This is a genomic window from Prevotella melaninogenica ATCC 25845 (assembly GCF_000144405.1).
In the GTDB taxonomy this organism is placed as follows: Bacteria; Bacteroidota; Bacteroidia; order Bacteroidales; family Bacteroidaceae; genus Prevotella; species Prevotella melaninogenica.
The window spans coordinates 1530930-1646272 of the sequence record NC_014370.1 but is presented as its reverse complement, the minus strand read 5'-3'; the positions used below and the strand labels follow the sequence as shown (position 1 = coordinate 1646272).

Here is a 115343-nt window from a genome sequence, read left to right as displayed (position 1 = left end):
GTCAACAAGAAATAGTCCTTGATACAGGTTCCATGGCGCGTAATATGCGTGCCAGTATGGCTATTCCCGGTGCGTTCAAACCTGTGCAGATAGACACGCTGATGCTGGTGGATGGCGGTATGGGCAATAATCTTCCAGTGGATGTTGTACGAAAGATGGGGGCAGATATCGTTATTGCCGTCGACCTTCAACAGCGCAAACATGATGACTATCGTTCGCCTTTCGGCTTTCTGAAAGGACTGGGAGGTATCTTAGATTGGTTGGCAGAACGTCCTGATATAAAGAAATATAATGTCAATCGCACGAAAGCCGACCTCTATATTAATCCCGATTTAGGTTCTTATGGTGTCACCGACTTCAATGCAAAGGCGATAAAAGCTATCCTTAAAATAGGCGAGGATACTGGTATTCTGTATCGAAAGCAGTTAGGGACGTTCATGAAAGACCATCAACGATGAATTATTTTCATGAAAATAAATATTTTTCTTCATGAAAGTAAATATTTCTTTTCACGTAAATAAATCTTTTTGTTCATGAAAATAACGTGCAACAAGGCTGTTTTACAGTCTTCAAAACAGCATTGTTAGACTCGAAAAATCGTATTTTTTTAAGGCTTAAAGCTATCCTTTTTTAGTCCCACAGCTATCTTGTATGCGCTCATAAAACTGTCCGAGGATGTTGAGCATATCATCTGGCAAGTAGCTGATTGCCTTTTCGATTATCCATTCTGGCACAGGATAATAGGCTTCGGCAACCGAACCAGCGATGCACGCCTTCGTGTCGGTATCGCCATCACATAGTACAGCGAGGCGGATGGTCTCCTCAAAGCTATTAGCATCCATGAAACAACGCAGTGCCATCGGTACGGTTTCCTGACAGGTTCCATCAAAGTGTCCTTCAGAACCAATCTTCTTAATGTCCCGCATAGGTGGTAACTCGTAGCCAAAGAATTTCTCAACTTTGCGCTCGACATCCGACTTAGAAAAGCGCATCAAGCGTAGCCAACAGATAGCTTCAGCAATACATTGTGCACCCTTAATGCCTTCGGGGTGGTTATGACTTACGATAGCACTCTTCTTGGCTTCCTCAATTACATCCTCCCACTCGTCGAATAGCCACCCAATAGGGCTGACACGCATCGCAGAACCATTGCCAAATGAATCCGTAGGCTGGGGATTGTCAGCGTTAATCCATTGGTAGAATCGCCTACCATATCCGCCCATCGGGTCTGGATAACGCCGACACCAGTCGAGCAGACTCTCCTGATAGTCACGTTCATTCAGCACCGCATCGGCAATAGCGATGGTGCAAATCGTATCATCTGTGTAAGAACAATCGGGTGTAAAAAGCTCAAACCCTTGCTGTGGAGCTGCTCCGAATTCGAAACGTGAGCCTACAATATCTCCTATAATAGCACCAATCATAAAGTTTCTTCTTTAGTCCCTCTGTTGCTTGAGAGCGGATTGAAAAATACTATGGGGTATATGTTTCCTTTTGGTTGTTAGTAGTAAATCTATATAAAAATGATAATCAGCCTCTTTACTCTTAACAATGAGAGGGAAAGAGTTGATGTTTAGTACTCCGACCGGGAATCGAACCCGGATCAAAGGTTTAGGAAACCTACGTTCTATCCATTGAACTATCAGAGCGAGTTTTTCAAGCTTTACTTTGCTACCATAGGATAGCTGTGCAATAGCTCTTGTCTGCAAAGTTAGGAAAAAAAAGTTATATATATTGTGAAACAATTGATTTTTTACCTTTCCCTTATCGTTCTTGCTGGTGTTTTTTACCTAAATAAGGCTGTACCAAGAGGCATTGTGTGCTACTTGATACAGCCTGTCTTATAGTTATAAAAGTAGGATTCTACTTGCTTTTATGCTCCGTGGAAGAGATACTCCTGCTGAATGTCTTGTGTCATCAGTGTAAAGAGTTTCTCTTGTAGACGATCGGCAAGGTCGAGTGCACTGTTAAGAATCTTATCAGAGAACTCCTGTAACAGGTCTTGTGCATGGAGAGGTTGCGTCTTGTAGATGCGTAGATATTCTTCTTCCATCTCACGTTGACGCTGATCGGTCTCAGCTTCAAACTTTGCATACGCCTCCTTGATGATAGGAGCATACTTGTTATAGTTGGTCATACCCAATACCATTATCTTGCGGAACTTCCAATAAGCTGAGTCATCACTTGACTCACCATTACCCTTCGTGTAAGCCTCTGGATAAGAAGTGATGCCCTGATAGAGTGGGAGGAACACACCGAGGTCTGCCATTCCCATAGCAACGTAATTCACACAACCGATAGCCTGTGGCAGCTCTGGGCGTACCTGCAAGAGATGGGTCTGTGTGGTACGGAAGATAGAGACAGGACGGTAAGGTTCCTTCGGATTGCTATTGAGATATGGGTCGTGCTCCGTATTGTCGTAGTGGAAGCGGAATGCCGTGCGAAGTTCGGTCAGTGTGACCTTATGAGCAGCTTTTGCAAAGACAGGGAAGGTGTTCTTTGTTACGTCATTCTTAATCTCTGGAGAGAAGAACTGCTGCAAACCCCATACACGTGGATAGTTATAGGTAGTGTCGAGTTTGATATCACGTGCGTAAGCCTCATGGAAATCAAAGGCACCCTGTGCTGGATTGTAAAGTCCATGCTTCTCGGCAAACTCAATCAAGTCGGCTGATGCGAGGTAATTTTCCTTATCATTAGGGTCGTATGTACGGAAGCGGCTCTGGTTACCAGTAACGAAATACTGATCTTTTGGCATACGGCAAGCCAACCAACGATGGCCACAAGCTGTCTCCAAGTACCATATCTCCTTGCTATCTACAAAGCCAATGCCGAAGCCTTCAGCAATACCATACTTCTCGATGAGCATACCCAATCGCTCAACACCTTCGCGGGCGGTGTGGACGTAAGGTAGGGTAATGTTGAAGACAGAGTTCTCTGCCACACCATTCTCTACCAATGGGTCGTGTTTCAATACCTCGTCACTACTGAAGATACTCTCCGTAGCGCTCATTCCCACACCTGCTGTGTTGAAACCAGCACTGCCCCAATGACCGTGAAGATTATACGGAGAAAGGGCAGAATAGCCCAAAGCCTTCTCTGGGAGTTCGCAACGGAAAGGGCTATCCTTTGCAACGAACTCACGTGGACCATTGTCCGTATCTTCAAAAATCTCGTAATTCTTAGCTTCCATAGCGTCCCAGTCCTCTGAACGCGCTACTATCATAGAACCATCAGCAGTCTGTTCTTGACCAATGATGATGGTTGTACACTCTGAAGGAAGTTTGTGCTCAATTTGCACTTTGTTTGTTTTCATAAGCTTAAGAGTCTTAGTTCTTATTGTTAATTATTGATGACAAAAATAGTAAATATTCGTGGAAGTGGCGTAAGAAGTTAGGATAAAAAAGGTAAATAAGTGGGGTTATGGTGCAAAATACCCATATATAGTTAATACTATTGTGTCTTTTATAGTGTTCAAGGTTGGAATATAGAGGGAAAAGTATTATTTTTGCAGCGTGTGATATCTGATAATAGTGTTTGCTGAAAGGTGTTAAATATGTGATTATGAAGAAAGTTAAGTCTCTTGTCTTTTTGTTGAGTCTTTGTATGATACTTCTTTCTTGTACTGATAAGAAGCCCGTTAGTCAGGCGCAGGAGTCGTCTGTGCAACAGGAAGATAGTGTGCCTGTAAAGAAGGTTGATAGTGTTAAGGTAGCAAAGAAGCAGCCACTAACATATAAGATTCTTGTTCCTTTTAATTATCGTTTATGTAATCCAGATACGATAATCAACCGAAATTGGGTTGAACTCTATAAAGATGGGAAGGATTATTATGTTGGTAAAGCTCGGTATGGTATTGAGATGAGAGAGGATATGTGCTCAAGTACTATTCCAACATACTTGGCAGAAAAGCGAAACACGATATTGTTTGTCAATCAGTTGCCAATAAAGAAGGGCAAAGTTAAGATTGCTGATATTGCATTTTCAGATAGTACTTACTTGGAACCAGGCTCTGTAAGGAATTTTACTTTTGCAGGAAAGCATTACAAGTTAGAGGCAAAGGCGCAGGGAGAAAGCCAATTAAAAAACTATACATTATTGCTCAATGGAGAACGAATAGTTAGGGAGGCAAGGGTCGATGCAGCAAGTTTTGCACTTCTGTTTGCAGGTGATTTGGATGGAGATGGGAAGTTAGACCTTGTTCTTTCCTTACCTACAGATTATGAAGAACTCCGTGTTGCCTTGTTCTTATCATCTTGTGCGCCTCCTGGTTTGCAAATGGGTAAAGTCGCAGAGATAGAGGATGACTTCAGTTGTTAAGCCTTTCCTGTTTTTTATTCGTTGTAGAATGGATATTGGATAAAAAGTATTATATTTGTAAAGTGTTTGAAACAGAGATAAAAAGATATGATGAATTGGTAGCAGAGTATCAAGAAAAGATAGTGCTGCCAATGGGGAAGAAGGCGTTTAGAGAGTATTCTGAAATCCTTTTTTCCTGCCATAGCTGTGGTATAGAGGGGTCTTCTTTCTCGGTGGATGATACACGTTGTCTGTTTGAAGAGCAGTTAGGCTATCATCCAGTTGGCAAGTCTTTGCTGGAATGTCAGGAGATGGCAGACCACTTTGCAGCATATGAATGGATGCATAATCATTTAGATCACCCTTTTGATGTCGAACTATTGAAGACCATCAATAGGTTGGTAACACTTCGTACGCTCACTTATAAGCAGGCAGATGCCGTACCTGGGGAGTTTACAACGGTGGATATGGCTGCTGGTGATACGGTCTTTGGCGAACATGAAGGATTGGTAGCACAGGTGCCACGACTGATGTCTTCAACAGCTGAGATGATGAAGCGTGGAGAACTTCACCCTATGATTCTTTCTGCTCGGTTCCATGGTTTCTTTGAATACCTACTTCCTTTCCGTGATGGGAATGGGAGAACAGGCAGGTTGTTATCCAACTTCATCTTACTACGTCATGATTATCCTGAATTGATTATACAGAAAGAAGATCGTCAAGAGTATATCGCTACTTTGCGAACCATACGAACGGAAGGGACGGATGAACACCTAATTGCGTTCTTCTTTAAGGCAGCTACAAAGCAAATGGAAAATGCTCTGGCGCAGAAAAAGCAGAATAGTCGTACAATGTTCTTCTTTTAGTGGTCTACTTTCTTTTATACTTAATGTGCAAAGTGTGCTTTTATTTATATATAATATCGTTTTAATTATTTACAAGCAACTTGTTAACTCGTCAACTTGTTAACTCGTCAACTATAAAAAGATATGCTTCAGGAAAGTCCAATACAACTCTTACAACGTCAGCGTTTACTGCTCCAAATGGAGTATTATGCCGAGAAAGAAGCCTTTAGAAAGCAGACTGAGGCTGCAGGTATGCAGCGGAAAGTGAAACGAGGTGACGCTTGGTTCCCATTAAGAGTGGGAAAACGGTTTTATAATGGACTTAACCAACTATGCATTGAGGTATTTCGTACACAGGATGGGGATATCGAACATAACTTTGAATGTGGTAGACCACTCCTTTTCTTTAAGTTTATTGAGAAAGGGGAGGGGACTCCTAATAAGGCGGTTCAGCTGAAATACTATGGTTTTACAGGTACGGTATCTTATGTAGAGGGCGACAGAATGGTCGTTGCTGTCCCTGACTCTGCACCTTTGTTAGACCTCCAATCAGCTTCAGAACAGGTTGGTTGCCAGTTAGGTTTTGATGAAACGAGCTATCAAATGATGTTCGATGCGTTAGACCGTACCATGAAAGCAAAGGGAAATAGGCTTGCCTATCTTCGCGATTTGTTCTATTCACGACAAAAGGCTGAGAAGTTCTCCTTTGCTCCTATTCGATTACCTTGGCTGAATCCGACACAAGAAAAGGCTGTCAACGAGGTGTTATGGGCAAAAGATGTGGCGGTAGTTCATGGTCCACCGGGAACAGGTAAGACAACAACATTGGTCGAAGCAATCAACGAAACACTGATGCGTGAGAGCCAAGTGATGGTTTGTGCGCAGAGTAATATGGCTGTTGACTGGATTTGTGAGAAGCTTGTCGACCGTGGTATCAATGTCCTTCGCATTGGTAATCCTACTCGAGTGAACGATAAGATGTTAGGTTTTACATATGAAAGGAAGTTTGAAGCACATCCAGACTACCCACAGTTGTGGTCGATTCGGAAAGCTATTCGTGAACTGAGGAACAACAGGAAGAAAAGTTCTGAAAGCTATCATCAGAAGATGGATAGGCTGAAGAGCCGTGCAACAGAGCTTGAAATACGTATCAATGCCGAGTTGTTCGGAGAGGCACGTGTCGTTGCTTCCACCCTCGTTGGTGCTAACAGTAGGATAATGGAAGGTCAGAAGTTCACCACTTTGTTCATCGATGAGGCTGCACAAGCCCTTGAAGCAGCCTGCTGGATAGCCATTCGTAGAGCGTCAAGAGTCATCTTTGCGGGTGATCATTGTCAACTACCACCGACTGTGAAAAGCATTGCTGCCCTGCGTGGAGGCTTAGGAAAGACCCTGATGGAACGTATCGTAGAGAATAAGCCAGAGGTTGTAACGCTGTTGAAGGTGCAATATCGAATGAACGAAGAGATTATGCGCTTCTCATCCGATTGGTTCTATGGTGGACAGGTGGAGACCGCTCCGCAGATTAAATATCGTGGCATCCTCGATTATGACAACCCAATGGTATGGATTGATACGTCCGATGAGGCTGTCGTTGCATCGTATGATTTAACGGAAAGTGAGGCTAATTCTGCTCCTTCCCAATTGAATAATGATAGGGGAAATGCCTTTCATGAGCAGTTTGTAGGTTCTTCTTTTGGACGTATTAATAAAGGAGAAGCAGAGCTAACACTCAAGACTTTAGTCGATTACTTTACTAAGATAGGGAAGCAGCGTGTGTTAAATGAGCGGATAGATGTGGGCGTTATCTCTCCTTATCGTGCTCAAGTGCAGTATCTTCGTAGCCTGATAAAGAAGCGAGCGTTCTTCAAACCCTATCGAAGTCTTATCAGTGTGAACACCGTTGACGGCTTCCAAGGACAGGAACGTGACGTGATACTCATTTCTCTTGTGCGTTCCAATGATGATGGTCAGATAGGTTTCTTGCGTGATTTACGTCGTATGAACGTGGCTATAACACGTGCCAGAATGAAGCTGATTATCCTTGGTAATGTCCAAACAATGACCAAACACGAATTTTATAAGAAGCTGTGGGAGAGTCTTCCACAGTCCTGAAAGTGTCTGTTTTATTAGCCCAATTGGCCTTATTAGGCTAATTGGGCTAATTCTTTATAAGCTCAATTCTAAAATATTTTTTGTTTAATTACACACTGAAAAGTGGATTTATATCAATTTTTTATTTACTTTTGTGTCATAAAAGGAAATCTACTATGTTACAACGAGATTATTTTATTCGCTTGATAGAGGAATTCAATGCTGCAATTTCGCGCTTTCTAACAAAGAAAGATGATGAATTGAAGCGAGATAAGGACTTGAAAGACCTTTACAGACAGTATGTTGGAGAGTATGATGATTTACGTAATCTCTCTGTTGATGAGCTGTTGACATATGCCAAGGAGCAGTGGAAAGAGGAAGAACGGATAGACAAAATCAATATGGTTGCAGAGTTACTTTATGCCGAAGGAAGCTACAAAGGGCAACCTTTGCGCCAAATACTGTTGGAAAAAGCATACGCTTTATTTGATTATGTTGAGGCGAATGACTCTACATTCTCTATCGACCGACGTCAAAAGATGGAGGCTATGCGACAAGAGTTAGGTAATAAGCTCTCTCAAATAGATTGATGTTTGAGCGGGTAGATACGAAGGAGAATTATTTAATATCATAATAATATCAAGCTAAACCTAAATCACATCATTATGCTTGAGAAGAACATTAGAGAACAGATTATCGAGTTGATACACCAGCAGGTAGTACCTGCTGTGGGTTGTACAGAGCCAATGGCTGTGGCATTGTGTACTGCGCGTGCTACAGAGTTGTTAGGTCAGAGACCAGAACATATTAGCGTGTTGCTCTCTGCTAATATTCTGAAGAATGCGATGGGAGTCGGTATTCCTGGAACGGGAATGATAGGTCTGCCTATTGCCATTGCCCTTGGTGCTTTGGTGGGTAAGTCAGAATATCAGTTGGAGGTTATCAAGGACCTCACACCTGTTACTTTGGAGGCTGGCAAAACATTTATCAGTGAGAATCGAATTGATGTCAAACTGAAGGATGGTATCACCGAGAAACTATACATAGAAATTACTTGTGAGGCTGAGGGACATCGTGCGACAGCCATTATCATTGGTACTCATACGAATATTGTCTTTGAAGAGAAGGACGGTACTGTTCTGCTCGATAAGATGCAACCCAGCACAGCTGCTGTCGAAAAAGCACCCCTTTGTCTGAACCTCAATACGGTATGGGAGTTTGCTACAACTACTCCTGTCGATGAGATTGAGTTTATCCTTGAGGCAAAACGTTATAATCTTCGTGCTGCAGCTGAGGCTTTGAAAGGAAACTACGGACATTGTTTGGGTAAGATAATGGACCGTCCTTTGAGTCGCGGAATCTTTGGAAATAGCATCTTCTCACACGTTATTGCGAAGACCGCTTCTGCCTGTGATGCCCGTATGGGTGGTGCTTTGATACCAGTGATGAGTAATAGCGGTTCGGGAAATCAGGGTATCTGTGCAACCAACCCAGTGGCTGTCTTTGCGAAGGAGAATGAGAATACACGTGAGGAACTTATCCGAGCACTCACCTTGAGTCATCTCACAGCCATCTACATCAAGCAGAGTCTTGGTGCACTATCTGCCCTTTGTGGTTGTGTCGTGGCAAGTATTGGTTCCAGCTGTGGTATTACTTATCTGATGGGAGGCAATTATATCAATGTTTGTCATTCAGTAAAGAACATGATAGCCAACCTTACAGGTATGATTTGTGATGGTGCGAAGCCAAGTTGTTCACTGAAGATTTCATCGGGAGTGTCAACAGCTATCCTTTCTGCAACGCTTTCCATGGAGGGTAAGCACGTAACGTCTGCAGAGGGAATCATTGATGAAGACGTTGATAAATCTATCCGCAACCTCACAAGTATAGGTAAGGAAGCGATGTGTATTACCGATGATATGGTATTAAATATTATGACACATAAGTGCAATTAAAAAGACTATTGCACTTTCAACTCAGTCTTATTGTCGAATTATTTTCATGAAAAGAAATATTTTTTGTCGTGAAAATAAATATTTATCTTCATGAAAAGAATTTCTTTTTTTCATGAAGATAAATTGTTTTTAGCCGTTTTGTTGTATCGAATGGATGTCATTTCATCCTACGCTCGCTCGTAGGTTACAATCGTGTTAACATACTTCTCTACCTTTATAACACGTATGTTCTCTGGAAGTTTTGGCGCTTCGATACCTTCGTTAACAGTGAAAGGAGCCGATTCTATGCGTATCTCGTCCCATAGTCCTGCATCCAAAAAACTCTGTAAAGTCTTTGCACCACCTTCCACGATGAGACTTTGCTTCTTTTCAGCATAGAGATGCGACAGCACTTCAGCCGGTGTTGCGTATTCTCCAGCTTTTGTCGGTTGACTTGTCAGCACCAATTTCTCTGGACTTGGACCGCTCCATTCCCTCACTGTCAGCTGTGGTTGTTCTAATTCTTCCGTTGTTTTCCCAACGAGAATCGCATCATTCTCCGCCCTCATCTTATGTACTAACATCTTTGTAAAGGGTGTAGAGATAATCAATGGCTGATAATCTTTATCCGGCAAGTTGCCAATGTAAGCCACAGCAGAATTATTAGTACAAGTAGTTACATCATCTTTACTACCATTTATAATACTCGCATCATTAGGGGTATCTCGGTGATTACTCCCCTCCCTATGGGGGAGGGGTAAGGGGGAGGGGCTGGCTGGTGTGTTGAATGGCGTGTTGGTTAGTCTACTTTCTGTTTCTGCCCACTTCAATATCACATACGGTCGTTTATGTGTATTGTAAGTAATGAACCGTTTGTTCAGTTCCAAGCACTCCTTTTCCAATACACCCACGGTCACTTCTATCCCTGCTTCGCGAATCTTCTTTACTCCACGTCCTTGCACTTCGGCAAAAGGATCGATGCAACCACACACAACACGGCGCACACCCTTACTGATAATCAAGTCGGCACAAGGAGGTGTTTTCCCATAATGAGAGCAAGGCTCAAGACTGACATACACCGTTGCTTCACGTAGCAAAGCCTCGTCCTCTTTCCTTACAGATGCAAAAGCGTTCACTTCGGCATGTCCTTTGCCACAGCGTACGTGGTAACCCTCACCGATAATCCTGCCCTCCTTACTCACAATAACCGCACCAACCATTGGGTTAGGCTTGGCAAGCTGTTGTCCATTACGAGCTAATTGCAGGCAACGACGCATGTATTTTTCGTCAGTTTTTTCTTGTTTCATTTCATTAAAATTCCTATCTTTGCAGCTATGACATACCAAGATTTATGGCACAGACTCACTCCTTTATATGATGAAGGTGAGGCACAAGCTATCGTTCGGCTTGTGTTAGAGGTGCAGTTTGGCATTACGCTGCCCGATATATATACGGGCAAAGTTAATGAATTATCCCGAGAAGCGGAGGAGGAATTAGAGAAAATCATCCTTCGTTTGGAACGTTCGGAGCCTGTACAATATGTTTTAGGACGTGAAACCTTTTGTGGGCGCACATTTCATGTGGCTCCGGGCGTATTGATTCCGCGCCCAGAGACTGAGGTGCTGTGCCGTTGGATAGAGGAGGATAACAACGGATGTTATTGTGCTTTGCAGCCTCCTGCGCCCCTGCAGGTGTTGGATGTAGGGACAGGCAGTGGTTGTATTGCTGTTACATTGGCTGCCGACCTACGCAACTCGGCGGTTACAGCGTGGGATATATCGGGTGATGCACTACTTATTGCACGTGAGAATGTACATCAATGGCAGGTTCGTGTTGAACTAAAGATGGAGGATGCGCTTCATCCTTCAGCAGCAGCTATGCAGCAGCAATTTGATATTATAGTGAGTAATCCACCTTACATCTGCGACAAAGAGCGGACAGGGATGGCGAAGAACGTACTTGCGTATGAACCTGAAACAGCTCTTTTCGTGCCAGACGATGACCCGCTACGCTTCTATCGGGCAATCGCTGAGTATGGCGTGCAGGCTTTGTCAGCTGATGGTGTGCTTTATTTTGAGACCAACCCATTATATATTGATAATGTAAAGCAGATGTTAAGCGAATTGGGTTATAAGCAGATAGAAGAGCGAAAAGACCAGTTTGGTAAGCTTCGCTTCATTAAAGCCATCCGACCATGATACAGAAACGGCCGATATTAGAGCCGCAAGCGTTAAAGAAACTTGCCGATTTATGTGCGAAAGGCGAACATTGCTCTGGCGAGATGTTAGAGAAGATGCGCAAATGGGGACTATCAGAAGATGCGCAAGCGCGTATTATGGAGAAGTTGATAACGCTGCATTACGTTGATGATAGCCGTTATACGGAGTCTTTTGTGCATGATAAAATCCGCTATAACAAATGGGGACGACGGAAGATTGAGCAAGCTCTGTGGATGAAAAAGGTCGATAATGCCGTCTCATCGCCCATCCTCGATGCTGTGGAAGACGAAGAATATCTTGAGGTCTTGCGCCCATTGTTAGCGAGTAAGTATCGCACAATTAAGGCAGAGAGCGATTACGAACGTTCAATGAAACTGATAAAGTTTGCTATGGGACGTGGTTTTACGATGGATTTAATCCGCAGGTGTATAGATGAAGGAGTCGTTGCTGCGGATGATGATGTTGACTTCGTAGACGATGACACAGATGATTAGTTTATTGGCTCGCCTGATAGACACTCTTGCTCCTCGTCCATGTACGATTTGTGGTAGGCGTCTGACCGTTACGGAGGAGGTAATGTGTGCTTGTTGTAATCATTGTCTCCCTCGTACGGGCTATTCTAAGTCGAGTTATGATAATAAACTTGTGCGTCTCTTTTGGGGTAGGATTCCCATAGAAAAGGGTACAGCCTTTTTCTTTTATAAAGCCCATTCTGATACCAGTCGTTTGCTTTATCAACTTAAGTATGGCGGTCATCCTGAGATAGGCGAGCATCTTGGGCGTATTGTTGCAGCAGAGTTTGCACAAGATGGCTTCTTTGATGGAATCACAGCTGTGGTTCCTGTGCCACTTGCTCGCCAGCGTGAGCGAGAAAGAGGGTATAATCAAAGTGTGGAGATAGCGCGTGGTATCAGTGCAGAAACTGGTTTGCCTGTCTTAGATAAGGTCTTAGAACGTATCAGTTTTCACGGTAGTCAGACGCAAAAAGGGCGTTGGGAACGAAATGAAAACGTAGAGAAAGCCTTTCATCTCCTCGATGCTTCCGCCTTAAACAATCAACATATCTTACTTGTTGATGATGTAATCACGTCAGGTGCCACCCTCGTTGCAGCCGCCAAAGAACTCCTTAAAGGGACGAATGTCAAGATTAGTGTCCTCTCACTTGGCTTTGCGAATAATGAATAAATACCTTATTTTTTTTGTAGTCTGTTTTTTTTCTTACTTTTGTAGGTGCATACCAAATAGCAAAAAATAACTAAAATCAATTTACTTTATGATTGTCTACGAACAAATACATAAGAGTATAACCTAAACAAAAGTCTTAACCAATGCGAAGCAAGAACCTTAATGTTATGAAAAAGTTATCAGATGGAACCTTTATTGGGTAATAGAAAGAGCGACTTTGACATCTAACTAAAATCTAATAATAGGGTCTCTATTAGTCTGATAAACTGCAATTTACTTTAATCAAATTAATGTTTAAGAACTAAAGGTGACTTGGAAACATACACAAAAAGGATGCTTCTGCAGTACATTTGTATATAAGTAAAAATCTAAACAATAAACTGCTCTTAAGTAGAAAAGTACTTGTGGGACAGAAGGATATTGATAATTGAAATATTAACCTTTAAACACTAAATCAGAAATGAGTAACAAGAGTAATGGTCTTTACCTGACCGCATTCCTGTTATGTCTGAATCTAAACATGCAAGCTCATGATGTTGCGGCGAATAAGAGAGGCGTAACATTAGATGATGTCGTGGCTAAATTGAGACAAACGAATGGAGATGTTGTTTCTGTCTCGTCAACAAAAGCTGTTCAAAAGACGGTGAATGATGGCGAGAAGAAGAAAGTTGTCGGAGTTGTAAAGGATGAGAATGGAGAGCCTGTAATCGGTGCAACCATTCGTCTGAAGGGTACCCAAGGAGGTGCAGTGACTGATATTGATGGTCGGTTTACGCTGATGGCTGTAGAAGGTGATGAACTTGAAGTCTCCTACATAGGCTACACTACCAAGGCGGTACGTATCGGTAAGGCTGATAACTACTACATCAGTCTGTCTATGGCAAATGCGAAAGAGTTGAACGAAGTCGTTGTCACGGCTCTTGGTATTAAACGCGAACAAAAGGCTTTGAGCTATAATGTGCAGCAGGTGAGCGGTGATGCGTTGGGAACCAACAAAGATGCTAACTTTATCAATTCGCTCAGTGGTAAGGTAGCTGGTGTGAATATCAATGCTAGTTCGTCTGGTGCTGGTGGCGCATCGAAGGTTGTGATGCGTGGAACACGTAGTATCGAGCAGTCAAGTAATGTCTTGTATGTTATTGACGGAGTACCAATGTTCAACCTTGGTGGGACCGGTGATGCTATTTTCGGCTCTAATGGTACGACGGAGGCTATTGCCGATATCAATCCAGAAGACATCGAGAGCATGTCTGTCTTGACGGGTGCTGCAGCCGCAGCGTTATATGGTAACCGTGCTTCTAATGGTGCTATCGTTATCACAACAAAGAAGGGAAAGAAGGGACATACGGAGTTTACCGTCAGTCAGAGTACTGAGTTCTCTTCTGCTTTCCGTCTTCCAGAGTTCCAGAACCGTTATGGTACGGGTAGTAGTATGCGTGATGCAGGTGGCGATAGTTATAGTTGGGGGCGTCTTCTGAATGATGCTAACTATATGGGATATGACCCAGCAAAGGATTATCTCAAGACAGGTGTTATGACGACGGAGGCTTTCACCATCTCAACAGGTTCTGAAAAGAATCAGAGTTATTTCTCTGCCAGTGCACTGAACTCGGGTGGTATTATTCCTAATAACCGTTACAATCGTTATAATTTTACCTTCCGTAACACTTCCAGTATGCTGGGAGACAAGCTGCTTTTGGATGTTGGCGCAAGTTATATCATACAGAATGACCGCAACATGACCAACCAAGGTGTGTATGCTAACCCATTAGTATCAGCTTATCTCTATCCACGTGGCAATGACTACAATGATATGGCGATGTTTGAATACTACGATACAACACGTGGTATATATACTCAGAATTGGAATAACTTGCTCAGTGAGTTTGTTGGTCAGAACCCTTATTGGATTAACGACCGTAATCTGCGTGTTAATAAGAAGTACCGCTATATGATGAATGCAGGACTTACTTATAAGGTGACAGACTGGTTGAATGTCGTAGGGCGTATCCGTATCGATAATGCAACGAATACTTTTGAGAAGAAATACTTTGCCAGTACGAACACGACAATAGCTGGTGCTAATGGCCAGTATGCCAAGATGAAGACTGATGATAAGCAGGTGTATGGTGATATAATGCTTAATGTTAACAAGCATTTCATGCAGAACAAGTTGTCATTGGTGGCTAACGTTGGTGCGTCAATCTCTGATATTAAGCAGGATCAGACCGGTCTTGATGGTCCTATAGCAGACAATCTTATTCCTAACGTATTCAATGAATACCAGGTAGATGCAGCCCGTGAGAAGCGTCTCCCTTATGGTTATCATGAGCAGACAAAGTCTCTTCTTGGTAGTTTGGAGCTTGGATGGAAGAGTCAACTGTATCTTACTGTTACAGGACGTAATGACTGGCCATCTATGTTGGCAGGTCCTCATTCCAATAAGAGTTCTTTCTTCTACCCTTCAGTGGGTGGGTCATGGATTATCTCAGAGTCTGTTAAGATGCCAAAGGCTATTAACTATCTGAAAGTTCGTGGTTCTTTCGCATCTGTAGGTATTCCATTCCTTCGCAACATAGCGAACCCTAAGTATGAATGGGACAATACAACAAAGCAGTGGAAGAGCCAGACAATCTATCCAATCTATGACTTGAAGCCAGAAACAACTAACTCTTGGGAGGTTGGTTTACAAGCTCGTTTCTTTAAACACTTCAACTTGGATGCTACACTCTATTGGACTAAGACATTCAATCAGACGTTTAATCCTGATATCTCTGTGTCATCTGGTTACTCAGCCCTTTATATCCAGACTGGTAATGTGTCAAACAATGGACTTGAGTTGGCCTTAGGTTATAGCAATAATTGGGGTGGCTTCGGATGGTCAAGTAATTATACTTTAAGCTCTAACCGTAACCGTATTAATGAGTTAGTTCGTAATTACGTGCATCCAGAGACTGGGGCTATTATCAATAAAGACCGCCTCGATGTAGGAGGATTAGGTAATGCGCACTTCATCCTCAAGGAGGGTGGTACCTTAGGTGACCTTTATTCATTGACTGATGTTAAGCGTGATGATAAAGGATATATCTATGTAGACAAAGACGGAAAGGTTTATCGTAACAATAATGTTGGTGATGTGAAGTTGGGTTCAGTATTCCCTAAAGCGAATATGGCATGGCGCAATGATTTCTCTTACAAGGGTTTTAATCTTAGCGTAATGGTAAGTGCACGTTTTGGTGGTATTGTTTATTCAGCGACCCAAGCAGCGCTCGACCTTTATGGTGTGTCTGAGTCAAGTGCAAAGGCACGTGATAAGGGATATGTTGAAGTGAATGGTAATGATTATCTCACACCTGAATCATGGTACTCAACAGTAGGAGGTAGCGATGGAATCCCACAGTACTATACTTATAGTGCAACCAATGTACGCTTACAGGAGGCAAGTCTTAGCTACACTTTCAAGAAGAATCACTTCTTTGGATTGGGTGATTTGACACTTTCAGTGACAGGTCGTAATCTATTTATGTTCTATTGTAAGGCTCCTTTTGACCCTGAGACAACAGCAACAACAAGCAACTACTATCAGGGTATAGATAAGTTCATGACACCAAGTACGAGAACTATTGGTTTCAATATCAAACTTAAATTCTAATTAAACGTTATGAAACAAATAAGAAATATCATATTGTCAACGGTATCGGTAGGCTTGGCGATGAGCTTGGCAGGCTGTACCAATAGCTATGAAGACTATAATCAAGACCCCTATGGTGTATCGAAGAAGGAGACAGAACGTGATGCCTATTCTTTGGGAGCAGCTATGATAAATTTGCAGAGTTGGGTTGTTCCAACGGATGTCAATACTAATCAGTTCACAGAGTGTCTGTGTGGAGGTTCGTATGGTGGCTATCTTTCTGATTCAAATGCGGGTTTTGCTGGTAAGAACTTTGCACAGTATAGTCCTGAGAATGGCTGGAGTCGTGTTCTCTTCAGAGATTTCCTACCAAAGCTTTCTATCTATTTCAATGAAGTGAAGAGCGCTACGGACGAGCCTGTCCCATTAGCAGTAGCACAGATAGTAAAGGTTGCTGGTATCCATCGTGTTACTGATGCGTATGGTCCGATACCTTACTCTAAGGTGGGGCAGAACGGTGAGATTACTGCTCCATACGATTCTCAAGAGGATGTCTACAAGTTAATGTTCAAGCAGTTGGACGAAGCCATTGCTACACTTACAGACAATCGGACATTAAACTTCTCACCTAAGGCAGATAAGGTCTATGCTGGTAATGTAGAAAAGTGGATTAAGTTTGGTAATTCTCTGCGTCTTCGTTTAGCAGTTCGTATATCGAAAGCCAATCCAGCATTAGCTAAGCAAGAGGCTGAAGCATCAATTAGTAACGCAGTTGGTGTGATGATCTCCAATGATGACAATGCCTTTATAACTTTGTCGAACACTAATCCTTTTGAGGTGGTTATGTATGAGTATAATGGTGGTGACTCACGTGTTGGAGCGGATATAACCACTTATATGAATGGTTATAACGACCCTCGTAGAGAGGCTATGTTCACTCAGTCGACTTTAGAAAACGCTACTAATGGCTATTATGGATTGCGTTCAGGTATTCAGATTCCTGGCGCAGAGGTTGCTCATGCATACAGTAATTATAAGGTAAAGACTGATTCAAAGCTCTTGTGGATGAATGCTGCAGAGGTTGCTTTCCTACGTGCTGAGGGTGCATTGAGGAACTGGAACATGGGAGGTACGGCCAGTGATTTCTATAAGAAAGGTGTTGAATTGTCCTTCGAGCAGTGGGGTGTAAAGGGAGCAGCGGCTTATCTGTCTGACAATACCCGTACCCCTGCAGTCTATACAGACCCTGCAGGACTCAATACATATACTGGTCCTGTATCGACAATCACTGTTGCTTGGGATGATAATGACACACCCGACCACAAGTTAGAACGTATTATTACCCAGAAGTGGTTGGCTATGTTCCCACTTGGTTTGGAGGCTTGGGCAGACTATCGTCGCACAGGTTACCCAATGCTGATGTCAGTGAAGGTGAATAATAGCGGTGGTGTCGTAAGTAGTGAGCGTGGTGCTCGTCGTCTATCTTACCCACAGGAAGAGCGTCGTAACAACCTTGAAAACTACAATGCAGCTGTTGGCATGCTTGGTGGAGCTGATAACATGGCTACAGATGTGTGGTGGGCAAAGTAATGAATGGCTAATTAACAAGGATGAAGATAGGGCATATCATAGATATGTAACCTATTCAACTGTTTAATAAAAAAGTATAAAGATGAAAAATATCATTAAGTATATAGCATATTCAACAGTCTGTGCAGTAGCGTTGCTTATGTCAAGCTGCGATACAGACGTTGAGCCTGTTGATATCAATCAACCTGGTATTGAGCATCAGAGCCCTGAACTCTACCAGCGCTATCTTGCAAGTATTCGAGCTTACAAGGCAAGTAATCACAAAATGATGATGGTATGGTTTGATAATAGTCAGGTTGTCCCATTCACGCAGGCACAGCACATTAACGCTATCCCTGACAGTGTAGACTATGTCGTACTGACACAGCCAAGCATGATGACTGAGCAGTTGTTGCAAGAGACAGACGAAGTAAGAAATCAAAAGAGCATGAAGGTTGTGTTCCAAATAAGCTGCGATGACATCAAAGCAGCCTACGAAGCACAGAAGAAAGCGTTCATGGCAAAGAGCGAGAATGCGGGTAAGAAATTCCGTGACTTCAATGGTTTCCTCGTTGATTCAGTGAATACACAGCTCCATCTTGTGGACAAGTATAACTATGATGGTGTCATCATGGGATTTAATGCGAAGCTCACAAGCTATCTGAACGACCAAGAGAAGGCTGAAGCTATCGCTTTAGAAAATGTCTTCTTGGGTATTTCAAAAGACTGGAAGGCACGTCATCCGAACAAAGAGCTGATTATGATGGGTCGTCCACAGCATGTCGCAGACAAGAGCCTACTTGAACAAGCACGCTACCTCATCATTCCTTCACAGGATGAGAAGTCTGTCTCTGGTGTCGACTATTTGATTCGGAAGGCTGCTGTAGAGGGTGTTCCAACCGACAAGTTCATCATAATGGCCAATAATAAGTCTATTGACCAGACCGACACGAAGACGGGTTATTGGGGCAAGACATTGGCTATGCACGGTATTGCTAAGTTTGTTGCTGCAGACCACACAGGCTATACATGTGCTGGAATGGGCTTGTTGAATGCGAATGTTGATTATTATAACGCCTCATTCACCTATCCGAATTTGCGCAAAGTAATCTCAACTATTAATCCAACCGTTAAAGAGTAAAGGACATGAAGAAGCTATTTAAATATATTCCAATCCTGTTGGCTACTTGGTTGATAGTAGCTTGTCAGAATAATGATGAGGCCGACTTTAAGAATAAGGCATTCATTGATGGTAAGACATTTACGACAGAGACTATCATAAAAGGTGCTGGTAGTATGGTAAAATCGTTGACACTCTCCACCTCTCGTCCTGCTGAAAAGGACTTGAATGCGACTTTTAAGACAGCCCCTCAGATGGTCGATACTTATAATAAAGCTTATTATAACAAGGCTGTTCTACTGCCAGATAGCTGCTACAGTATCCTTGTAGGTGATGTGAAAATCAATCAGGGAAGTGTGAAGAGCAACGCTGCTCAGTTTGAATTCTCTAAGCTCGGCGGTCTTGACCGCTCTACTACCTATGTCCTTCCAGTGACGGTTGAGTGCAATGATATAGAGTTGTTGCAGTCTGCTAAGAATTATTACTTCGTATTCCGGGCTGGTGCACTCATCAACGTTGTCGCTGATATGAGTAGGAACTATCTTCAAGTAGAGTGGAAGACACCAGAGCTTGTCACCGATATGAAGCAGATAACGATGGAAGCACTTATCTATCCACGTGAGTTCGGTAAGCTTATTTCTACCATAATGGGCATTGAGGGCAATTTCCTTATGCGTATTGGCGATGCGGGCTTCCCTGACAATCAGATACAGATAGCCACTGGTGCGGGTAATTTCCCTGACTATGACTCTAATAAGGGACTGCAGACAAAGCGCTGGCAGCATGTGGCCATGACCTTTAATGCTGATACACGTGAGGTGAAGGTGTATGTAAATGGCATCTTGCAGTCGCAGGGTACGCTTCGTCTTAGGTCTGTAACCATTAAGGGTAACTCGGCTGATCGCATGTTCCTCATCGGTAAGTCTTATGATGATGCACGCTGGTTTGAAGGTGATATGGCCGAAGTTCGTGTGTGGAATGTGGTTCGTACACAGGAGGAGATAGCCACTCACTTCTATAGTGTCGACCCTAAGACACCAGGCCTTGTGGGCTATTGGAAGATGGATGATAATGCGAGTCCTAACATTGTGAAGGATGCTACGGGCAATGGTAATGACGCCAAAGCAAACAAACCATTATCATGGCATAATGTTTCATTACCAGAGAAATAATCTGTTAAACGCTTAATCAAATGATATTTATGAATATGAATAAAATAAAAACCATCGCTCTTTCGATAGTTGGTATGGCTTTAGCTCTATCCTGTTCAGAGAGTATTGACGTGCCTCTTGTTGACGAAGGCGGTTATAAAACATTGGAGAATAACCTTGCTTTCATCACAGACAAGTATGGATGTAGCAATGTTGACTCTCTCATTTTCAATGAGAATGGGACTATAGACTTCTATGTCAACCTTACGCAAGCACCTAAGGCAAATGAAGATTACACATTGGTCTATGATGCTAAAGTTCTTGAAGACTATAATAAAGCGAAGGGTACTGCTATCGAAGCTATGCCTGAAGCACTCGTTACTATCGGTGGTACAGCTACCGTAGCAGCTGGTACAACAAAGTCTTCTAAGGTGGCTGTTAAGTACTCTACGGCCCCAGAGCTGAAGGAGAATGGCGTATATGCAATTCCTTTGAAGGTGAAGGGTGCAAGTCAAACCTCAAAGGAAAAGGGCGAGTTCATACTCTTCGTGCGTGATATCAGTAAGATGCCTAATTGTCATAAAGACAATGGCTTGCAGGTAATCAGCTGTATGGAGGTGAATGATGCGAACCCACTTCACAACCTGTGTTACACATTAAAGGAATCAAAGAAGTATGTTTTCGATCAGGTTATCCTCTTCTCTGGTAACATTAACTACAATGCTGAGATAGGAGAAGTGTATAACTATAATAATGAGAACGTACAACATCTGCTCGACTACAAGGAGAAGTACTTGAAACCTTTGCAGGAAAAAGGGATGAAAGTCATTCTTGGTATTCTTGGAAACCACGATCGCTCAGGCGTTGCCAACCTCTCTAAGGAGGGTGCTATTAAGTTTGCACAGGAGTTGAAAGCTGTTGTTGAGGCTTACAACCTCGATGGTGTCTTCTTTGATGACGAGTATTCAAGTTACGGAAGTTATCCTGGCTTTGTCACACCATCAGTTGAAGCAGCGTCTCGCTTATGCTATGAATGTAAGCGCATCATGCCAGACAAACTCGTTGAGGTTTATGTCTATGGGCGTACAAGTAGCTTGACAACCATTGATGGGCATAAGCCAGGCGAGTATATCGACTATGCTCTACAGGATTACGGACGCTATGGTGACCTTTCTCCTTATTATGAAGACTTGTCACCTAAGGGGATGATACAAGGTTCGTCAGAGTTTGGACAAGGCCGTATCATCTCTCTTAATACTGCACGCTCTATCAAGACAGATGGTTACGGAGGGACTATGGTATTCGGTTTGACCCCACGGAATGGCTATGTGACACGTCTGAACAATATCACACGTGCCTTCTATGGAGAAGAAACCGTACTGACGGGTAGTTATGCAAAAGATTGGTAACATACTTAAACAACGATACAATGAAACTGAAATATATCTATTCAGCCCTAATGGCGGCTGTTCTTCTGCTTGGCTTCACAGCATGTAGCAGCGATGAAGATACTCCGAAGACAAAGCCTGAACCAAAGGTTGAGACGGCACTTACGTTTGATACCGATACTGTGAGTGTGGGAGTAGGTGAGACAACTACGTTTAATGTGACGGCAGGAGGTGGTGATTACAAAGCTTTCTGCGAGAATCCAGATATTGCAACACTGTCTATTCAAGGCAATGCGATTACTATCTCTGCTGTTAAACATGGTTATACGGGTGTTGTTGTTTCTGATGCAGCGGGCAACTATAAGCGTTTAATCGTGAAGGCAATGTACAAGAAGATTCTTCTTGATAAGGAGGAAGTTAATGTGAGCATGAAGGTTGGACACACCGATGGCACTGCTGTGGTTACAGTTACGGGTGGTAATGGTGGCTATGAGGCTGTCAGTGATCATGAGGACATTGCTGAAGTGCACTCTATTGTTGATAGTATAATAACCATCAGAGGCGTTAGCAATGGTACGGCAATGGTTACTATCAAGGACAAGATGGGGCTTACCAAGACGGTGAAGGTGACGGTTACCACAACCGATATTCCTTTCACAGAGGAGGAGAAGGCTTCAATCATGGCTTCTACTGAGCCAATCATGGTCTTTGACGACGGCAGATCACGTCAGTATGGTAGTATGAGAATTGGTCAAGAAGGTGGTAAAAGGATTGCTGAGTGGAACTATAGTGATTATCTTTACCTTAAATGCTGGTTCACTGGCGACCTTACTGTTGGTATGAAGGCAGAAGGTAAGGTTGGTGTCAAGACTGATTATTGGGGCGAATCAACCACGTATGAGGGGGTAAATGTCGAGATTATCAAAGTGTCCGATACGCAGGTATGGGGACTTATGTGGCTCTTGAAGGATAATTATCTCCACTATGGTTACTTCATCCTACCAATTGATAATGATTAATCTATCGTCTCCTTCTTTGTAAGGGGATGATAAATATGCAAACTGAAATTGTCAGTATATTTCAGTTATTACTCTCTTCTCCTTTCGAGGAAAGCTCAAGTAGGATGTGAGAAGATGCCCTTCTGCGTTCAAGAACATGCCCTTCTTGCGTGTTAAAGACGCCCTTCTTGATGAAAGAAGGGCGTCTTCTTTAGTACTATGTGTAATGGGTTGATTTGTAGTGGGCTATAAAGTTGGCTATTGGAGATGTTTTACCCCTGTCTTAAAGATGTTTACTTCGATGTTTTGTAATGATTTTTCATAAGATTATTGATTCTTCCGAAATGTTGAGTAGTTGTCGCTATGCAACATGTGGAAAGGTTGATAAATGGAGTAGAATAGGTTTCTCTTTCATGGGGAGACAGGCTTAAAGGGGATAAGGGATGGTTGAAACATCACTTGAAGCGTCGGGTGAATGCTATTTATAAGTAGGTGATGTTGGTTTACATATAAGATATAACATAGAGGAGAAGCGTTGTTTGTGTGTTTGCGTATTCTCATTTTGTCTTCTTTTCTTCTTCTTCTTTCGTTGTGTTTTTGCGTGATAGCAATAGTGTAGAGGAGCAGTACGAGTGTAGAATATTGTCGAGTAAGTTGATGCGTAAAGTTGTAAGGAAGCGAGACAGAGATAAAACCGAATGAAAGACAGTTTGTAGTAGATACGAAGAGTATCTGTTATCATTATCTTCTTTTATAGTCTTTTTATCCTTAGATATCAGAAAAATTGTGTAAGTTTGCAGTTAGTATATAACCATAAACTATCAAGATGGAAGATTTAAAGAAAGTCTTTGCAGGCAAACTGCTCGGAATTAAAGCTATTAAGTTGCAACCTAATGACCCATTTACATGGGCAAGTGGTTGGAAGTCACCATTCTATTGTGATAACCGCAAGACGTTATCGTTTCACGATGTACGTTCGTTTGTGAAGCTCGAGTTGGTTCATGCTATCCTTGAGAACTTCCCTGAGGCTACGGCAGTGGCTGGTGTTGCTACGGGTGCTATCGCACAGGGTATGCTCGTTGCTGATGAGTTGGCATTGCCATACGCATACGTTCGTCCGAAACCAAAGGACCATGGTATGAAGAATCAGATTGAAGGTGAACTCCCTGCAGGTTCTAAGGTTGTCGTAGTAGAAGACCTTATCTCAACTGGTGGCTCTTCTTTGAAAGCTGTTGCTGCACTTCGTGAGGCTGGTTTTGAGGTTGTGGGTATGGTCGCATCTTACACTTATGGTTTCCCAGTTGCTGAGGAGGCATTCCGTGAGGCTAATGTAAAACTTGTTACCCTCACCGATTATGAGCATGTTGTAGAGAAAGCCCTTGAGACTGGTTATATCAAGGAGTCTGAGGTTTCTATGTTGCATGATTGGCGTAAGGACCCAGCAAACTGGAGAAAGTAATCTCTAATCATTCCGCTGGAAGTAAAGACCTTTCTTTCTTAGGGATTGATTGAATATAATTTTATGTAGAGGACGCATTCTTCGTGCGTCCCTATAGGTAGTTATAAACTTCTATTCCAAGCTGTTCAGCTTTCTTCCAGTTCTTTTCTCTTAAACTCCCCAATAAAGATTATCAATGACAAAATTTGAAAGTAGCGTAAAGCAAATTCCTCATTCTCAGCAGTGTGTATACAACACGCTGAGCGACTTGAATAATGTACAGCGTCTGAAGGAACGTCTCCCAGAAGGTTCTACGGGTAATGATGAGATGGATAAGGTGAAAGAAAGATTGCAGAATATTACCTTTGATCAGGACTCCTTGTCTGTGAATGTTGACCCTGTTGGTCAGATTTCTATGCGTATTATTGAGCGTGAAGAGCCTAAGACGATTAAGTTTGAAAGTGCTAATTCGCCATTATCCTTTAATTTCTGGATTCAGATACTGCCTGTTACAGAGTCTTCTTCAAAGATGAAACTCACGATAGATGCCGATATTCCTTTCTTTGCAAAGGGTATGGTGTCAAAGCCTTTACAGGAAGGTATTGAGAAGATTGCCGATGCTTTGGCAATGATTCCGTTCGAATAAGACGTTTACCTCCTTCCTAAGGAGGAGGACGTGATGGTTTTTGTATAGATAAAGGAGTAAGGTATGAAGAAGGTTGTTCAGTCTGTTTTGTTAATGCTTGTAGTGCTATTGTCATCTTGTGGTGATGTAGTTGACTATGAGTATAGTAGTCATCGTAACTTTTTTACCTTTCACAACGAGACACATCAAGACCCCATCCTTGCCTCAGCGATGAATCCTTTATCGCCAGGCGTGTATTGTACGATAAGAACTAACGTTGTCAGTGGTCGTTATTGTTTCTTCTTTGAGAACAATCAAGGACTGAAATCAAATGCTCCTGTGTGGTTTGATGGGATTGATCTTAGGTTGGAGAGCTGGAAACATGTGGGTTTGAACAATGGACTTATTGTTGGTTATGGCAACTTGGACAACCCTTCTCCTTTCTATGCTTACGACTTGCAATGTCCTAATTGCTTCAATACGAATACGCTTCCACTGCGTTCTTATGAGTTGAAGATAAGTAGTGATGGCTTTGGTACTTGTAATAACTGTCATCGTAAGTATAACCTTAACACTGGCGGAAACATTGTTTCGGGTGATAGTGGTAAGAAACTGATACGCTATCGTGCAAGCAGTACGGACCCGTATGGAGTTTTGGGCGTAAATTAAGGTAATTAGCCTGATTGGAATAGTTGGTTCAATAGGCGTAATAAGACTAATAAATAAAAAAACTTGCAAAACCTTTGCCAGTTCGAAGATTTAGCCTTATCTTTGCAAACGGTTTGCCGCAATGGTGGAATTGGTAGACACGAGGGACTTAAAATCCCTTGGCCAGTAATGGCTGTGCGGGTTCGAGTCCCGCTCGCGGCACTTCTTCTTAAATCCTATGCGCATGAAGCGAATAGCATACATTCTTTTGTTCTCCCTGCTGTTAATTTCTTGTGGTACTCGTAGCGGTTACTTCAAGATGGAAGGACGCTTCTTGCATATGAATCAAGGTGAGCTTTATGTGTATAGTCCCGATGGTGGTATTGCGGGTTTGGATACCATCAAGATTGAGGCGGGTCGTTTCTCTTATGAGAAGCCTTGTAGCAAACCTTCTACGTTAATTATCATCTTCCCTAATTATTCTACACAACCAATCTTTGCCGAATCGGGCGAAGCGGTTGAGGTAAAAGCGGATGCTTCCCACTTGAAAGAGATGGAGGTAGAGGGCACGGAGGATAATGAACTCATGACTAAGTTCCGTAAACAGATAGCAAGTGTCTCTCCTCCAGAGGAGTTGAAGTATGCAATCGCATTTATCAAGGACCATCCAGAGTCTGCTGTGAGTGCATATTTACTTAATCGTTATCTTGTTCAAACAGAGTCTCCTGACTATAAGCAGGCTGCAAAGCTTTTACCTTTATTGATAAAAGAACAGCCCGATAATGCCACTTTAGGTCGTCTTCAACGACATCTATCTGAGTTAGGTTCACTGCCAATCGGTAGTAAGTTGCCTAAGTTCTCAGCTAAAGATGTCAATGGAAAGACGGTTAATAACGCGACTTTTCAAGGAAAAGATGTCGTTATTATCAGCACATGGGCAGCATGGAGTTACGAGAGTCTTGATGTCCAACGTGCGCTGAGTGATGCCGTGAAAGCAGGAAAGATAGCTGCTTTGGGTATTTGTGTAGATGCCAATCCTAAGGAAGTAAAGCAGACTTTAGAGCGTGATGGGATTGAGTTTTCCAATGTTTGTGATGGAAAACTACTGAATACACCACTACTCAAAACCTTTGGTCTTAATACTATACCAGATAATATCGTCATTCGCAATGGGAAAGTAGTCGAAAGAAACATCACTGCTAACACCATCCGTCAGCGTTATGGCGCCGAATAAAAACTAATATTGTGCTTGTAAAAACATTCTGTGCAGCTGTCAACGGAATGGAAGTCACCACCGTGACAGTCGAAGTTAGTATCACACGGGGCGTGTTGTTCCATCTTACCGGTCTTGCAGACGGAGCGGTAAAGGAAAGCCATGACCGTATAGCTGCAGCACTTCTTAATACTGGTTACAAGTTTCCTGTAGCCGATATCACCGCCAATCTTGCTCCTGCCGACCTCAAGAAGGAAGGCTCCAGTTTTGATCTCCCATTGGCAATAGCCATCTTGGCTGCCAATGAGAAGATGAGTTGTGACCGTTTGCGAGAGTTTATGCTTGTGGGAGAATTGAGCCTTGACGGTACTTTACAGCCTGTTAAAGGCATACTACCCATAGCTATCAAGGCACGTGCCGAGAAGTTTAAAGGTATCATTGTGCCGAAGGCTAATGAGCACGAAGCGGCTGTGGTAGACACGTTGGAGGTCTATGGAATGGATAATATCCTGCAAGTAATTGACTTCCTTAATGGTACATCTACTCCAGAACCTTGTTTTGTGGATACACGGAAAGAGTTTTACGAGCATCAATATGCTTTCGACCTCGACTTTGCTGATGTCCGTGGTCAAGAGAATGTGAAGCGAGCATTAGAGGTTGCAGCGGCTGGTGGGCATAATCTGATCATGGTTGGACCACCCGGAAGTGGAAAGAGTATGATGGCAAAGCGCCTTCCTTCTATCCTCCCTCCTTTGTCTCTTTCAGAGAGTTTAGAAACAACTCAGATTCACTCGATAGCTGGTAAGTTACGTCGTGACACAGGACTGATTACGCAACGTCCTTTCCGTAGCCCTCACCATACTATCTCTGAGGTTGCACTCGTGGGTGGTGGAGCCAATCCAATGCCGGGTGAAATAACCCTTGCACATAATGGAGTGTTATTCTGCGATGAGTTACCTGAGTTTAATAAACACACTTTAGAGGTACTTCGACAGCCTTTAGAGGATCGTCATATAACGATTTCACGTGCCAAATATACGGTTACTTATCCTTGTAGTTTCATGTTTGTAGCAAGTATGAATCCCTGTCCGTGTGGCTATTTTGCTGACCCTACGCATCATTGTGTTTGTACTCCAGGGCAGATTCAGAAGTATCTTGCTAAGATATCAGGTCCGTTAATGGACAGAATCGACATTCAGTGTGAGATTGCACCTCTCCCCTTCAAAGATATATCACAAGCAACACCGGGCGAGTCGAGTGCTGCTATTCGTGAACGTGTTATCCGTGCACGTGCTATTCAGACCGATCGCTTTAGCAGTTATCGTAATATTCATTGTAATGCGCAGATGTCTGAGCGTATGATTCATGAGTTTGCCGAGCCCGATGAAGCCTCTATTAAGTTACTCCGTGATGCTATGGAGCGTTTGAAACTGTCTGCTCGCGCCTATAACAGGATTCTAAAAGTAGCGCGTTCGATAGCCGACTTGGAAGAGTCTGAGGCTGTACAAGTACAGCATATCGCTGAGGCAATAGGGTATAGAAACTTGGATAGAAGCGACTGGGCTGAGAGATGAGAACACTCTCAGCCTTATAAAGATAAGGAAAACTAAGAAAACTATGACCCCTAAGATTACTCGAGATTCTAAGACAACTATATAAAGAAGAAATACAATAACACCCAAAGACTTAACAAATATAAAAAAACAAATTCAAAAAGACTATGAGAAAGTTGTTTGCTTTCGTGTTGTTGCTGCTATCGTTAGCAGTATCAGCACAGACGGATAAGACATTTATGTCTGTCAATTGGGATAAGATAAAGGCAGAAGTGAAAGCTAACCCACAGCATGTTCAGCAGTTAGTTGACATTCTTATCAATGTTGACGCTGATACCACATTGACTGCTGAGGACAAAATCTTGGCTGTTTATGGACGAACTTACCTTAATAATGGTAGGGATATGTTCATGGAACTTGATATGTCGAAAGCCAGGAACGAAGGTAAGTTTGATGTTGCTGCTACGCTTGCGGATAAGGTTCTTGCCAGCAATCCGCTTAATACCAATGCTATCGTGTCTAAGATTTATCATTTCAGAAAACTTTCAACCACCGAACCTGATAAATCATGGATGTTGAGCGATAGCCTTAAGGTCTATTCTGTTCGTTTATCACGCATTCTCGATACAATCTTCATGACTGGTGATGGTAGTAAGGAACATCCTTTCTCCGTGACATCAGTGGGGGATGAATATAACCTTGTTTACTTCTTCTTTGGTATTCCTAAGGTGAATAGTCAGATGGTAGTCGGTAGTTGTGACCGTCTTGTTTTGGGCGAAACGAATGCTAATTACACTTCTTCTGACATTTACTTTGATGTAAAACGAGTCTTTGAAATCGAGAGGTCTATGTTTGAACAGCAAGGAGGAAAGGGGAAGTAAGTTGGTTTAACCCAAATCGGTCATCAGACCACAATATATATCGTTCTTCTTACTGTGGTATTGTTTCCTAACATCTTTTATTTTCTTATCGGCATCTTGTCTGTCTTTGTAGCTTGACGTAGCCCGCTACGCCTGCGTTCCAAAGCCAAACAATTTGCTCGATAATAAAATAAAATATGTTTAGGCTCTAATGACCGATTTGGGTTAAAAGGTGCTTTCACGCTTTTCTATTTTCTTTATTGAGATATCACAATAGTCATACCCCTTCCCAGTTGGGAAGGGGCTTTTTGTTGTTTTAGCTTTGCTTTTGTAATTATTTTTCACATCTTCGCTTTTAAAAGATGCTCTTTTGGCTTCGAAAAGACGCCCAATTGACTTGCAAAAGATGCCCTTTTGAGGTCTAACTAACGCCCTTTTGAAGTCCAATTAAGCACCTTTTGAATTGCGGTTTTGTAAGTCTTTGATTCCTTGTTAGTTACATCGGGCTTCTTGTTAGTCCTTATAATGCCCTTTTAGGGTGAATTTCTCGCGTTATTTTGTCAATATATTTCAATGTTCTTAGATGATTTTCTCGTACGTTCTAATACATATGATTTACAGAAAAAACAAATGGTCTTCAGAATTTTGGAGTGATCATAATGCATCTTAGCTTAGGTCTCTGTCGAAATGTCACACAGAGGGACGGAGAGTACGGAGGGATATCAAAGCAAGCACTGGTAGTCACGGAGGCACCGTCGGTGCGTGGAGCGACGGAGATAGTTTGCTAATTCTGTTAGCAATTTATATACAAAGCGTTCATACCAAAGGATTTATCAGAAATCTGTACGCTACACCTCCGTCACTCTTTGTGCCATCGGCACCTCCGTGATATTGTCTTTATCTCCGTCCTCTCCGTAGCTCTGTGTGCCTTATTTATATAAGCGTTTTAGTTTATCACTCCATATTTCGGATGAGTCAGAAAAATCTTTAAGATAGCACAGATAAGTCTTTTTGAGTATATTCTTCGATTTAAAATGATTTAAACCAATCTTTGTCTTAATTCTCTTAGTCCTAAATTCTGTCCTTAGTCAGTATGGCTTAAAGTAGTTGAAACTTCAATTTTTGCCCATTTCATCGATAATTAAGGTGCTCAAAAAGGGGTTAAAGCAATGTGAAAAATCAGTCTTTCTGCTTGTTATCCAAGTCGTTTTGAGCTTGTTGTGAACTGATATTAAAAGAGCGACATATGAGGTTTTCTATATAGATTGAAGTTTTGTTAGATGTTAATACTTGTTTTCAAAGCTTATATTTGTTATTATATTTATTTGTATATTATATGTCGTAAGTTATTGATAATCAGTAAAGAGTATTTGTAAAATTATTACACTTCTTGTTATTGTCTATTATAAAGCCCTAATTTCGTGTATCTTTGCATACACCTTTTTAAAAAGGGTTCCCGTTTACAAAGACAGGAAATAATTTTAAAAACATAAATCAAATCAACAATCATGAAACCATTGCAAACTGAGAGCAGTTCATGGCGTAAGATTCTTGCCGTATTGGTGGGACTCATCTGCACCTTGAACGTAGCAGCTCAACAAATCAATGTAAAAGGTTCGGTAACTGACCAGCATGGTGACCCCGTCATCGGCGCAACCATTATGGAGCAGGGAACCAAGAATGGTGTGGTGACAGATATCGATGGAAACTTCGCACTGTCTGTTGCAAGTCCAAAATCACGACTCCGTGTGACTTATATCGGTTATAAGACTCAGGAGTTACCTGTGAACAATCAGACCGATTTCAAAATCAAGTTGCAGGAAGACGCTGCTAACCTTGATGAGGTCGTTGTCGTTGGTTACGGTACGATGGATAAGAAGGAGTTGACCTCAGCTGTCTCTCACGTATCTTCTAAGAACTTCACACAGGTAGCAAGTGTAGACCCATCTATGATGATTCAAGGTAAGGTGGCTGGTGTTAGTATTACCAATACTGGTGCTGGTGACCCTAACAATCAGGCAAGTATTCAGGTGCGTGGTGTCTCATCTCGTGCTGCAGGACTTGGTCCATTGATTGTCATCGATGGTGTACCAGGTGGTAACCTTACTAATATTAACCCAAATGATATCGAAAGCTACGACGTCCTCAAGGATGGTGCAGCTTCTGCTATCTATGGTACACGTGGTTCTAATGGTGTCATCCTCGTTACAACTAAGAAGGGTGCACGCGACGGAAACCTCCACACCTATTATAATGGATCTATCGCTTTAGATGTCATTAAGAAGGACCTTGATATGCTCTCACCTGATGAGTATCGTGCCAACCGATTGGCTTCTGGTACTGGTTATGACCTTGGTGGTTCAACAGACTGGATGAAGGAAGTGAGCCGTGTTGGTGTTCGCACTGTTCATACATTGACACTTAGTGGTGGTAATATCAAGTCAAATTACCGTGCATCGGTAGACTATCGTGATGCAAAGGGTATTGATAAGTACTCTGGTCGTCAGGAGTATGGTGCTCGTATCAGCTTGAACCATACAACCAACAATGGCTTGATAACCTTCGGTTTGAATATCGCTCCACGTGTTGCCTATCGTAAGAATGCTACTTGGGATGTGTTCCGTAATGCTTTAGAGGCTAACCCTACGACTCCTATTTGGGACCCACAGAATCCTGCGCTGTACTATAACTTTAAGGGACAGCCTGCTGAGTGGAACCCTATTGAGCAGGAGAAGAGACGTAAAGATACTGGTACAACAAAGTTGATTGACTGGGATGGTACCGTTAAGTTGAATCTCTTCCCATTGTTATTGACCAATCCTGGAAAGCAGGTGTTGACAACACAGTTGACATTCGCTGACCATCAGTATGATAACTATAACCAGTGGTTTAGCCCATCAACCAACACCCGTACTATTAATGCAGGTCGTGATGGTGAAGCATCACAGAATTATAAAAAGGAATCTCTCCATAGTTTGGAGTGGATTAACAACTATAGCAACTCTTTTGGTAATCACAACTTAAAGGCTATGTTTGGTTACTCTTATCAAGAGGCACTGTACTCAGGCTTCAATGCAGAGAATAAGGACTTCCCTAACGATGCTCTTGAGGACAACAACTTAGGAACAGGTAAGTTCATGAAGAAGAAAGACGAGCTTGGTATGGGTTCTTATAAGAATGGTTACAAGCTGATTGCATTCTTCGGACGTGTAAGCTATGATTGGAAGGGACGTTATATGTTGACAGCTTCTTTGCGTCATGAGGGTTCAACAAAGTTCGGTGAGCATTACAAGTGGGGTAACTTCCCAGCTGTGTCTGCTGGTTGGCGTATCTCTGACGAGGCCTTTATGGCAGGAACAAAGAGTTGGTTGACCGACTTGAAACTCCGTGCTGACTTCGGTGTGACAGGTAATCAGGACTTCGAATCATACAAGTCACTTGACACAATGACTGGCTTTGGTTATTATATGTATAATGGCAAGTCTTATCAAGTATGGGGTCCTGGTAAGAATCCAAACGATGACTTGCACTGGGAGAAGGGTAAGAACTGGAACGTCGGACTTGATTGGGCGTTGTTCAATGGTAACCTCTTCGGTTCTTTCAACTACTTCAATCGTACACAGCAAGACCTCTTGGGTGATTATAACGTGACTGTTCCACCTTATTTGTTTACGACAACTTTCGTGAACGTAGGTACTATGCGTAACAGTGGTTTCGAGTTTGATGTAACTTGGAATGCTATTAAGAAGAAGGACTTCACCTATACACTCAATGTTGTAGGAGCAACAATGGGTAATGAGTTCGTTAAGTTCAGCAATAGTAAGTTTGTTGGTCAGGACTTCTATTACATGGTTAATACACAGGATCCATACCCATTCCATACACTGCAACGTATCGAGAAGGGACGCCGTATCGGTAGCTTCTATATGTGGAAGTATGCTGGTATCACTTCTGATGGTAAGTGGATTGTTTATGACAAGGATGGTGATAAGGTCTTAGCAGACAATGCTACAGATGACGATCGTCAGTTTGTTGGCAATGGTCTTCCAAAGTTCACGGGTTCTATGACACATAGTTTCCGTTATAAGAACTTAGATGCTTCATTGTTCTTCCAGACAGCTTTGGGCTTTGATATCTTCAATATCCATGACTTCTATTATGGTATTAAGAACTTCCAAGGTAATGTAATGGATAAAGCATACAGTAAGAACCTTGCAGTATCACAGAACCCTATCGTCTCAGACTACTTCCTTGAGCCTGGTGACTACTTGAAGCTCTCTTCTGTAAGTCTTGGTTATACCTTAGATATGAAGAAGAAGTATCTTAGCTCTGTTCGTATCTATGCAACTGCAACCAACCTCTTTACGATTACGAAGTTCTCTGGTGTAGACCCTTCTACCTATCAGTTGAATGGCTTGACACCAGGTGCTACGGGTTCACGTACATACTATCCATCAACACGCCAGTTCATGTTAGGATTGCAAGTTGACTTCTAAAACAATCGTTCAATCATTTAGATAATGAAAAGCAATGAATAAGTTATATAAATACGCAGCATTGTTAGCAGTGCCTGCGGCTCTTATGACAGCCTCAAGTTGTACTGATCTTAGTGAGACACTGTACGACCAAGTGGCATCAAGCAACTATTATAATACGAAGGATGACGTTATTCGTGCAGTACTTCGTCCATTCGAACATGGCTTCTGGAGTATCCAGAGTCGCCATGTATTGAATGAAGAAACAGCCGACCAATTGATTACTCCTACCCGTGAAGACTGGTGGGATGATGGTGGTCGTTGGGCTCGTATGCACCGCCATAAGTGGATTAACACGAATGGTGAGGCTCAGTCTGAGTTCAATGGTTGCTATCAAGGTATCGGACAGGCTAATAAGGTTATTGAAGACCTTAATACACTCTCTGCGTCAAAGTTTGGTTTTTCAGAAGCAGAGTTTGCTAACCTTCGCGCACAGAACCACGTTCTCCGTGCATGGTATTATCTTCGTCTGTTAGATGCGTTCCGTAATGTCTACTACTCTGTTGGCTTCAAAGACCTATCACAGAACTCTAAAGGCCAGGTTCCACCACGTCAGATCTTCGACTTTATAGAGAAAGAATTGAAGGATGCTTTACCTGATTTGGTTAAGAAGGCTTCCCTCGGTGGTAATGGCAACATTGAAGGTCAGTGGACACAAGCTGGTGCAGCTGCATTGTTGGTTCGCTTGTATATGAATGCACAGGTTTATGTTGGTGAAGACCGCTATGCTGATGCAGAGAAGTATGCACAGGACATTCTTGATGGTAAGTATGGTACATACGCTGTAGCTGACCGTTGGGACGCTGCTTTCGATTGGGATAATGACAAGTGTGATGAGGTTATCTTCGCATTCCCAAGCTCTCAGGGCGAGACACACTGGCACTACAAGGGTGATGTGTATTGGTGGACTACTCCATCTAAGGCTAATGACTGGTTGAAGGATAAGAAGTGTAAGGAAGGTTCACACAACCTCAAGTACTCTGCTTCACCATCTTATAACCCTAAGGGAGAGAAGTATAACTTCGAGTTAGGTATGCCTATCGCTCAATTCAAGAAGTATCCATCAGACGTTCGACTAAAGATGTACAAGAACTTAAACAATGGTCGACGTGAGGGTATGTTCATCTTCGGTAAGATTCAATATATTGATGATGACGGACATCCACAGTATTTGAAGGATCACAATGGTAGATATGTTCTTGACATACGTGATGCTGTTGGTAAGTTTGGTGCTACTGATGGTAGTAAGTGGCTCAATAAGACTGAAAGTAGACTTGAGGATGGTGACGACAACTCTGGTTGGATGTTCGCTAAGTATCCTCTCTATCCAGATACTGAAGAGGACCTTCAGCTTGAAGCAGACTACTGTGAGGTTCGTCTCCCAGAGATTATCTATAGCCTTGCAGAGTGTAAGCTGCGCAAGGGAGATGCTACTACAGCAGGTAAACTCTTGAACATGGTACGCAAGCGTAACTATCCTTCTTCTGATTGGAGCACTGTTCTCTATGCCCCAGAAGGTACAGCAACCCTCGATATGAAGGAGATGTTGGCAGAGTGGGGACGTGAGTTCTTCGCAGAGGGACGTCGCCGTATCGACTTGATTCGCTTTGGTAAGTTCGAAGATGCATGGTGGGATAAGGAGGCAGATGCCGATAAGCACATCGAAATCTTCCCATTCCACCCAGACATCATGGGTGCTCATAAGGACATGAAGCAGAACCCTGGTTATGATGGCAACTAATTTATTAAATGATTAAAACCTATTCGTAAGATGAAATCAATAGTTAAATATGGTATGGCACTATTGGCTCTTTTAGCGCCAATAACCTTCCAATCATGTCATGATGATAAGGATATCGTGGTCATCACAGAAGAGCTTCCATTGAAGGTCGACCATCTCTATATGGTGGGTGATGCTACCCCTGCTGGGTGGAGCATTGACAATCCATACGAGATGACACGTGATACAGAGAATAAATATTTCTTTACTTATCATGGTAAACTAAAGACTGGCGAGATTAAGTTGCCACTCTCAAAGGGTGATTGGGGTGCTACATTCGTTTACGCACCTGCCGCTGATACTGAAATCAATGATAAGGGTGTTGCCAGCGATGCGATTGATATTCGCAAAGGTGGTGCTGATAATAAGTGGAAGGTAACAAAGACCGGTATCTATACCTTCGCTGTCGACCTCCGCACACGTAAGCTTACTGTTACTTATGAGGGTGAAGAACCAGCAGGTCCAATCCTTCCTATCGAGTCTGAGTGGTTGTCATTTATCGGTAATGCAACGCCATACGGTTGGGATATTGATGGCTTGAAAGCAAAGGTACAGGACGGTTCAGCTAAGTTTGCTAAGACCTCTTCTAATCCTTTACAGTTTACATATGAGGGTCATTTAAACTTAGGTGAGTTCAAGTTGTCATTTGACAAATCAGATGGATGGAACAACATGATTCAAGCACCTGTAGCTGATTGTGAGTTCAACCATGATGGTCCTGCAAAGCAGGGTATGGTTGTTGGTGGCGATGACAATAAGTGGAAGGTAACAGAAGCTGGTACTTATACTATTGTATTCGACCTCACAAAGCATGAAATCAAGGTAACGAAGTTTGTCGCTGATGCACCTGCTCCAGCTGCACCATCACCTTGGGATACTGAGAATGTATATATGATTGGTAGCGCAACTCCTGCAGGATGGTCTGTTGACAATGGTGTTTCTATCACAAAGACAGGCGATCATGTCTTCTCTATTGAAGTTCAGTTGGCTGAAGGCGAAATGAAGTTTATGCTCGATAAGTCTGGTTTCTCAAGCGATAAGCCTTATTTCTTTGCTCCAGAAGAGAACACAGTCATCAACGAAACAGGTGTAGCTAAGGATGCACTTGCCTATGGTACTGAAAGTTCTTATGGTGACAAGAAGTGGAAGGTCACTAAGGCTGGAAAGTATAAGCTGACACTTGACTTGAAGAACAAGAAGTTCAAGGCTGAATACATAAGCGCATAACAGAGTTTAAAAACATAAATAACCGGTTAGCTGGTGCTCCAATGCATGGGTTTTGTAAGTATAATGCATGGATTTTATTAGGCTAAAGGCACACAGCTACCGGTTAAAACTACTTATGATAGAATAAAACAATGAAGAAATATTTTTTAGCAAGCTTGGCTTTCGCTGCTCTTCTGACAAGTTGTAACAGCAATGAATGGGACGTAACCAGCGATCTGAGCGTTGATAAGACTGACCCAACAGTAGGTCTTACACCTGTTGCAGAGGCTGAAGGTATGGACTATGCGCCACTTTACTGGAGTGTATATGGTCATCTTCGTGCACAGGAGAAGGCTGGCTCATTCCCAAATATCTTCACAGAGCAAGACTGGGATGAGGCTATTGACTACGTAGCAACCAATCTTAAGTCACATGGCTATGACATGCTTGTTACCGATGGTTTCGCTTCAATGAGTGGTGACGATGGTTACATGACACGTTATAGCCGTACTGCAAAAGATGAGAGTTCTCCAGAAGTTCCTTTGACAACTATTGTTGCTAAGTTGAAGGTGAAGGGTTTGAAACTTGGTGTTTACGATAGTCCATTCTGGTATCATTATACCAATCCTAATGCCGTTATCCCAGGAACTGATGGTATCAAGGTGAGCAGTCTGGCTTACGATCCAGCAAAAGATAAAGACATTAAGCATCCTGGTTCAAAGGATCAGTTTGGTTGGGTAGTAACAGATCACCCAGGTGCAGAGCAGTATTTTGAAGGATTCTTCAAGCACTATTCTGATTTAGGCGTGAAGTTCGTACGTATGGACTTCCTCTCTTGGTATGAAGATGGTATGAACTATACTGACGTTATCGATAAGGGTTATGGCCGTGAGCGTTATGTAAAGGGTATGCAGTGGATTAACAAGTATGCGCAGAAGTATGGCGTATATGTTTCACTTGTAATGCCTCACTTGCGTAATAATGCTCTCATCGAGAGATATGCAGGTAATATGGTACGTATTGATGCCGATGCTCTTGAGGGTTCTTGGTATCGTTTCTCTGATAACAACCGTGGTAGCCTTCGTGGTGGATGGCCAAACTCTGAGAATGCCTTTGATGGTTTCATCAATTGGTCAAAGATTTCTGGTCGTAAGAAGATTCGTCTTGATGGCGACTTCATTCGTATCGGAAGCTATGCTGACGATAATGAGAAGATGTCTGTTATCTCTCTTCCTTTGATGGCAGGTGGTCCTATCTCTATCACAGATATGCCAACTGGCAACGACTTGAAGTTCTTCCAGAACGACGAGATGCTTGCTTTGCAGAAGGATGGTTTTGTTGGTCAGCCATTGGAGCGTAACCTTTGGAACACTGATGGTGAGGTATGGTACGGTCAGATGAAGGATGGCTCTTGGGTTATCGGTCTCTTCAATCGTGATCAGGCAGCTGCAACTCGTTCTATCGACTTGACAAAGGTTGGTATTACTGGTACTTGGTCTGCACGTGATCTTTGGAAGCATGCTGATGAGGGTACTGTAAGCGATAAGATTGAGGCAGTCATCCCTGCACATGGCTGTAAGATAATCAAGCTGACAAAATAAAAACCTTACCTGCTGATTACTTAATCAGTAGAAGATTATAAACAATCGGGCCAAACGGAAGAAACCGTTTGGCCCGATTTTGTTATAGGGCTTATTAGGCTTATTGGGCTAATAAGGCTAATAAGCCTAATTATTTCTATTAGCCTAATAAGCCAAATTAGGCTAATTGGTCCAATTAGGCTAATAAGCCCAATAAGCCCAATAGGGCAAATAGCCTATTGTTTTGTCATAATTTTTCATATCTTGATTTTTAATAGCTGCTCTTTTGGCTTTGAAAAGACGCTCAATTGGCTTGCAAAAGATGCCCTTTTGAGGTCTTACTAACGCCCTTTTGAAGTCCAATTAAGCACCTTTTACTTTACGGCTTTATAAGTCTTTGATTACTTGTTAGTTATAAATAGGGCGTAAGTAGTCGTTTTTATTCCTGCAATTTGTGAAAAATAGCCTTGTTGTTGTAAATATATTTCGTAGCGTGTGTGGCGTGGTACTAAAGTAGGTTTGCTTGTATTCGCTTTGTTTGGGTTGTATAAAACAAAGCAGCCACATTACCAGTGGGGCAATGCGGCTGCGACCTAAGTTTCAATAAAATAATTCAGAGAGTATCTTATAGTTTAACGCTGAGACCGACATACCATGTTGCGCCGTATACTGGAGCATACATGAAGGCTGCGTCGTCTGTGTGTTTCTCGTCCTGAATATAGCTGAAGATGTTCTTAGCACCTGCATAAACCGTACATGTACCGAAACGTTTTGCAGCACGGCAGTTGAAGATCATGAAGGTGTTTGTCTTCTTAATTTTTGATGTTGCACCATCGTCCTCAGAGTTGTAGTCGATGAACATTCTTCCCTGTAATGAGCTTGTGAGAGAGAAAGTCCAAGTGCCAGGGGTATAATCGAGGTCGATATCGCCAGTCATTGCTGGGAAACGAGAGATGTTGCGACTGTCTTTAGCATACTGCAGACGCTGTGGGAACTCTTTTACAGTCTCATCGTTAGGGTCTGACCAGTCTGCACGCTCGTGCTTAAACTTACCTTGATTGAAGGTCCAGTTAATACCAGCATTGAAGTTGCGGAAGAGGTTTGCCTTTGCACCTAATTCTACACCTTGTACATAGGCATCGTCAACATTCTCCCACTGGTAAGAATAACCGAACTTTTTAACCTCATCGTCTGCAGGAGAGAACTGAATCTTATCCTTCAAGTTGGTGCGGAAGATGTTGATGCTGAACTGATACTTCTTAGCATAATAGTCTGCTGAGAGGTTGTAGCTAATAGCACGCTCACCCTTGAGGTTAGATGATTTCCATACACGTGGCGAACCACTACAGAGGTGGAGGTCCTCAGAGAATCCGTAAGGAGCACGGAAACCTGTACCTACATTAGCACGAAGAACGAGTGAAGGAGTCAGTTCATATTTGATAGCAATACGAGGATTGACGGTTGTCTTACTAAACTTAGTAGTTGGGAAGGCACTATCAGAAACCTTTACGCTGGTAGCATACTCCTCACCAGAGCTATGAGAGTCGACACGGATACCTGGTACAACGGTCAACTTTGGTGTCACGTTCCACTCATCCTGTACGAAGAAGCCAACCTCGTTAGCATGCTTCTTGCCAATAGAAGTGTAAGGAACGCCATAGTATGGACTTGTCTTCTCGTCCTCAGCAGAGATGACATAGAGTCCAGTCTCACGCAAACGAGTGAAATAACCCTGTACACCACCAAGCAATGTATGGTTGCCAAGGATAGAAGTGAAGGTGAGCGATGGTGTCACCGTATTCTCCTTAGCAATGTATGGACGCATCATAGAAACGTCAGGTTCCGCACCATCCTCGTCAGGATGTGCTGGATCCTTGTGAGAATCCATGTAGTCATGAAGGAAGGTATCGTTTGTTGCCTGACGCTTATGATATACATACGCTGTTGTGAGGTTCAATTCTGAGTGCTTACCGATAGGCAAGGTGTAAGCAAGGTCAGCTGAAAGACGGTTGGTACGGATGTCTTCTGTACCATCAGTGTATGGGTTCATATATTGATCATTCGTCATGACACCACCGAAACGGTGCTCATCAATCGCCTTACCACGCAGTACGAGCTTATCGTTCTTAGCAAAAGGCTGATAGAAGTAAAGGCTGAAACCAAGGTTATTCATCGTCTCATCTACGCGATCAGAGATACCATCCTTGTTCTTTACTTCCTTACGTGTAAGACCATTCTGTGTGCGGTCGATAGCATCCATCTGTGTACGCTGTGCGAATACACTCAGACCGATGTTGTTATAACGCATAGATCCAGAAGCCTTATAGCTCTTGAAGCCAAAGTTTCCGAACTGAATATCACCATTAACAGATGGCTCAAAGGTTGGTTCCTTTGATATAATGTTGATAGCACCAGCAACGGCACTACTTCCATAGAGGGCTGAACCGGCACCCTTAACTACCTCAAGGCGGTCGATGTCATTGGTTCCAATCTGCTGCAAACCGTAAACACCAGCAAGACCAGAGTAGATTGGCTCACCATCGATGAGTACCTGTGTGTGCTCAGCACCCAATCCTTGCATACGAACCTCAGAGAAATTACAGAACTGGCACTGCTGTTCTACGCGGATGCCTGGTACACCTTCAAGTGCTTCGTATAAGTTCTGGGCATTCTTCTTAGTGATAGCCTGTGATGTCAGAACCTCTGTACGGATAGGAACATCCTTTACAAAGTGGCTGGTACGAGTACCAGTTACAACGACCTGGCTTAACTCTAATGGGTCTTTTTCCAGTTCAAAGTAGACTTCAGAACCTTTATTATTAACCATGTCTACCTCTTTTTCCTGCTGCTGATAACCAGCGAGTGTAGCTATGATAACTTGCCTTCCTACAGGAAGATTACTTAATTTAAAGTGACCCGAAGCATCGCATTGAGTTTTAAGGTTCGTACCTTTTACTTGGATTACGGCATGAGAAAGGTGCTTTCCACCTTCTTTTGCCTTCACATCACCGAAGAGCATTGCGTCGGTGTTTTGTGCCATGGATACAAGAGAGCATAATATGGCGGTCAAGATTAGTAAATATTTCTTCATTTTGTTATTAAATGGTTTGTAAATAACTTTGCAAAGTTATGTTTTTTTTTATAAATGTGTCAATACCTAATAGTAGGTATTGTGAAGGTTCTTCCGTTAAATACATAGATTGTTAATAGAATGAGATTCATCCACATACATGGTATGATTTCCTCCAATAAGATTGTTTTATAAAGGCTCAACACCCAATAACCATCCCTCAACACAACAACCATCACCCAACACCAGTATAATTACCTCCAATAAGATGCTTTTATAAAGGGGGATAAACTACATGATAAATGTCATTAGGTACGAAGTCTATCTGTCTTCACAAACAACTTATTCCTATTGGCCTAATTAGGCTATTTGGTCTAATTGGGCTAATTAGGCTAACAACTTATTATTCTGTCATAATTTTTCACATCATAATTTTGAATACATGCTCTTTGGGCTTCTAAAAGACGCCCTTTTAGCTTGCAAAAGGTGCCCTTTAAGACCCTTATTAACGCCCTTTTGAAGTCTAATTAAGCACCTTTTCTTATACCGTTTTATAACTAATTGACTTACTGTTGGTTGCAAACCTGCTTCTTATATGTGTTTTTGCCATTATTTACAGATGTTTTAATTGAAATTATGTAATGATTTTTCAAATTCTTATCTACATGTTTTCGAAGTCTTAAAATGAAAATGTTTTCAATGAAAGTGGATGATAATAGGGTGGATAGATTCCTTTGATGTAGGTGAGTCTATAAGTTTTTTGATTGCTGTAAGGCTAATAAGGTTAATCAGACTGATAAGCCTAATAAAAGTCAGAAATGTAGTTTTTCTTGTCAATTTAGGAATAACTCTTGCAGGTTTCAATATTTTCAATTTACTTTGTATGCAAAACAATAAACCTAAACTGTTGAAGACAATTCTCACAATAACAGGTTCAGATAGCACTGGTGGCTCTGGTGTGCAGGCTGATATCAGAACGATAGCAACCTTAGGAGGCTATGCTGTGTCGGCTGTAACGTCTGTCACGGTGCAGAATACCTTGGGTATTCAGGCTTTCTATGACCTTCCTGCGGAGATTGTCAGAGGACAGATTGAGGCGATTATCAATGATATGCAGCCTGACACGGTAAAGGTGGGAATGATTAGAACCATAGAGACCTTGGCTGTCGTGGTGGATGCACTGTTGAAGTATCGTCCTCACCATATTATATATGACCCAATAGTGACGGCAAGTAATGGTGACAGATTGATGACAGATGACGTGATAACACAGATACGTTGTCGTTTGCTGCCACTTTGTTCGCTTGTCATTCTGCGTGAAGGAGAGGCTGAAAGAATCTTTGATTGTTCTTCGTTGAAAGGAGAAGGACGTCGAACTGTACGCTCATTTGTGTTGGACGACCCTTTACAGCATGGTCTTGCCAATAGTTTTTCGTCAGCACTTGCAGTCTATCTTAGCCAAGACGAGCCGATGGATGAAGCGTTACAACATGCTCGGGAGTATGTCAGAACGCTTGTAGCAAGGAAGAGTGATATCAGTGGACGGAGTAGTCAGCTGTATAATGAATTCTTAGAAGCTGTTCAGTTGCATTATCATACGAATCGTGATGTTGCCTTTTATGCTGACTGTCTGAATGTTTCTCCACGTTATCTGTCGCAGGTGGCGCATAGAATATCTGGTAAATCTCCCAAATGTATCATTGACCATACACTGGCAGAGGTACTTGCCTGTCAGCTTCGAACGACACAGAAGACCATTCAAGAGATTGCATATGAGCATGGTTTTGCCTCACAAGCTCAGTTCTCTAAGTTCTTTAAGAAGCAGATGGGACAGACTCCGAGTGAGTGGCGAAGGTCGTAGGGGGACCTCCCCCAGCCCCTCCAAAGGAGGGGAGAGCCTAACGGGATAAAGTAGGGGACAACTCTATAAGTCCCCAAGGTTGTAACATCAAGGAGGTGAGAGCCTAATGGGATGAAGTAGGGGACAGCATGTAGGCTTTTAAAGCTCATAAATCTGTGTATTGTTCTTACGCTTTTCTCATCGTTTTAAAAGGAATTTCTAATATTAACTAACACATATAACATCTTCATGTACACTCATTCGTGAGTGAAACATGGTAGAAATCTAAAAAATTAAAGTAATATGGCAAATAGACAAGAACTAAACCGCAACCTCGCTCAGATGTTAAAAGGCGGTGTAATCATGGACGTAACAACACCAGAGCAGGCGCGTATCGCTGAGGCTGCAGGTGCTTGTGCAGTAATGGCATTGGAACGTATCCCAGCTGATATTCGTGCTGCTGGTGGCGTTTCACGCATGAGTGACCCAAAGATGATTAAAGGCATTCAGGAGGCTGTGACGATTCCTGTAATGGCAAAGTGCCGTATTGGTCATATCGCTGAGGCTCAGATTCTGCAGGCAATTGAGATTGATTACATTGATGAAAGTGAAGTTCTATCTCCTGCTGATAATATCTATCATATTGACAAGACACAATTTGAGGTGCCATTCGTTTGTGGTGCACGTAATTTGAGCGAAGCATTGCGCCGTATTGCAGAGGGTGCAACGATGATTCGTACAAAGGGTGAGCCTGGTACAGGTGATGTTGTGCAGGCTGTTAGCCATATGCGTTTGATGCAGAGTCAGATTCGTGAACTCGTTAGTAAGCGTGAGGACGAACTCTTTGAGGCTGCTAAGCAGTTGCAGGCTCCGTACGATCTCGTGAAGTATGTACATGAGAATGGTAAGCTTCCTGTAGTGAATTTCGCTGCGGGTGGTGTGGCAACTCCTGCTGATGCTGCATTGATGATGCAGTTAGGTGCTGAGGGTGTGTTTGTTGGTTCTGGTATCTTCAAGAGTGGTGATCCAGCTAAGCGTGCTGCAGCTATCGTTAAGGCAGTTACAAACTATAATAACCCTAAGGAGTTGGCTGCATTGTCAGAAGACTTGGGTGAGGCTATGGTTGGTATCAACGAGCATGAAATTGAAGTGCTCATGGCTGAGCGTGGACAATGAGAATTGCCGTTCTTGCCCTGCAGGGAGCATTCTTAGAGCATGAAATGATGCTCCGTAAACTGGGGATTGATTGCTTTGAGGTGCGCCGATTGGAGGATTGGCAACAGGAGAAAGATGGATTGATAATCCCAGGTGGTGAGAGTACCACGCAAGGAAAGCTCCTTCGTGACCTCAGTTTGCTTGATCCTATCCGTGAAGCTATCGAAGCGGGATTGCCGGTCTTTGGTACTTGTGCGGGTTTAATACTCCTTGCTCGTGAGGTAGAGGGGAATAGTCCGTCTGCTCCAGTTCCTCCTCGATTGGGTACAATGAATATGACAGCTGCCCGTAATGCTTACGGTCGTCAGTTGGGTAGTTTCCATACGGAGGCTCCTTTTAAGGGGATTGATGGCGATATCCCAATGACTTTCATCCGTGCACCTTATATAAAGGAGTCTGCTGATGAGGTAGAAACCCTTTCAGAGGTTGATGGTCATATCGTAGCTGCTCGCCAAGGAAACCAACTTGTTACTGCTTTTCATCCAGAATTGGATAGTGATATGCGTGTGCATGAATACTTCTTGGAAATGGTGAAGGGTAGATGATACCTTAAAGGAAAGTATATCTAAATAATGAATATAGGCTGTTACAGATGCTCATTAGCGCCTGTAGCAGCCTATATATGTTTTTGTTATCTTCTAAAGAGTTAAGTTCTGTAAGCCAGTATTTACCGATAAAATGTTTGTGGTACCAGACTTAAAGACATAAAAAAAGGACTACCGCTGTAGTCCAACCTTTGTTAACCTTAAATCTAATACTATGAAAAACACGTTGCAAAGATAAAGAGTATTTTTTATATTTGCAACTTTTCCAATGTCTTTTTTTATCATATGATGTATTATTGATTTATATCAAGTAGTTTATATGACAAAATGATAGTTTAACCTCTAATGACCGATTTTGGTTAATGGTTTCACCAGAGCCGAGATAGTTGACATTACTGGTTCATTACTTGTTTGGCAACAGCGGATGTAATGTAAAGAGGATTTATATAAAGAAAGTTGAATATAACCTGAAAGAAAGACTAAAGTCTGAAAGAAAAGTTGAAATATAGCTTATAAAAAAGCATTTTTATCCGTTAAAACTTTGTTATGTCATTTTTTAAGCCTATCTTTGCAAAAAATAAAAGGATTAAGACGTTTAAGGATATGGGATTCCGACATTCAGTGAGATTGATGTTGGAATTCTATCTTTTTTATGTCTATTGAAAAACGATTAATTTTTAAAATAAGATATTATGGCTTATATGTCACAGGAAGGTTACGACAAACTCGTAGCCGATTTGCAGTATTTAGAATCTGTTGAACGTCCCAAGGCATCTGCTGCTATTGCCGAAGCTGCCGATAAGGGTGACTTGAGTGAGAATTCTGAGTATGATGCTGCTAAGGAGGCACAGCGTCATCTTGAAGCACGTATTGCTGAATTGAAGATGACCGTGGCACAAGCAAAGATTGTTGATGTGTCACGTTTGAGCACTGATGCTGTACAGATTATGTCTACTGTTGAGATGACAAACGTAAAGACAAATGCTAAGATGAAGTATACGATTGTTAGTGAGACAGAGGCTAACCTGAAGCAGAATAAGATTTCAATCAAGACTCCTATTGCACAGGGCTTGTTGAATAAGAAGGTGGGCGATGAGGTTGAAATCACTATCCCTCGTGGTACTATCACTCTGCGCATTGATAAGATCTCAATTGATGCATAACATTAAAACAAGGAGGTTTGTATGACAATATTCAGTAAGATTGCAGCGGGTGAGATTCCAAGCTACAAGTGTGCAGAGAACGAACAGTTCTATGCATTTCTCGACATTGATCCTGTAACAAAGGGACACACACTTGTTATTCCTCGTAAGGAGGTTGACTACATCTTTGATATGGAAGATGAGGAACTTGCAGCCTTTGAGGTTTTTGCAAAGAAGGTTGCACGTGCAATAAAGACAGTCTTTCCATGTAAGAAGGTAGCACAGGTCGTCTTGGGGTTAGAGGTTAACCATGCACATATCCACCTCTTGCCAATGAACAGTGAGGCTGATGTTAATTTCAAACATCACGTACAGGTTGAGGCTGAGGAGCAGAAGGAGATTGCTGCAAAGATTTTCAAGGCTTTCCAGGAATTGGATTAAGTGATAGGTGCTGAAACAGAAAACGAACAAAACGGAGATATATCATAAGGTATATATCTCCGTTTTTGCTTATAAAGAATCGCTATGAAGGAAACGAAAGATGATAATTGGTCAGATTGGTTGATTAATGACAAGCTCCGCTGGGAGAGATTTGGCTTGTTTGGTTGGAAAGAACGTGTAAGCATGTGGACTGGGATTGTATTGGGTAGTCTTTTGTTCATTGCTATCCTTGTTGTAGCTTTCTTAATTCTTAATATGGGCAACAAACTTTATAGCTATACCTTAATGCCTTTCAGTGAATTGCCTATTAATCATACGGTGTTTTGTATTATTTTGGATGCCATCCTAAGTTTAATAATCATTGTCTCAAAGAAGCGTTGGAGAAGAGGGAATAATCGTGTGACTATGTTCTTCTTACTCATGTTTTTCAATCCTGTCTTATGTTATTTCCTATTTGGTTTCGTTTCTTTTGCTATTCTGTACCCCAACTCTAATTATGGTAACAAAGAGATAATAACGCAGAGGGCTATATTCACTGGAAAAGTTTTTAGGGTGGCAAATGCCGGAAGTTTTGTTTGTTATAACTTTTATCTTCCACAGATAAAGCGAGAGATAGTATTCACGAATGGTTTTTCTTATGATTGGAAACAAAATAGCCCCTGTACTATCTATTTACATAAAGGTTATTTTGGATTGTATGTAGCAGATAGTGTGGTGTATAAAGAAGACTCATTATCATCAACAACACTTGTTGCAGAATGATCCATTTGCTATCAATGAACAGCGTCGCTGATGTTAATATCAAATATCATGTACAATTTGAGGGGTAGAAAGAAATTGCTGTAAAGATTTTCAAAGTTTAGTAAGAGTAGTATTAAATTATAAAAAATATTATTGAATGGAGATATATTATGACGTGTATATCACCGTTTGCCAGTTATACGAATGTTTATGAAGAATATACGGGATGATAGATGGACTGATTGGCTAATTGACGAAGAGCATCGTTGGGAAAATATAGATAGGGTCAAGCCGGCAAAGAGGATTCTTGGTATATTGTTTTTGTTACTGGTTTATTTGATAATAGGCTTAATCTTTGCAGGGCTTTCCATGTTAGTTCTGCATGTCTTTGATCTCGAAAAGATAGGAAGTAACACTATACTGCCTTTTTCCTTTTTAAATAGTGATTACAAGTATCTATTTGCATGTATTGCACTTGACCTTAGTCTTGCCACCGTGATATATAAGTGTAGGAAGAATAACACAGGGGAGAGAGTTCTTTTTTTCTTTATTTTTATGCTTATCTATTCTTTTCTTATACTATCAATGGTAGCTGTGACTACTCCTGTAATCTGCTATGTGAATCGAAATTTTGGTGAAAAAGAGGTAGTGCAAAGGGATGCTGTTGTAAAAGAGTATCTTGGTATATCAATGCGAAAGGGAACGAAATTGTTTTATCGTATAAAGATACTTGGGACAAATGAAGAATTTGTTTTTTGCACATCTGATGCTATTGAATCCTCAAAGAATACTCCTGGCTTACTTTATATGCATAAAGGATGGTTCGGAATGTATGCTGTGGATAGTTTAAGAATTAGTTCTGACAATAGGTCAGAAGTCTTTGTTATCGATCAATATAAATATATGAAGTAGTTAGAAGGTAGCAGCAAGATTATATACGGTTGTGATTTTATCAAACAGGGATATACTGTCATTGCATATCCCTGTCTTAATATATGGAAGAATCATTTAACAAAGTAATCCCACTTTTACGCAAACTTGCTGCTCCCCTCCTTTGGAGGGGTTGGGGGAGGTTTTTATTTATACAAACTCTTCTCCCTTCTTTATCTGTACTTCATTCACATATTTCCTTACCAATGCAGAAGAGTCTTCTTTCTTACAGATAAGTAATACATTGTCCTTTTCTGCAATGATATAGCCATCAAGTCCGTTGATGACACCTAATTTGCCTTTGGAGAGCTTTATGATATTATTTGCAGCATCTTCAAGGATAACATCCGAGTCAATGACAACATTGTCGCCATCCCGCTTGCTTAGAGACTCATAAACACCATGCCACGTTCCAAGGTCTGCCCAACCAAAGTCGCACCTCATTACATAAACATTCTCCGACTTCTCTAAGATGCCATAATCTAATGAAATGTTAGGATAGCGTGGGAAATTATCATGTATGAAAGCCTCTTCATCCTCTATCGTTGTTATCTTACTGCTCATTTCACCTTCACGTAAAACAGAAGGGAGGAAGCCATAGAGACATTGACGAAGGTAGTTTGTGTTAGAGAGGAAGAGACCTGTATTCCAACACCACTCCTTACTGTCCATGAACATTTGTGCAAATTCTCGGTCTGGCTTTTCTGTAAAGGCTTGCACCTTATATATATCGCCATTACCAGTGTAGACGCCCTTCTGAATATATCCGTATCCAGGTTCTGGTCGGGTAGGGCTAACCCCCATCGTCAGTATAGCATCATTCTTCTCAACGAACGATAATCCCTCTTTTATATTACGGAAGAAAGCATCATCATTAACAATGTTATGATCAGAAGGTGATATAATGATGTTCGCTTTGGGATCAAACATCATGATACGATGCACTGCCCATGCAACACTTGGCGCAGTGTTTCTGTGTATTGGCTCAGCCATGATATGGTCAGCCGCCACTTCAGGCAACTGCTCTCTGACAAGGTCAAGATAATCACAGCTGGTATTAATATAAATGTTCTCTTTTGGAAGAATATTTGCAAAGCGGTCAAATGTTTGTTGAAGCTGAGTACGACCCACGCCAAAGAAGTCTATAAATTGCTTTGGATACTTATCTCTACTGCAGGGCCATAGTCTTCGTCCCTTGCCACCGGCAAGAATTACGCAATAGTTGTTCTGTTTCGTAGTCATTATCTATTTAAGCTAACCGAATTTGTTTCTCCAAAGATACCTTTTATAACTCATACCTCCAAATCTTTTATTGTAAAATACTACAAATATGCATTAATCAAAGTATTGTCATTAAATAATTCCTCAAAAATTTGCCAAATCCAGATTTTCTCTCTACCTTTGCACCCGTTGTTCAAACAACAGCCATGCCCAGATGGCGGAATAGGTAGACGCGCTGGTCTCAAACACCAGTGGGGCAACCCATCCCGGTTCGAGCCCGGGTCTGGGTACAACAAATCCCTTGTGAATCGATGATTTGCAAGGGATTTTTCTTTGTAGGGGTACTTAAAGTGTACTTTGCTTTTAATGGATAAAATCAGAACTCACTCAAACCTTTATTCAGAACTCACTTTCATCTTTAATCATACTATTAAGTTTAAAATTTATTTCCTGTCATTTTAACATTGTTTGTAAAGGCTTTGATAATGAATAACTTGTGGCTCTTTAGGTAGTGACAGTAGTGACAGGAAATTAAGTCTATACTCTCATTGAGTTAAAGCTATACGAAGAATGTCTACGCTTTTAACGGAAGAATTCTATTTTATGTAATCAATGTTTACTGATAGACATTTTCTCTTTGACAGACAGAATCTATAGCGTAATGAGTTTCGCTTTGTTATTTTCTGTATATTGAAGTGTGTAAAGGCTGCTTTGCTCTGTTACGCCAGCAAATAAAATCTTTTCTGCAAGATGACAAATATATTTATTTCTTTCCAATGCTGTTGCCTTTGATTGTCGAGTAGAATTACTGATAGAGATAATTAACAGACGGTTTTGCTTTATGGCTGTTTGTAGATGTGTAGGAATAGTTTTATACATCTTTCTCGCTATTACGAGAATGATGGGTTGACTTCCTTTTAATAAGAAATGCAGAACATCTTGTTCTAATTTACTATTAAAGCCACTGATGATACAGTCTCCCCGACTACGCATTTCCGTAGCCCAATCATATACTTGCAACACCGTTTCGGTAGCGATATTGCTTGATGCGAGGAAAGCTGTCTTTTGTTGTTTCAGCAGTTCCTGATTGCCAAGATATTCGGTGGTGACTATCATTGATTATTCTCTCTGTCGTCTTTTTTCGTTTTATTGCTCTTTCGTGGTGCAATACGCTTTAGGTCTTGATCGAGTTGTTTAATACTATCAAAGTGTTCTATTTGCCGTTGTTGTTCTTTATAAGCAACATATTCTTTTGTAGCTTTATCTACAGCCACCTTGTGAGAAATCTTACCTGCGTGTTCAAGAATATTCTTCTCATTCATGGTGAGTACAAGTCGCAGTTTCTGTATCCAGTCGCGCATGAACATTGGTTTTTCCGCTAATGCCTGTGCCTCAGCATAGGCAAGGAACTGTTCTACGATAAGTTTTAGTTGGCTAATCTCTTTCTCATTCAGGTAGTTCTTACCAATCAAGACATCATTCTTGGTAACTTTTCCTTCTTTTTCCGTAGAAGTAAGTCCCATCATAGGCTGTGAAGCGTTGGCACGATAATACATAAGTTCAGCAGCAGTCTTTCCGCTGACAGCCCAAAGCAGTTTGTTCTGTATTTCCTTGAAGAAAGCCAATGTCATTTCAGCAGATGGGTTATAGTCGATACTTGTTTTGTATATATCCTTTATCTGCTGATAAAAAACCTTCTCAGAAAGGCGTATGTCACGAATGCGGTCTAAGAGTTCTTTGAAATAATTGTAAGATGAACCGGTTTTGAATCGCTCATCGTTTAGTGCAAAGCCTTTGATGATATATTCCTTTAGTCGCTGAGTAGCCCAAATACGGAACTGCGTGCCTTGCTGTGACTTCACCCGATAACCTACAGAGATGATTACATCAAGGTTATAGAATTTTACAGGTTTATCGGAACTTGCAATGTGCAAATTTTGCACATTGCTATTCTCATCAAGCTCTCCTTCTTCAAAAATATTGTTTATATGCTTGGTGATAACACTACGCTCACGACCAAAAAGTACGCACATCTGTGCCTGTGACAGCCACACCGTCTCTTTTTCAAACCGAACATCTATCTTTATATTTCCATCTGCCGACTGGTATATGAGCATATTGTCGTTGTTGTCTGCTTCCATTATTCTTTTATTAAATTATTGTTCCTCTCAGTAAACACTTTACCCTCATTAAATAGGAGTGTTGGATCTTCTATTACTATTTTTGGACATTTCTAACCAATTCATTGCCAATAAGTTATATAAAAAAAGCTTCGTAAATGACAAAATAAAGTAGAAGATTGGACCACTTTTGGACATTTTACTTATCATATCTCCCCGCGTTTTTTCATTTCTTTTATTCCTAAATCAAAGGCACGAGCAACCAAAGCTGAGTTTTTAATATATTTTTCTGCTATCTTATATGTGGTAGAAGCCCCCTCTCCTTCTTTGATTAAGAGTTGATAAGCAACTAATTTATCAATAACAGTCCTTACTTGACGACGTGTCAGATGACCATCTAATAACTTTGCAAAGTCCTTCATTTTGGCTTTACCAAACTTTGTAAGGTGAGGCATGATTACCGACATTACTTGATTTATTCCCCAGTCGTCTTTTTGGCTGTATTCTCCTTCTTGACCGCTAAATTCGTAATAGCTTTTAGATAAAATATAGTATGTACCTCTTGTCCTGCCACGTTTCTCTATTAGTCCGCAACTTAATAATTTCTCTATACTATCTTTTTCAACGCTCTGCGATTTTCCTTGTCTTACTTCATTTAAGGATATCACGTCAAAAACGGATAGTCTATCTTCTTCTGCTAAATCTCTTTGTTCCGATTCTAAAAACATTGCAAAAGCCTTATCCTTGATGACCGCTGAAAGATGCAACTCCACTCGGAAAGAGTCACTATGAGAATAATCTGGGCTATCTTTTCCTTCTGACAATGTGTTCTTAAATATTTTATCTATACCTTGCCCCGATCGTTCCACAACACCTGTTTTTTCTAACACGTCTGCCAACAGTCTGTTTCTTGGAGTACTTTGAACTCTTAATAAATTATCAATACTTACACCTAAAGGGAAACCTCCAGCATTCATTACAATTAATTTTTGTGGGTATTGCTTAATTACAGTTTCGCTTGTACGCCTGTAGTCTCTATGAGCAATAGCATTATTAATGGCTTCACGAATCACATCTTCATTAAAGAAGGGAATATTGAATATATAGGAATTATCATTCACATCAATCTTGTCATTCCTCAAATTAATATCATGCCATAGCATGTCTATCATTTTATAGAATGGTTCACTGTAAGTATACCTATTGTCATATGGAACCAAGTTCTCGGATTTACGATATTCCAATATTACGGAGGCCTGGGGTAATAATTCAATGAGTTTCTCTCGTTTGCCAACAAGAATCAATGCTGCATAAGTAACTTTACCTTCTTTCATAAGTTGCAAGTCACTTAAGACCTGCTCGTCAGGTAGTGTTAAGAAATTAGGATTTTTCTGTTTTGTTGCATACTTCTGTTTCAGAATCCGAATCGCTTCTGTATCCAAATCATTAATGGAAACCGTGCTACATATCTCGGAAGAAAAGTCTGGTTCTTGTTCCTGTAGAATCTTAAAGATTTCCTCATCAGACATAGGCTTCAATTCTTCTCCGACTCGCATCAATGGGACATCTTCAAATCTAAAAAGCTTTCCGATAGGTCGTTCTGGAACATCTATCACTAATACACGTCCTTCCTTCGTAGTTTCATCTTCATAGAGTTCATAAATACTCGGGCGGATTGATGTATCTCTATAAATATTGCTTTCCAATTCTCCAATAGCCCCTTTATTCTGTTTTGTACCCACCACCTGATGTGGATAGGCATCTTCCATTCCAAGCACTAAATATCCACCACCTTCATTACAAAGAGCAGTAACATAACCTAAGATACACTTTCTTCTGTCCTTAGGATTGGGTTTAGAGCCACCATCATAAGCGAAATAGCCTTGTGCAGCCCGCTTAAATTCAACCTTATCTTCAGACTCTCTCAGAGTTTTCAAGTGTTCTATTGTGAGTTTACTCATAATTTACTTATCTCTTTTAGTTACGGATTCTTTCACCGTTTCGGGGAGTCCTTCGTATAAGGACTCTATCTCTTTTGGTTCGGTAATCATGCGCTCGGTAATGATATTCAGAAGGCGCATAAGCATGGTTGCTGTTCCTTTATCATCAACATCAAATGAAATAACACCTGGGTGGACAGCCTTGTTACCTACAACGCGTACAACGTCTAACGCTTGCTGAACTGCTTGTGGTAGCCCTTTCTTAACAAGGACACCTATATTTTTATTTATATCCCGATCTGTTTCTCCCAATTCATTACACAATCTGTCTATTGCCAATCGCAATAGTGCGCAGGCTGCCCTTGGAGACTTATTGTAAATCGTTCCTGCTTCGTTATATAGCTGTTTCACGCTTTCTGGCATATCAACGTTAGGATCCTCTGCAACGATGTCTGGATAAATGTAATCATCATTTATCCAGATTATCTTCTTTCCACAGTTCACACATCTTGCAATGAAAAGTTGGTTCAAATATTCACCATATCCCACTCTTTGAGTAACAAAATGAACATCTTCATCATGTCTATGCCATCTAAATTTCATTAAAGATAGCGTATGACAATGCGGACACGTAAATGCGTCCTTATCACGTGCCGGAGTTACATATTTCTGATTCATATTCCTTTGTATTAGTTATTCTTCATTTAATTCATCACCCATACGATATTTAATGTCGTAGTTGATGATGAAATCTAACTCTTCTTCTGTAAAACCATAATGAGAGGCAAGGAGTTTATCTATTTCATTAATGATAGGTTTAGAGAGCTTCATATAGAACTCATCATATTCAACTCGTCCCGTTGTTTTGTAATTATATATGCGTCGTATGCATTTCTTCTTCATGTCTATAGCTAACCTATCAGCAACAGAGCATATTGCTTTTTCAATACCTTTGTCATATTGGTATCTAAAATTAACAATTTCAGGTTTGTTGAGATGATAGCAATCAGAATTAGTAATCCACCATATAAAGAATAGTGAACTATTCAAAATACAACTTCCTACCTTTACTTGTTTTGTATTATCAAATGATACAGATTTAAGTTGCGTTGTTATACCTTCGCCATCCCTATCACTGCAAAAGTAAGGAACAAAAGTATGTGAACGAATCCAGTTTACGGGGGCATTATGATACAAGCACTGCTCATTCCCAATACCAACAAAATATTGCACCTTTTCTTCCTTTATCTTTCTTGCAATGCTGATAAACAAAGGACTTGCTATTTTTGGAATAATATTTTGATAAGTATAATCTTCAATGCTGTTATAACGTACTAAAGCATTAAAAAGGTTCTTGCGTTCATCAGCCAACCAACGTGTATATTTGGTTGAATATTTCCCAACTCCATTATTGGTTGCAGTAAATATAACCAAACGGAACTTCACACCCTCAAAGAGTTTTTGAGGGTTTGCATCTGCACTTAAGTTTAAGTGCAGATGCAAACCGAATTTCTCATAGAAATTCGTTACAAGTGGAGCCATTCTTTCTGTACTGTGCCCACTCAATGGGACAATCATGCTGATGTAGCCTTCTTGCCTCATTATATTTTTAGATCGCTCAAGTACATAAGCATATAAGTTCCCGCATGAAAGAGTTTTGTATCCAACTAATTTGTAAAGGTCAGATACAGCTACTCCTTTAACTTTTTTATTGTACTCCACATACGGCGGATTACCAATAATCACGTCGAATCCTCCGTGTTCATTGATAATTTCGTAGAATTCAGCAAGCCAGTGGAAAGGTTGGTGAGATTGGTACCAAGCGTTATAACCTTTGGTTGATTCTACTGCACCATACATCTTGTGGTTTAATAAGTCGTTAAGCGTGTTAAGGCGTTGATATAGTTCACCCTTTGCTTTCTTAAAGGCAGCCATATCTTCAGCTTGATGGAGCTGAACATTCTTAAAGATTTCGTAGGTACGTGACACCTTGTCCATCTCATCGTTTACTTTTTCCTTGAATTCTTCACGAGCATACATATCTCCTTCTATCAAGTCGCGTTCTAATTCCTCTTGCGTTGCATAGCCCACAAGCGTATTGCCACAGCGAATATTGAAGTCAATATCTGGTAGTGGGTCGAGTCCTAAATTTGGGTTACGTTTGTCTACTTCAACTACTGCTACCATCTTTAGGAACAAACGTAGCTTGGCTATCTCTGTCGCTTCGACCATAATGTCGACACCATAGAGATTGCGGAGAATGATGCTCTTATAGATGAAGTATTGTATGTTAGAACGATATTTATGTTCAATCTCCTGTAGCTCTTGTTTGAAGAGTAGAGGGTTCTTTGCATTGAATTCCTGCATACGATTGATGCACACCTCATAGAGCGGCTCAAGGATGTTGAGCGCAGCAAAGAGGAAAGCCCCCGATCCGCAGGTAGGGTCGAGTATTGTAACATGCTGCAATGCATGATAGAAATGCTTTACAAACAGATGATCTTGTGTGTTTGCAAGATAATCAGTTACAAACTGCCGTATGTTGAGGTTGTAAGTGATAAAGTCATTGATGTTAGTGATTTCTCCCTTTGTGATTTTCTCTTTAATGTTGTTGTAACGTTGTAGTCGCTCAATGGTCTCACGCCAAATCTCTGTAGGCAGAGCAAATGCTTCAGATGTGCGCTCGTTCCAATGGCAACGACGTTCCAGAAGGTTCGGCTTTGTGGTGTCAAGTCCTGTTGCTATTTCCTCAGGAATAGTTTGGTCAACTCCTTTCTTCATAGCATCGAAGATATACTTATCACCGCTCTCTTTCAGATACAGCCATAGTTCGCTGTTTGCACGGAAATGCTTTTCGTTTTTACGTTTCACAGCGTCCATTAGGTATGGAACAATAGTGTTACGCCCGATATATTCAGTAATATCCTCCTTTGTGTAGTAAGCTCCCATTTGAGCGCGATCGTTGATATATTGTTCAAAAATATATCCTAAGACATCAGGATTGATATCACGTCCAGAGGCTGTCATACGATCGTCTAAATGCCAATGCCATTTATCAAAGAAGTCGAAGAGACTGATAAAAGCCTCATCAGCAATATCTAAATTAGCATATTCTCTTTCTATTTGGTGCACATCAAACATTCCGCCATTCAGATAAGGGATGCGTCCATAAATCTTTTCAAATTCATGATTGTGTTTAGGAGTGTTAAGTCCATCGTGGAAAAGATTGACAAGGAAGCCCTTATAGAATTTATTAAAGAAGCGGTCTTCTCCTTCCTGATTGCGAGTCCACTCTAATTTATGACGCAGATAATCCACGTCGCCATCGAGAAACTCTTTCTTCTGAATGAAGTAGCAGAACATCAATCGGTTGAGCATGACAGAAGCATACCACTGTTTATTCTTATTCTCCTTTTCATCAATATGGTCATCAATGCCAGTAATAAATTTAGCAAAGTTGCTATGCTCTTTTTTAAATCCAGCATAGAAGTCTTTTGTTATTTTCTCTGAATTAATGAGGAAGGCAGACTGTACCTTTTCTATGATGTCGAGGATTGTAAGGTTATCATCAAGCGAGAACGAGAGGCTTTCCATCTTTTCAAATAAGAAAGCTGCTTTATCAAGCGAGTCATACTCAATTAAGACAACATCTCTTTTCTCTACTTTCTTTACTGGAGCAATCCATAGATGATGGAGCGTTTCTGGCAGTATGAAGATACAAATATAGTTCTCTGCATTTTTGCGAATTTTATGGTCAATCTTCTTGCAGATGGCAGATGATGGTATTTGTTCGACTTGGCAATGCAAGATTTGAAAGCCCTTTCGTTCAGCAATCTGCTCTATGTGAAAGGTTGTGTTGTCTATATTTATCTCAGGTAATTGTGTGGCACCTGTAGGATTGTTCCAAAGCATTTCGCTGACGAACAATCCTTTAAAGTCTGATGCAGTTATATACTGATTAAAAATATTTCTTTTCATTTTTTAGGCTTTTAGTCCCATGGAACAGATGATAACAGGGTCTTTATGTTTAATTTTATCTTCGTCTACACGACAAAGGTTTGCATTCTCATACATTTCAATGACTGTATCGACAATATCGTCATGTGTATTGCCTGTACGCATCATTCTACCAAGGATAAATTTAGAGTTTTCCAATAACGGGTAGTTGTATACTTGGTCGATAGCAAACTTTAATATATCTTTCTTCTCTTGTGTATTAAAAAGATTTAAAGGCTGCTCATAATAGTGATTTAGCAACTCATAGATTTTACGCTTAGTGCTGAATCGACTACCAAGGATACCTCCAACATTAGTGTTCTCGTTCTTAATACTTTTTACCGCTTTCTCAACCAATGACAGATGAACATCCTGTGCAGGTAGACAAGGCTCTTTAATGGTGCATGCCATTGTTTGTAGGATACGCTTTTGCGACTGACTAACAATATCTCCTTTGGAATTATACCACGTAAGTACGTCAAAGTCATTATAAGTGCGGGCGTAGGTAATAACACCATCCTCGTTTATATTATTTGCAGCCTTTGTAGAATAAGCGATGTTTGGTATAGCTGGAATAATACGTTTTAAGTCAGGGTTGGCATCAGTTGCATTTTTCCATATCTGATAAGCTTGTGAGCCAAGGTCGACCTCTATATCATCTTCATCTTCGTCTAAGCTACTACTATTCTCATTATACATATCACGTAGGTTCTGTTCGTTGCCTTCAAAGAAGACCTCGTCACTACCTACGATACCTGCATTTTCGTTAATTCGTTCGTTAAGGCGTGTGCGTAAGCGAATAATTTCCTCTACTTTGTCGGCAGGGAAGAAAGAATAACAATAGATTTGCTCAGAACTCTGGTCAATACGGTCAACACGTCCTGCACGTTGGATGAGTCGAATGATAGCCCATGGTAAATCATAGTTGATGATGATATGAGCATCTTGGAGATTCTGTCCTTCACTCAACACGTCAGTTGCTATCAGTATGCGTAGTTCGTTCTCTTTTGTTATATCTGCTCTGTTACTGATTGGTGAAAAGCGTTCGACAATAGCGGTTGGATTCTTCGTATCACCGGTTACTTTCTCAATATTCTTGATTCCTCTCTTTTGTAGCTGCTTGTACACATACGCAGCTGTGTCAGAGTATTGAGTGAATATGATTATTTTATCATCTTTGTGAGTATTACTTAATAGCTTTTCTAATTCGTTGAGTTTCTGGTCAGTCTGTGGATTCCAATCATCACATAGATTAATCATTGCAATGAGTTGGTCACAGTCCTTTTTTAACCCTTGTTTTAGTGTGCGTTTGAAGTATTTAGAGTCAATCCATTGTACATTGTTCTTTCCTATCAGACTATTGTAATATGTTTCAGCTCTTTCCATGTAGTCCTTCATTTTTTTAGGAATAGTCAGAAGACTTTTATTTGAAAGAAACTCTTTATTATCATCTGAATCGGCAGTAATTTTGTTGATATCGGCATCTTCAATAAAATCCTCAGGGAATGTATTCTCGTCACTAACAGGTAATTTTAGTTTATTGTCAATGGCATAGAGATACACTGCATTGCGTAGGATATGGCGATACAGAGTCAATAGGAAAGCATAACCACTGCTATCCACACGTTTGAAGAAGGTGCTCTTACAGAAACCCATCATTCGTTCACCTGCGCGTGAAAGATTATCAATCAAGTTGCCTTCATATTTAGAAGCTGTTTCTGCTTTCTTTTCATCTAAATAATGTATCAGACCATAACGAGGTAATTTTAGTGATTCCATAAGAGATACCATTTCCTCTGAATAGAGCCGACTATATTGGTCGCCTTCTGTAGTCTGAAACTTGATAGCCTTAGGAATACGGTCTGGGAAATAAGACTTATGTCCGTCTTTGAATTCCAGATATTTCCGTCCATTCTTAGAATCTGTTTTAGCATAATTCTCTTTAATGAATGTACGTGTACGGCGAATTAAAAAAAGTTTCATCAGCTCTTGCCAATCTTCTTGAAATTCGCTACGTTCAAACGCTTTGATACTTCTAATAAAGTCTTCGTGCTTTTCTGCAAATTTCCGCTCACCCCCGATAGAGCGAATATAAGCTTCAGGTCGAATGCCTAAGTCTGTATCGTCATCGATAAAGAGGCGTAGCTGACTGCTAAGGTCTTTGTATTGTTTATTGTAAGGAGTTGCAGTCAATAGTAATACCTTACAATCTTGTTTCTGAATAAGGTCTTTTATATTACGGTAGCGTACACCTTGGCTGTTACGTAGGTTATGACTTTCATCCACAATAATAAGCTTGTAATAGCGAGCATTATCAACGTCGATGGGTTTTGCCATAGACATAATATCTGCCTTCATGTCATATTGCTTGCGGTATTTTTCCCACATATCTTGTAAGTTGGCAGGACAAATAATCAACGTATTACTACCAAAGGTGTTTTCATACATCTTTGCAATAGCACAAGCTGTTATGGTTTTTCCTAATCCAACGACATCTCCTATCATTGCTCCACCGCGTTTCTCATTGTTAAGATGGCGGGCTGCAATCTTAACAGCTGTCTGTTGAAAGTCAAAAAGGCAATTCTTAAATTCTGCAGGAATCGTAAACTCTTTAATTCCCGAACGTGCTTCTTCACTTAAGTGATATGCTGTTTTGAGATAGATGTAGTAAGGTGGAATGTCTTTATCACCAGCCCAGCTATTATCAATAATTTCTATTAACTCTTTAGTTATGTCAAGACAAAACTTATCTTCCCAACGTTCATCAAACCAATATGCTAATTTTTCAGCACTATCACTATCTCCAAATTCAGCATTCAACTCTCCTTGTTTGGTTAATCCTGAATAAGTGAGGTTACTACTACCCATTATAGCTTGAATCTTGTTAAAATTATCGTCAGGGCGATAAGCAAGATATAGCTTTGCATGAAGTGGTTCGCGTAGATATAATTTAACACATACTTTTTCCTCTTTCATTTGTGCAGAAAGACGTCGAAGTGTAAACTCATCCTGTTTTGTAGGGAAGCCTAATTGTAATTGGCGTCTAAAATCACGGGCAATTTCCAATTTACATTGACTGACATAATTTGCATCTGGCAAAGGTTGGTCTGTATACAATTGACGTATTAATTCCTCTGTTGGGCGATGCATACCTATTAATAACCTACATTTACGAAATGTATGTTTATCATTCTCATAAACATAGTTACCTGTAAGTGTATCCATTTGGTCAACGACAAGATTCCAACCGCGTAGGTTGAAGTATCCTACGCAGAAGTCTACTCGTTTTACTCCAACATTGGTAATGATACCTTGTAGCCCTTCTGTAAATTTTGTTTTTATATTATCGTATATGCGTGCCATATAGATGTCTTGTTGTTTGATGATATTTGACGCTATAAAATTACTCATTATTTCTTAAACTATATGTGTTATATGTGAAAAATTGTTTGTTTATAATCAAAAATAATATCTTCAGTTTAAATTCTTTTCGGGAAAGGAGTAGAGTATGAGGGGGATGATTCTTTAAGTTGTAGTTTGTTTAGGCAATTCCATAGTATGATGAGTTTGCTAATAAGATTTGAACCATAGGGGGAGAATCTTATGGCTGGTAGAGAGACGACTGAGCTGAAAATTGTTTATGCTTTATATTTGTAGGTATGGTTTTACTATCATTTTGGAATTACTTTTACGATAAGAAGAAATTATTCTCACGAACACAATACGAGATAAGAGAAGCGGTAGAGGGCGGGAAAGAGGCGAAAGTGTCTGATGGAAGAGATAAGGTTGTACAAGAAATGGCTATGTTTTAAAAAAAAGACTTATCTTTGTCCTTCAGATATCGTATAAAATAGAATTGCAAAATGATAGATAAAACGAAACTGATGCTTGTTCTGTTGGTAATGATTGTGACGGTCATTACTTGTATTCATCCAATCTATCCGAATGAACAGACGCTGCAGCATATCGGTACTGTGCTGTTATTGATACCTCTGACGATGGATGTCTTTAGAAAACAACTTCCAATGTCGGCATTTATTGGTATTGTTGGTTTTACGTTGCTTCATGTTATTGGCGCGCGTTATATTTATTCATACGTGCCTTATAAAGAGTGGGCTGTATCGTTAGGTTTGGTTGAAAAAGGTTTCTTCCATGACCCACGTAATCATTATGATCGGTTAGTACATTTCTCTTTTGGTGCATTGATGTTCCCTTACTTCGTCTATCTTTGTAGGAAATGGGTAAAACAGCAATCGTTTGTAGCTGTTGTGATGGCGTGGATGATGATTCAAACGGGTAGTTTGATTTACGAGCTATTTGAATGGTTACTGACGATAGTCATGACAGCGGAGGAAGCTGACTATTATAATGGCCAGCAAGGTGATATGTGGGATGCACAGAAGGATATGGCTTTGGCACTGGTTGGCTCTACTGGAATGTTCTTAGTATATGCTGTTCGTAGCCTTATCAGAAGGGGCAAATAGGACAAACTGAGATGAAAGGTTACATCGCTGCATAGGCTTGTGGGTATAAAATAAAAATAGATTTTACGCCTTGAATTAATTAGAAAGCATTGCTGTGTAACTACAGATAATTATCACTTCGGAATTATTTTCACGACAAGAAGAATTTATTTTCATGAAAAGAAATATTTATGTTCATGAAGAAAAATAATTATTTTCATGAAAATAATTTGAGAAAGGATAATTCTGATGGTGAAAGAAGGCGGACAGTCTTATGAATATTGATAGTTCTGAGAAGTTGAAAATAGGCTTAGGATGGTTTGAAAAGAGGGTGATGTGTTTTGCTTAGTTTGGCTTGTGAGGGAATGTGAAAAGGTGCAAATTGTCACTTGTGGATAGCATTTAGATGTAAATTATGTGTATTTTCTTGGCAAATCAACCTTTTTTGCTTACCTTTACACCAAATTTGAATAACGAACATTATGAGTTACAACTTATTAAAAGGTAAAAGAGGTGTTATTTTTGGAGCCCTCAACGAGATGTCTATCGCATGGAAAGTTGCTGAAAGAGCAGTTGAGGAAGGTGCAACAATCACTTTGTCAAATACTCCAATCGCAGTAAGAATGGGTACAGTAAATGCACTGTCTGAGAAGTTAAACTGCGAGGTTATTCCTGCTGACGCAACAAACGTTGAGGACTTGGAGAACGTATTCAAGCGCTCAATGGAGGTTTTGGGTGGTAAGATCGACTTCGTTCTGCACTCTATCGGTATGTCACCAAACGTGCGTAAGCACCGTACATACGATGACTTGGACTATAAGATGCTTGACACTACACTGGATATCTCAGCTGTTTCATTCCACAAGATGATTCAGAGTGCTAAGAAACTTGATGCTATCAACGACTATGGTTCAATCCTTGCACTCTCTTACGTAGCTGCTCAGCGTACCTTCTACGGTTACAATGACATGGCTGATGCTAAGGCATTGTTGGAGAGTATCGGTCGTAGCTTCGGTTATATTTATGGTCGTGAGAAGCACGTACGTATCAATACTATTTCTCAGTCGCCAACAATGACAACTGCTGGTTCAGGTGTGAAGGGTATGGATAAACTCTTCGACTTTGCTGATCGTATGTCTCCATTGGGCAACGCAAGTGCTGATGAGTGTGCTGACTATTGTATCGTAATGTTCTCTGACCTCACCCGTAAGGTGACAATGCAGAACCTCTACCACGATGGTGGTTTCTCAAATGTAGGTATGAGCCTCCGCGCTATGGCTACATACGAGAAGGGTCTCGATGAGTATAAGGACGAGAACGGTAATATTATCTACGGATAAAAAGCCTCCGACAGAAGCCTCCCCCAACCCCTCCGAAAGGAGGGGAGTGCAAATAAAAGGTGGGTAGGATAAAGGGATTATCTTTATTATGATAGTTTTCCACTACTATCGAATATAAATCCTCTTTATGAATTACAATGAGGAATGTTTTAAGGAAAATAATAAAAAACTCCAGTAGGTGAGAACTTACTGGAGTTTTTTATTTCTATTGTTATTCTCGAAATAACTTATTGTACCAAATCTTAAGCAAGTTTGCCTCCCTCAAATCATTTTCCATACCAAACCATACGCTAATTTGTCTCCCTCCCCCTTCGGGGAGGGTCGGGGTGGGGCTTCTATTTCCTTCCAAAGTCGGCAGGAATCTCACCCCACTGCTTTGTTTCCCACTTTATAATAGGTGTCGTTACCTTATGCGTTTGGAGCCAATGTTCCGCACGAGCAATGATTTGATGGAGTTCTTCAGTTTCTGCATTGCGGACAAAAGTAGTCTTACAACGTTTTTTGTTTACCCATAAGATAGCATTATAAGAGTCGCTATAAATAACCTTATCCTTGATACCTTGCTTCTCCATCAGTGCCAAAGCATGAACAATAGCGAGGAACTCACCAATGTTGTTCGTTCCCATAACTGGACCAAAATGGAAGACTCTCGCCCCTGTTTGTAGGTCGACACATTGATACTCCATAGGTCCTGGGTTGCCAGAGCAAGCAGCGTCAACAGCCCAAGAGGGGCATCGCACCTCAAGTGGCAACGGTAATACGGTATCGTTACGGTTGGTAGGAGGGTTTACAAGTTCCTTCATTGGATTTGCTATTTGATGCTGTGTCTTGTATTGTTCTTTGACTCCAAAGCCATTATAGTCTGCTTAATCTTATTTATTGCTTCCTACAAATGGATATTTTCTCTTTGTTATAGGTAAACCAAAAAAGAGATATAGACTAATATACTTTTGTATATTAAGTTTTCAGCAAGGTGTATTAATCTATATCCCATTAGGTCTCCCCTCCTTTGGAGGGGTTGGGGGAGGTGGGGCTACATCCTCTCTGGAACCTCAATACCGAGTAATGCCATACCATTCTTGATGACCTTAGCCACATTCTTGGCAATCATCAGACGGGTAATCTTCTCTGCTTCGGTATCAGCGTTGAGGATGCTGTAGTCATGATAGAACTGGTTGAACTCCTTAGTCAGCTCATAGCAGTAGTTTGCAATACCACTTGGGCTATAGTCGATACCAGCCTGTGCAACTGCAGCACCGAAGTCATTGAGCTTCTGGATGAGTGCAATCTCCTTCTCATTGAGTGGAGCATCGTCGTTAAGTGATGCTGGCAAGGTGATGTTCTGTGCCTCAGCCTTACGAAGGATACTACGGATACGTGCGTAAGTGTACTGGATGAATGGTCCCGTGTTACCATTAAAGTCGATAGACTCCTCTGGGTTGAAGAGCATATTCTTGCGTGCATCAACTTTAAGGATGAAGTACTTCAGCGCACCCATGCCCACAATACGTGCAATCTCGTTCTTCTCTTCCTCTGTGATACCTTCTAACTTATTCACCTTATCCTCGCTAAGACTCTTTGCATTCTCAATCATTGATGCAACAAGATCGTCTGCATCGACAACTGTTCCCTCACGACTCTTCATCTTACCGTTTGGCAATTCAACCATACCATATGAGAAGTGCACAAGGTCTTTACCCCACTTGAAGCCTAAACGGTCCAAGAGGATAGAGAGAACTTGGAAGTGGTAGTTCTGCTCGTTACCAACGACATAAATCATCTTGTCGATAGGGTAGTCGTTGAAACGCATCTCTGCCGTACCAATATCTTGTGTCATATACACCGATGTACCGTCCTTACGCAGCAAAAGCTTCTGGTCTAAACCCTCATTGGTGAGGTCAGCCCATACAGAGTTGTCTTCCTTGCGGATAAAAAGACCCTTTGCAAGACCTTCTTCCACCTTCTTCTTACCAACAAGATAAGTGTTTGATTCGTAGTAAATCTTATCGAATCCAACGCCCAACGCTTTGTAAGTCTCGTCGAAACCAGCATATACCCAGTTGTTCATCTTCTCCCACAAAGCACGAATCTCTGGGTCGTTAGCTTCCCACTTCACGAGCATGTCGTGTGCCTCCTTAATCAGTGGAGCCTCGTGTTCAGCCTTTTCCTTTGCCTCTTCGGCCGTCAATCCCTCCTTCTCATACTGCTCTTGCAACTGCTTGCACTCCTCTTTGTAGTGCTTGTCGAAGAGTACGTAGAAGTCACCAATCAAGTGGTCGCCCTTCTTGCCTGCCTGCTCTGGTGTGATACCATTGCCCCATTTCTGCCAAGCCAGCATTGACTTACAGATGTGGATACCACGGTCATTAACGATATTCGTCTTAACCACCTTGTTACCATTAGCCTCCATAATCTGTGCTAACGACCAACCAAGGAGGTTGTTACGAACGTGACCGAGGTGAAGTGGCTTGTTGGTGTTAGGTGAAGAGTATTCGATCATCACCAATGGACTCTCGTCTGTCACACGCTTCTCGCCAAACTTTTCGTCAGCGTTGATATCATTCAACAGTTCTGTCCATGCTGCCTGTGCAATAACGAGGTTGAGGAAACCCTTTACAACGTTGAAGTCAGCCACAGCCTTACAGTTCTTCTTCAGGTATTCACCTAAATCCTGTGCCGTATCTTCAGGCTTCTTGCGTGAAGTTTTCAGCAATGGGAAGGTGACGAGTGTGAGGTTACCCTCGAAGTCGCTGCGTGTCTTCTGCAGCTGAATCATCTTTTCAGGAACTTCTGTTCCATACAATTCCTTTACAGCTGCAAGTGCAGCAACGGTAATTTGCTCTTCTATCTTCATCTTTTGTTTCTTTTTATCTGCCTGCAAAGTTACGGAAAATCAGTCGAATAACGGCAGGAGGAGAGGGGTTAATTCATAATTCATAATTCATAATTCATAATTATGATTGGTTTTAATTCATAATTTATAATTCAGAATTCATAATTATGATTACTTTTAAGGCAAAATGGTGATGTAGTAATAGATTATGACCAAGGCTAATAGTCGGTTGTGCAAGTCCTTTCTAACGATAGATTGCTGTCATGTTGATTGTCTGTGAAGTGGTGTTTAGGCATCAACACCATCGGTGTTCATGCCCAGCACCAATGGTGCGGAGGCTTAACACCAATGGTGTTGAGCGCTAATCGCCATGCAATATATGATGGGGGAGATATCAACTTGTTGTTAAAAAAGAGTCATACTGTCAAAAAGTAATTAATGGTTATTCGATGTAGGCGCTTACTTTTTTAAGTTTAAAACGATGATAATAGAGGATTATATGATTTAAGTTTTATCGGCTATAATGCTCACTTTTAGTTGTAAAGTTTTGTATTTATGTATGTTGAGCTCTGTTGAAAAGTAGTTTTATTTCTTGTTTATTTGCAATATTTACGCTATCTTTGCGATTAGATTAACTATAAAAAATAGATCATATGCGTAAAAGTATTCAGAAGTGGACTTATGCCCTTGTAGCCAGTGTTTTTGCATTGGTAATGTGTCTTAGCCTTAGTGCTTGCGGTAGTGATGATGACAATGATGTAAATAATGGGATAAGTCCTGTTCTTTACAGTGATTTTGGAGGTGAAATCGGTGTCAACTATCCATTGGGTATCTCAGGTAAATTTGTTGGTTTCTCTATTCCTAAGAGCCAGGCAGGAAAGATCGTTGACTTAACAAAGGACGGCGATTGGGTAGCTGGTGGTTCTGTCGTTGGTGGTTTGTATAGGTATGATGACCATTTCTTCCAGAAGGGAAGTTATGTTTATCTTCTCAGGACGGGTGCAAATGAGATAGAACTCCGTTATAAATATATTTGGAAAGAAGGTACAGCAACTCGTACAATAGAGGGAAACTATAAGAACGTAAAGATGACAACGCATCAAGATGCGATTGATTGGGCACATAGGCAGGGCTTGCATTAAAGTCTAATTAGCTTTTTCAGAAGAAATCATAAAAGGAGATTGTACCAGAGTATCAGGTTCTACCATTGATATTTCTGGCATAATCTCCTTTTATTTTTTGCTTTCTCCTACTGCGCATTAAGGAGATGATAAGGGAGAAAAGATGAAAACGTGTGTCTTGTTTGTAAATTCCCTTTTGTTCAGACTATGCCTTTTCTGCATAATATCCACCCTTTTCTTTGATATAATCAATGAGTTCTGCGAAGAGTTGGTTATGTCTTAATGTCTGTTCGTTACCAGTAAGAATCAGCTGTTTGCGGGCTCTTGTGATGGCAACATTCAGTTTGCGGTCAATGGGTTGACCGTCTTCATAGAACGTGTTGGCTGTGAGAAAATCGAGTTGATAGCGACTTTGAATAGTGAAGGAGTAGAGGATGATGTCACGCTGGCTGCCCTGATAGCGTTCAACGGTATCAATACTGATTTCCTCTAATTCGGGAATACCGAGCTTCTCAATCTCCTTTCTAATCATTGCAATCTGATTGCGGTAAGGTACAATGACACCAACAGACTTCTGTGGGTCGAAGTTTTTGCCGAGTTGTCGGTATAAACGTCTTAGCAGGTCGGTAATGATACGTGCCTCTTCCGTGTTTACTTTCTCTGAAATATTCAGTTGTCGACACGGCTTTGAAGGGATGAAAATCATACGATGCGCCTTCAAGACATCATCCGTCTCGTCCTCACTCGTTTCGTTATAAGCTAATGTCTGCTCCAACTGATGCGCTAATGGTACGCATTCAAGTTGTTCGCGTGCGTAGAACTTACGGTTAGCAAAGTCGGCAATATCTGGATGCATTCGCCCTTGTTTGTGCAGTGTACCAACAAACTCAGTTCTCCCTGCTGCACGCTCTGTAAGGATAAGGCGTTCAAAGAGAGAGTTTGTGCAAGAGTTAAGGTGGATTGCTTTCAGTGTTTCGTCTTCAATAAGCACTTCCGTATCACTCTGTTGTACCACCGCTGGCAGCTGTTTATGGTCGCCAATTAGTATAAACTTTCGGATGGCCCGTCCTCCCCTGTGTTGGCTTGTCAGTAATCCAATGATATTTGGTTCTAATATTTGACTCGCTTCATCAATGATGGCGAGGTCGAAATGCTTGATATTGAAGAGTGCAGCATTGCTGTTCATTGTTGAGGTTGTGGCAACAACGATTTGAGCATCTGCTAAGGTAGACTTTATACTGTTGAGGGTTGCGTTGTCATCTAACACTTCCTTCAACAAATGGTCACTATATTTCGGATCACAACTGAACTCATTGCCAATACGGATATAGTCAATGTCGTTCTCTGTTAGCATATTACAGATTTCGTCAACAGCACGATTTGTATAGGCAAGGAGGAGGATTGCCGTCTGGGTGTTGGGTGTTGAGTGTTGGGTGTTGATGGTTTCTGAAGGTTTGTTGTGCTTAGAATCTTCTGCTGAATAGGCTGAAGATGGTTGTGAATAGATGTTCCCTGCCAACTGTTCACGCACAAGGAATTGCAGAGCTTGTGAGGTCTTGCCTGTTCCTGGAGGACCGATAAGAAGGAAATAATCCTGTGCCTGCTTAGCTTTCAAGATGATTTCGTCATAATCGGGATGGTAGCTGTGGGATAGGGTCAGCGACTTATCGACGCATGGCACACGTTGTCCCAAAAGTAGCTGGCGGCGTTCTTCGTTTGATGTGATGAAGGTGTAAAGACTTCTGATAGCCGATGTGCCACCGATGTCACTGCCCGCATGCTCAATAGCAAAGTAATCTCCGCTGATAAGATCAGGGTTTTGCTGTCCGTCATTGAGGTGTACAGTAATGCTATCACCATGTATCTCTTGTAAAGAACCTTTGAAGAGAATACTCTGTCTTACGTCAGGTGCCTCGTTCTTCTTGTACGAATAGAGATAAATCATGTCTCCTCGGCGAAAGTTAGGGAGGAAATCTTCACCCTGTTGGGGTACAGCGAGTGTAATCGTATCATAGCCGTTGAACGAGCTGCTACGCCCTTTCTCGATGATAGTCAGTTCTGTATAGATGTTTCCTGTCTCTTTCTTCTCTGCAAGAGGCATGTTCCATAGGTCAGCATTACTGTTTCCTACACCTTCTTGCACACCCACTTTCGACACTAATTGTTCTTTGATAACAAAGGTCATCATACGTGTGAAATAAGCACGTTCGAGGTCGTTGAGTTGGTGAAGTGGTGCCAGTGTCTCGGTGAGTTGTGGTAAGAGGTATCTATTGTAGAAGTTATCGTTTTGTTTCTCAACGTTCAATGTCTGCGGTGTGAGCAATGGCAACATCCTATCAAAGCCATTATCAGCCATCCAGAACTCCGTTGCCACGGCTTGATTACGGAAGCGGATAGCTTCACGGATCAGCTTTTGCAGTGGCTCCACTTCGAGCAGTCCGTCGGGTAGGGGATATTTTGAATACAAGAGTTGGATGTGTGCATTCTTCGGACTGAGTTGGAAGTTGTATTGCAAGATACCATAGTAGAGCAACACCTGCACGTAGTGTTTCTCAACATGGAGTGAGCCATGCGGATTTTTGTATTTGCGTTCAATAAAAGTATTCTTGCCCGACTTCTGCTCAACAAGTAGTTTTAAGTCAGTTGTCATCAAGTCAACACGACCCTGTATGCCCAATCGTTCGCATACAAAGGATGGTTCAAGAATCGCTTTCTCACGGTCGAAGGTTTGGAAGATTTCGTCAACAATCCCCTTGATGTTCTCCACCTGTCGTTCTGCATCTTGTTTGAAAGATGCTGCATCAAAGTCGGGACAGGTCGCATAGTCCAAAGCCTTCTCTTTGAAGTTAGAGCGGAAGGTCTCTTTGATGTCGTATCCTGCAGGATGATTGATGATATCGTCGAGTGCAGAACCAGCGAAATTACCTAATACAATGTGTTTATTGCTCAGGCGGGGAGTAAGTCTGTTGACGGTGAAAAGCAATGGATGGTGTCCGTAAGTTTCAAAACAATTTGCTATGGTAGAGATATCTATCAGATAGTCTGGCTCAACGACGATAAGACGTGGTACTACTTTCTTTCGTGTGACAGTGCAATCAAGAAGATTCAGCTGCATTCTTTCGCGTAGCATCGGGCGTAAGTAGCTGAAATCAATGTAGTCTGGTGTGTTCATATAGTCCACCGTTAAGAGTTCTTCGCTACTGTCTTGATTGGTTACAGCTACCTGAATAGTACTGTCGTCCCACTCTCTTACGATACAACGAATGTAACGATAATTCGTAATCTGTATATTCTCCGTTGTGCGTCCACGTGCTGGAATTTTCCCAACAAGGAACGAAGGGATAGCTTCCTGTACAACAGCAGAAACGAAAATAGCTAAGGCACGACAGTCGTAAGCCACGTCTTCAGGGAGAATAGGGGCATTAGAGTTACTATGCCGACGCATTTTCTGAATAGCCACAATATCCTGTGGGGCGATGTTATGCTGCCTACAGAGCGACTCTACCTGCGAAGAAAGGTTGCCGAAACCATGTCGGGTATTCTTTAATCCTTCATGACAAGCAATGACGAGCGTCTCGTGCATGATGAGTGCCTGTGCTTCAGATGGTGCCGAAAGGATGTCAGCGATACGTGAGAAAAGTTCGTGTGCCATTATGATAATGTTTCCCCAGTCCTCTTAATAAAGAGGAATTGTTTTTATACTATGTGCGAGGACTAATTCGTTGGGTTATGTTTTGAGTGTGTGTTATTGCTTTTTCGTCAGTTGGTTGTGAGTTCTCTTTGTTACAGAAAGGCTATTAGTGTGAATTATTTTCATGAAGAGAAGAATTTATTTTCATGAAAATAAATATTTCTTTTCACGATGAAAAATATTTCTTTTCATGAAAATAATTCACCGAAGCGAGCCTTTTTAGCCTGCTTACTGTCCTCCTAAGCGTTCAAAGAAAGTGATAATTTCCTCCCAAGTCTTGAACTCTTCGCTACCGAAAAGTAGGCTTGTGCCGAGGAAGTCGTCGTGTTCAGTACTACTGATGAAGTAGTCGCCATAGAGAAGTTGAGGCTGGTTGGTGAAGATGGTATGGTTCCATGCTGGTGCGCTGAAGGCATCTTCTATCCATGCCTGCTGTTCAGTGATGGTTGACGGATTGTTGGTTGGTGCAGGACACACGAAGAATACGTTGTAGTTATCAAGTAAGAATTCGTAAGCTTTGTTCAAACTTGATTTCGGTTTGCCGTATCCATCAGTGAGGGTGTTCTGGTCAATGAGTACCGTACGACGCTCGCGCCCTTCCTGTCGGTCGTCAATCCATCGGATAACAGGCATGAGGTAATGGAAAACAGCTTTCTCGATGAGTCGGTGTTCACCATGAAAACGGATCGCCTGAGGGTAATGTTCGTTGAAAAGGTCGAAGGTGTGGACAACAGGGTCTGCATCACCAAAGAGTCCGAAGACGTGTTGCTGCTCTTCCTCTGTCACTTGTGAGAAACACTTTTCAGTTATCTCTTTGTATTCCTTCACCAATGCTTTGGTGACGATAACCTCTTGTACGCCATCTTGTCGTGGATTTTGGAACACCTGTTTGCCCATCATATTCGTCTCGCTGATGGTTGTTCCCATTTGAAAAGCGGGATTCACGCAGATACGGTCGACACCATAAAGCATCTCGGTGTACATACCTCCCATTGAAGTACCAATGATTAGGTCGGGCTTTTCGGTATTAACAAGGTTGCGCAATAGTTCCATTGCCTCCTCAGGATGTATGGGGAGGTCGGGCGCAATGACAGTAGCTTCGGGCATATAGTCCCTCAGTATCTGTACCGTATGACTTGAACCGGCTGACATAAAGCCGTGAACGTAGATAATCTTCTTTCCTACCATGAGGTCAGGAAAGGTCTTTTTATATTGATTTTCCATTGTTTCTGTCTGGGAGTTAAAGGAGTTGAAGGAGTGAAATGGAGGGAGATAAATCTGGAGTTAAAGGAGTTAAAGGAGTGAAATGGAGTTAAGACAAATGTGTTGTGGGTGTCTTTATGTTGATTTTCCATTGTTCCTATTTGGGAGTTAAAGGAGTTGAAGGAGTGAAATGGAGTTAAGACAAATGCGTTGTGGGTGTCTTTATATTGATTTTCCATATTAAAAACAACTCCAAGTCTTCCCATTTGGAACTCTTTTTCAAGCCCTTTTAAATGATTATTTGTGAGATAATAGTGTGATAACTATACCCCCTCTTTTTCCCTCTTTGCCTCCCCTCCTTTCGGAGGGGTCGGGGGAGGCTTCCTATATCAGTGGCAAACTGATACCATTTATCTTCTGATAGATGTCGAGGGCATAGATATCTGTCATTCCACTGATGAAGTCGAGGACTGCCATGATACGTGTTTCAAGGCAAGGACTTTGGATGTCATACTGGCTTGAGAAGCTTCGAATAAGCTGCTGACTGTGGAAGTGTTCAGGCTCAACGGCAGCACCAATGAGAGCTTTCATCAGTGTTTCCATAATCTTATAGCCTGATAACTCAACGTCGAGGACTGCTTTACTGCGGTAAATCCTATCCACTGAGACCTCTGTACAGTGTTTGTAAGCCTGTCGGGGAAGCTCGGAAATATGTTTGATGAGCGACCCTTCGAAGGTTCCATTGAGTATCTCCTCTTCGTGTTCTACAAAGACATTGACACATTCTGCCTCCAATAATCCTACGGCACAGGCACGGAAGTAAACAACTTGTTCGTTTTGGTCGGTCACACCCTCTTCTTCTATGCGCTTTCTAATGCTCTTTCTGGTTTCTTCATCGAAGAAGCCAAGGAGCAAATCGGCAGTCTCCTCAAACGAAAGAAGCTTGAGTTTATGAGAGTCTTCGATATCCATAATCTCGTAGCAGATATCGTCTGCAGCCTCCATAAGATAGGTCAACGGATGACGAACATAACAGATACCAGCCTCAGAGCTATCCTTTTGAATGATACCTAATTCATCAGCAATCTTCTTATAGGTTTCTTCTTCCGTTGCAAAGAAACCGAACTTACCGTGTTTGCTGGCATAAGTGGAACTGAAAGGATACTTTACGATACTCGCTAAAGTGCTATAAGTCATAACGAATCCACCTTCTCTTCGGCCTAAGAAACGATGGGTCAGTAAGCGGAAAGCATTGGCATTGCCCTCAAAATGAGTAATATCTTCCCAGAAGTGTGGGCTAACTTTCTCTTTCAAGCTAATCCCTGGACCTTCAGTGAAGAATGCCTGCATAGCCTTTTCGCCACTATGCCCGAAGGGAGGATTACCCATGTCGTGTGCATAACAAGCTGTCTGTACGATGGTTCCAATCTCTTCAAAGAGTGTACCACGCAACTCTGGGTGTATTTCGATGAGTCTTCTTGCAACGTCATCACCTAAAGATTTACCCAAGGAAGCCACCTCTAAAGAATGAGTTAGGCGGTTGTGCACAAAGACACTACCCGGAAGAGGGAAGACTTGAGTTTTGTTCTGCAGTCGTCGGAACGGCGCAGAGTAAATCAATCGGTCGCTGTCACGCTTAAATTCAGAGCGATCATCGTGTCGAAGGGCGTGACGTTCTTCCTGTCCGAGACGCTTGTTGGATATGAGTTGTTGCCAGTTCATTGCGGGATTTTTGGGTGATGGGTGTTGAATGTTGGGTGTTGATGATTTCTGTTTATTACTTGCTGGGTGTTGAATATTGGGTGTTGATGAATTCTGTTTATGATTTATTGGGGGCTTGAAAGCTACACACAAAAGTAATTAAAATTGGCTAAAAACAAGTTTTTTACTTCATAAAATGTATGAATGTGGCTTTAAATGCTTAATTTTGTACCTTATTATATGGCAATGATACAGATAAAAGTAATTAATAAAGGGCATCAGCAGCTTCCTGCTTATGCTACTTCACAGAGTGCGGGGATGGACCTCCGCGCTAATATCGATGCACCTATCGTACTGCAACCCATGGAGAGAAGACTCATTCCAACTGGTCTTCATATTGCACTTCCTGTAGGTTTTGAAGCACAGGTGCGCCCTCGTAGCGGTCTTGCTTTGAAGCATGGACTGACTGTTCTCAACTCTCCTGGTACGATTGATGCCGACTATCGTGGTGAAATCATGGTACTACTCATTAACTTCTCAGATGAACCTTTTACCATCAATGATGGTGAACGCATTGCGCAGATGGTCATTGCACGTCACGAACAAGCAGAGTTTGTTGAGGTAGAAGAACTCGATGAGACCGAACGTGGTGAAGGCGGATATGGCCATACGGGCGTGAAGTAAAGACAAAGAAAGAAACGATAAATGTTCAATAACGTTATATTGAAAGTCACAAAGATGCGCCGTACCCTCCTTGCTCTTGCTTTGTTGGGCGGCTCTTTGGCGATGCATGCTGATCGAGAGGATAGCCTTCAAAGTTATAACTACTTCTTCCTTGAGGCGATACGACAGCAAGAAATGGGCAACCTTACGGCTGCTTTCGACCTTCTGTGCCATGCACGCGACCTCAATCCACAAGCTCCAGAGGTTTATTATCAGTTAGCTGCTTTTTATGTGGATATGAAGAAGGATGCTGTGGCACGTGAATACTTCGAGAAGGCAGCAAGTCTTGACCCCGAAAACTCAGCTTATCAAGAGAAATTAGGAAAGCTTTATGTGTCACAGAAAGACTATCCTAATGCAATAAAAGCCTTCGAACGCCTTTATGAATCCAATAAAACGCGTTCTGACGTACTGCAAATTCTCTATCAACTCTACGGTTCCCAGAATGATTACAAGATGATGATCAAGTGCTTGGAACGTCTGGAAACACTGGAAGGAACCAATGAGCAGATTTCACTTAGTAAGATGCAACTCTACGAACAGATGGGAGAAAAGCGCAAGGAGTACGACGAGTTGAAGGCACTCGTTGACAGTCATCCGCTCGACCTCAACTATCGTGTGATGTTCGGAAACTGGCTTTTGCAGAATGGAAAGAAGAAGGAAGCACTTCAAAAGTACCGTGATGTACTGAAAGAAGACCCTGATAACTCGCTTGCCAAGCTTTCCATGATGGATTATTATAATAATATTGGAGACAAGGCTACTGTAAAAACAATCCTACAGGAACTGTTGCAATCGCCAAAAACAGAAAAGGAAGCGAAGTTAGAGTTACTCCGTCAGGTCATTACAAGCAGTCAGAAAGATAATACTCCAGATAGTACTGAGGTGATGAGGCTCTTCTCTGTAGCCTTAGCTGTTCCTCAAGAAGATGCTGATATCTATATGCTTAAAGCCGCATATATGACACTTCGCAAGCAACCAAAGGCTGCGGTCAATCGCGTTTATGAGCAAGCTCTTGAGGTAGAACCCGATAATTCGCGTGCAAGAATAGCATTGATACAGAATATTTGGGACACACAAGACTACGATAAGGTCATCGCTATTTGCCGACCAGCCATAGAATACAACCCAGATGAGATGGCATTCTATTATTTCCAAGGTATGGCTCAGTTCCAAAAGCACGACGGTGACGCGGCACTGGAGACCTTCCGCAAGGGAGTTGGACAGATAAAGCCAGACAGTGATCCAAGTATTGTTTCAGACTTTTACGCTATCATGGGTGATATCCTGCATGAGAAGGGTAGGAATAAAGAGGCTTTTCAAGCCTATGACAGCTGTTTGCAGTGGAAAGCAGACAATGTGGCTGCATTGAATAACTATGCCTATTACCTCAGTGAGGCGAATGAAAACCTCACAAAGGCAGAGCAGATGAGCTATAAGACTATTAAGGCTGAGCCAAATAATAGTACTTATCTTGACACCTACGCATGGATTCTTTTCCAGCAAAAGCGCTACGAAGAGGCAAAGATATATATCGAACAAGCGATTCGTAATGACTCTACACTGAGCAATGTAGTCAAGGAACACGCTGGTGATATCTATGCACAGACAGGCGATATAGAGAAAGCTCTTGAGTTCTGGAGGAAGGCTCTCGAAGGAAATAAGGAGAATGCGACACTGAGAAAGAAGATAGAACTAAAGAAATACATAGCAGAATGAAAAAAACTAAGATATTACTTGTAAGCATGACTGCCCTGCTGTTGGCATCATGTGGTACAAAGAAAGCTGTGATTCAGCAGAAACCAGTGCAGGATAACAAGGCTGCACAGCAGACAGCACCTGCTACAAAGGATAGCAAGATGCAGAGTGTTGTTGTCATGCAGCGTGTTGCAGACAATGCACTTTACCAAAAGAACCTTGTTTCAAATCTTACTTTTACGCTCAACGATGGGCATAAAGATATTACCGTACCAGGTATTCTGCGTATGCGTAAAGATGAGGTTATCCGTCTACAGTTGCTGATTCCAATTCTTCGTAGTGAGGTGGGACGTATCGAGTTTGCAAAGGATTATGTCCTCTTCATCGATCGCATCCATAAGCAGTATGTAAAAGCAAGCTACGATGAGGTAGGCTTCTTGCGTGATAATGGAATCAACTTCTATTCACTCCAGTCGCTTTTCTGGAATCAAGTGTTCATCCCTCGTCAACAAAAGGTGAGCGAAGCAGACCTCTCGCAGTTTGCTGTTGATGAGAGTAAAGCACAGACAGAGGGCTCAACCCTGATAAGTCTTAAAGACGGAAAGATGGATTATAAGTGGTCAGTTAATCCTAAGAGCAATCAGATTGTCCTAACAACTGTTACTTATAATAGCAATACACATGGTGCTTCAAAGCTCTCATGGAGTTATGATGACTTTAAAGCGTTTGGCTCAAAGCTCTTCCCTGCAAGTCAGATGTTGACAATCAATACACCAAAGTTTGGACAGAAGCCTGCAAAGACACTTAAGGCAAGCTTTGATCTTGAGAGCTTCAGCGATATCAGCGATTGGGAAGTTTTTACCACACCATCTGATAAGTATACAAAAGTAAGCGTAGAGGATATCCTCGGCAAACTAATGAACTTTTAAATGAAACGTCTTTCTTTATTATTCATATTGTCAATAATGTGTATGCTGAGTGTTTCTGCGCAGCATTCACGTAAGCATAGGAAACAGCAAAAAACAGCTGTGGCTCAATCCGTAGAACCCCAAACTACCGTAAAAGGTAAGGGTAAGAAAGCTGTAAATGCGATTAATAACAACCACGCTGTAGCACCTGCTACTCCTGTAAAAGGTCAGAAGCCAATAGTTGAGAAACTGCAAACTCAACCCCAACCGAAGGGCAAACAGCAGCAGGGTAAGCTACAACACCAGCAACAACTCAAGGGACAACAACCTCAACTCAAGGGTCAACCTGCTCAAGTGAAGGGTCAGCAAGTTGTCCGTGGTAAGGGTGCTGTACGCAACGCTCATGTTGGTAAGAAGGGTGCAAAGGGTCCTGCATACGTGACGACAGAGGAAATCAAAGGTTTACAACAGCAAAATTTGAAGTTGCAAAAAGAGATTTCAGAGCACGAAGAGGAAATGAAAGTAAAGCAGAAGGACGTTGACGACCGTCTGCAGAAGATTGTACGCCTTGATACTGAAATCGGTCAGCACCAAAGAACGATTGATACAATCGCCACAGATATCAAAGGATTGGATTCGAATATCGGTATTCTGAAAGGTCAGTTAGCTTCTCTTGAGGCACAGTTGGGCGAGCGTCGTGCTCGTTTCATCCGCTCTATGCGTTACATGGCACGTCATCGTAGTATTCAAGACAAGTTGATGTTCGTCTTCTCGGCAAAGAACCTGACCCAGATGTATCGTCGTCTTCGTTTCGTACGTGAGTATGCTGCCTACCAGCGTGCACAGGGTGAACAGCTCAAGGCAAAGCAGATGCAGGTAGATGAGAAGCATACACAGCTGAAACAGGTACGTGTCAATAAGAGTAATCTTCTCTATAAAGACCGTCAAGTACATGCTCAGATGGAGCGTAAGCGTGTTGAACAGCAGACGGTTGTAAGTTCTTTGCAAAACGATCAAAAGGTGTTGCAGGGTGTTATTGCACAGCGTCGTCAACAGCAGCAGGCTCTGAATGCACAGATTGACCGACTTATTCAGATTGAAATACAGAAGGCACGTGAACGTGCTATTGCAGAAGCAAAGGCGCAGGCTGCCGCTCGTGCCGCTGCTGCTAAGAAGCGAGCAGAAGAATTGGCACGTAAGAAAGCCGCTGCAGAGGCTGCCGCTCGAGAGAATGCGCGCCGTATTGCAGAGGCGAAAGAGCGTGAAGCAAAGGCAAAGGCTGCCGCTCGTGCTGCCGCTGAGGCTGCTGAGAAGGCTCGTCAGGAAGCCGCTGCTCGTGCTGCTGCAGCCAGAGCTGCTGCAGAAAAGGCACGTCAAGAGGCTTTGCAGAAGGAACGTGCTGCTGCTCGTGAGCGTGCTATTCGTAAGGTAGAAGAGCAGGAAGCTGCAGCTAAGGCTGCACAAGAAAAGGCTGAGGCTCGTGCTGCTGCTGAGAAGGCTCGTGCCGACCAGATGGCGCGTGAGGCTGAAGCAAATCGTGTGGCTGCCGAACGCAAGGCTGATGCCGACCGTGAACGTGCTGCTCGTGAGGCTGAAGCTGCAAGAGCTTCTGCTGCTGAAAACAATGATATGCTCAGTTCTGCCGACCGTGCGATAACAGGTAACTTTGCCAATAATCGTGGTAGATTGCCAATGCCATTGTCGGGTCAGATAGTTAGCCACTTTGGTCAGTACAATGTGGCTGGTATGTCAAATATTCGCTTGAACAATGATGGTATCAATATCAAGGGTGCTCCTGGCAGTGCTGTTCGTAGTGTCTTTATGGGCGAGGTGAGCGGTGTCTTCATGGCAGGCGGTATGAGTGTCGTGATGATTCGTCATGGTATTTATATCTCTGTTTATGCTAATTTGGGTTCTGTCGGTGTCAGCAAGGGACAGAAGGTTGGTACGGGACAGACCATCGGAACTGTTGGTAAGACGGGTATTCTTCAGTTCCAGTTGCGTAAGGAGACAGCTAAGTTGAATCCAGAGCAGTGGTTGCGTTAATAAGCATCCTATCTTATATATTAATAATGTGGGCTTATTGAGTTGAAAGTGACGATAATTCGCTTCGTGTTTTAGCGTCTTTCCAAGTTTAATAAGTACGTTACAACTAAATTATCTTCATGAGAAGGAATATTTCTTTTCATGAAGATAATTCTTTTTTATCATGAAGAAGAAGTTTTTTTATCATGAAGAAAAACCTTCTTCGGCAGCTGTCAGGTAAATCTTTTCCTTCTATTAGTTAGCTATTTGCCTCTTATTCCCCTTGTTATAATGGGTTTAATGCCCCTTTCTTCTCATCTTTAGCTGATGTGTTGATGCTTCGCACATATCGTGCTAAGGCTTCGCACATATCGTGCGGATGGTAAACACCAATGGTGCGGAGCGCTAAACACATTGAAATATGCTATGTAAATGGACTCAATTTGTTGATGAAAATTGCATAGAAGATATTATTGTGGATTCTTATCGTAGACTTTTAGCTTTCTAATAGGTACTCATGTTGAATTCGTTTTGTTCTATAAAAGAAAATAATTGTCCTGTTTTTCTCTGTTTGGTAGAGGAAAAGCAAAAGGGTAAAATTGCAATTTAATATCTAATTTATTTTTTGCTTTGCGGATAAATGTTTATATTTGCAGAAAATAAAGTACAATCAGTTATTTGAATAAAAGACTTTCAGGCTTTTTTATATGTGCTGATTTGGCGAAGATAAATTAGTAAACAATGCAGACAATCGGACATCTCTCTGTTCTTATTCACGAACAAGCAAAAAAATACGGAGCAAAACCAGCAATCACTTTCCGTAACTTTGGCAGTCTGGACTGGAAGACAGTGTCATGGAACCAGTTCTCAATGCGCGTAAAGGAAGTGTCAAATGCGCTCTTGAACCTCGGAATGAAGCCACAAGAGACTATTGCTGTGTTTTCACAAAACTGTATCCATCATCTCTATACAGATTATGGTGCATACGGAGTACGTGTGATTAGCATTCCGTTCTATGCGACAAGTTCTGAACAACAGATACAGTATATGATTCAAGATGCCAATGTAAAGTTTCTTTTCGTTGGCGAACAGGAGCAATATGACAAGGCGCGTCGTATTCAATCCCTTTGCCCTACATTGGAACGTATAATTGTCTTCGACTCAAGTGTACGCCTTAGTCAGCATGATCCAAACTCTATTTATTTCGCAGACTTCTTAAAGTTAGGTGAAGGTTTCCCACGTGAAGCAGAGGTAGAAGAGCGTTTGGCGCAAGCTAACTATGATGATATTTGTAATATTCTTTACACAAGTGGTACTACAGGTGAGAGCAAGGGAGTTATCTTGACTTATAAGATGTATCAGGCTGCTATGGATGCCAATAGAAAGAGTGTGCCTGTAAATGAAAAAGACCGTGTTATCAACTTCCTGCCGTTCAGTCATGTCTTCGAGCGTGGTTGGGCTTGTTTGTCTCTCGCTGCGGGTGCAGAATTGATTGTAAACACTTATCCAAAGGAGATTCAGCAGAGTATGCGTGAGACGCATCCAACAAGTATGGCTTCCGTACCTCGTTTCTGGGAGAAGGTTTATGTGGCTGTAAAGGAACGCATGGATAAGTCAAGCATCGTTCAGCGTAAGCTTTTCTATCATGCTTTGAATGTTGGAAGAAAGCGCAATATACAGTATCTTGCACGTGGAAAGCGTGTTCCTTTGACGTTGGAGATGGAGTATAAGTTTGTTAATAAGACTGTTTTGAGTCTTGTTCGCAAACAGTTAGGCTTGGAAAATCCACATCTCTTCCCAACAGCTGGAGCCTATGTTTCTCCAGAGGTAGAGGAGTTTGTACATAGCATCGGTATTAACATGATTGTTGGTTATGGCTTGACTGAGAGCTTGGCAACCGTTACCTGTGACCATGTAGGACAGCCTTATACCGTTGGTTCAGTGGGTAGACCGCTTGAGGGTATTGATATAAAGATTAGCGATGAGGGTGAAGTAATGCTGAAAGGTCCAACGATTATGCCAGGTTACTTCCGTCGTGATACTACTAATGCAGAGGCATTTGATAAGGATGGTTACTTCCATACTGGTGATGCCGGTTATATGAAGGACGGTGAGTTATTCTTAAAAGAGCGTATTAAAGACCTCTTCAAGACTTCTAATGGTAAGTATATTGCACCACAGATGGTGGAGGCGATGCTGTTAGTAGATAAGTTTATTGAGCAGGTTTCAGTGATTGCTGACCAGCGTAAGTTTGTTTCTGCTCTGATTGTTCCAGAGTATTCTGTATTGGAAGAGTGGGCAAGAGAGAATCACATAGAGTTCAAAGATCGTGAGGAGTTATGCCAAGATAAGCGTGTAAACGAGATGATGCGTGAGCGTATCGAAACCTTACAGCAGCGTTTGGCATCATACGAGAAGATTAAACGTTTCACCCTTCTCGCTCACCATTTCTCAATGGAAAACGGAGAGCTAACGAATACGTTGAAGCTAAAGCGTTCGGTTGTAAACCGCCGCTATCATGATGTGATAGAAAAGATGTACGAGGAGTAGGGAAGTAAATGAGTTGACGAGTAGACGTGTTGACGTGTAGACAGGTTAGTTGTTAAGAAGAATTAGGCTGTGTTTTATCAGCTTTAATAGTTTCACTCGGCTTGCTATTTTTGATAGTCTTACTCGTTCTACCAGTTCTCCTAACCCCATTCCAACGATAAAAGAATAAAGATGATAACAGCAGATCAGCTAAAAGATATCCAAGAACGCACTGAAGCGTTGCACCGTTACCTTGATATTGACAAGAAACGAATAGAGTTTGAGGAGGAACAACTCCGTACACAAGCCCCAGATTTTTGGGATGACCCAGCTCGTGCACAGGAGCAGATGAAGAAAGTTAAGGATATCGAGAAATGGGTTAAAGACTATGATAAGGCACGTGCGTTGGCTGATGAAGTACAGTTGGCGTTCGATTTCTATAAAGATGAACTTGTCACTGAGGAGGAAGTTGATACCGCATACGCTAAGGTTCTTAAGGTAATCGAAGGATTAGAGCTTAAGAATATGCTACGTCAGGAGGAGGATCCGATGGAGTGTGTGATGAAAATTAACTCAGGAGCGGGCGGTACGGAGAGTCAAGACTGGGCTTCTATGCTGATGCGTATGTATATGCGTTGGGGCGAAGCACAGGGATATAGAGTTACTATCTCTGATATACAGGAAGGCGATGAGGCTGGTATTAAGAGTGTGACAATGAAGTTCGAGGGTGGAGAATATGCTTATGGCTACTTGAAGAGTGAGAATGGTGTGCATCGTTTAGTACGTGTTAGTCCGTTCAATGCCCAAGGTAAGCGTATGACAAGCTTTGCCAGCGTCTTTGTTACGCCATTGGTTGATGATACGATAGAGGTATATGTTGACCCTGCTCGTGTCAGTTGGGATACCTTCCGTTCGAGTGGTGCGGGTGGACAGAACGTCAACAAGGTGGAGTCAGGTGTACGTTTGCGCTATCAATATGAAGATCCTGACACTGGAGAACAGGAGGAAATCCTCATTGAAAATACGGAAACTCGCGACCAACCGAAGAACCGTGCTAAGGCTATGCAGCTCTTGAAGTCGCAGTTGTATGACCGTGCAATGAAGAAACGCATGGAAGAACAGGCTAAGATTGAGGCTGGTAAGAAGAAGATTGAGTGGGGAAGTCAGATTCGAAGTTACGTCTTTGATGACCGTCGTGTGAAGGATCACCGCACTAATTATCAGACTTCTGATGTGGATGGTGTGATGGATGGTAAGATTGATGACTTCATCAAAGCTTATCTGATGGAGTTTCCAACGGAGGAATAGAAAGCTTCTTCCGTCTTCTCTGAGGGGAGGAAAGAGCCTAATGGGGAATGATTTGGATAAAGGTTATCAAAGGAAAAATCTGCAATTATCCTACTGTAATCCAATATTTCTCCTCCTTTTGCGGAACTTAGGGAGGTTTCTTCCCCTATTAATAATGATATACAACCTTTTAAAATAATATAACTATGAGTGAAAGAAGTAAAATAAATCGTAAGGAAAGAGAACTTAAACAAGAAAAGCAGGCTAATCGTGTCGTTGCTTGGTTGGCTGTGATTTTAGTCGCTTTGGGCGTTCTTACAATCATTATAGCATCAAATAGCTAATAGTAAACAGGACACAAATGATACGCGACTGTTATCTCTTAGATCGTGACAGTCGCTTATTATATTAACAATAGGGGTCTCATGAGTGGATTAGAGATTGAAAGAAAGTTCTTAGTTCATAAGAATATGGACTGGAAAAAGCATGCAAGTAGTTGTAGTCACATGCAACAAGGATATTTTGCAGCTGTTAATACTGTTCGTGTTCGTATCAGGGATGATAAGGGATATCTGACAATCAAAGGTCCATCACGTACAGGTGGGCTATCACGTTATGAGTTTGAAAAAGAGATTACACTGGAAGAAGCACAGCAATTAATGCTTTTATGCGAGCCAGGTGTGATTGATAAGCATCGCTATCTTGTACCTTTTGAAGGTCATACCTTTGAGATAGATGAGTTTCATGGTGATAATGATGGACTCGTCTTGGCTGAAGTGGAGTTAGGAAGTGAGGATGAATCGTTTGATAAACCAGACTTTATTGGCTTAGAAGTTACGGGTAATCGCCACTTCTATAATTCCCAGATGCGTCGCAATCCATTTAAGCTTTGGCGCGATATCGTACCAGAAGAATACCGATAAGCACGGCTATTGTCGAGCCAATAGCATCTGCGAAGAAGTCGAGCCATTCACCACTTCGATTCCCATTCGTACAGTAGGATTGAAGAACTTCAATGAGTCCTCCCATGATAATAGGTAGAAACCAGACCCATACAATGATGAATTTGGGGCTGGGCTGCTTTGTATTGCGTAAGTATTCGAGGCTTATACTTAGGCCTAAAACTAAGTAAATAAGACTATGTGTCCACTTATCAATAAACCGAACAGAACTCAGTGGCGTTTCTGGAATAGTCATAAAACACAATATCCAAGTTCCAATTACAATAATACAACTAAATGGGTATTTAGTTAAGATGTGTTTTGTTATACTCATATTTTACTTCTAATTTGACACAAAAGTAGATATTTTTTCGTAAATTTGCGCATATATTCAAATCAAATTTATATGAGTGAACAAAAAAGAGCGAAGTTTGGAAGCAAGTTAGGTATGATTCTTGCCACTGCAGGCGGTGCTGTTGGTTTGGGTAATGTATGGCGTTTCCCTTATATGACAGGTCAGAATGGTGGTGCTGCTTTCATTCTTATTTATATTGGTTGCATCTTGTTATTGGGCTTGCCTTGTATGATTAGCGAGTTCATTATCGGTCGTCATGCAGCCTCAAATACGGCACGAGCCTATACAAAGTTGTCTAATGGGAGTGTTTGGAAGTGGGTAGGTTACTTAGGAGTGCTCACTGGTTTCCTCATTACGGGCTATTACGCTGTCGTTTCGGGTTGGTGTTTGCAATATGGAGTAGCCTCCGTAATGAATCATCTGCATGGTACACCAGATTATTTCAAGTCTTATTTTACAGACTTCTCTACCAATCCATGGAAGCCAGTTCTATGGACAGTAATGATTCTACTTTTCACGCATTACGTTATCATTCATGGTGTTAGGAATGGTATCGAGCGTGCTTCAAAGATTCTGATGCCAGCCCTCTTTGTGCTTTTGGTGGCTATTGTCGTTGCATCTTGCCTTCTTCCAGGCGCAAGTAAGGGCGTAGAATTCCTTCTGAAGCCCGACTTCAGTAAGGTAACAGGCGATGTATTCTTGGGCGCTTTAGGGCAATCATTCTATTCGATGAGCATTGCGATGGGGTGTATCTGTACATACGCCTCTTATTATAGTCGTCATACAAAGTTGTTGAACTCAGCAGTACAGATTGGTATCATTGACACCTGCGTTGCTATTCTTGCAGGTTTGATGATTTTCCCAGCTGCATTCTCTGTGGGAGTAAGTCCTGATAGTGGACCATCTCTTATCTTCATCACCCTTCCAAATGTCTTTGAGCAGGCCTTTGCAAGTATGCCTATAGTTGGCTATATCATTTCAATGGCATTCTATCTGTTGCTTTCAATGGCAGCGTTGACCTCATTGATATCCCTACACGAAGTGAGTACAGCCTTCTTCCAAGAGGAGTTACACATCAGCCGTCCACGTGCTGCAATGATTGTTACGGCTGGATGTTCGCTTATTGGTGCAGTCTGCTCGCTGTCATTGGGCGATTGGAGTTTCCTCAAGGTGGCAGGTGTCGACCTCTTCGATGTCTTCGACTTTGTGACAGGACAAATCTTCCTACCTATAGGAGGACTTCTCACCTGCCTATTCATAGGCTGGTATGTACCAAAGAAATTAGTGAAGGACGAATTTACCAACTGGGGAACCACACGTGGTATCTTCTTTGGTGCCTATTACTTCCTCATCCGTTTTGTTTGTCCATTGGCTATTCTCGCAATCTTCCTACATCAGTTAGGTGTGTTCTAAGCCATTAGGTACGCAATTTTCCTCTATCTTCTCTATCCTTGAAAAGTATGAGAAGAAATCCTATACCAACCCTTCTCCAATAGGAGAGGGGATGGGTAAGAAAAAAAGAAGTATTAACTTCCAACATTAATTTACAACCTATTATCACCAACTAATACTTAATAATCCTCTAACCCCTCCCTTATATCTATAATGATTTCTTCTTTTGAAGGATTCATCAGAGTTTAAACACTGTATACTATGAACCTAAAATCAATTTTCTATCTCCATCGTTCCGATCGAAAAGTGCTGTTGCTACTATTGCTGTTTATCGTTGGTAGCATTGGTTTGATTATCTTTGTTGGCAATCAAACAACGGAAACTTCTGCTGTGAAAAGCGATAGTATAAGTAAGAACAAACCCACTTCTTTCTCCCGTAAAGAGCAACTTCCTATAGTTGAAACGGCAGAAGGAAAACACCTATTTCCTTTCGATCCAAATACAGCTACAGCCGAAGAGTTGCAGCAGTTAGGCTTGGCTCCTTTCCAAGTACGTAATATTATCAAGTATCGTTCTAAAGGAGGAGTCTATCATTCACCGATGGACTTTGCCCGCCTCTATGGTCTTACACGCAAACAGTATCGAGCGTTAGAACCCTATATAACGATTGGTGATGATTACGAACCAGCCTCCACACTCGCCTCTGTACAAGCTTATATTGCTCAAAAAGAAGCTGATAAGCAGGCTGCTCATGCAGCTTATGAGGCCTATAAGGCGCAAAACACGTATAAACCTAACAGAGGGTATGACCGTGACACCCTCCGCTACCCATTGAAGCTAAAAGTTGGTGAACATATCAATCTCGTTACGGCTGACACAACCCAGCTAAAGAAGGTCCCCGGTATTGGCTCTGGGTGGGCGCGTGCCATCCTTAACTATGGTAAACGATTAGGCGGATATGTTGCTGTGGGACAACTGCAAGAGATTGAAGGGTTCCCAGAAGAAAGCCTACCTTACTTCTCTATTGCTAACCCACAGACAGAGAAGATAAACCTAAATACTGCAACTCTCGCACAACTTCGTAAGCATCCTTATGTGAATTTCTATCAGGCTAAGGCTATTTGCGACTATAGACGGCTGAAAGGAAAACTAACCAGTCTCTCACAACTCCACTTATTAAAAGACTTTACGCCCGAAGCAATCGAACGTCTGCGGCCGTATGTCGCGTTTTAGGTAGTCATGTTTTATAAGCGATTATAGGGTTCTGATAGAAACTCTTTACTATCTTTTTTCGTTGTGTTGATGCTCCGCACCAATGGTGCTCACCATTCGCACCAATGGTGCGGGGCGTTAATTCCCTTGCTATCTATCGTTGTGTGGAATCTAATAGCAATCACTCCAACAGCTTGAAGATGATTTCTGATAATAAAAAAAGACATTCATTGCTTTGCATTGTCTTTCATTTAGCTTACCTTTGCACAAAGAATAAAGTAAACGCAATGGATATACAGGAGATTTACAAGATTTACCAAGCGCACCCTGTTGTGACCACAGACAGCCGTAACTGTCCTGAAGGAAGTATTTTCGTGGCATTGAAGGGAGCATCATTCGATGGTAATAAGTTTGCAGAAGCTGCTTTAGAAAAGGGCTGTAGCTATGCGATCATTGACGAAAAAGAATATGCAAAGGCAGGCGACGAGCGTTATATCCTCGTTGATGACGCCCTTGTAACTTATAAAGAATTGGCACGCGAACATCGTCGTCAGTTCTCAATCCCTGTGATTGGTATTACAGGAACAAACGGAAAGACGACAAGTAAAGAACTTATCTCTGCCGTATTGGCTGAGAAGTTTAATGTACATCATACGGAGGCGAACTATAACAACGATGTAGGTGTGCCTCGTACGTTGTTAGGTATTCGTCCAGAACATGAGATTGCAGTTATCGAGATGGGTGCTTCTCATCCCGGTGACATTGAGAAATTGGTTACATACGTAGAGCCAACTTGTGGTTTGATTACTAATGTCGGTCGTGCACATCTTCAGGGTTTTGGTAGTTTTGAGGGCGTAAAGAAGACCAAGGGTGAACTTTATGATTTCCTTAAAGCTCATGGTTGTTTACTGTTCCTCAACGAGAGCAATCCCGATTTGACGGAAATGGCAGAACAGCGAGCGTTTGATCGTATCATAACTTACGGACAAGATGAGACCGCTGATGTGCAAGGTTATGTTGTTAGCTGCGCTCCGTGTTTGAAGTTTGAGTGGCAGTCATCAAGCCTTAACACCCATCACCCATCACCTACTATCTACGAAGTACAGACCCATCTCATTGGTTCTTACAACTTAGATAATATGTTGGCAGCCATAGCTATTGGTCTTCACTTTGGTGTTACGCCACAGCAAATCAACTATGCTCTGGAGAACTATGTGCCTCATAACAATCGTTCTCAGTTGACTGAGACAGCACATAACAAGCTTATTGTGGATGCTTACAATGCTAATCCATCCAGTATGGCTGCTGCGATAGAGAACTTCCAACTGATGGAGGTAGAGAATAAGATGGCTATCCTCGGTGATATGCGTGAACTTGGAGATGCGTCTGCAGAAGAACATCAGAAGGTTGTGGAATTGCTTAAGGCTACAGACATTCGTAATGTATGGCTTGTTGGAGAGGAGTTTGGAAAGACACAAACCGATTTCCGCAAGTTCCGCGACATTGATGAGGTGAAAAAGGAGATAGCTCTTCATCGTCCAGAGGATCATTATATCTTGATAAAAGGTAGTAATGGCATCAAGCTTTTTGAGCTTCCAGCCTTGCTATAACAAGAAAGAAAAACGGCGAGAAAGTTTGTGTTAGTTCCGAGAAAATAGTTAACTTTGCACTTGCTTTTAAGCTATCGGGATGTAGCGCAGTTGGTAGCGCACTACGTTCGGGACGTAGGGGTCGCCAGTTCGACTCTGGTCATCCCGACAGAAAAAGGGAAGAAGCCGTTTGGTTTCTTCCCTTTTTGGTTTTATTGGGCTACTTAGCCTTATTAGCCTAATTAGGCCTATAAGCCTTATTAATTATCATTCTCTTAGTTTTTCTCTGCAATCTTCAAGGATTGCCATCAACTCATCTATCTTTGTTGTGCGCAACATAGCGATGCGTGTCTTCTTAAAATCGGGGATTCCTTTGAAGATTGGCGATGCTGCTAAGTGTCGGCGGGTATGTAGAATACCACGATGTTCGTCGATACGTTCCACATTAATGCGTAGCATTTCTTCAAGTATATCGATCTTGTCATCGATAGTCAGCTGCTTCTCACCTTGATTAAAGAGCCACGGACAACCGAAGGTTGCACGGCCAATCATCACCGCATCAACACCATAACGGTCGAACTTCTCGTGCGCTTCTTCAATACTTGTAACATCACCATTGCCAATGATGGGGATATGAATGCGTGGATTGTTCTTCACCTCACCAATCAATGTCCAGTCTGCCTCGCCTGTATACATCTGTGCGCGAGTGCGTCCATGAATGGTTAATGCCTGTATACCACAGTCTTGTAGTTGCTCAGCAAGATCGGTGATAATGAGGTTGTCGTTGTCCCAACCTAATCGAGTCTTTACAGTGACTGGTGTGTTGACAGCCTTCACTACCTCTCTTGTGATGTCAAGTAGCAGTGGGATGTTCTTCAACATACCAGAGCCAGCACCCTTGTTTGCCACCTTCTTCACTGGACAACCAAAGTTAATGTCAATCACATCGGGCTTTACCTGTTCTACAATCTTAGCTGCTTCAACCATTGAAGCTACATCCCTGCCATATATCTGTATTCCTACAGGACGCTCACTATCGTCAATGACTAATTTTGAAAGTGTCGACTTGATACTACGGATGACGGCATCAGCCGACACAAACTCCGTATATACCATGGCTGCACCGAAGCGTTTACACATCTTGCGGAAGCCAATATCTGTCACATCTTCCATTGGAGCCAAGAATAGTGGGCGTTCCCCCAAATCTATTGTTCCTATTTTCATAGGTGCAAAGGTAACGAAAAGGCTTTGAATAGTAAAGGAGTAAGAAGGCAAAAAAGTAAAAGGAGGGAAAGTTTTAATATCCTTCCGTTAAATGTATGGACGCTTTTCGTATTGCTTTAACGTAAGAGCCGAGGTTGCTCATTAAACAAAAACTTGGCTAAGACAGTCAGCATTCTATCCTATTATCATCCTCTGATATTGAAAATCATTTCTTTTTGGACTTCGAAAAAAGGCAGACAGTGATTTGAAAAATCATTACATAATTCCAAAGAAAATATCTATAAATAACGGCAAAACCACATACAAAAAGCAGGTTTGCAATTAACAGAGAATCAGGAAGTTATCAAGTAATAAAATAAAAGGTGCTTAATTGGACTTCAAAAGGGCGTTAGTAAGGGGCTTAAAGGGCACCTTTTGCAAGCCAATTGGGCGTCTTTTAGAAGCCAAAAGAGCATGTGTTGGTTTTGAGTTGTACGAAAATAATTTACAAAATTTAGTTAATAAGGGAATACGTTGATAGTAGAAGACAGATAGACATTGCAGCTAATTACATTTATTATGTAGTTTATCCCCCCTTTGTAAAACCATCTAATTAGAGGTAATCATACCATGTATGCGGATGAATCTCATTCTATTAACAATCTACGCATTTAATGGAAGAACTGTTTTTAAAAGCTAATAGGGTAAGGAAATGAAAAGGAAAGGGAAGAAAAAGGGAAAGTTGTTTTTCAATCTTAATTATTTTGTACTACACAAAATATGTAGTATTTTTGCAATATAAAGTTCACGTATTATGGATGATCAGTATAAAATCCCCTATTTGAACGCTGTTATCAGAACGTTTGGTGATCGCTTTAACTTGACGGTACAGCAATCTTTCCGCTATCTTTATAACTTTAAGGGAATACAATTTCTTTTAGAGTATTATGACGTGGAACATACATTGTCTATAGATGATACGGTAGATGACCTTATCAAAGTTTGTCAAAAGAATGGAGGAGAATTAGCATGAGACTCTATCATGGTACTAATACTGATTTTTCAGAGATTGATCTTGCAAAGTCTTTCCCGCTAAAAGACTTCGGACAAGGCTTTTACTTGACGACAATACGTGAGCAGGCAGAACGAATGGCGAAACGAAAATACGAGGCGTTGGGGGGCAAAGCCATTGTACAAGAGTATGAATTCGATGAGAGTTCCTTACATAAAGGTGATTTGAAAGTGCTGATTTTTGAAGGAACTACCCCTGAATGGGCAACATTTATCTTTAATAATAGGTCAAGAAACAAAAACTATCAGCATGATTATGATATCGTTGTCGGACCTATAGCAGATGATGGAGTAGCCTTTCTTATCAACCTGTACACTACGGGAGCAGTCACTTTGGCACAGTTTACAAGGATGCTTAAGTTTAAGAAGCTCAGTAATCAGTATTTCTTTGGAACTGAAAAGGCTGTAAAACAATTAAGAAGAATAAAGTAATGACACAACAAGAAAGATTTAAACACCTTGTCAATTTCACTATTGATGAGCTGACAACTTATCTTATAAAAGACTTTCATTTGGATACTGCAGAAGCTTTGGATATTGTTTATTCTTCAAAGACACTTGAACTTCTGCAGAACAAGCGGACTGGACTTTATTACCAGAGTCCAGGCTATGTGTATCATTTGCTCAAGAAAGAGTATAAGACTGGACAGTTGCCACAAGTCAACTAATCTTTATTAAAACGATTATCTAAATTTAATTTACAGCCATCTTTGCAACCGAGTTGCAAAACATAATCTTTATCTTTGCAGCAGAATATTAATGCAGTAACAGGTTTTAGATTATGAAAAAGAAACTTATAAGAATCATTCTTACGGCTGTACTCCTCGCTGGAGCATGGTTAGTAGAGCATTTCACAGCACTTCCAATGTGGCAGGTGTTGCTTGTTTATTTGGTTCCTTATCTGGTTATCAGTTATGATGTATTAGGTGAAGCGGTTGAGGGAATCATGGAAGGCGATCCTTTTGACGAGAATTTCCTTATGAGTATTGCGACTATCGGAGCATTGCTCATCGGTTTCCTTCCCGGTGCCGAACCACAGTTTATCGAAGGAGTCTTCGTGATGTTGTTCTTCCAATTAGGCGAACTCTTTGAGCATTATGCGGAAGATAAGGCGCGCGACTCCATCTCTGAACTAATGGATATCCGTCCAGATGTAGCCAATGTAGAGCGAAACGGAGTGGTAGCGAGCGTAAGTCCAGAGGAAGTGAAGATAGGTGAGACAGTGATTGTTAAACCAGGAGAGAAGATACCGTTAGATGGAAGGGTGCTTGAGGGCAGTTCCAGCCTTAATACCGTAGCCCTTACGGGTGAGAGTATGCCACGTGATGTAAGTGCGGGTATGGAAGTTATCTCTGGTTGTGTTAATCTTTCGGGTGTGTTGAAAGTACAAGTTGAAAAGGCATATAGCGAGTCTACCGCTGCAAAGATTATCCAACTCGTTGAAGAGGCAGGTGATAACAAGTCACGCAGTGAGTCGTTCATTCGTCGTTTTGCACGTGTCTATACACCTATTGTGGTGATTGCTGCCCTTGCTTTGGCTGTTATTCCTCCGTTCTTCTATGATAGTTACGCACCAGCCTTTGGTGTTTGGCTCTATCGTGCATTGACCTTCTTGGTTGTAAGTTGCCCATGTGCTTTGGTTATTTCTATTCCTCTTACCTTCTTTGCGGGCATCGGTGGGGCTTCTCATAAGGGAATCCTCATTAAGGGTGGTAACTATATGGATGCTTTGTCAAAACTCTCTACGGTAGTATTCGATAAGACAGGAACATTGACACGTGGTACTTTTGATGTTGAGGCTATCCACCCAGAGAAACTCTCTGAGCATGAGTTGCTTCATTTAGCAGCCCATGTTGAACGTTATTCTACCCATCCAATCGCCCTTGCTCTCCGTATGGCATATGCGAATGAAAAGGATAATTGCATTGTTGAAGATATACAAGAAACAGCGGGACAGGGTATTACTGCCACTGTTAATAATCAGAAAGTAAGTGTTGGTAACAGCCGTTTAATGGCAACATTAGGTATTACAATCCCTACCTGCAAACGTTGTACGAGCCATGCGGGTACGATTGTTCACGTTGCGATTGATGGTGAATATGCAGGTCATATCGTTATCTCTGACCAGTTGAAGGCTGATGCAGTGAAGGCTATAGAGTCTCTGAAGCAGTTGGGGGTTAGTAAGACAGTGATGCTGAGCGGCGACAAGAGGGAAGTTGTTGAGCAAGTTGCTGAGCAGACAAAGGTGACGGAATATTATGCAGAACTGCTCCCTACTGACAAAGTAAAGCATGTTGAGCGGCTCATTGCAGAGAAAAATGCTGGTGAAACAATCGCCTTTGTCGGTGATGGAATCAATGATGCACCAGTATTGGCACGTGCTGATGTGGGCATTGCTATGGGTGCTTTGGGAAGTGATGCAGCTATTGAGGCAGCCGATGTTGTACTGATGGACGATAAACCTTCGAAGATAGCACTTGCCATAGAACTCTCATGCCGTACTATTTTCATAGCAAAGGAGAACGCATGGTTCGCCATCGGTATTAAAGTTGCAGTCCTTCTTCTTGCCACCTTTGGAATGGCAAGCATGGGATTAGCCGTCTTTGCTGATGTTGGTGTGATGGTTCTTGCCGTTCTTAATGCGATGAGAGCAAGATAGAAAGGTATTCTTCTCAATTTATTTTCATGAAAATAAATATTTTTCTTCATGAATGTAAATATTTATTTTCGTGAAAATAATTTCTTTTTTACATGAAAGTAATTTGGCATCTGTCGTAAAGTAGCTACGCAGATGCCTTTTTTAATAGTTTGAAAAGCATAATTTGATAAAGCAATAGACTGTTCTCTTTCGGCTTATCTGGCATTTCGAGTGATACTACTATTGGTCTTTGTGATGCAAGCCTATGATTCCCTTTGAGTTATTACGTTATTAATAAGGTTTTTATTGCTTAGTGATTCGGTGTGACATCGCTGTCCACACTATTGGTGTTCAGCGTCCGCACCATTGGTGCTGAGCCTTCGCACGTTGAGAAGAGATGAACTCTTTCACTCTTAAACAATGTTACAACCTTCTGCTTTTACGATAAAAATAATTACGAAAAAAGCCGAATAAGAAAACTTTTATGTAAGTTTGCAGTAGAGAGTTGATTGCTATGCAGATACGATTATTTCTATTTTTCTTGTGGCTTTTGCTACCCCTCTCATCACTTCAAGCACAGAAAGTGCTGGTTTGTGATGGGGCAACGCGCTTTCCGATACGTGATGTGTTGGTCAGTGTGGATGGGAAGAATGTGGGACTTACTACATGGCAAGGAATCATTAACCTACCTGATTCATTCCAAACAGCTACCTTTAAAAAGAAAGGTTATGCACCAGAGAAGTTATTTCGGAGTGAAGTTTTGCGTGATACCGTCTTCCTTTTCCCTGCAGAACATTATTTGGATGAGGTGGTGGTGATAGGTAAACAGGTTGTTGATGGGCGTGAACTGTTGAAAAAGATGCCGAAACGAGACATCTTAGAAAAACGCCCGTCTGGTGGACTTGGTGGTTTCGATTTAGGTCTTATACTTGACAAACGATACCGTAGAGACCGTAGGCATGTCAGAGAGTTGCGTGAAATTTTCAAGAAAATGGACGGTTTAGAGGATAAGGAAGATCCTATCCTCAAGGCTTATCGACAAACACAGCAGGAATTAAAAGCTGATTCTATTCAGAAAAAGAATGAGCAAAAAGAACTGAAGAAATAGCTTTTAGTGTGAGTATAGGTAAACGAAAAAAGCCCGATGGACAAGGCGAAGAAATATCACACTTGCCTCATCGGGCTCAACATATACTCAAGTCAGAGAAGATATTATTCTTAAATCACGCCACGGATACGGTCATCAAAGGCTGAAAGGGCAGCCTTTGCACCTTCTCCCATAGCAATTGTAATCTGTTTGTAAGGCACCGTCGTAACGTCACCAGCAGCATATACGCCACTTAGATTAGTGCGATTGGTTGCGTCAATGACAATCTCATTGCGAGGAGTAACCTCTACTTGATCCTTGAAAGCATCGCTGTTTGGCGACAAACCAATCTGAACAAAGACACCATCTAAGGCTATATCACGTTCCTCATCATTGGTGCGGTCCTTCACTCTGATACCCGATAGCTTCTGACCATCACCCAAGAGAGCTGTTGTTTGGGTAGAAAGGAACACCTCAACATTAGGCAGGCTGGCTACTTTCTGCTGTAAAACTTCATCAGCACGCATAGCATCAGCGAACTCAAGTACGGTCACGTGGCGGCAGATACCAGCCAAGTCAATGGCTGCTTCGATACCAGAGTTACCACCACCGATGACTGCTACGTCCTTACCTTTGTAGAAAGGACCATCGCAATGAGGACAGAAATGCTCACCATGACCGATGTATTTATCCTCATCTGGCAGACCAAGAAGGCGCCAACTTGCACCTGTTGCAATCACAACAGCTGGTGCGGTGAAGGTTTCTCCACCACGTACTGAAACAGTCTTAATAGCCTCTTTCAAGTTGGTTGATACCACCTTGCGGTTGTCGAATACATCAATCGAATAATCATTGATATGTGTGCGAAGGTCGGCAGCAAGCTGTGTACCTGTCGTTTTGGTAACAGAGATAAGATTCTCGATACCTGTTGTGTCGTTTACCTGTCCTCCAATACGCTCCGCAACGATAGCTACGCGCAAGCCTTTGCGAGCAGAATAGATAGCAGAAGATGCTCCAGCAGGACCACCACCGAGTACGATAACATCATATTCACGTACTGTTTGCACCGCATTCTCATCATGGTCGGTACCAACTTTGTCCTCCAACTCTTGCAGAAGGATACCAAGATCACCACGACCGGTGTGCAATGGTTCCCCATTAACGTACACAGAAGGTACGCCTTGTATGTTCAAACGTTGTATTTCATCCTGATAAAGACCACCATCAACCATCTCATTGCTAATATTTGGGTTGATAAGCGCCATTACGTTGAGTGCCTGAACAACGTCAGGACAGTTTGTACAGGTGAGTGATACGTAGGTCTGAAGGCGGATTTCACCCTTCAACGACTTGATACGTGTAGCTATCGCCTCGTCAGGAAGGTTCTTACCCTGTCCGTCAGAGTTAAGGATAGCAAGGAGCAACGAGGTAAACTCGTGACCATTTGGTATACCACGGAAGCTGATACCAGTCTCTTCACCATTGCGAAGAATACTGAATGAGAAGTGTTCTCCTTCCTGATAAACCGTCTTTATCTTGTCAGAAGTAGAGGCAATATCCTCTACGAAAGACGAAAACTCTGCAGAGTTCTCATCATTACTATTGCGAGTAACGCTAAGGGTTATATCAGATGAGAGCGAACCAAAGACGCCCTTCACCTGTTCGAGTATGCTTGAATCTAACATGGGGCTTGTAAATTTCTCTATATATTATAAAAAAATGGAGAGACAAAGTCCGAAGACTTATCTCTCCACCATAACTTCTATGACACTTTTATGTCTGTTATTACAGAAACTAAGTCTTAGAGCTTACCAACAAGGTCGATGCTTGGCTTCAATGTTTCGTCACCCTGCTTCCACTTAGCTGGGCAAACCTCACCCTCGTGAGAAGCAACGAACAACGCAGCCTCAACCTTACGTACCAACTCATCAGCATTACGACCGATGCTGTTGTCCTGGATTTCAGCAATCTTAACGAGACCCTCTGGGTTTACGAGGAATGTACCACGGTAAGCCAAACCCTCGTCCTCTTTGTATACACCGAAGCCACGGCTCAATACGCCAGTTGGGTCAGCAAGCATTGTGTACTTAATCTTCTTGATTCTATCAGAAGCATCGTGCCATGCCTTGTGTACGAAGTGAGTATCAGTACTTACTGAGAATACCTCTACACCAAGACCCTTGAGCTGCTCGTACTTGTCAGCCAAATCCTCCAACTCTGTAGGACATACGAAAGTGAAGTCAGCTGGATAGAAGAAGAAGAGTGCCCATTTGCCCTCGATATCCTTGCTTGAAACGGTCTTAAACTGTCCGTCCTGGAAAGCCTGAACGGTAAACTCTGGTGCGTGTGCATTAATAATTGGTTCCATATCTTACTTAAAACTATTTATGTGATTAAATCTTTTTGTTTTGCAATGCAAAGTTAGTATTTGTAATCATTACAGACAATAGATAAAATCTATGTGCTGATTAATAAAATCTATCAAGATGTATTATGGTGCTGATTGTCAATAAGTTATATTCCTATATTTGGTAGATTAAAAGATTACCTTCAGATAAAAAATATATCAAAAAAGTACTTATGTATTCCAAAGTAGAATCGGAAACACTCGTGTTGTCTTTGAAAAGCAAGCTGAATAAGCTAAGAACAACTCTTACTTCATAACAAGTTGTAGTCAATAGAATCATATATAATAAGGTTGTCAACCTTTAATATGCTTTGTGCTCAGCCTCCGCACGTTTTGTGTTCAGCCTCCGCACCACATGTGCGGAGCGTTAGCACACTTAGTGTGTGGTGGCTTGTTGATTGTTGGGTGATAGTTGTTAGGTGTTGAAGAACACTGATAGAAAACTTATAAGGTGGTGAAGAATAATACTTATTTATAGTGATTGGAGGTGTATACACTCACTATAAAGGATGAAAAAGATAGGTATAAAGCATAAAAACAGGATGATAAGACGGCTATTTGGCTTTTTTTATCTATTTTTGTCATAGTCTATACATGGTATTAGAAGAATGACACTACAACAATTAGAATATGTAATGGCAGTTTATCGGCTCAAGCATTTTGCAAAGGCAGCCGATGACTGCAATGTTACACAGCCTACACTTAGTTCGATGATTCAAAAGTTAGAAGACGAATTAGGTGTGAAAATCTTTGACCGTAAGCGTCAGCCAATACAGCCTACACAAGCGGGTATGAAGGTGATTGAGGAGGCTTGGAAGGTGCTTAATCGTGCAAAGAAACTCAAGCAGATAATCGATGAGGAACGGCAGGTGCTGACCGGTACCTTTGAGGTGGGTGTGCTACCGACAATTGCACCTTATCTTATTCCGCGATTCTTCCCACAGTTAATGAATGAACATCCTGAGATGGATGTGAGGATTACGGAGATGAAAACCGAGGATATGCGCAGGGCACTTCGTAGGGGCGATATAGATGCTGGTATCTTGGCACGTGTCGACGGACTGGAGGAAATGTCGTGTACACCGCTTTATCGTGAACAGTTCTTCGGTTATGTAGCAGAAGGCGACCCATTGTTTGAAAAGGAGTTTATTCGTCCTGCTGACTTGTCGGGAGAGTACCTGTGGTTGTTGGACGAAGGACATTGTTTCCGTGACCAGTTGGTGAAGTTCTGCCAGCTAAAGTCGGCTGCTTTAAGCAAGAAGAGTTATAACTTAGGAAGTATAGAAACCTTTATGCGTGTAGTAGAGCATGGCAAAGGAGTTACCTTTATCCCTCAACTTGCCCTCTCGCAGCTCACAAAGGAACAGCATCGTTTAGTGCGTCCTTTCGCCCATCCAGTGCCTTCTCGTGAGATAATACTGATGACATCGCCTAACTTCATTCGTCATACATTGCTCCATATGCTTGCAGAAAGGATAAAAGAGTCCTTACCTGATGATTTCCAAAGTTAAATCTTGGCAGTTTTCCTATAGGAGGTAATAAGAATAAAAAGGTTCTTCCGTTAAACGTGTGGATACTTTTCGTATAGCGTTAGCGGAAGAACAGAACTTACTCATTAAAGAAAAGCATAGTCAAGGACATCAATTATCTATTCTTTTTTCATCCTCCGTCACAGAAACCTTTTTCTTTTTAATACTCGAAAATCCACTGATAATGTTTTGAAAAATCATTACATAAACTTGAGCAAAACATCTATAAGTAAGGATAAAAACGCTTGTAAAAAGTGGGTTTGTAACCAACAGGGAATCAGTCAGTTATAAAGTAGTAAAAGAAAAGGCGCTTAATAAGACTTCAAAAGGGCGTTAGTTGGACTTCAAAAGGGTATCTTTAGCAAGCCAATTAGGCGTCTTTAAGAAGCCAAAAGAGCATGTATTTAAAATCATGATGTGAAAAAATAGGACAAAATAAAAAGCAATTAGCCCAATTGGACCTATTAGCTTAATTAGCCTAATTAGGCTAATAAGAATAAGTTGTTTGTAGAGGATAATATCAATATAGTATCTATTTGCATTTCTTGTATAGCGTACAAATGTATTGTAAGCTCTTTTAAAACATTCTATAGCTACTACTTATACAATGTTTTGTTTGTCACATATTATATTTTTTATTATCTTTGCAATGATAAGATACCTATTTTAGCATATACAATTATAACCTCATATGATATGAAATTCAATTCAAGACAAGCTAACCAACAGTATTCAAGTTTTAATCTTAAAGATTTCTTTGGTATGAATAATCCTAAAAAAATATTGCTTCCAGTAGCTCTTGTAGTCACTTTTTGTGCTATTGGTCTTGTTTTCTTCTCGTTTGTAAATCCTTCTTACGACCAAGAAGCGGCATTAAAGATGAAGCCTATCTTCTTTGGTAGTACGCGTGTTGCTGATGAACCAGTAAATTCAATTACACTGATTGCACCAACAACGACCGCTGTCTACTTTAATATTCTGCCACAGAAGATGCAGTTCCAGTTTGATGATTTGCTTTCAAACGACAATACTCCACTTGATGTTAATATGTATATGATTATCCAAGTGAAGAAAGGACAGACCCCTGACTTGCTGAGGAACTATGGAGAAAACTGGTTTGAGAACTTCATTGAACCTTATTTCCGCAATAAAGTGCGTGAGTATGTATCCTCTTGTTCGCCATTCGACTTGATGAGTAATCGTGAGGTTCTTGCAAAGTTCGATGACCGTATTAAGCAGTCTATGCGCCAGTATGTAGCCTCTTTGTCACGAAAGGCAAACTTCCCTATTGATATTCAACAGGTAATTACCGACCGTGTGATGCCTAACAAGGAGCAGTTGGAGGAGATGAACAAGACTGCTGCAAGTATTCAGGCAAAGCAAACACAAGAGAAGCGTGCCGAAATGGAACTTGCACGTGCTAAGGCTGAGCGTAATAAGGCGGTGGCTGATAAGGCTTATATGACCGAACTAAACCTCTCTCCAGCACAGTTCATACAGTTGCGTGCATGGGATGTTATCGAGAAGAAGAATGGTGCTAACATAGATGTTCTCTTTGGAGGAGGCGAAACACCGATGTGGAATATCCGTAGATAGACTACGTCTTCACCGATTGTAAATAAAGTAAGAACGCTTAGACCTATGACAAAAGGTGAAATCTATCTTGTGGTCCTTTCCATCCAACTTTTTATATTGGTAGTTATCTTCTTTGTTGTTCGAGTTGTACTCAATCCTCCAAAGAACATTATAAAGAGTTTTATTATAGTTGATGGCAATCTTTATGCCCGTTGTCAACAGGGACATATCGCACTGATTAAGCCGCCTCGGCCTATCTGTATAAAAGATATTGTTAGGATAAAGCTTAATCAGAGCATATCTTTCAATGGTAGATTTCCAGTTGTTGTGGAAACAAAGGATGGGAAACGTGTTACGCTCTTCATCGGTGGGATCTCTCCAATGCGAGAACTCCAACGGCTTCGAGAAGAACTATTAGCAAGCGAGTTTGATGGAGAAATCTATTGAATCACGGTCATGGCTGTTGGGTGTTGATTGTTGGGTGATGATGTAAAGTGCGCATCTGGGGGAACATGTTTGGCTTGGGTGTTGGGTGTTGATTGTTCGGTGATGATGTAAAGTGCGCATCTGAAGGAACATGTTTGGCTTGGATGTTGGGTGTTGATTGTTAGGTGATGGTGTAAAGTGCGCATCTGGGGGAACATGTTTTGTCTGGGTGTTGGGTGTTGATTGTTCGGTGATGATGAATAAGTGCGCATTTGAGGGAACATGTTTAATAAATAAAAAGAGGTGATTGCCATGTTGGTAACCACCTCTTTGTTTCTTTATACTATTTAGATGATAGCCTGATAGAGTAGTTTAATACGTACTATATTCAAGCTTATGCTAATCTATCTCTTGTTTTGTAGACTTATTTCAACTTAGCTTCAAGATTCTTCAGCATGTCAACAGTCATATCGTCGAGGTCATACTGAGGTTTCCAATCCCATTCAGCGCGTGCGCAACTGTCGTCAAGACTGTCTGGCCAACTGTCAGCAATACCCTGCTTGAGTGGGTCTACGTCGTATTCCATCTCAAAGTCAGGCTTGTAACGCTTGATAGCATTGAAGATTTCTTCAGGGTCGAAGCTCATTGAAGCAATGTTGAAACCATTGCGATGAACCAAACGAGTTGGATCAGCTTCCATCAATGAGATAGCTGCGTGCAAACCATCTGGCATGTACATCATGTCCATCAGTGTTCCCTTCTTGATAGGACACACGAACTTCTCACCACGAACAGCAGCGTAATAGATGTCAACAGCATAGTCAGTAGTACCACCACCCGGAGGTGTTACATAGGAAATCAAACCTGGGAAACGTACTGAACGGGTATCAACACCATACTTCTTAAAGTAGTAGTCGCTGAGCAACTCTGTGGTAACCTTTGACACACCATAGATTGTACCAGGGCGTTGAACAGTGTCCTGTGGTGTCTGTGTGTGAGGTGTACTCAAACCGAATGAACCGATAGAACTTGGAGTAAAGACCGCACAATTGTTCTCACGTGCTACTTCCAAGATATTCCACAGACCGTCAATACCGATTTTCCAAGCCAGTTGAGGCTTCTTTTCAGCAACTACAGAGAGTAATGCAGCAAGGTTGTAGATGGTGTCAATGTTGTATTTCTTAACAACATCGGCAATCATCTCTGGGTTAGTAACGTCGGCCTCTGCTGATGGACCGCTTTCTTTCAGTTCACCTTTAGGTTCTGCTCCTTTAATGTAACCAGCAACAATGCTGTCGTTTCCATAACGTTTTCTAAGTTCTCGGGTAAGCTCTGAGCCGATTTGACCTGTAGAGCCTATGACCAATACATTTTTCATAAATATTGTTAAGCTTAAATATAACTGGTTGCAAAGTAAGCATATTTTTTGTTGATAACGCACTATTAGGTATTAAAATTATTAAAAAATTAAGTCATCACGTAAAAAAAAACTCCTTAACGTCCTTTTTCTCGTTTTTTATAAGTTACTTTGCCTACTAATAAATAAAATCTAATGTTATGTACGGTAAGATGAAAGAACATCTCAGTAATGCACTTGCTGAGATTAAAGAAGCAGGACTTTACAAAGAAGAAAGAATCATTGAGAGTCCTCAAAGTGCAGCAATCGAAGTAAAAGGTAAGGAAGTTTTGAACTTCTGTGCAAACAATTATCTTGGTCTTTCTAATCATCCACGTTTGATAGAAGGTGCTAAGAAGATGATGGACAAGCGAGGATTCGGTATGTCCTCTGTTCGTTTTATCTGTGGAACACAAGACAGCCACAAGGAACTTGAAGCTGCCATCTCTGATTACTTCAAGACTGAAGACACTATTCTCTATGCTGCTTGCTTTGACGCTAATGGTGGAGTCTTTGAGCCATTGCTCACTGATCAGGATGCTATTATCTCTGACGCACTCAACCACGCCTCTATTATTGATGGTGTACGCCTTTGTAAAGCGAAGCGTTATCGCTATGCAAATGCTGACATGGCAGACCTTGAGCGTTGTCTACAAGAGTCACAGGAACAGCGTTTCCGTATCATCGTTACTGATGGTGTGTTCTCTATGGACGGTAATGTTGCTCCAGTTGACAAGATTTGCGACCTCGCTGAGAAGTATAACGCTCTCGTGATGGTTGATGAGTCTCACTCTGCCGGTGTTGTTGGTGCTACTGGTCATGGTGTAAGCGAACTCTGCAAGACCTATGATCGTGTGGATATCTACACTGGTACACTCGGTAAGGCATTTGGTGGTGCACTCGGAGGATTTACTACTGGCCGCAAGGAAATCATTGACATGCTTCGTCAGCGCAGTCGTCCATACCTCTTCTCTAACTCACTTGCACCTTGTATTATCGGTGCCAGCCTTGAAGTGTTCAAGATGTTGAAGGAGAGTAATGAACTTCATGACAAGTTGGTTGAGAACGTTAACTACTTCCGCGATAAGATGATGGCTGCTGGTTTTGATATTAAACCAACCCAGAGTGCTATCTGTGCGGTAATGCTTTACGATGCTAAGTTGTCTCAGGTATATGCAGCTAAGCTCCTTGAAGAGGGTATCTATGTAACTGGTTTCTATTATCCTGTGGTACCAAAGGGCGAGGCTCGTATTCGTGTTCAGCTCTCAGCTGGTCATAATCGTGAGCAACTTGACAAGTGTATCAACGCTTTCATCAAGATTGGTAAGGAACTTGGTGTGTTGAAATAGTCTACTTGTAGACACTGATTAGTAGTCAGCACCATTGGTGCTCAGCGTCAGCACGTGTGGTGCTGTTGGTAAGCACCATATGTGCGGAGTACGAATAGATTATTAAAAGATAGAAAAAGAGCGAGTGCCAGGATAGGTACTCGCTCTTTGTTATTGGATAGTTGTTTATCGGATAACGCTTGTGTAACGACCACTTTGTGTGATGATGCGTACCACGTAGGTTCCCTTTGGAATGGAGAGGCTAAGGTTGTCGGTGCCACTCGCAGCACTACTTGCTACCAACATACCATTCATACCATATACCTCCACACGCTTCAAGCCCTGCTGCTGTATGTGTAAGCATCCGTCAACGAACTGCAGTGTAGGTTTGATGCTCACTTCTTCCACACCATTTGTTTCTCCCTCAGGATATTTGTCATATGGTCCATTGATAAGGGAAAGGTAAGGTGACGTTGTCGAATTTGGTAATAAGTCAACGTTCCTACCATCCACTACACCAAACAATGCCACTCGATAACGTCGGTTATTGATGAGTTTTTCGGTCTTTGGGTTAATCCAGTCGCTGGTTATTATTGTCATATCATCAGCCTGTGTGAGGTCTACCTGCAGTGGCTTCTTTGTCACTTGGATAGACATACCTGTCACAGTGTCGATAAGATAGAGAGTCAGATCACCCTTGTATTGTACGTTCTTTGCAAGAGATGCAATACATGCGACTCTGAATGTTGGACTTTTTGATACATCAAAGTTCTCCATTTGCACACTTCCTTCCTCGTTATCTTGCGCATAAACAGTCGCTTTTGAGAAGATACCAGTCTGACTCTTTTCCTCAATCGTCAGTGTATAAGGTTCTTGTGAAGCACTTTCACGTACCTGACAGCTTACGTTGTCGGCATTGGTGATAGTCGTGCGCAAGTGATAAGTACCCGAAGCAATGTCGTAAGGAAGGTTGAATGGCAGTCTAACACGCTTGGTTGTGTAGACATCAAAGTCAACCACTTCATCCGTCTGTGTGGTATATACCACCTTATTCTCACCATTTAGGAGTTCTACTTTTACGCTTCCGTTGAAGAAATTAGCATCTAATTTTCGGATGTTTAGACGGAGAACATTCGGCTCACCCGGCATCACTTTGTTGTCTAAATTAGGCTCGGTTGTGAGCTGGAAGGTCGGCTTTTCTGTTGGCAACTCTAAGTAAGTTATCTTGCCGTTCTCCACCTTCATTACGATACGTGGGGCTTTCTTCATACGCGCCCAAGCACCTAATGTACCATCTTCCAGCATCTGTGCAGCAATAGGATAGAGTGAATAGGTGCCGTTTGTAAGGGTAGAGAAGTCGAGTGTGAAGGTTATCTTGTCATCTATCACACCTCCAGAAACCCACTTCCCTTCGTTAAAGACAAATCGTTCCTTAGTAAATATCTTCCTTCCATCCTGTCCATAAGGTGTTACCTTTACCAGTTTGCCCTCTTGGTCATAGATTCCCAAACCGATATCGCCTACAAGTTCACTTTGACTTTGATTGATAAATCTTGAATACATCACCTTAGCTGTAGCAGATAAGGTTGTTGGAGCATCTCCTACAAATGCCATATCACTTCCGTAATCAAAGTTGATATTAGGCGACTGATAGGCAATGTCAGCATCAATCTTAGGTATATTAGGTTTGTTAGGATGTATCGCAATGACATGAAGACGTCTGTTGAAGCTATGCTGTGCACCATTAAACTCACTACCTGTAGACGTTACACTCAAGGTAACAAGTGAGTAATAGCCATTTGCTTGACCATTCCATCCAAAGTTCATGTGGAACCTATCCTCCTCATCAAAGCCATCGCAAACCCACGCATGACCACCTCCAGTCTTCGAATCACCAGATATGTAGAGTGGAAAACCATTGCGGAGCTCTTTCTTTACAATCTCGATAAAGTTGTCAATACCCTCATATAATCTGGTTACCATTGAGGCATCATAGTCGAAGTAATTGCGCAATGCACGCTCAGCCATATAGCTCTGTGTACCACTTGCCCTATCTGTGTATTGCATATTGGTTGCAATACCCACATCATTCATCAACAAAGCCACAGCATCTTCCTGCTTTGTAGTAATGTTTCTGCGGTTATAATCAGGCAACATATTGTCCCAGTCGTAGTGTGACTTTGTAAAATCGGCTGAGCGAACAGTGTTATCAAACGTCACCGTGTAGCTTTCTTGTCCCTTACCTTGTGCTGGCCATTTATGGTAATACATTACCTGTGCAACCGCAGTAGCCACACACCCCGTTACATATTGGGTCAGCTTGCTGTAGGGATAGTCCTGTCCCCACTTGCTTTTTAGCAAAGGCTGCACAGCATCAGCAGCTTTTGTTGCTGCTCCTGCACGTGTGGTAAGTGTCTTATTCTTGCCCAACTCCTCATACACCTGTCGATAGGAATCAAAGAGATAACGTGCTTCGGGATTGAGGTTAGCCATATCAATCGAAGCCTCTTTGCTATAAGCTAACACCTTACCCATCTTGTCATCGCCTGCAATAACTACAAAACCTTTGCCTTCGTCATCGTTGAAGACGTAGTAAGGTTGCTGTGTTGCCGTTGCTGCAGCACGTGTTTTTATGTTTTGATCAGCCGTCTTGCTGACATTTACATACGTTCTTGCTATGCGTAAAGCAGTGTTGAAATCAACATTGTCAGCATAGTTTGCTGTTACAGAAAGTAGGAGGGAAAGAATGAGAAAACTTCTTCTCAATAGGATATTCTGTGCTGAAAAGACAGTTTTTTTGCTATTAATTTGAAATATTGAATATGTCATATCAGGTTTATACCAATGAATTATAGACTACAAAGGTACACTATTTTTTTGATTTCTCTATATATATTAGGAACGGATTTGGGCTTAATATATCGATAAAGGGTCAAAATTAATGTGTAATCAGGGGTTAAGACTTATATATTTGCATGGTAACTCTCTCCTAAATTGATACTATGGCAAATCCGTAATCTACAAATAGCTTATTCCTATTAGCCTAATTAGGCTAATAGGTCCAATAGGGCTAATTGCACTAATAGTTTGTTGTTTTGTCATAATTTTTCACATCATGATTTTAAATACATGCTTTTTTGGCTTCTAAAAGACGCCCGATAGGCTTGCAAAAGGTGCCCTTTAAGCCCCTTACTAACGCCCTTTTGAAGTCCAATTAAGCATCTTTTATTTTGCTGCTTTATAACTGATTGATTTCCTTTAGGTTACAAACCTGTCTTTTATACGTGCTTTTGTCCTTGTTTATAGCTGTCTTGTTCGAAATTATGTAATGATTTTTCAAAGTGCTGTCGGTGGATTTTCGAGTGTTAAAAAGAAACGGTTTCTGTGTCGGAGGATGAGAAAAGACTATATAGTTAATGGTCTTGCCTATATCTTTATATAGACTATTTGTTTATGTTTTATTGCAGATGAAAACGCAGTAAAACATAAATGTAAATCGAATTCAGTTGATAGCGTTAGAAAGTAATCTGCTTATTGATCTTTCCTTTATACGTGTTGATACTTAAATAGATGGAATCCTTCTGCTTAAAACCATTCAAAGGAATACTTGTAAAGACACGTCTGCTATAGTATTCGGGTACTCCATTTTGGTGATGATGTAGTCGAAGATAAAACACTCGACCGCCATTAGGTAGGTTTTTTACGGAATCACAGACAATAGCTAAGGTCTGAACAGCCTTTTTGTCTTCTGTCTTTCCAGTCTTTAAGTTAAGTGTAAGATTCAAATACTTATGATTCTTGCTTATCCAAACGCTTTCAAAACCAACCGGGTCGGTGTACACAATGGGTAAGTCAAGTGCCAAACGAGGGCGTAAGACAGCAACAGGACTAATGGCAAAAGACGATGTTATGCCATTTTCTACCTTATTATAATATAGTAAGGCACGGTAAGTAGTGTCGGGTCTTTTTGCCCATTGTTCTTTTACTGCAGGTTTTAAGGTCAGTTGTATTCCGTCATCAGTAGTTGCTGAAGCGAAAGCTGATAGCTCGTTGGTCCTTGCTTCAACAAAGTCGGTATGTAGATAAGACAGTTCGCTGTCGCCTGTCTCATAGAAGTCATGCTCACAGGCACTGACTATGAGTAACGACATGACTGCCGTTACCATAGTCAATAGTCTGTAGAAAGTCTTTCCGAACCAGTCCACGTTGTGTTATTTCTTAAAGGTGAGACGATTCAAAAGTGACTTAAATCTGCCACTTTCAGATGACGCAGCAATGTAATTCTTTGCAGGATAAGCATACTGTGTCAACAGACAAGTGCGTAAGAACTTATCATCACGGTTCTCAATATCGATTTTCTCAATCTGACCATCGAGGTAAGTATTGAAGTTCTGATAGTCTTCCACTGTATAATACTCTTCGTAAACACGTGTATCCTGAATCATATCTAATGCTACGTAGTTGATAGGATAGAGTTTGTAGTTACTGTGGATTTGGTGATCGATATGTGCTGCAATCGTATCGAAGAGCTTGTTCTTTGGCAGTTCCTCATCTACTGTGTCAAGCCATTCGTCAATACATGGTGCACATTTGTAGAAGATATGTCCCTTGTAGCCTTTGATTCCTACTAACATACTCTCGAGATCGTCCTCTGCAGTCTTCTTCCAATAAGGTAAATCACGACGCAATTGATACTCACGTGCCTTGAGATAATCGCATGGATCGTACTCATAAGAGATAGCTAACGGCACGATGTGGAGCTGCTTCAGACGTTCGATGATAGTGCCTTCGCCGCCCATAGCCATCATCTTCAGAATCGCAGGTTGGGTAAGGTCGTTTGAATTCTTCGCTCTTCCCTGTCGTTGAGCAATCCATACATTGTCATTCTTCTCAGCAATAGCGAAGTGAATATACTCTGACATACGCTTGCTTGCACGGAGCATCTCAACCGAATGGAGGGCACGCTCTACAGTAAATGACTTGTTGATACGCACCAAATCACGCACCCAATCCTGCGAAAGGAGGTTGTCACCGATAGCAATCTCACAAGTAGTGGTAAAGCCAACATCCATGAGAAGCTTGTCGAGGAAAGCAGAATCGAGCACAATGTCGCGATGGTTGCTGACGAAGGTATAACGTTTGCGTGTATCGATATTGACTGCATCCATGCTACAACCTAAGCTCAACTCCGTGACAAGACGCTGGAGGAAAGGATAGCAGAATGTTTTTTGGAATTCAAGATTCGTCTTACAAGCGTGCATCTTCTTTGCTATCGCCTCTGCTGGAACATCAGGGTAGAGATATGCCAGCACCTTTTGAAACTGCTTATCAGCAAGAATCCTATCATAGACTGCCGGTAATTCTTCCGGCTCAAACGGACGGATAGGGTCAAACTCTGATGGTATTTTCATAATCGTAAAAATTAATTTGTTTCTATTTTATGTCTTATTGCATGCCCTAAGAACCTGCAATGATTAGTTCTATGCCCATTTCTTCAATCTTGTTGGCTACAAACTGTGGTATTTTAGCATCGGTAATGATGATGTCAACATCCTCAAGTCCACTAATTGCAGCGTGTCTATCACGCTTTACCGTATGAGAATAGTTTAGTACAAATATAGTTAAAATAAATCAATGGCTAAAGGTGAAGCCCTCGTTTAACAGAAGATTAACAATTATTTATGACTGTCTGCGGTAGATATATTGGTTCTTCCGTTAAATGTATGGACGCTTTTCGTATTTGCTTTAAAGGAAGAACCGAGGTTACTTATTAAACAAAAACATAACTAAGACAGTCGAATATCTATCCTCTCATCATCCTCTTTCATTGAAAACCATTTCATTTAAGACTTCGAAAATCTGCAGACAAGAGTTTGAAAAATCATTACATAATTTCGAATAAGATATCAATAAATAACGGCAAAACGGCATGTAAAAAGTAGGTTTGTAATCAACAGTATATCAATTAGTTATAAAGTAGTAAATTAAAAGGTGCTTAATAGGACTTCAAAAGGGCGTTAGTAAGGGTCTTAAAGGGCACCTTTTGCAAGCCAAAAGGGCGTCTTTAAGAAGCCAAAAGAGCATGTATAGGTTTTGAACCGTAGGAAAATAATTTACAAACCTCAGCTAATGAAGGAGTAAGTTGTTGTAGAAGGCAGGTAAAGATGGTATCTTATCATATTTGTCACGTAGTTTATCCCCCCGTTCTAAAACCATTTAATGGGAGCTAATCATACCATGTATGTGGATTAATCTCATTCTATTAACAATCTACGTATTTAACGGAAGACCCGGATCTATTGGTGTGTTTAGATGTGCTTTGCTATTTCGTACATGCAAAAGGGCAGAGAGAAAGAATGTTATTTTGAGAGAATAATTTATCAAATTACTTGTCATTCACGAACAAAGTGTTATCTTTGCAACATTATGAAGTACAGCATCATTGTTCCTGTTTTCAATCGTCCAGATGAGGTTGAAGAACTATTGGAGAGCCTGCTTAGCCAGGAGGAGAAGGATTTTGAGGTCGTTATCGTTGAAGACGGCTCACAGATTCCGTGTAAGGAGGTGTGCGATAAGTACGCTGACAAGCTCGACCTGCATTATTATAGCAAAGAAAATTCGGGTCCTGGGCAGAGCCGTAACTATGGTGCTGAGCGTGCAAAGGGTGAGTATCTGCTCATTCTCGACTCCGATGTTGTACTTCCGAAGGGTTATATTCGTGCTGTGAGTGAAGAGCTAAAACGTGAGCCAGCCGACGCTTTTGGTGGACCTGACTGTGCACATGAGTCTTTCACCGATACACAGAAGGCTATTTCTTATTCAATGACTTCGTTCTTTACGACGGGAGGAATACGTGGTGGTAAAAAGAAACTTGACAAGTTCTATCCTCGTTCATTTAATATGGGTATCCGTCGTGATGTCTATCAGGAGTTGGGAGGTTTCTCAAAGATGCGTTTTGGAGAGGATATCGACTTCTCGATTCGTATCTTTAAGGCAGGAAAGCGTTGCCGACTGTTCCCTGAGGCATGGGTTTGGCACAAGCGTCGTACGGACTTCCGCAAGTTCTGGAAGCAGGTTTACAATTCTGGTATCGCCCGAATCAACCTCTATAAGAAGTACCCTGAGTCGCTGAAACTTGTCCATCTCTTACCGATGGTATTCACTGTTGGAACGGCTTTATTGATTCTGATGATTCTCTTTGGACTCTTCTTGCAGTTATTCCCAATAATCAATGTCTTTGGAAGTGTTTTTATCATGATGGGTTTGATGCCGCTGGTGCTATACAGTGTCATTATCTGTGTGGATTCAACTATGCAAAACAATAGCCTTAACATTGGTCTTCTCAGTATTGAAGCAGCCTTCATTCAACTTACCGGCTACGGTTGTGGCTTCATCAGTGCATGGTGGAAACGCTGCGTATGTGGCATGGATGAGTTCGCCGCATATGAGAAAAACTTCTATAAGTAATTCAGAATTCATAATTTAAAAGCTATCTACAAAACCAAATCTACATTCTAAATAACAAACAATAGTGGTAATCACTCCCCTCCCTTTGGGGGAGGGGCTGGGGGAGGGGCCACTTCTTTACTATGGATAAACTATCTATTTCTCACTGGGCTGAGGCTGACCGCCCACGCGAAAAACTTGAAAGACTGGGGGCTGCCGCACTCAGTGATGCTGAATTACTGGCTATTCTGATTGGTTCTGGCACACCAAAAGAGAGTGCGGTAGACCTAATGAAGCGTATTCTCAATGACTGTAATAATAATCTGAATACACTTGGGAAACTTTCTATTCGTGACTTAGAGCAATACAAGGGCATCGGTTCGGCAAAGGCAATCACTATTCTTGCAGCTTGTGAATTAGGTAAAAGACGGCAGAAGGCGACAGTGGAAGAGGCACCAATACTCAATAGTGCTGAGAATATTTACCAGTTTATGCACACGACGATACAAGACCTTGATATCGAAGAAGGCTGGGTTTTAATGATGAAACAGAACTTCCGACTCATCGAAGCCAAGCGCATTTCAGTGGGTGGACTTACTATGGCACCTGTCGATCTTCGTCTGATGATGAAGGAAGTGCTGCTAAAGAACACTACTGTTTTGGCGTTTTGTCATAATCACCCCAGTGGTAGTACGAACCCAAGTAGGGATGATGATATACTGACATCACATATTCATAAAGCCTGCGAATTGTTGCATATTCATTTTGCAGACCATGTAATACTCACCGATGGAGGCTATTTCTCATATCGTGAGGAGGGAAAGTTATAGCCGAAAAGGCTCTGAAAAGGCTCTGTTTTGTTACTCCGCACATATGGTGCTGATGCTCCGCACGTGTTGTGTTGATGCTCCGCACCAATGGTGTTGAGTACTAAATAGCATCTTCTGTATCATAAGAGGGAATTAAATCAGCCTTTCACTTCTTTTCTAAAGGCTCTATGCTCCACACAAGACCCGTGTGCCGCCAATAAGTAACACGTACTGTACGGTATTGTTCCAGCTCTTTAAAATGAGCATAGCTAATATTATGTTGTCTATCAGAAGACAGAGTGTCACCTTCCCATGTGATGGTATAGTCATTAGACCTCTTATAATGCGTATATACTCTCAGTGAGAATGTCCCTTCGTAACTTCTCACATCATGTTCTATAAGGTCTAATGTCAGATCATGTACCAATATAACAACCACAAAAGTAGTACCTGTTGCTATTACAAAAGAGAATAAACGGTAATACCATCGTTGTTCTTTCTTACGCATGTCACGATAGAAAATGCATATTATCCATACAAGACTTAGAAGCAAGATGATATGCAAGAATAAGCCCCAATAGCCTTCTCTGGTATGAAGTCCAAAATAGCTGGGGTAAATATAAAGGATGGCTAACAATAAAATACATACTAATTCAAGGCAAATGAAAACCCCCGACACTTTGTTATTAAAGATTCTTTGCAACAGGTTTTTCTTATTGCCAGACTCTGTATGGCTGGACTTTCTATTGCCTGTCTGTGTAGCCTCCATTAGGATAGCTGTCCATTCGGGACTGCCAGGTGTAGCTGTATGTGTCCCTGTGTCATCTTTGTAGGTAATATGTTCAACCCTTCCATCTTTATATTCGATATTCCAACCGCGGTTGTTGTGGGGATTTTTCCAATTACAGTCATCATCCTTGAGTTTGTCAATATACTTCTTTGCTTCTGCCAACGTACATCCTTTGCTTTTATGAACCAATAGCACTGCTTCAACATTCTTACCTTCGTGCAGCAATTGGCGCACTTCTTCCTCGAGACTGTTCATCTTCCTTTTATTAATTTATACACTGCAAATATACTACTTTCTGTATGCAATCCCACAAAAGAACGTAACCTTTCTGCAATGAATTATTGTAATTATAGTTTTTAATTACTATCTTTGCAAATGATAGGTTACGCTTGACTATTCGAAAGCAAGTTTTTATAGTGTTTGCTGTGCCTGTCTTTGATAAAAGAATAATTCATTAAAAGAATCACTAATTATGACAATAGAAGAGAAAACAAAGATAGAAGAAAGAATCGTTGACGTGTTGAAGACCGTTTACGACCCAGAGATACCTGTGAATATCTATGATCTTGGTATGATTTACAAGATTGATGTAGATGACGAGGGCAATCTTGATATGGATATGACCTTTACCTCTCCATCATGCCCTGCTGCAGATTTCATCCTTGAAGACGTACGTACAAAGGTGGAAAGTGTAGAAGGTGTCAAGACAGCTAACATCAACCTTGTCTTTGAGCCAGTATGGGATCAGAGCATGATGACTGAAGAGGCACGCGTTGAATTAGGCTTCGAGTAAGACTGTTTCCGCCCTTCTTGTTCAATAAGGCAGCTAAGCCTCTGTCTAATTAGCAGCCTTGTCTCTGCCATTCTGTCCCAGCTTCTGAGGCATTGCCTCAGAATATAGGGAGTAATCATCACCCCTTACCACCCTTCACCCCTTACCCAGTGACATGAAGAATATCTATTTCCTTTCCGATGCACATCTCGGTTCACTCGCTATAGAGCACCGTCGCACACATGAACGCCGCCTTGTACGCTTCTTGGATAGCATTAAGCATAAGGCTGCGGCAGTCTATTTGCTGGGCGATATGTTCGACTTTTGGAATGAATATAAGTATGTTGTTCCTAAAGGTTTTACTCGTTTCCTTGGTAAGATATCTGAATTAACGGATATGGGGGTGGAAGTTCATTTCTTTACTGGTAACCATGACCTCTGGACTTATGGCTATTTAGAAAAGGAGTGTGGCGTTATCCTTCACCGTAAACCGATAACAACTGAGATATACGATAAGGTGTTTTATCTTGCACATGGGGATGGATTAGGTGATCCCGACCCAATGTTTCGTTTTCTGCGTAAGGTTTTTCATAATCGTTTCTGCCAACGATTACTCAACTTCTTTCACCCTTGGTGGGGAATGCAGTTAGGCTTGAATTGGGCTAAAAGGAGTAGATTGAAGCGTAAGGATGGGAAGGAAGTCCCCTATTTGGGAGAAGATAAGGAGTATCTTGTGCAATACACGAAGGAGTATATGTCCACACATAAAGATATAGACTATTATATTTACGGACATCGACATATTGAACTCGATCTCACCTTGTCGCGGAAAGCTCGTCTATTGATTCTTGGTGATTGGATATGGCAGTTTACTTACGCTGTTTTCGATGGTGAACACATGTTCCTCGAAGAGTATGTTGAAGGTGAAAGCAAGCCTTAAGAAAAGTAAAAATATCCTATTTGTAAGGACAAAACGGGATTTTTTGAGTATAAAAAGCAAAATTACGCAAAAGAATTTGGAGGTTACGAAACAAAAGTGTAACTTTGCATTGTCTTTAAGAGGAATGGATAATGATTCATTACCGAGATAAGATGATATTGGCTTTAGCCCTAAAATTTGATTTAAGACATTCATAATATAAAATTAAAACTCAGGTTTGTAGATTAAGTTTAGTCAAAAGAAAGGTAGTTGTCGTGAGACAACTACCTTTCGCTTTTTATGGAGTTTTATCGTTGTTTATTCGTGTCAGAATACAATTATAGGCGTTAATAGGTTTTTTATGAGAACATAACATCACCTATAACGCCTATAATTATCTTTGTTACTTCTTCAAGTCTTTAACGAGTTCCTGCGTGTCACGTGCAATGACAATCTCCTCATCGGTAGGAACAAGTACCACCTTAACCTTTGAGTCATCGGTAGAGAGAATCTTTTCCTCACCACGACACATGTTGCGTTCTTTGTCAAGTTTAATACCAAGATACTCCATGTCCTGGCAAGCATCCCAACGAAGACCAGTCTGATTCTCACCAACGCCAGCTGTCCAAACGATGATATCAACACCATTCATTGCTGCAGCATAAGCACCAATGTACTTCTTAATACGATAAGTGTACATCTGCAATGCTAAATGAGCCATCTTATCACCTGCGTTGTCAGCGTTCTCAATGTCGCGCATATCAGAGCTGATACCTGTAATACCAAGTACACCAGACTCCTTGTTAAGGAAGTCTGCCATCTCCTGTGGCTTCTTTCCGAGCTTCTCCATCAGATAGGTAACTGCTGAAGGGTCGATATCACCAGAACGAGAACCCATCATCAAACCTGCCAATGGAGTCAAGCCCATTGAAGTGTCGATAACCTTACCACCCTTGATAGCTGCGATAGAGGCACCATTACCAATGTGACAAGTGATAATCTTCTGTGTCTTAATGTCAGCACCAAGCATCTCGCAAACACGATGTGATACGTAGCGATGACTCGTACCGTGGAAACCATAGCGGCGAACATGGTACTTCTTGTAGAGATCGTAAGGTACTGCGTAGAGGTAAGCGTAGTCTGGCATTGTGCTGTGGAAAGCATTGTCGAATACAACTACCTGTGGAGTGTGAGGCATTAAAGCATCAACAGCACGTAAACCGCGCAAGTGACCAGCGTTGTGAACAGGTGCAAGGTCGATAAGACTCTCAATACCTGCCTCTACTTCCTTGGTTACGATGCAGCTCTTCTCAAAGAGGTCGCCACCCTGTACGACACGATGACCAACAGCATCAATCTCATCAAGGCTCTTAAGTGCACCAAACTCTGGGTCGAGAAGCACCTTGAATACGAGTGCTACACCCTCCTTGTGGGTTGGAAGGTCAGCCATAATCTGCTTCTTCTCACCATTATCAAGTTTCACCTTGATGAATGCCTCATCGAGTCCGATACGCTCAACACCACCCTGAGCCAATACAGACTCATCTGCCATATCGTACAGTTTGTACTTAATGGAACTACTACCGCAGTTTAAAACTAATATCTTCATATAAAGAATTATTATTTTAGAAGGATGCTATAGGGGTTGTTTTATAAGCGTCTTATTCCTCTTTGCAGATTCCTAAAACGCTCTCAAAACCCCTAAATCATCATTTCCATTTCTACTTTTATTTCTTAGAATCCTGTGCTTGGCAGGCTGTGATAGCTACCATATAATAGATATCATCAACACAACAACCACGAGAAAGATCGTTTACAGGACGTGCAATACCCTGGAGGATTGGGCCAATAGCCTTCGCACCAC

The 115343-nt window shown here is 41.6% G+C and carries 86 protein-coding genes and 4 tRNA genes (2 of these 90 cut by a window edge); 62 read left to right on the top strand and 28 right to left on the bottom strand.

Translation table 11 applies throughout. The annotated features are described in order from the left end of the window. Nucleotides 1-458: the 3' end of a patatin-like phospholipase family protein gene (locus tag HMPREF0659_RS06560; RefSeq protein ID WP_044045928.1), read on the top strand. Its footprint begins 532 nt before the window's first position; 458 of the gene's 990 nt are visible here — the last part of the coding sequence; its start codon lies off the left edge, out of view; the stop codon is at nt 456-458. 162 nt (nt 459-620) lie between these two features. On the opposite strand, the gene HMPREF0659_RS06555 is transcribed toward HMPREF0659_RS06560, so the two are convergent. The 3 genes from HMPREF0659_RS06555 to HMPREF0659_RS06545 form a co-directional block, all read right to left on the bottom strand. Continuing rightward, nucleotides 621-1424, bottom strand: a complete 804-nt coding sequence (locus HMPREF0659_RS06555; protein WP_013264321.1) for an ADP-ribosylglycohydrolase family protein — start codon at nt 1422-1424, stop codon at nt 621-623. Between the two features lie 153 nt (nt 1425-1577). Beyond that, nucleotides 1578-1649 (bottom strand) — tRNA-Arg (locus HMPREF0659_RS06550). A 224-nt stretch (nt 1650-1873) separates the two neighbouring features. Then, nucleotides 1874-3316, bottom strand: coding sequence for a C69 family dipeptidase (locus HMPREF0659_RS06545; protein ID WP_044045927.1), 1443 nt, complete (start codon nt 3314-3316; stop codon nt 1874-1876). Between the two features lie 248 nt (nt 3317-3564). Between HMPREF0659_RS06545 and HMPREF0659_RS06540 the strand changes: the two genes are divergently transcribed. From HMPREF0659_RS06540 to HMPREF0659_RS06520, 5 genes are all read left to right on the top strand, one after another. Next, complete coding sequence (locus HMPREF0659_RS06540; protein WP_174254481.1) at nt 3565-4320, top strand: FG-GAP repeat protein; 756 nt, start codon at nt 3565-3567, stop codon at nt 4318-4320. A 35-nt stretch (nt 4321-4355) separates the two neighbouring features. Beyond that, nucleotides 4356-5165 carry a Fic family protein gene (locus HMPREF0659_RS06535; RefSeq protein WP_013264832.1) on the top strand — a complete coding sequence of 270 codons (810 nt, stop codon included), beginning with the start codon at nt 4356-4358 and terminating at the stop codon, nt 5163-5165. A 123-nt stretch (nt 5166-5288) separates the two neighbouring features. After that, complete coding sequence (locus HMPREF0659_RS06530; protein ID WP_013263933.1) at nt 5289-7259, top strand: AAA domain-containing protein; 1971 nt, start codon at nt 5289-5291, stop codon at nt 7257-7259. 155 nt (nt 7260-7414) lie between these two features. After that, nucleotides 7415-7828 (top strand): hypothetical protein, encoded by a 414-nt coding sequence (locus tag HMPREF0659_RS06525; protein WP_013264587.1) that lies wholly within the window; start codon nt 7415-7417, stop codon nt 7826-7828. Nucleotides 7829-7903: 75 nt separating this feature from the next. After that, nucleotides 7904-9193, top strand: a complete 1290-nt coding sequence (locus HMPREF0659_RS06520) for an L-cysteine desulfidase family protein (RefSeq protein WP_013264152.1) — start codon at nt 7904-7906, stop codon at nt 9191-9193. Nucleotides 9194-9360: 167 nt separating this feature from the next. On the opposite strand, the gene ribD is transcribed toward HMPREF0659_RS06520, so the two are convergent. Beyond that, complete coding sequence (gene ribD / locus HMPREF0659_RS06515; protein ID WP_013265000.1) at nt 9361-10479, bottom strand: bifunctional diaminohydroxyphosphoribosylaminopyrimidine deaminase/5-amino-6-(5-phosphoribosylamino)uracil reductase RibD; 1119 nt, start codon at nt 10477-10479, stop codon at nt 9361-9363. A gap of 27 nt (nt 10480-10506) precedes the next feature. Between ribD and prmC the strand changes: the two genes are divergently transcribed. The 20 genes from prmC to HMPREF0659_RS06410 all read left to right on the top strand — a co-directional run bounded on the left by prmC (nt 10507) and on the right by HMPREF0659_RS06410 (nt 37892). After that, a complete protein-coding gene (gene prmC / locus HMPREF0659_RS06510; RefSeq protein ID WP_013264391.1) occupies nt 10507-11370 on the top strand; it encodes a peptide chain release factor N(5)-glutamine methyltransferase in 864 nt (287 codons plus the stop codon). Then, on the top strand, nt 11367-11885 hold the full coding sequence (locus tag HMPREF0659_RS06505) for a regulatory protein RecX (protein ID WP_013264793.1): 519 nt from the start codon (nt 11367-11369) through the stop codon (nt 11883-11885). Before prmC ends, HMPREF0659_RS06505 begins: the two co-directional genes overlap by 4 nt. Beyond that, nucleotides 11869-12576: a ComF family protein gene (locus HMPREF0659_RS06500; RefSeq protein WP_044045924.1), complete on the top strand. Its 708-nt coding sequence runs from the start codon at nt 11869-11871 to the stop codon at nt 12574-12576. Before HMPREF0659_RS06505 ends, HMPREF0659_RS06500 begins: the two co-directional genes overlap by 17 nt. Before the next feature lie 460 nt (nt 12577-13036). Continuing rightward, nucleotides 13037-16228: a SusC/RagA family TonB-linked outer membrane protein gene (locus HMPREF0659_RS06495; RefSeq protein WP_013264903.1), complete on the top strand. Its 3192-nt coding sequence runs from the start codon at nt 13037-13039 to the stop codon at nt 16226-16228. 9 nt (nt 16229-16237) lie between these two features. Next, nucleotides 16238-17797, top strand: a complete 1560-nt coding sequence (locus HMPREF0659_RS06490; RefSeq protein ID WP_044045923.1) for a RagB/SusD family nutrient uptake outer membrane protein — start codon at nt 16238-16240, stop codon at nt 17795-17797. 82 nt (nt 17798-17879) lie between these two features. Continuing rightward, nucleotides 17880-18917, top strand: coding sequence for a glycoside hydrolase family 18 (locus HMPREF0659_RS06485; RefSeq protein WP_013265009.1), 1038 nt, complete (start codon nt 17880-17882; stop codon nt 18915-18917). 5 nt (nt 18918-18922) lie between these two features. Beyond that, complete coding sequence (locus HMPREF0659_RS06480; RefSeq protein WP_013264345.1) at nt 18923-20068, top strand: DUF1735 and LamG domain-containing protein; 1146 nt, start codon at nt 18923-18925, stop codon at nt 20066-20068. Nucleotides 20069-20097: 29 nt separating this feature from the next. Then, nucleotides 20098-21456: a BT_3987 domain-containing protein gene (locus tag HMPREF0659_RS06475; protein WP_013264708.1), complete on the top strand. Its 1359-nt coding sequence runs from the start codon at nt 20098-20100 to the stop codon at nt 21454-21456. A gap of 20 nt (nt 21457-21476) precedes the next feature. Continuing rightward, on the top strand, nt 21477-22454 hold the full coding sequence (locus HMPREF0659_RS06470) for a hypothetical protein (protein WP_013264065.1): 978 nt from the start codon (nt 21477-21479) through the stop codon (nt 22452-22454). An 805-nt stretch (nt 22455-23259) separates the two neighbouring features. Continuing rightward, on the top strand, nt 23260-23892 hold the full coding sequence (gene pyrE / locus HMPREF0659_RS06465; protein ID WP_004360983.1) for an orotate phosphoribosyltransferase: 633 nt from the start codon (nt 23260-23262) through the stop codon (nt 23890-23892). A 175-nt stretch (nt 23893-24067) separates the two neighbouring features. After that, on the top strand, nt 24068-24517 hold the full coding sequence (locus HMPREF0659_RS06460) for a polyketide cyclase (protein ID WP_013264171.1): 450 nt from the start codon (nt 24068-24070) through the stop codon (nt 24515-24517). A 63-nt stretch (nt 24518-24580) separates the two neighbouring features. Then, complete coding sequence (locus HMPREF0659_RS06455; protein ID WP_013264002.1) at nt 24581-25165, top strand: hypothetical protein; 585 nt, start codon at nt 24581-24583, stop codon at nt 25163-25165. A 115-nt stretch (nt 25166-25280) separates the two neighbouring features. Beyond that, nucleotides 25281-25366: transfer RNA gene (locus HMPREF0659_RS06450), tRNA-Leu, on the top strand. Between the two features lie 16 nt (nt 25367-25382). Next, the gene (locus tag HMPREF0659_RS06445) at nt 25383-26378 is read left to right on the top strand and encodes a TlpA disulfide reductase family protein (RefSeq protein WP_044045921.1); all 996 of its coding nucleotides are present in this window, start codon (nt 25383-25385) and stop codon (nt 26376-26378) included. A gap of 11 nt (nt 26379-26389) precedes the next feature. Continuing rightward, nucleotides 26390-27931, top strand: a complete 1542-nt coding sequence (locus tag HMPREF0659_RS06440; protein ID WP_013264826.1) for a YifB family Mg chelatase-like AAA ATPase — start codon at nt 26390-26392, stop codon at nt 27929-27931. A gap of 146 nt (nt 27932-28077) precedes the next feature. Then, nucleotides 28078-28791 carry a DUF4919 domain-containing protein gene (locus HMPREF0659_RS06435; RefSeq protein ID WP_013263800.1) on the top strand — a complete coding sequence of 238 codons (714 nt, stop codon included), beginning with the start codon at nt 28078-28080 and terminating at the stop codon, nt 28789-28791. Nucleotides 28792-30278: 1487 nt separating this feature from the next. After that, on the top strand, nt 30279-33266 hold the full coding sequence (locus HMPREF0659_RS06425) for a SusC/RagA family TonB-linked outer membrane protein (RefSeq protein ID WP_013264848.1): 2988 nt from the start codon (nt 30279-30281) through the stop codon (nt 33264-33266). 34 nt (nt 33267-33300) lie between these two features. Next, nucleotides 33301-35046, top strand: coding sequence for a RagB/SusD family nutrient uptake outer membrane protein (locus HMPREF0659_RS06420; protein WP_013264020.1), 1746 nt, complete (start codon nt 33301-33303; stop codon nt 35044-35046). A 30-nt stretch (nt 35047-35076) separates the two neighbouring features. Beyond that, nucleotides 35077-36312, top strand: coding sequence for a SusF/SusE family outer membrane protein (locus HMPREF0659_RS06415; RefSeq protein ID WP_013264232.1), 1236 nt, complete (start codon nt 35077-35079; stop codon nt 36310-36312). A gap of 131 nt (nt 36313-36443) precedes the next feature. Beyond that, nucleotides 36444-37892: an alpha-galactosidase gene (locus HMPREF0659_RS06410; RefSeq protein WP_013264742.1), complete on the top strand. Its 1449-nt coding sequence runs from the start codon at nt 36444-36446 to the stop codon at nt 37890-37892. Nucleotides 37893-38496: 604 nt separating this feature from the next. Here the strand turns inward: HMPREF0659_RS06410 and HMPREF0659_RS06405 are convergent. Continuing rightward, nucleotides 38497-40962 carry a TonB-dependent receptor gene (locus tag HMPREF0659_RS06405; RefSeq protein WP_044045919.1) on the bottom strand — a complete coding sequence of 822 codons (2466 nt, stop codon included), beginning with the start codon at nt 40960-40962 and terminating at the stop codon, nt 38497-38499. A gap of 862 nt (nt 40963-41824) precedes the next feature. On the opposite strand from HMPREF0659_RS06405, the gene HMPREF0659_RS06400 reads away from it, so the two are divergent. From HMPREF0659_RS06400 to HMPREF0659_RS06370, 7 genes are all read left to right on the top strand, one after another. Next, nucleotides 41825-42802, top strand: coding sequence for a bifunctional hydroxymethylpyrimidine kinase/phosphomethylpyrimidine kinase (locus HMPREF0659_RS06400; protein ID WP_013264637.1), 978 nt, complete (start codon nt 41825-41827; stop codon nt 42800-42802). A gap of 282 nt (nt 42803-43084) precedes the next feature. Further along, nucleotides 43085-43957 carry a pyridoxal 5'-phosphate synthase lyase subunit PdxS gene (gene pdxS / locus HMPREF0659_RS06395; protein ID WP_004360968.1) on the top strand — a complete coding sequence of 291 codons (873 nt, stop codon included), beginning with the start codon at nt 43085-43087 and terminating at the stop codon, nt 43955-43957. Further along, the gene (gene pdxT / locus HMPREF0659_RS06390) at nt 43954-44541 is read left to right on the top strand and encodes a pyridoxal 5'-phosphate synthase glutaminase subunit PdxT (protein ID WP_013263869.1); all 588 of its coding nucleotides are present in this window, start codon (nt 43954-43956) and stop codon (nt 44539-44541) included. Before pdxS ends, pdxT begins: the two co-directional genes overlap by 4 nt. Before the next feature lie 692 nt (nt 44542-45233). Continuing rightward, nucleotides 45234-45704, top strand: a complete 471-nt coding sequence (gene greA, locus HMPREF0659_RS06385; protein ID WP_004360966.1) for a transcription elongation factor GreA — start codon at nt 45234-45236, stop codon at nt 45702-45704. A 21-nt stretch (nt 45705-45725) separates the two neighbouring features. After that, entirely contained in the window at nt 45726-46124 is a 399-nt protein-coding gene (locus HMPREF0659_RS06380; RefSeq protein WP_013264923.1) for an HIT family protein, read from the top strand. Nucleotides 46125-46208: 84 nt separating this feature from the next. After that, complete coding sequence (locus HMPREF0659_RS06375) at nt 46209-46886, top strand: hypothetical protein (RefSeq protein WP_013264435.1); 678 nt, start codon at nt 46209-46211, stop codon at nt 46884-46886. Between the two features lie 189 nt (nt 46887-47075). After that, nucleotides 47076-47777, top strand: a complete 702-nt coding sequence (locus tag HMPREF0659_RS06370; protein WP_013264780.1) for a hypothetical protein — start codon at nt 47076-47078, stop codon at nt 47775-47777. Between the two features lie 168 nt (nt 47778-47945). Here HMPREF0659_RS06370 and HMPREF0659_RS06365 read toward each other — a convergent pair whose 3' ends face one another. Continuing rightward, on the bottom strand, nt 47946-49037 hold the full coding sequence (locus HMPREF0659_RS06365) for a mannose-1-phosphate guanylyltransferase (protein ID WP_013263857.1): 1092 nt from the start codon (nt 49035-49037) through the stop codon (nt 47946-47948). Nucleotides 49038-49224: 187 nt separating this feature from the next. On the opposite strand from HMPREF0659_RS06365, the gene HMPREF0659_RS06360 reads away from it, so the two are divergent. Further along, nucleotides 49225-49306 (top strand) — tRNA-Leu (locus HMPREF0659_RS06360). A gap of 361 nt (nt 49307-49667) precedes the next feature. Here HMPREF0659_RS06360 and HMPREF0659_RS06355 read toward each other — a convergent pair. The 6 genes from HMPREF0659_RS06355 to HMPREF0659_RS06330 all read right to left on the bottom strand — a co-directional run bounded on the left by HMPREF0659_RS06355 (nt 49668) and on the right by HMPREF0659_RS06330 (nt 60483). Further along, on the bottom strand, nt 49668-50132 hold the full coding sequence (locus HMPREF0659_RS06355; RefSeq protein WP_013264623.1) for a DNA-processing protein DprA: 465 nt from the start codon (nt 50130-50132) through the stop codon (nt 49668-49670). Next, entirely contained in the window at nt 50129-51157 is a 1029-nt protein-coding gene (rhuM, locus tag HMPREF0659_RS06350) for a RhuM family protein (RefSeq protein ID WP_013264119.1), read from the bottom strand. The genes HMPREF0659_RS06355 and rhuM overlap by 4 nt, the downstream gene beginning before the upstream one ends. A gap of 185 nt (nt 51158-51342) precedes the next feature. Beyond that, entirely contained in the window at nt 51343-53097 is a 1755-nt protein-coding gene (locus HMPREF0659_RS06345) for an ATP-binding protein (protein WP_013264296.1), read from the bottom strand. A gap of 3 nt (nt 53098-53100) precedes the next feature. Then, on the bottom strand, nt 53101-53754 hold the full coding sequence (locus tag HMPREF0659_RS06340) for a DUF4145 domain-containing protein (protein ID WP_013263858.1): 654 nt from the start codon (nt 53752-53754) through the stop codon (nt 53101-53103). A gap of 15 nt (nt 53755-53769) precedes the next feature. Then, the gene (locus tag HMPREF0659_RS06335; protein WP_013264389.1) at nt 53770-57054 is read right to left on the bottom strand and encodes an Eco57I restriction-modification methylase domain-containing protein; all 3285 of its coding nucleotides are present in this window, start codon (nt 57052-57054) and stop codon (nt 53770-53772) included. Nucleotides 57055-57057: 3 nt separating this feature from the next. Continuing rightward, complete coding sequence (locus HMPREF0659_RS06330; RefSeq protein WP_013264913.1) at nt 57058-60483, bottom strand: helicase-related protein; 3426 nt, start codon at nt 60481-60483, stop codon at nt 57058-57060. Between the two features lie 452 nt (nt 60484-60935). Between HMPREF0659_RS06330 and HMPREF0659_RS06325 the strand changes: the two genes are divergently transcribed. Further along, the gene (locus HMPREF0659_RS06325) at nt 60936-61556 is read left to right on the top strand and encodes a DUF2238 domain-containing protein (RefSeq protein WP_013264023.1); all 621 of its coding nucleotides are present in this window, start codon (nt 60936-60938) and stop codon (nt 61554-61556) included. A gap of 461 nt (nt 61557-62017) precedes the next feature. Further along, nucleotides 62018-62875: an enoyl-ACP reductase FabI gene (locus HMPREF0659_RS06320; protein ID WP_013264050.1), complete on the top strand. Its 858-nt coding sequence runs from the start codon at nt 62018-62020 to the stop codon at nt 62873-62875. A 335-nt stretch (nt 62876-63210) separates the two neighbouring features. Here the strand turns inward: HMPREF0659_RS06320 and HMPREF0659_RS06315 are convergent, their stop codons facing one another. Further along, nucleotides 63211-63678, bottom strand: coding sequence for an RNase H family protein (locus HMPREF0659_RS06315; RefSeq protein WP_013264315.1), 468 nt, complete (start codon nt 63676-63678; stop codon nt 63211-63213). A gap of 230 nt (nt 63679-63908) precedes the next feature. Beyond that, nucleotides 63909-65729 (bottom strand): arginine--tRNA ligase, encoded by a 1821-nt coding sequence (argS, locus tag HMPREF0659_RS06310; RefSeq protein ID WP_013264921.1) that lies wholly within the window; start codon nt 65727-65729, stop codon nt 63909-63911. Between the two features lie 632 nt (nt 65730-66361). On the opposite strand from argS, the gene HMPREF0659_RS06305 reads away from it, so the two are divergent. Further along, nucleotides 66362-66850, top strand: coding sequence for a hypothetical protein (locus HMPREF0659_RS06305; protein WP_013264606.1), 489 nt, complete (start codon nt 66362-66364; stop codon nt 66848-66850). Nucleotides 66851-67034: 184 nt separating this feature from the next. On the opposite strand, the gene HMPREF0659_RS06300 is transcribed toward HMPREF0659_RS06305, so the two are convergent. From HMPREF0659_RS06300 to dgt, 3 genes are all read right to left on the bottom strand, one after another. Next, nucleotides 67035-70481: a DEAD/DEAH box helicase gene (locus HMPREF0659_RS06300; protein WP_013263864.1), complete on the bottom strand. Its 3447-nt coding sequence runs from the start codon at nt 70479-70481 to the stop codon at nt 67035-67037. Between the two features lie 267 nt (nt 70482-70748). Further along, a complete protein-coding gene (locus HMPREF0659_RS06295) occupies nt 70749-71744 on the bottom strand; it encodes a YqiA/YcfP family alpha/beta fold hydrolase (protein ID WP_013264323.1) in 996 nt (331 codons plus the stop codon). A 363-nt stretch (nt 71745-72107) separates the two neighbouring features. Continuing rightward, nucleotides 72108-73445 (bottom strand): dGTP triphosphohydrolase, encoded by a 1338-nt coding sequence (gene dgt, locus HMPREF0659_RS06290; protein WP_013263906.1) that lies wholly within the window; start codon nt 73443-73445, stop codon nt 72108-72110. A gap of 225 nt (nt 73446-73670) precedes the next feature. On the opposite strand from dgt, the gene dut reads away from it, so the two are divergent. The 8 genes from dut (at nt 73671) to HMPREF0659_RS06255 (ending at nt 83517) form a co-directional block, all read left to right on the top strand. Further along, nucleotides 73671-74108 (top strand): dUTP diphosphatase, encoded by a 438-nt coding sequence (dut, locus tag HMPREF0659_RS06285; protein ID WP_036863029.1) that lies wholly within the window; start codon nt 73671-73673, stop codon nt 74106-74108. 21 nt (nt 74109-74129) lie between these two features. Then, nucleotides 74130-75866, top strand: a complete 1737-nt coding sequence (locus HMPREF0659_RS06280) for a tetratricopeptide repeat protein (protein WP_013264269.1) — start codon at nt 74130-74132, stop codon at nt 75864-75866. Continuing rightward, complete coding sequence (locus HMPREF0659_RS06275; RefSeq protein ID WP_013264029.1) at nt 75863-76774, top strand: DUF4292 domain-containing protein; 912 nt, start codon at nt 75863-75865, stop codon at nt 76772-76774. Before HMPREF0659_RS06280 ends, HMPREF0659_RS06275 begins: the two co-directional genes overlap by 4 nt. Further along, nucleotides 76775-78799 carry a murein hydrolase activator EnvC family protein gene (locus HMPREF0659_RS06270; RefSeq protein WP_044045918.1) on the top strand — a complete coding sequence of 675 codons (2025 nt, stop codon included), beginning with the start codon at nt 76775-76777 and terminating at the stop codon, nt 78797-78799. It begins immediately after the preceding gene. A 720-nt stretch (nt 78800-79519) separates the two neighbouring features. Then, complete coding sequence (locus HMPREF0659_RS06265; protein ID WP_013264368.1) at nt 79520-81328, top strand: AMP-dependent synthetase/ligase; 1809 nt, start codon at nt 79520-79522, stop codon at nt 81326-81328. Between the two features lie 171 nt (nt 81329-81499). Continuing rightward, complete coding sequence (prfB, locus tag HMPREF0659_RS06260; RefSeq protein WP_004361424.1) at nt 81500-82615, top strand: peptide chain release factor 2; 1116 nt, start codon at nt 81500-81502, stop codon at nt 82613-82615. 185 nt (nt 82616-82800) lie between these two features. Continuing rightward, entirely contained in the window at nt 82801-82938 is a 138-nt protein-coding gene (locus tag HMPREF0659_RS12750; RefSeq protein ID WP_167310034.1) for a hypothetical protein, read from the top strand. Between the two features lie 81 nt (nt 82939-83019). Continuing rightward, nucleotides 83020-83517, top strand: a complete 498-nt coding sequence (locus HMPREF0659_RS06255; RefSeq protein ID WP_013264538.1) for a CYTH domain-containing protein — start codon at nt 83020-83022, stop codon at nt 83515-83517. Here the strand turns inward: HMPREF0659_RS06255 and HMPREF0659_RS12745 are convergent. Beyond that, nucleotides 83477-83791 carry a VanZ family protein gene (locus tag HMPREF0659_RS12745; RefSeq protein ID WP_308339921.1) on the bottom strand — a complete coding sequence of 105 codons (315 nt, stop codon included), beginning with the start codon at nt 83789-83791 and terminating at the stop codon, nt 83477-83479. The genes HMPREF0659_RS06255 and HMPREF0659_RS12745 overlap by 41 nt on opposite strands. A gap of 150 nt (nt 83792-83941) precedes the next feature. Here HMPREF0659_RS12745 and HMPREF0659_RS06245 point away from each other — a divergent pair, with 150 nt between their 5' ends. The 4 genes from HMPREF0659_RS06245 (at nt 83942) to HMPREF0659_RS06230 (ending at nt 88252) form a co-directional block, all read left to right on the top strand. Then, a complete protein-coding gene (locus HMPREF0659_RS06245) occupies nt 83942-85303 on the top strand; it encodes a sodium-dependent transporter (protein WP_013264583.1) in 1362 nt (453 codons plus the stop codon). Between the two features lie 240 nt (nt 85304-85543). Further along, nucleotides 85544-86515: a ComEA family DNA-binding protein gene (locus tag HMPREF0659_RS06240; RefSeq protein ID WP_013264614.1), complete on the top strand. Its 972-nt coding sequence runs from the start codon at nt 85544-85546 to the stop codon at nt 86513-86515. A gap of 266 nt (nt 86516-86781) precedes the next feature. After that, on the top strand, nt 86782-88104 hold the full coding sequence (locus tag HMPREF0659_RS06235; RefSeq protein WP_044045916.1) for a UDP-N-acetylmuramoyl-tripeptide--D-alanyl-D-alanine ligase: 1323 nt from the start codon (nt 86782-86784) through the stop codon (nt 88102-88104). A gap of 75 nt (nt 88105-88179) precedes the next feature. After that, a tRNA-Pro gene (locus tag HMPREF0659_RS06230) sits at nt 88180-88252 on the top strand. Between the two features lie 98 nt (nt 88253-88350). Here the strand turns inward: HMPREF0659_RS06230 and dusB are convergent. Then, complete coding sequence (dusB, locus tag HMPREF0659_RS06225; protein ID WP_013264884.1) at nt 88351-89307, bottom strand: tRNA dihydrouridine synthase DusB; 957 nt, start codon at nt 89305-89307, stop codon at nt 88351-88353. A 793-nt stretch (nt 89308-90100) separates the two neighbouring features. Between dusB and HMPREF0659_RS06220 the strand changes: the two genes are divergently transcribed. The 5 genes from HMPREF0659_RS06220 to HMPREF0659_RS06200 all read left to right on the top strand — a co-directional run bounded on the left by HMPREF0659_RS06220 (nt 90101) and on the right by HMPREF0659_RS06200 (nt 94103). Then, nucleotides 90101-90319 (top strand): DUF3791 domain-containing protein, encoded by a 219-nt coding sequence (locus HMPREF0659_RS06220; protein ID WP_013264549.1) that lies wholly within the window; start codon nt 90101-90103, stop codon nt 90317-90319. Then, entirely contained in the window at nt 90316-90789 is a 474-nt protein-coding gene (locus HMPREF0659_RS06215) for a DUF3990 domain-containing protein (protein ID WP_013264111.1), read from the top strand. The genes HMPREF0659_RS06220 and HMPREF0659_RS06215 overlap by 4 nt, the downstream gene beginning before the upstream one ends. Beyond that, complete coding sequence (locus HMPREF0659_RS06210) at nt 90789-91025, top strand: hypothetical protein (protein ID WP_013264250.1); 237 nt, start codon at nt 90789-90791, stop codon at nt 91023-91025. The genes HMPREF0659_RS06215 and HMPREF0659_RS06210 overlap by 1 nt, the downstream gene beginning before the upstream one ends. A 113-nt stretch (nt 91026-91138) precedes the next feature. Further along, entirely contained in the window at nt 91139-93016 is a 1878-nt protein-coding gene (locus HMPREF0659_RS06205) for a heavy metal translocating P-type ATPase (RefSeq protein ID WP_013263960.1), read from the top strand. A 493-nt stretch (nt 93017-93509) separates the two neighbouring features. Continuing rightward, the gene (locus HMPREF0659_RS06200; protein ID WP_013263967.1) at nt 93510-94103 is read left to right on the top strand and encodes a hypothetical protein; all 594 of its coding nucleotides are present in this window, start codon (nt 93510-93512) and stop codon (nt 94101-94103) included. 110 nt (nt 94104-94213) lie between these two features. Here HMPREF0659_RS06200 and ahpF read toward each other — a convergent pair whose 3' ends face one another. Together ahpF and ahpC are read right to left on the bottom strand one after the other, a co-directional pair. After that, on the bottom strand, nt 94214-95767 hold the full coding sequence (gene ahpF, locus HMPREF0659_RS06195) for an alkyl hydroperoxide reductase subunit F (protein WP_013264481.1): 1554 nt from the start codon (nt 95765-95767) through the stop codon (nt 94214-94216). Nucleotides 95768-95883: 116 nt separating this feature from the next. Further along, complete coding sequence (gene ahpC / locus HMPREF0659_RS06190) at nt 95884-96450, bottom strand: alkyl hydroperoxide reductase subunit C (RefSeq protein ID WP_013263799.1); 567 nt, start codon at nt 96448-96450, stop codon at nt 95884-95886. A 647-nt stretch (nt 96451-97097) separates the two neighbouring features. Between ahpC and HMPREF0659_RS06185 the strand changes: the two genes are divergently transcribed. From HMPREF0659_RS06185 to HMPREF0659_RS06175, 3 genes are all read left to right on the top strand, one after another. Then, nucleotides 97098-98000 (top strand): hydrogen peroxide-inducible genes activator, encoded by a 903-nt coding sequence (locus HMPREF0659_RS06185; RefSeq protein WP_013265018.1) that lies wholly within the window; start codon nt 97098-97100, stop codon nt 97998-98000. A 780-nt stretch (nt 98001-98780) separates the two neighbouring features. Further along, on the top strand, nt 98781-99614 hold the full coding sequence (locus HMPREF0659_RS06180) for an SPFH domain-containing protein (protein ID WP_174254485.1): 834 nt from the start codon (nt 98781-98783) through the stop codon (nt 99612-99614). Nucleotides 99615-99659: 45 nt separating this feature from the next. Further along, nucleotides 99660-100040, top strand: coding sequence for a hypothetical protein (locus HMPREF0659_RS06175; protein WP_044045915.1), 381 nt, complete (start codon nt 99660-99662; stop codon nt 100038-100040). 403 nt (nt 100041-100443) lie between these two features. Here HMPREF0659_RS06175 and HMPREF0659_RS06170 read toward each other — a convergent pair whose 3' ends face one another. Then, a complete protein-coding gene (locus HMPREF0659_RS06170) occupies nt 100444-101397 on the bottom strand; it encodes an NAD-dependent epimerase/dehydratase family protein (protein ID WP_013264995.1) in 954 nt (317 codons plus the stop codon). 179 nt (nt 101398-101576) lie between these two features. Between HMPREF0659_RS06170 and kbl the strand changes: the two genes are divergently transcribed. Next, a complete protein-coding gene (gene kbl, locus HMPREF0659_RS06165; RefSeq protein ID WP_013264183.1) occupies nt 101577-102764 on the top strand; it encodes a glycine C-acetyltransferase in 1188 nt (395 codons plus the stop codon). A 165-nt stretch (nt 102765-102929) separates the two neighbouring features. On the opposite strand, the gene HMPREF0659_RS06160 is transcribed toward kbl, so the two are convergent. The 3 genes from HMPREF0659_RS06160 to HMPREF0659_RS06150 all read right to left on the bottom strand — a co-directional run bounded on the left by HMPREF0659_RS06160 (nt 102930) and on the right by HMPREF0659_RS06150 (nt 108154). Next, complete coding sequence (locus HMPREF0659_RS06160; protein ID WP_013264530.1) at nt 102930-105572, bottom strand: thiol protease/hemagglutinin PrtT; 2643 nt, start codon at nt 105570-105572, stop codon at nt 102930-102932. A 686-nt stretch (nt 105573-106258) separates the two neighbouring features. Further along, a complete protein-coding gene (locus HMPREF0659_RS06155; RefSeq protein ID WP_013264329.1) occupies nt 106259-106909 on the bottom strand; it encodes a NigD1/NigD2 family lipoprotein in 651 nt (216 codons plus the stop codon). A gap of 45 nt (nt 106910-106954) precedes the next feature. After that, nucleotides 106955-108154, bottom strand: a complete 1200-nt coding sequence (locus tag HMPREF0659_RS06150; protein ID WP_013264951.1) for a 1-acyl-sn-glycerol-3-phosphate acyltransferase — start codon at nt 108152-108154, stop codon at nt 106955-106957. 1015 nt (nt 108155-109169) lie between these two features. Between HMPREF0659_RS06150 and HMPREF0659_RS06145 the strand changes: the two genes are divergently transcribed. Together HMPREF0659_RS06145 and radC are read left to right on the top strand one after the other, a co-directional pair. Next, complete coding sequence (locus HMPREF0659_RS06145) at nt 109170-110210, top strand: glycosyltransferase family 2 protein (RefSeq protein ID WP_013264672.1); 1041 nt, start codon at nt 109170-109172, stop codon at nt 110208-110210. 122 nt (nt 110211-110332) lie between these two features. Next, complete coding sequence (gene radC, locus HMPREF0659_RS06140) at nt 110333-111019, top strand: RadC family protein (RefSeq protein ID WP_013264130.1); 687 nt, start codon at nt 110333-110335, stop codon at nt 111017-111019. 145 nt (nt 111020-111164) lie between these two features. On the opposite strand, the gene HMPREF0659_RS06135 is transcribed toward radC, so the two are convergent. Continuing rightward, nucleotides 111165-112043 (bottom strand): hypothetical protein, encoded by an 879-nt coding sequence (locus HMPREF0659_RS06135; RefSeq protein ID WP_013264053.1) that lies wholly within the window; start codon nt 112041-112043, stop codon nt 111165-111167. A 217-nt stretch (nt 112044-112260) separates the two neighbouring features. On the opposite strand from HMPREF0659_RS06135, the gene HMPREF0659_RS06130 reads away from it, so the two are divergent. Beyond that, nucleotides 112261-112581 (top strand): metal-sulfur cluster assembly factor, encoded by a 321-nt coding sequence (locus tag HMPREF0659_RS06130; protein ID WP_004361640.1) that lies wholly within the window; start codon nt 112261-112263, stop codon nt 112579-112581. Between the two features lie 154 nt (nt 112582-112735). Continuing rightward, nucleotides 112736-113500: a UDP-2,3-diacylglucosamine diphosphatase gene (locus HMPREF0659_RS06125; RefSeq protein ID WP_004361641.1), complete on the top strand. Its 765-nt coding sequence runs from the start codon at nt 112736-112738 to the stop codon at nt 113498-113500. Nucleotides 113501-113882: 382 nt separating this feature from the next. Here the strand turns inward: HMPREF0659_RS06125 and HMPREF0659_RS06120 are convergent, their stop codons facing one another. Together HMPREF0659_RS06120 and pta are read right to left on the bottom strand one after the other, a co-directional pair. Beyond that, nucleotides 113883-115088, bottom strand: coding sequence for an acetate kinase (locus tag HMPREF0659_RS06120; RefSeq protein WP_013264596.1), 1206 nt, complete (start codon nt 115086-115088; stop codon nt 113883-113885). 118 nt (nt 115089-115206) lie between these two features. Further along, nucleotides 115207-115343: the 3' portion of a phosphate acetyltransferase gene (gene pta, locus HMPREF0659_RS06115; protein WP_013264628.1), read on the bottom strand. It continues 907 nt past the right edge of the window; 137 of the gene's 1044 nt are visible here — the last part of the coding sequence; its start codon lies beyond the right edge, outside the window; the stop codon is at nt 115207-115209.

Coding starts and splice junctions, on each gene's coding strand:
- HMPREF0659_RS12745 (WP_308339921.1), bottom strand. CDS start 83,791: ATGACTATTCCAGAAACGCCACTGAGTTCTGTTCGGTTTATTGATAAG.
- HMPREF0659_RS06335 (WP_013264389.1), bottom strand. CDS start 57,054: ATGAAAAGAAATATTTTTAATCAGTATATAACTGCATCAGACTTTAAA.
- HMPREF0659_RS06130 (WP_004361640.1), top strand. CDS start 112,261: ATGACAATAGAAGAGAAAACAAAGATAGAAGAAAGAATCGTTGACGTG.
- greA (WP_004360966.1), top strand. CDS start 45,234: ATGGCTTATATGTCACAGGAAGGTTACGACAAACTCGTAGCCGATTTG.
- HMPREF0659_RS06265 (WP_013264368.1), top strand. CDS start 79,520: ATGCAGACAATCGGACATCTCTCTGTTCTTATTCACGAACAAGCAAAA.
- HMPREF0659_RS06415 (WP_013264232.1), top strand. CDS start 35,077: ATGAAATCAATAGTTAAATATGGTATGGCACTATTGGCTCTTTTAGCG.
- HMPREF0659_RS06400 (WP_013264637.1), top strand. CDS start 41,825: ATGCAAAACAATAAACCTAAACTGTTGAAGACAATTCTCACAATAACA.
- HMPREF0659_RS06305 (WP_013264606.1), top strand. CDS start 66,362: ATGCGTAAAAGTATTCAGAAGTGGACTTATGCCCTTGTAGCCAGTGTT.
- HMPREF0659_RS06345 (WP_013264296.1), bottom strand. CDS start 53,097: ATGAGTAAACTCACAATAGAACACTTGAAAACTCTGAGAGAGTCTGAA.
- HMPREF0659_RS06500 (WP_044045924.1), top strand. CDS start 11,869: ATGACACAGATGATTAGTTTATTGGCTCGCCTGATAGACACTCTTGCT.
- HMPREF0659_RS06210 (WP_013264250.1), top strand. CDS start 90,789: ATGACACAACAAGAAAGATTTAAACACCTTGTCAATTTCACTATTGAT.
- HMPREF0659_RS06420 (WP_013264020.1), top strand. CDS start 33,301: ATGAATAAGTTATATAAATACGCAGCATTGTTAGCAGTGCCTGCGGCT.
- HMPREF0659_RS06530 (WP_013263933.1), top strand. CDS start 5,289: ATGCTTCAGGAAAGTCCAATACAACTCTTACAACGTCAGCGTTTACTG.
- ahpF (WP_013264481.1), bottom strand. CDS start 95,767: ATGTTAGATTCAAGCATACTCGAACAGGTGAAGGGCGTCTTTGGTTCG.
- radC (WP_013264130.1), top strand. CDS start 110,333: ATGGATAAACTATCTATTTCTCACTGGGCTGAGGCTGACCGCCCACGC.
- HMPREF0659_RS06330 (WP_013264913.1), bottom strand. CDS start 60,483: ATGAGTAATTTTATAGCGTCAAATATCATCAAACAACAAGACATCTAT.
- HMPREF0659_RS06410 (WP_013264742.1), top strand. CDS start 36,444: ATGAAGAAATATTTTTTAGCAAGCTTGGCTTTCGCTGCTCTTCTGACA.
- HMPREF0659_RS06425 (WP_013264848.1), top strand. CDS start 30,279: ATGAAACCATTGCAAACTGAGAGCAGTTCATGGCGTAAGATTCTTGCC.
- HMPREF0659_RS06145 (WP_013264672.1), top strand. CDS start 109,170: ATGAAGTACAGCATCATTGTTCCTGTTTTCAATCGTCCAGATGAGGTT.
- HMPREF0659_RS06545 (WP_044045927.1), bottom strand. CDS start 3,316: ATGAAAACAAACAAAGTGCAAATTGAGCACAAACTTCCTTCAGAGTGT.
- HMPREF0659_RS06180 (WP_174254485.1), top strand. CDS start 98,781: ATGAATAATCCTAAAAAAATATTGCTTCCAGTAGCTCTTGTAGTCACT.
- HMPREF0659_RS06280 (WP_013264269.1), top strand. CDS start 74,130: ATGTTCAATAACGTTATATTGAAAGTCACAAAGATGCGCCGTACCCTC.
- HMPREF0659_RS06475 (WP_013264708.1), top strand. CDS start 20,098: ATGAATATGAATAAAATAAAAACCATCGCTCTTTCGATAGTTGGTATG.
- HMPREF0659_RS06480 (WP_013264345.1), top strand. CDS start 18,923: ATGAAGAAGCTATTTAAATATATTCCAATCCTGTTGGCTACTTGGTTG.
- HMPREF0659_RS06435 (WP_013263800.1), top strand. CDS start 28,078: ATGAGAAAGTTGTTTGCTTTCGTGTTGTTGCTGCTATCGTTAGCAGTA.
- HMPREF0659_RS06490 (WP_044045923.1), top strand. CDS start 16,238: ATGAAACAAATAAGAAATATCATATTGTCAACGGTATCGGTAGGCTTG.
- pdxS (WP_004360968.1), top strand. CDS start 43,085: ATGGCAAATAGACAAGAACTAAACCGCAACCTCGCTCAGATGTTAAAA.
- HMPREF0659_RS06445 (WP_044045921.1), top strand. CDS start 25,383: ATGCGCATGAAGCGAATAGCATACATTCTTTTGTTCTCCCTGCTGTTA.
- HMPREF0659_RS06315 (WP_013264315.1), bottom strand. CDS start 63,678: ATGAAGGAACTTGTAAACCCTCCTACCAACCGTAACGATACCGTATTA.
- HMPREF0659_RS06215 (WP_013264111.1), top strand. CDS start 90,316: ATGAGACTCTATCATGGTACTAATACTGATTTTTCAGAGATTGATCTT.
- HMPREF0659_RS06355 (WP_013264623.1), bottom strand. CDS start 50,132: ATGATAGTCACCACCGAATATCTTGGCAATCAGGAACTGCTGAAACAA.
- HMPREF0659_RS06270 (WP_044045918.1), top strand. CDS start 76,775: ATGAAACGTCTTTCTTTATTATTCATATTGTCAATAATGTGTATGCTG.
- HMPREF0659_RS06380 (WP_013264923.1), top strand. CDS start 45,726: ATGACAATATTCAGTAAGATTGCAGCGGGTGAGATTCCAAGCTACAAG.
- HMPREF0659_RS06370 (WP_013264780.1), top strand. CDS start 47,076: ATGAAGAATATACGGGATGATAGATGGACTGATTGGCTAATTGACGAA.
- HMPREF0659_RS06495 (WP_013264903.1), top strand. CDS start 13,037: ATGAGTAACAAGAGTAATGGTCTTTACCTGACCGCATTCCTGTTATGT.
- rhuM (WP_013264119.1), bottom strand. CDS start 51,157: ATGGAAGCAGACAACAACGACAATATGCTCATATACCAGTCGGCAGAT.
- HMPREF0659_RS06540 (WP_174254481.1), top strand. CDS start 3,565: ATGAAGAAAGTTAAGTCTCTTGTCTTTTTGTTGAGTCTTTGTATGATA.
- HMPREF0659_RS06240 (WP_013264614.1), top strand. CDS start 85,544: ATGAACCTAAAATCAATTTTCTATCTCCATCGTTCCGATCGAAAAGTG.
- HMPREF0659_RS06320 (WP_013264050.1), top strand. CDS start 62,018: ATGAGTTACAACTTATTAAAAGGTAAAAGAGGTGTTATTTTTGGAGCC.
- HMPREF0659_RS06505 (WP_013264793.1), top strand. CDS start 11,367: ATGATACAGAAACGGCCGATATTAGAGCCGCAAGCGTTAAAGAAACTT.
- HMPREF0659_RS06125 (WP_004361641.1), top strand. CDS start 112,736: ATGAAGAATATCTATTTCCTTTCCGATGCACATCTCGGTTCACTCGCT.
- ribD (WP_013265000.1), bottom strand. CDS start 10,479: ATGAAACAAGAAAAAACTGACGAAAAATACATGCGTCGTTGCCTGCAA.
- HMPREF0659_RS06375 (WP_013264435.1), top strand. CDS start 46,209: ATGAAGGAAACGAAAGATGATAATTGGTCAGATTGGTTGATTAATGAC.
- HMPREF0659_RS06185 (WP_013265018.1), top strand. CDS start 97,098: ATGACACTACAACAATTAGAATATGTAATGGCAGTTTATCGGCTCAAG.
- HMPREF0659_RS06275 (WP_013264029.1), top strand. CDS start 75,863: ATGAAAAAAACTAAGATATTACTTGTAAGCATGACTGCCCTGCTGTTG.
- dgt (WP_013263906.1), bottom strand. CDS start 73,445: ATGAACTGGCAACAACTCATATCCAACAAGCGTCTCGGACAGGAAGAA.
- HMPREF0659_RS06235 (WP_044045916.1), top strand. CDS start 86,782: ATGGATATACAGGAGATTTACAAGATTTACCAAGCGCACCCTGTTGTG.
- HMPREF0659_RS06155 (WP_013264329.1), bottom strand. CDS start 106,909: ATGGTAACGGCAGTCATGTCGTTACTCATAGTCAGTGCCTGTGAGCAT.
- HMPREF0659_RS06325 (WP_013264023.1), top strand. CDS start 60,936: ATGATAGATAAAACGAAACTGATGCTTGTTCTGTTGGTAATGATTGTG.
- HMPREF0659_RS06220 (WP_013264549.1), top strand. CDS start 90,101: ATGGATGATCAGTATAAAATCCCCTATTTGAACGCTGTTATCAGAACG.
- HMPREF0659_RS06205 (WP_013263960.1), top strand. CDS start 91,139: ATGAAAAAGAAACTTATAAGAATCATTCTTACGGCTGTACTCCTCGCT.
- prfB (WP_004361424.1), top strand. CDS start 81,500: ATGATAACAGCAGATCAGCTAAAAGATATCCAAGAACGCACTGAAGCG.
- argS (WP_013264921.1), bottom strand. CDS start 65,729: ATGAAGATAGAAGAGCAAATTACCGTTGCTGCACTTGCAGCTGTAAAG.
- HMPREF0659_RS12750 (WP_167310034.1), top strand. CDS start 82,801: ATGAGTGAAAGAAGTAAAATAAATCGTAAGGAAAGAGAACTTAAACAA.
- HMPREF0659_RS06520 (WP_013264152.1), top strand. CDS start 7,904: ATGCTTGAGAAGAACATTAGAGAACAGATTATCGAGTTGATACACCAG.
- HMPREF0659_RS06150 (WP_013264951.1), bottom strand. CDS start 108,154: ATGAAAATACCATCAGAGTTTGACCCTATCCGTCCGTTTGAGCCGGAA.
- HMPREF0659_RS06245 (WP_013264583.1), top strand. CDS start 83,942: ATGAGTGAACAAAAAAGAGCGAAGTTTGGAAGCAAGTTAGGTATGATT.
- HMPREF0659_RS06555 (WP_013264321.1), bottom strand. CDS start 1,424: ATGATTGGTGCTATTATAGGAGATATTGTAGGCTCACGTTTCGAATTC.
- HMPREF0659_RS06340 (WP_013263858.1), bottom strand. CDS start 53,754: ATGAATCAGAAATATGTAACTCCGGCACGTGATAAGGACGCATTTACG.
- dut (WP_036863029.1), top strand. CDS start 73,671: ATGATACAGATAAAAGTAATTAATAAAGGGCATCAGCAGCTTCCTGCT.
- dusB (WP_013264884.1), bottom strand. CDS start 89,307: ATGAAAATAGGAACAATAGATTTGGGGGAACGCCCACTATTCTTGGCT.
- prmC (WP_013264391.1), top strand. CDS start 10,507: ATGACATACCAAGATTTATGGCACAGACTCACTCCTTTATATGATGAA.
- HMPREF0659_RS06255 (WP_013264538.1), top strand. CDS start 83,020: ATGAGTGGATTAGAGATTGAAAGAAAGTTCTTAGTTCATAAGAATATG.
- HMPREF0659_RS06200 (WP_013263967.1), top strand. CDS start 93,510: ATGCAGATACGATTATTTCTATTTTTCTTGTGGCTTTTGCTACCCCTC.
- HMPREF0659_RS06460 (WP_013264171.1), top strand. CDS start 24,068: ATGACAAAATTTGAAAGTAGCGTAAAGCAAATTCCTCATTCTCAGCAG.
- ahpC (WP_013263799.1), bottom strand. CDS start 96,450: ATGGAACCAATTATTAATGCACACGCACCAGAGTTTACCGTTCAGGCT.
- HMPREF0659_RS06170 (WP_013264995.1), bottom strand. CDS start 101,397: ATGAAAAATGTATTGGTCATAGGCTCTACAGGTCAAATCGGCTCAGAG.
- HMPREF0659_RS06485 (WP_013265009.1), top strand. CDS start 17,880: ATGAAAAATATCATTAAGTATATAGCATATTCAACAGTCTGTGCAGTA.
- HMPREF0659_RS06300 (WP_013263864.1), bottom strand. CDS start 70,481: ATGGCACACGAACTTTTCTCACGTATCGCTGACATCCTTTCGGCACCA.
- HMPREF0659_RS06405 (WP_044045919.1), bottom strand. CDS start 40,962: ATGAAGAAATATTTACTAATCTTGACCGCCATATTATGCTCTCTTGTA.
- HMPREF0659_RS06175 (WP_044045915.1), top strand. CDS start 99,660: ATGACAAAAGGTGAAATCTATCTTGTGGTCCTTTCCATCCAACTTTTT.
- HMPREF0659_RS06135 (WP_013264053.1), bottom strand. CDS start 112,043: ATGAACAGTCTCGAGGAAGAAGTGCGCCAATTGCTGCACGAAGGTAAG.
- HMPREF0659_RS06470 (WP_013264065.1), top strand. CDS start 21,477: ATGAAACTGAAATATATCTATTCAGCCCTAATGGCGGCTGTTCTTCTG.
- pyrE (WP_004360983.1), top strand. CDS start 23,260: ATGGAAGATTTAAAGAAAGTCTTTGCAGGCAAACTGCTCGGAATTAAA.
- pdxT (WP_013263869.1), top strand. CDS start 43,954: ATGAGAATTGCCGTTCTTGCCCTGCAGGGAGCATTCTTAGAGCATGAA.
- HMPREF0659_RS06160 (WP_013264530.1), bottom strand. CDS start 105,572: ATGACATATTCAATATTTCAAATTAATAGCAAAAAAACTGTCTTTTCA.
- HMPREF0659_RS06120 (WP_013264596.1), bottom strand. CDS start 115,088: ATGAAGATATTAGTTTTAAACTGCGGTAGTAGTTCCATTAAGTACAAA.
- HMPREF0659_RS06455 (WP_013264002.1), top strand. CDS start 24,581: ATGAAGAAGGTTGTTCAGTCTGTTTTGTTAATGCTTGTAGTGCTATTG.
- kbl (WP_013264183.1), top strand. CDS start 101,577: ATGTACGGTAAGATGAAAGAACATCTCAGTAATGCACTTGCTGAGATT.
- HMPREF0659_RS06525 (WP_013264587.1), top strand. CDS start 7,415: ATGTTACAACGAGATTATTTTATTCGCTTGATAGAGGAATTCAATGCT.
- HMPREF0659_RS06365 (WP_013263857.1), bottom strand. CDS start 49,037: ATGACTACGAAACAGAACAACTATTGCGTAATTCTTGCCGGTGGCAAG.
- HMPREF0659_RS06295 (WP_013264323.1), bottom strand. CDS start 71,744: ATGGAAAATCAATATAAAAAGACCTTTCCTGACCTCATGGTAGGAAAG.